This is a genomic window from Parabacteroides caecihominis, assembly GCF_023656785.1.
In the GTDB taxonomy this organism is placed as follows: Bacteria; Bacteroidota; Bacteroidia; order Bacteroidales; family Tannerellaceae; genus Parabacteroides; species Parabacteroides segnis.
Genome location: NZ_JAMOKS010000001.1, coordinates 230,686 through 346,028 on the forward strand (window position 1 = coordinate 230,686; position 115,343 = coordinate 346,028).

87 protein-coding genes (2 of these 87 only partly in view) are annotated in these 115,343 nt (G+C 43.4%); 36 read left to right on the forward strand and 51 right to left on the reverse strand.

The features are described 5' to 3' along the window. Both gad and glsA read left to right on the forward strand, forming a co-directional pair. Window positions 1–140, forward strand: partial view of a glutamate decarboxylase gene (gad, locus tag NBH14_RS00620; protein ID WP_186957923.1) — the 3' portion only. It extends 1,300 nt beyond the left edge of the window; the window shows 140 of its 1,440 coding nt (coding positions 1,301–1,440); its start codon lies beyond the left edge, outside the window; it ends in the stop codon at window positions 138–140. Between the two features lie 11 nt (window positions 141–151). Further along, a complete protein-coding gene (gene glsA / locus NBH14_RS00625; RefSeq protein ID WP_009860470.1) occupies window positions 152–1,117 on the forward strand; it encodes a glutaminase A in 966 nt (321 codons plus the stop codon). Window positions 1,118–1,214: 97 nt separating this feature from the next. Here glsA and NBH14_RS00630 read toward each other — a convergent pair whose 3' ends face one another. Beyond that, window positions 1,215–1,793 (reverse strand): ORF6N domain-containing protein, encoded by a 579-nt coding sequence (locus tag NBH14_RS00630; RefSeq protein WP_186957924.1) that lies wholly within the window; start codon window positions 1,791–1,793, stop codon window positions 1,215–1,217. 107 nt (window positions 1,794–1,900) lie between these two features. On the opposite strand from NBH14_RS00630, the gene NBH14_RS00635 reads away from it, so the two are divergent. The 4 genes from NBH14_RS00635 (at window position 1,901) to NBH14_RS00650 (ending at window position 5,933) form a co-directional block, all read left to right on the forward strand. Beyond that, window positions 1,901–2,830: a tyrosine-type recombinase/integrase gene (locus NBH14_RS00635; RefSeq protein WP_186957925.1), complete on the forward strand. Its 930-nt coding sequence runs from the start codon at window positions 1,901–1,903 to the stop codon at window positions 2,828–2,830. A 493-nt stretch (window positions 2,831–3,323) separates the two neighbouring features. Further along, complete coding sequence (locus NBH14_RS00640; RefSeq protein ID WP_186957926.1) at window positions 3,324–4,082, forward strand: DUF4469 domain-containing protein; 759 nt, start codon at window positions 3,324–3,326, stop codon at window positions 4,080–4,082. A gap of 198 nt (window positions 4,083–4,280) precedes the next feature. Beyond that, window positions 4,281–5,162 carry a DUF4595 domain-containing protein gene (locus tag NBH14_RS00645; protein WP_186957927.1) on the forward strand — a complete coding sequence of 294 codons (882 nt, stop codon included), beginning with the start codon at window positions 4,281–4,283 and terminating at the stop codon, window positions 5,160–5,162. 42 nt (window positions 5,163–5,204) lie between these two features. After that, the gene (locus tag NBH14_RS00650) at window positions 5,205–5,933 is read left to right on the forward strand and encodes a hypothetical protein (protein ID WP_186957928.1); all 729 of its coding nucleotides are present in this window, start codon (window positions 5,205–5,207) and stop codon (window positions 5,931–5,933) included. A 145-nt stretch (window positions 5,934–6,078) separates the two neighbouring features. On the opposite strand, the gene NBH14_RS28755 is transcribed toward NBH14_RS00650, so the two are convergent. Then, window positions 6,079–6,228 (reverse strand): Fic family protein, encoded by a 150-nt coding sequence (locus NBH14_RS28755; protein WP_350464037.1) that lies wholly within the window; start codon window positions 6,226–6,228, stop codon window positions 6,079–6,081. 285 nt (window positions 6,229–6,513) lie between these two features. Further along, window positions 6,514–7,293 (reverse strand): potassium channel family protein, encoded by a 780-nt coding sequence (locus tag NBH14_RS00655; protein ID WP_186957929.1) that lies wholly within the window; start codon window positions 7,291–7,293, stop codon window positions 6,514–6,516. Window positions 7,294–7,493: 200 nt separating this feature from the next. On the opposite strand from NBH14_RS00655, the gene gadC reads away from it, so the two are divergent. Continuing rightward, window positions 7,494–9,053, forward strand: a complete 1,560-nt coding sequence (gene gadC / locus NBH14_RS00660) for a glutamine/gamma-aminobutyrate antiporter GadC (protein ID WP_128134712.1) — start codon at window positions 7,494–7,496, stop codon at window positions 9,051–9,053. Window positions 9,054–9,147: 94 nt separating this feature from the next. Here the strand turns inward: gadC and NBH14_RS00665 are convergent, their stop codons facing one another. The 12 genes from NBH14_RS00665 to NBH14_RS00725 form a co-directional block, all read right to left on the reverse strand. Next, on the reverse strand, window positions 9,148–12,756 hold the full coding sequence (locus NBH14_RS00665) for a glycosyl hydrolase (protein ID WP_186957930.1): 3,609 nt from the start codon (window positions 12,754–12,756) through the stop codon (window positions 9,148–9,150). 138 nt (window positions 12,757–12,894) lie between these two features. Then, window positions 12,895–13,482: a hypothetical protein gene (locus NBH14_RS00670; RefSeq protein ID WP_186957931.1), complete on the reverse strand. Its 588-nt coding sequence runs from the start codon at window positions 13,480–13,482 to the stop codon at window positions 12,895–12,897. Between the two features lie 4 nt (window positions 13,483–13,486). After that, window positions 13,487–16,030 carry a GH116 family glycosyl-hydrolase gene (locus NBH14_RS00675; RefSeq protein WP_186957932.1) on the reverse strand — a complete coding sequence of 848 codons (2,544 nt, stop codon included), beginning with the start codon at window positions 16,028–16,030 and terminating at the stop codon, window positions 13,487–13,489. A 65-nt stretch (window positions 16,031–16,095) separates the two neighbouring features. Then, window positions 16,096–17,727 (reverse strand): RagB/SusD family nutrient uptake outer membrane protein, encoded by a 1,632-nt coding sequence (locus NBH14_RS00680; RefSeq protein WP_250817036.1) that lies wholly within the window; start codon window positions 17,725–17,727, stop codon window positions 16,096–16,098. A 5-nt stretch (window positions 17,728–17,732) separates the two neighbouring features. Then, window positions 17,733–20,936, reverse strand: a complete 3,204-nt coding sequence (locus tag NBH14_RS00685) for a SusC/RagA family TonB-linked outer membrane protein (RefSeq protein ID WP_250817038.1) — start codon at window positions 20,934–20,936, stop codon at window positions 17,733–17,735. 258 nt (window positions 20,937–21,194) lie between these two features. Then, window positions 21,195–22,172 (reverse strand): FecR family protein, encoded by a 978-nt coding sequence (locus tag NBH14_RS00690; protein WP_186957935.1) that lies wholly within the window; start codon window positions 22,170–22,172, stop codon window positions 21,195–21,197. 76 nt (window positions 22,173–22,248) lie between these two features. Further along, complete coding sequence (locus tag NBH14_RS00695; protein ID WP_186957936.1) at window positions 22,249–22,827, reverse strand: RNA polymerase sigma-70 factor; 579 nt, start codon at window positions 22,825–22,827, stop codon at window positions 22,249–22,251. Window positions 22,828–23,916: 1,089 nt separating this feature from the next. Continuing rightward, window positions 23,917–25,677 carry a RagB/SusD family nutrient uptake outer membrane protein gene (locus NBH14_RS00705; protein WP_186957937.1) on the reverse strand — a complete coding sequence of 587 codons (1,761 nt, stop codon included), beginning with the start codon at window positions 25,675–25,677 and terminating at the stop codon, window positions 23,917–23,919. A gap of 18 nt (window positions 25,678–25,695) precedes the next feature. After that, window positions 25,696–29,019: a TonB-dependent receptor gene (locus tag NBH14_RS00710; RefSeq protein ID WP_186957938.1), complete on the reverse strand. Its 3,324-nt coding sequence runs from the start codon at window positions 29,017–29,019 to the stop codon at window positions 25,696–25,698. A 219-nt stretch (window positions 29,020–29,238) separates the two neighbouring features. Further along, window positions 29,239–30,189, reverse strand: a complete 951-nt coding sequence (locus NBH14_RS00715; protein WP_128134701.1) for a FecR family protein — start codon at window positions 30,187–30,189, stop codon at window positions 29,239–29,241. An 85-nt stretch (window positions 30,190–30,274) separates the two neighbouring features. Next, complete coding sequence (locus NBH14_RS00720; RefSeq protein WP_186957940.1) at window positions 30,275–30,835, reverse strand: RNA polymerase sigma-70 factor; 561 nt, start codon at window positions 30,833–30,835, stop codon at window positions 30,275–30,277. Window positions 30,836–31,137: 302 nt separating this feature from the next. Continuing rightward, window positions 31,138–32,097, reverse strand: coding sequence for a fimbrillin family protein (locus NBH14_RS00725; RefSeq protein WP_128134700.1), 960 nt, complete (start codon window positions 32,095–32,097; stop codon window positions 31,138–31,140). A 205-nt stretch (window positions 32,098–32,302) separates the two neighbouring features. On the opposite strand from NBH14_RS00725, the gene NBH14_RS00730 reads away from it, so the two are divergent. Further along, window positions 32,303–33,427, forward strand: a complete 1,125-nt coding sequence (locus tag NBH14_RS00730; protein ID WP_128134699.1) for a helix-turn-helix domain-containing protein — start codon at window positions 32,303–32,305, stop codon at window positions 33,425–33,427. Between the two features lie 197 nt (window positions 33,428–33,624). After that, on the forward strand, window positions 33,625–34,761 hold the full coding sequence (locus NBH14_RS00735) for an acyltransferase (RefSeq protein ID WP_128134698.1): 1,137 nt from the start codon (window positions 33,625–33,627) through the stop codon (window positions 34,759–34,761). Window positions 34,762–35,046: 285 nt separating this feature from the next. Here the strand turns inward: NBH14_RS00735 and NBH14_RS00740 are convergent, their stop codons facing one another. The 6 genes from NBH14_RS00740 to NBH14_RS00765 all read right to left on the reverse strand — a co-directional run bounded on the left by NBH14_RS00740 (window position 35,047) and on the right by NBH14_RS00765 (window position 44,923). Next, entirely contained in the window at window positions 35,047–35,706 is a 660-nt protein-coding gene (locus tag NBH14_RS00740) for an ATP-binding cassette domain-containing protein (RefSeq protein ID WP_186957941.1), read from the reverse strand. After that, window positions 35,685–36,032, reverse strand: coding sequence for a hypothetical protein (locus NBH14_RS00745; protein ID WP_128134697.1), 348 nt, complete (start codon window positions 36,030–36,032; stop codon window positions 35,685–35,687). The genes NBH14_RS00740 and NBH14_RS00745 overlap by 22 nt, the downstream gene beginning before the upstream one ends. Window positions 36,033–36,168: 136 nt before the next feature. Further along, window positions 36,169–37,218, reverse strand: a complete 1,050-nt coding sequence (locus tag NBH14_RS00750; RefSeq protein ID WP_250817042.1) for a hypothetical protein — start codon at window positions 37,216–37,218, stop codon at window positions 36,169–36,171. A gap of 244 nt (window positions 37,219–37,462) precedes the next feature. After that, complete coding sequence (locus tag NBH14_RS00755) at window positions 37,463–39,862, reverse strand: glycoside hydrolase family 3 N-terminal domain-containing protein (protein ID WP_186957942.1); 2,400 nt, start codon at window positions 39,860–39,862, stop codon at window positions 37,463–37,465. Between the two features lie 131 nt (window positions 39,863–39,993). Further along, a complete protein-coding gene (locus tag NBH14_RS00760; protein ID WP_186957943.1) occupies window positions 39,994–41,604 on the reverse strand; it encodes a SusD/RagB family nutrient-binding outer membrane lipoprotein in 1,611 nt (536 codons plus the stop codon). A gap of 34 nt (window positions 41,605–41,638) precedes the next feature. Next, window positions 41,639–44,923: a SusC/RagA family TonB-linked outer membrane protein gene (locus NBH14_RS00765; RefSeq protein ID WP_186957944.1), complete on the reverse strand. Its 3,285-nt coding sequence runs from the start codon at window positions 44,921–44,923 to the stop codon at window positions 41,639–41,641. A gap of 236 nt (window positions 44,924–45,159) precedes the next feature. On the opposite strand from NBH14_RS00765, the gene NBH14_RS00770 reads away from it, so the two are divergent. Next, window positions 45,160–49,140: an ATP-binding protein gene (locus NBH14_RS00770; RefSeq protein ID WP_186957945.1), complete on the forward strand. Its 3,981-nt coding sequence runs from the start codon at window positions 45,160–45,162 to the stop codon at window positions 49,138–49,140. Window positions 49,141–49,225: 85 nt separating this feature from the next. On the opposite strand, the gene ychF is transcribed toward NBH14_RS00770, so the two are convergent. From ychF to polA, 7 genes are all read right to left on the reverse strand, one after another. After that, window positions 49,226–50,329, reverse strand: a complete 1,104-nt coding sequence (gene ychF / locus NBH14_RS00775; RefSeq protein ID WP_186957946.1) for a redox-regulated ATPase YchF — start codon at window positions 50,327–50,329, stop codon at window positions 49,226–49,228. A 134-nt stretch (window positions 50,330–50,463) separates the two neighbouring features. Continuing rightward, a complete protein-coding gene (locus tag NBH14_RS00780; RefSeq protein WP_009860502.1) occupies window positions 50,464–50,676 on the reverse strand; it encodes a hypothetical protein in 213 nt (70 codons plus the stop codon). A gap of 6 nt (window positions 50,677–50,682) precedes the next feature. Next, on the reverse strand, window positions 50,683–51,168 hold the full coding sequence (locus tag NBH14_RS00785) for a DUF3990 domain-containing protein (protein WP_046145836.1): 486 nt from the start codon (window positions 51,166–51,168) through the stop codon (window positions 50,683–50,685). Further along, window positions 51,165–51,401 (reverse strand): DUF3791 domain-containing protein, encoded by a 237-nt coding sequence (locus tag NBH14_RS00790; protein WP_009860504.1) that lies wholly within the window; start codon window positions 51,399–51,401, stop codon window positions 51,165–51,167. The genes NBH14_RS00785 and NBH14_RS00790 overlap by 4 nt, the downstream gene beginning before the upstream one ends. Window positions 51,402–51,619: 218 nt before the next feature. After that, on the reverse strand, window positions 51,620–52,639 hold the full coding sequence (locus tag NBH14_RS00795; RefSeq protein WP_186957947.1) for a hypothetical protein: 1,020 nt from the start codon (window positions 52,637–52,639) through the stop codon (window positions 51,620–51,622). A gap of 482 nt (window positions 52,640–53,121) precedes the next feature. Further along, window positions 53,122–54,288, reverse strand: coding sequence for a DUF4934 domain-containing protein (locus NBH14_RS00800; RefSeq protein WP_186957948.1), 1,167 nt, complete (start codon window positions 54,286–54,288; stop codon window positions 53,122–53,124). Between the two features lie 28 nt (window positions 54,289–54,316). Further along, window positions 54,317–57,103: a DNA polymerase I gene (gene polA / locus NBH14_RS00805; RefSeq protein ID WP_186957949.1), complete on the reverse strand. Its 2,787-nt coding sequence runs from the start codon at window positions 57,101–57,103 to the stop codon at window positions 54,317–54,319. 99 nt (window positions 57,104–57,202) lie between these two features. On the opposite strand from polA, the gene NBH14_RS00810 reads away from it, so the two are divergent. Further along, window positions 57,203–58,177, forward strand: coding sequence for a polyprenyl synthetase family protein (locus tag NBH14_RS00810; protein ID WP_186957950.1), 975 nt, complete (start codon window positions 57,203–57,205; stop codon window positions 58,175–58,177). 148 nt (window positions 58,178–58,325) lie between these two features. Here the strand turns inward: NBH14_RS00810 and deoC are convergent, their stop codons facing one another. The 5 genes from deoC to mnmG all read right to left on the reverse strand — a co-directional run bounded on the left by deoC (window position 58,326) and on the right by mnmG (window position 63,832). Then, window positions 58,326–59,264: a deoxyribose-phosphate aldolase gene (deoC, locus tag NBH14_RS00815; RefSeq protein ID WP_186957951.1), complete on the reverse strand. Its 939-nt coding sequence runs from the start codon at window positions 59,262–59,264 to the stop codon at window positions 58,326–58,328. Window positions 59,265–59,267: 3 nt separating this feature from the next. After that, entirely contained in the window at window positions 59,268–59,600 is a 333-nt protein-coding gene (locus NBH14_RS00820; RefSeq protein WP_186957952.1) for a nucleotide pyrophosphohydrolase, read from the reverse strand. A 1-nt stretch (window position 59,601) separates the two neighbouring features. Beyond that, window positions 59,602–60,054 carry a D-aminoacyl-tRNA deacylase gene (gene dtd, locus NBH14_RS00825; protein ID WP_010801225.1) on the reverse strand — a complete coding sequence of 151 codons (453 nt, stop codon included), beginning with the start codon at window positions 60,052–60,054 and terminating at the stop codon, window positions 59,602–59,604. A gap of 8 nt (window positions 60,055–60,062) precedes the next feature. Next, on the reverse strand, window positions 60,063–61,871 hold the full coding sequence (uvrC, locus tag NBH14_RS00830; RefSeq protein WP_186957953.1) for an excinuclease ABC subunit UvrC: 1,809 nt from the start codon (window positions 61,869–61,871) through the stop codon (window positions 60,063–60,065). Window positions 61,872–61,954: 83 nt separating this feature from the next. After that, window positions 61,955–63,832 carry a tRNA uridine-5-carboxymethylaminomethyl(34) synthesis enzyme MnmG gene (gene mnmG / locus NBH14_RS00835; RefSeq protein WP_186958140.1) on the reverse strand — a complete coding sequence of 626 codons (1,878 nt, stop codon included), beginning with the start codon at window positions 63,830–63,832 and terminating at the stop codon, window positions 61,955–61,957. A 215-nt stretch (window positions 63,833–64,047) separates the two neighbouring features. Between mnmG and NBH14_RS00840 the strand changes: the two genes are divergently transcribed. Together NBH14_RS00840 and NBH14_RS00845 are read left to right on the forward strand one after the other, a co-directional pair. Beyond that, on the forward strand, window positions 64,048–64,707 hold the full coding sequence (locus tag NBH14_RS00840; RefSeq protein WP_010801228.1) for an outer membrane beta-barrel protein: 660 nt from the start codon (window positions 64,048–64,050) through the stop codon (window positions 64,705–64,707). A gap of 12 nt (window positions 64,708–64,719) precedes the next feature. Then, the gene (locus NBH14_RS00845; protein WP_186957954.1) at window positions 64,720–65,142 is read left to right on the forward strand and encodes a Riean_0653 family protein; all 423 of its coding nucleotides are present in this window, start codon (window positions 64,720–64,722) and stop codon (window positions 65,140–65,142) included. 23 nt (window positions 65,143–65,165) lie between these two features. Here NBH14_RS00845 and NBH14_RS00850 read toward each other — a convergent pair whose 3' ends face one another. Beyond that, window positions 65,166–65,921, reverse strand: a complete 756-nt coding sequence (locus NBH14_RS00850) for a LytR/AlgR family response regulator transcription factor (RefSeq protein ID WP_128135435.1) — start codon at window positions 65,919–65,921, stop codon at window positions 65,166–65,168. Between the two features lie 10 nt (window positions 65,922–65,931). Then, the gene (locus NBH14_RS00855; protein ID WP_186957955.1) at window positions 65,932–68,541 is read right to left on the reverse strand and encodes a sensor histidine kinase; all 2,610 of its coding nucleotides are present in this window, start codon (window positions 68,539–68,541) and stop codon (window positions 65,932–65,934) included. A gap of 186 nt (window positions 68,542–68,727) precedes the next feature. On the opposite strand from NBH14_RS00855, the gene NBH14_RS00860 reads away from it, so the two are divergent. Together NBH14_RS00860 and NBH14_RS00865 are read left to right on the forward strand one after the other, a co-directional pair. Beyond that, on the forward strand, window positions 68,728–69,021 hold the full coding sequence (locus NBH14_RS00860; RefSeq protein WP_128135432.1) for a nucleotidyltransferase family protein: 294 nt from the start codon (window positions 68,728–68,730) through the stop codon (window positions 69,019–69,021). 54 nt (window positions 69,022–69,075) lie between these two features. Beyond that, complete coding sequence (locus NBH14_RS00865) at window positions 69,076–69,291, forward strand: HepT-like ribonuclease domain-containing protein (protein WP_436277949.1); 216 nt, start codon at window positions 69,076–69,078, stop codon at window positions 69,289–69,291. A gap of 6 nt (window positions 69,292–69,297) precedes the next feature. On the opposite strand, the gene NBH14_RS00870 is transcribed toward NBH14_RS00865, so the two are convergent. After that, window positions 69,298–69,711, reverse strand: a complete 414-nt coding sequence (locus NBH14_RS00870) for a hypothetical protein (protein WP_186957956.1) — start codon at window positions 69,709–69,711, stop codon at window positions 69,298–69,300. Between the two features lie 151 nt (window positions 69,712–69,862). On the opposite strand from NBH14_RS00870, the gene NBH14_RS00875 reads away from it, so the two are divergent. Both NBH14_RS00875 and NBH14_RS00880 read left to right on the forward strand, forming a co-directional pair. Further along, window positions 69,863–70,489, forward strand: coding sequence for a porin family protein (locus tag NBH14_RS00875; protein ID WP_186957957.1), 627 nt, complete (start codon window positions 69,863–69,865; stop codon window positions 70,487–70,489). Between the two features lie 96 nt (window positions 70,490–70,585). Then, window positions 70,586–71,782 (forward strand): TlpA family protein disulfide reductase, encoded by a 1,197-nt coding sequence (locus NBH14_RS00880; protein WP_186957958.1) that lies wholly within the window; start codon window positions 70,586–70,588, stop codon window positions 71,780–71,782. Between the two features lie 48 nt (window positions 71,783–71,830). Here the strand turns inward: NBH14_RS00880 and ybeY are convergent, their stop codons facing one another. Then, the gene (ybeY, locus tag NBH14_RS00885; RefSeq protein ID WP_048314858.1) at window positions 71,831–72,265 is read right to left on the reverse strand and encodes an rRNA maturation RNase YbeY; all 435 of its coding nucleotides are present in this window, start codon (window positions 72,263–72,265) and stop codon (window positions 71,831–71,833) included. A gap of 138 nt (window positions 72,266–72,403) precedes the next feature. Continuing rightward, complete coding sequence (locus NBH14_RS00890) at window positions 72,404–73,636, reverse strand: spore maturation protein (protein ID WP_186957959.1); 1,233 nt, start codon at window positions 73,634–73,636, stop codon at window positions 72,404–72,406. A 175-nt stretch (window positions 73,637–73,811) separates the two neighbouring features. Between NBH14_RS00890 and NBH14_RS00895 the strand changes: the two genes are divergently transcribed. From NBH14_RS00895 to NBH14_RS00910, 4 genes are read left to right on the forward strand one after another with little or no spacing between them, the layout of a single operon-like run. Then, complete coding sequence (locus tag NBH14_RS00895; RefSeq protein WP_128133392.1) at window positions 73,812–74,774, forward strand: 2-hydroxyacid dehydrogenase family protein; 963 nt, start codon at window positions 73,812–73,814, stop codon at window positions 74,772–74,774. Further along, window positions 74,771–75,472 (forward strand): DNA alkylation repair protein, encoded by a 702-nt coding sequence (locus NBH14_RS00900; RefSeq protein ID WP_128133393.1) that lies wholly within the window; start codon window positions 74,771–74,773, stop codon window positions 75,470–75,472. Before NBH14_RS00895 ends, NBH14_RS00900 begins: the two co-directional genes overlap by 4 nt. 1 nt (window position 75,473) lies before the next feature. Further along, a complete protein-coding gene (locus NBH14_RS00905; RefSeq protein ID WP_128133394.1) occupies window positions 75,474–76,499 on the forward strand; it encodes a virulence RhuM family protein in 1,026 nt (341 codons plus the stop codon). Then, the gene (locus tag NBH14_RS00910; protein ID WP_186957960.1) at window positions 76,492–77,262 is read left to right on the forward strand and encodes a TIGR02757 family protein; all 771 of its coding nucleotides are present in this window, start codon (window positions 76,492–76,494) and stop codon (window positions 77,260–77,262) included. Before NBH14_RS00905 ends, NBH14_RS00910 begins: the two co-directional genes overlap by 8 nt. Window positions 77,263–77,613: 351 nt before the next feature. Here the strand turns inward: NBH14_RS00910 and NBH14_RS00915 are convergent, their stop codons facing one another. The 9 genes from NBH14_RS00915 to NBH14_RS00955 all read right to left on the reverse strand — a co-directional run bounded on the left by NBH14_RS00915 (window position 77,614) and on the right by NBH14_RS00955 (window position 93,192). Further along, complete coding sequence (locus tag NBH14_RS00915; RefSeq protein ID WP_186957961.1) at window positions 77,614–78,843, reverse strand: cyclically-permuted mutarotase family protein; 1,230 nt, start codon at window positions 78,841–78,843, stop codon at window positions 77,614–77,616. 4 nt (window positions 78,844–78,847) lie between these two features. Beyond that, window positions 78,848–80,956: a GDSL-type esterase/lipase family protein gene (locus tag NBH14_RS00920; RefSeq protein WP_250817044.1), complete on the reverse strand. Its 2,109-nt coding sequence runs from the start codon at window positions 80,954–80,956 to the stop codon at window positions 78,848–78,850. A gap of 15 nt (window positions 80,957–80,971) precedes the next feature. Further along, the gene (locus NBH14_RS00925; protein WP_436277950.1) at window positions 80,972–82,933 is read right to left on the reverse strand and encodes a family 20 glycosylhydrolase; all 1,962 of its coding nucleotides are present in this window, start codon (window positions 82,931–82,933) and stop codon (window positions 80,972–80,974) included. A gap of 53 nt (window positions 82,934–82,986) precedes the next feature. Further along, complete coding sequence (locus NBH14_RS00930) at window positions 82,987–84,609, reverse strand: BNR-repeat neuraminidase N-terminal domain-containing protein (protein WP_186957964.1); 1,623 nt, start codon at window positions 84,607–84,609, stop codon at window positions 82,987–82,989. A 63-nt stretch (window positions 84,610–84,672) separates the two neighbouring features. Further along, window positions 84,673–85,917: an MFS transporter gene (locus NBH14_RS00935; protein WP_186957965.1), complete on the reverse strand. Its 1,245-nt coding sequence runs from the start codon at window positions 85,915–85,917 to the stop codon at window positions 84,673–84,675. Window positions 85,918–85,922: 5 nt separating this feature from the next. Then, window positions 85,923–87,125: an AGE family epimerase/isomerase gene (locus tag NBH14_RS00940; RefSeq protein ID WP_186957966.1), complete on the reverse strand. Its 1,203-nt coding sequence runs from the start codon at window positions 87,123–87,125 to the stop codon at window positions 85,923–85,925. 5 nt (window positions 87,126–87,130) lie between these two features. After that, window positions 87,131–88,048, reverse strand: a complete 918-nt coding sequence (locus NBH14_RS00945; protein ID WP_009860539.1) for a dihydrodipicolinate synthase family protein — start codon at window positions 88,046–88,048, stop codon at window positions 87,131–87,133. Window positions 88,049–88,231: 183 nt separating this feature from the next. Continuing rightward, the gene (locus NBH14_RS00950) at window positions 88,232–89,848 is read right to left on the reverse strand and encodes a RagB/SusD family nutrient uptake outer membrane protein (protein ID WP_186957967.1); all 1,617 of its coding nucleotides are present in this window, start codon (window positions 89,846–89,848) and stop codon (window positions 88,232–88,234) included. A 35-nt stretch (window positions 89,849–89,883) separates the two neighbouring features. After that, window positions 89,884–93,192 (reverse strand): SusC/RagA family TonB-linked outer membrane protein, encoded by a 3,309-nt coding sequence (locus NBH14_RS00955; RefSeq protein ID WP_186957968.1) that lies wholly within the window; start codon window positions 93,190–93,192, stop codon window positions 89,884–89,886. A 1,095-nt stretch (window positions 93,193–94,287) separates the two neighbouring features. On the opposite strand from NBH14_RS00955, the gene NBH14_RS00960 reads away from it, so the two are divergent. The 9 genes from NBH14_RS00960 to NBH14_RS01000 all read left to right on the forward strand — a co-directional run bounded on the left by NBH14_RS00960 (window position 94,288) and on the right by NBH14_RS01000 (window position 108,223). Beyond that, window positions 94,288–95,499, forward strand: a complete 1,212-nt coding sequence (locus NBH14_RS00960) for an ROK family transcriptional regulator (RefSeq protein ID WP_128133403.1) — start codon at window positions 94,288–94,290, stop codon at window positions 95,497–95,499. A gap of 209 nt (window positions 95,500–95,708) precedes the next feature. Further along, a complete protein-coding gene (locus NBH14_RS00965) occupies window positions 95,709–96,272 on the forward strand; it encodes an RNA polymerase sigma-70 factor (RefSeq protein WP_009860543.1) in 564 nt (187 codons plus the stop codon). A 56-nt stretch (window positions 96,273–96,328) separates the two neighbouring features. Then, window positions 96,329–97,342, forward strand: coding sequence for a FecR family protein (locus NBH14_RS00970; RefSeq protein WP_186957969.1), 1,014 nt, complete (start codon window positions 96,329–96,331; stop codon window positions 97,340–97,342). Between the two features lie 130 nt (window positions 97,343–97,472). Further along, window positions 97,473–100,823 carry a TonB-dependent receptor gene (locus NBH14_RS00975; protein ID WP_186957970.1) on the forward strand — a complete coding sequence of 1,117 codons (3,351 nt, stop codon included), beginning with the start codon at window positions 97,473–97,475 and terminating at the stop codon, window positions 100,821–100,823. A gap of 15 nt (window positions 100,824–100,838) precedes the next feature. After that, window positions 100,839–102,461, forward strand: coding sequence for a RagB/SusD family nutrient uptake outer membrane protein (locus NBH14_RS00980; RefSeq protein WP_186957971.1), 1,623 nt, complete (start codon window positions 100,839–100,841; stop codon window positions 102,459–102,461). A 32-nt stretch (window positions 102,462–102,493) separates the two neighbouring features. Next, window positions 102,494–103,621, forward strand: a complete 1,128-nt coding sequence (locus NBH14_RS00985; RefSeq protein ID WP_009860547.1) for a SusE domain-containing protein — start codon at window positions 102,494–102,496, stop codon at window positions 103,619–103,621. A 12-nt stretch (window positions 103,622–103,633) separates the two neighbouring features. Next, a complete protein-coding gene (locus tag NBH14_RS00990) occupies window positions 103,634–104,773 on the forward strand; it encodes a SusE domain-containing protein (RefSeq protein WP_186957972.1) in 1,140 nt (379 codons plus the stop codon). A gap of 100 nt (window positions 104,774–104,873) precedes the next feature. Continuing rightward, entirely contained in the window at window positions 104,874–105,998 is a 1,125-nt protein-coding gene (locus tag NBH14_RS00995) for a glycoside hydrolase family 76 protein (RefSeq protein ID WP_186957973.1), read from the forward strand. Window positions 105,999–106,075: 77 nt separating this feature from the next. Then, window positions 106,076–108,223: a GH92 family glycosyl hydrolase gene (locus NBH14_RS01000; RefSeq protein WP_186957974.1), complete on the forward strand. Its 2,148-nt coding sequence runs from the start codon at window positions 106,076–106,078 to the stop codon at window positions 108,221–108,223. Between the two features lie 84 nt (window positions 108,224–108,307). Here NBH14_RS01000 and NBH14_RS01005 read toward each other — a convergent pair whose 3' ends face one another. The 4 genes from NBH14_RS01005 to NBH14_RS01020 all read right to left on the reverse strand — a co-directional run bounded on the left by NBH14_RS01005 (window position 108,308) and on the right by NBH14_RS01020 (window position 112,384). Then, window positions 108,308–108,997, reverse strand: coding sequence for an ABC transporter ATP-binding protein (locus tag NBH14_RS01005; RefSeq protein ID WP_186957975.1), 690 nt, complete (start codon window positions 108,995–108,997; stop codon window positions 108,308–108,310). After that, a complete protein-coding gene (locus NBH14_RS01010; protein WP_186957976.1) occupies window positions 108,963–109,931 on the reverse strand; it encodes a hypothetical protein in 969 nt (322 codons plus the stop codon). Before NBH14_RS01010 ends, NBH14_RS01005 begins: the two co-directional genes overlap by 35 nt. Before the next feature lie 52 nt (window positions 109,932–109,983). Beyond that, entirely contained in the window at window positions 109,984–110,943 is a 960-nt protein-coding gene (locus NBH14_RS01015) for an outer membrane beta-barrel protein (protein ID WP_186957977.1), read from the reverse strand. Window positions 110,944–111,292: 349 nt separating this feature from the next. Continuing rightward, the gene (locus tag NBH14_RS01020) at window positions 111,293–112,384 is read right to left on the reverse strand and encodes a winged helix-turn-helix domain-containing protein (protein ID WP_250817046.1); all 1,092 of its coding nucleotides are present in this window, start codon (window positions 112,382–112,384) and stop codon (window positions 111,293–111,295) included. Window positions 112,385–112,478: 94 nt separating this feature from the next. On the opposite strand from NBH14_RS01020, the gene NBH14_RS01025 reads away from it, so the two are divergent. The 6 genes from NBH14_RS01025 to NBH14_RS01050 all read left to right on the forward strand — a co-directional run. Further along, a complete protein-coding gene (locus NBH14_RS01025; RefSeq protein WP_186957978.1) occupies window positions 112,479–112,727 on the forward strand; it encodes an NVEALA domain-containing protein in 249 nt (82 codons plus the stop codon). A gap of 217 nt (window positions 112,728–112,944) precedes the next feature. Next, window positions 112,945–113,190, forward strand: a complete 246-nt coding sequence (locus tag NBH14_RS01030) for an NVEALA domain-containing protein (RefSeq protein ID WP_250817048.1) — start codon at window positions 112,945–112,947, stop codon at window positions 113,188–113,190. A 72-nt stretch (window positions 113,191–113,262) separates the two neighbouring features. Further along, the gene (locus NBH14_RS01035) at window positions 113,263–113,895 is read left to right on the forward strand and encodes a hypothetical protein (protein WP_186957980.1); all 633 of its coding nucleotides are present in this window, start codon (window positions 113,263–113,265) and stop codon (window positions 113,893–113,895) included. 5 nt (window positions 113,896–113,900) lie between these two features. Beyond that, a complete protein-coding gene (locus tag NBH14_RS01040) occupies window positions 113,901–114,956 on the forward strand; it encodes a BF3164 family lipoprotein (RefSeq protein ID WP_186957981.1) in 1,056 nt (351 codons plus the stop codon). A gap of 43 nt (window positions 114,957–114,999) precedes the next feature. Next, window positions 115,000–115,182 carry a hypothetical protein gene (locus tag NBH14_RS01045; protein ID WP_186957982.1) on the forward strand — a complete coding sequence of 61 codons (183 nt, stop codon included), beginning with the start codon at window positions 115,000–115,002 and terminating at the stop codon, window positions 115,180–115,182. Between the two features lie 156 nt (window positions 115,183–115,338). Next, window positions 115,339–115,343, forward strand: the start of a protein-coding gene (locus tag NBH14_RS01050) for a hypothetical protein (protein ID WP_250817049.1). It continues 640 nt past the right edge of the window; only the first 5 of its 645 coding nucleotides appear in the window; the start codon lies at window positions 115,339–115,341; its stop codon lies beyond the right edge, outside the window.

Sequence of the window (115,343 nt, forward strand, 5' to 3'; positions counted from 1 at the left end):
TGCTGGGCGACATCAGCAATGCGATCACCGACCTGGAAAAACTGGAATATCCGACCCCTACCCGTATCGCACAGGACAGACAACAGGCTGTAAAAGGCTCTGTCTTCACTCATACCGGCTGTCCTAAATCAACTAAATAATTTGTTTGGGTATGGATAAAAAGATTTCCGTTTCACAAATAAAAGAAGTGGCCCAGGAAGCCTATGAAATGTTCAAGACGAACACAGGCGGTAAGAATGCCGATTACATTCCTTATCTGGCAAATATAGATAAGAATTTGTTCGGTATCAGTATCTGCCTGATGGACGGTACACTCATCCAGTTGGGCGATTCCGAATATCGTTTCGGTATAGAATCCGTCTCAAAGGTACATACCGCTGTGTTGGCATTGCGCCAGTACGGTGCACAGAAATTGTTGGAAATGATAGGTGCCGATGCAACCGGACTGCCTTTCAACTCCATCATGGCTATCCTGCTGGAGAAAGATCATCCGTCTACTCCGTTGGTTAATGCCGGTGCAATCACTGCCTGTAGTATGGTTCAGCCGATAGGCGACTCGGCTAAGAAATGGGACGCCATCGTTGCCAATATTACCGACCTTTGCGGCAGTGCACCTCAGCTGATCGACGAATTGTACAAATCGGAATCGGCTACCAACTTCAACAACCGCTCCATTGCCTGGTTGCTGAAGAACTACAACCGTATCTACGATGACCCGGATATGTCGCTCGACTTGTATACCCGTCAGTGTTCGCTGGGAATCACAGCAGCCCAATTGTCTGTCTGCGGAGCAACGATTGCCAACGACGGCCTGAACCCGGTATCCAAAAAGCAGATATTCGACGGTTCATTGTCACCGAAGATTACTTCGCTGATTGCCACCGTAGGTTTCTATGAACATACCGGCGACTGGTTGTACACTTCCGGTATCCCTGCAAAAACAGGTGTAGGCGGTGGTGTGATGGGAGTGATGCCCGGCCTGTTCGGTATTTCAGCCTTTGCCCCTCCAATTGACAGCGCGGGTAATTCTGTAAAAGCACAATTGGCCATCAAATATATAATGAATAAACTGGGTCTGTCCATTTTCAATGGCGACCGGGTTACAATAACTGAATAACAAACAGTTTATTCTTTTAATTGGCAAGCCTCTTCGCCCCTCGTTCAGAGGGCGGGAGGCTTGTTTTATATGAATAGAATGTGTTTTGTAGATTTCGTTATTTAGGTTTAATAAATCCTATCGGGTTACGGGGTTTATTGGACAGTTTGTTTTGTACCTGCAATTCTGCTAATGTTTTATTTATCAATTCCAGTTGTATACGGGTATCTTCGTTTATATCGTTGTAATCAATAAATACTTCTTCAATGTATTCTTTTAGTTCTTTCAATTCATGTTGAAGTTCCTGTACTTTATTTGCAGGAGTATCAATTATTAATTGTCGTATAGCAACAAAAGCACGTGTTATCAGAATACTTGTTTGTACAGCGATATTACTGCGAAGTACACTTGACAGCATAACTACACCATGTTCGGTAAAAACAAATGGAATAGCTGATTTTGGGCGTTTGGTATGTGATGTCATCACAATTTGTGATGACATATCCTCCCATTCCTGACTTGTTAATTGAAACATGAAATCTTCGGGAAATCGATCTATATTACGCTTTACTGCTTGATTTAATACGCGTGTTTCGACTTGATACAATTCAGCCAGATCGCTATCGATCATGACTTTACGTCCTCTTATTTCATAAATCTTGTTTTGGATTAATTGGAATTCTTCTTTGTCTTTCATAATTAATATATTTTGATTATTAAACTATACCAACAAAGGTATAATTTTCAATTAATATACAATACGGTTTAATTTAGATTCTTTCTATAGTTACTATTATTATGCTTATGACAACAACCTTTTTCACCTACGCCGATGCGTTGGTGAAACGTAAACGTAAGGCGGGCAAATATTCGACCGCCGATCTTTACCGCGCTTCCTCCAACTGGTTGCTGCGGTTTTGGGGGACCGACAAACTTTCGTTTGTCGAGATAACCCCTGGTATGATAGACCGGTTCCAAGACTGGCTTCTGGCATTGGGACACCTGAAAACAAATTCGGTGAACAGTTACCTCAGCAGTTTCCGGGCCATCTATCACACCGCTGTCCGCGAGGAACTGGCACCGGCCGACCGCCTCTCGCCTTTTGCACACCTCAACCTGCGGCAGGAGGAAACGGCTAAACGCGCCCTCCGTATTCAGACAATGGAAGAGATTGCCCGGATGGACCTCTCTGCCGAGCCGGAGTTGCAGGCAGCGAAGGACTTTGCTCTTTTCTCCTTCCTTGCCTGCGGTATGCCGTTCATCGATTTGGCGCATCTTACCCGCGACAATATCGTCGATAATGAACTGGTCTACAACCGTTGCAAGACGGGGGTCCTGGTGCGTGTCGGTATTACTCCCGGCATGCAACGGCTATTCGATAAATATGCATTGTCCGACAGCCGCTATCTTTTTCCTGTTTTGCCCGAAAAGGCGGAAGGCGAACGGTTACATGAGGCCTATAAACAGGCTCTGCACCATTACAACGGTTGTCTGGTGGAGATTGGATCGCGCCTTTCCGTCCCGGTCTGCCTCACCTCGTACGTCTTTCGGCATACCTGGGCGACGGCAGCTTTGTACAACGACACGCCGGTAGCCATCATCAGCCAGGCACTCGGACATACATCGGAGCGGACGACACGTCACTATCTGGCTGCACTCGATCAGTCGAGACTCAATTCTGCCAATGAGATTATTACAAAAGGATTGGATGTCCTGGTAGGTGTGAGGGTGTAACCTTATTTGTGAAATAAGGGTGTTTTGTCCCGTTTGATACAAGCTGTGAAAAACAAAGTTTATACTAGTGTGGGGACGAGGCAAATATAGGAAATTTATTTAAACAAGGACAAACTTCTCTGCTTATAATTAAGTGGGTGGGGGACAATTTAGGCAAAAAGGTGAGATTCAGGCAGTTTTTGGTGAGGTATAGGCATAGCGGGGCGGAGGGTATCTTTTCCCCTCTTGAAAGGGGGCAGGGGGTGTGTTAATACTCTAAATAAAGACTATCCAGATAGAAAATCACAGATAAAACAGTTAAATATCCGCGTCAATCTATGTAGTTCGTGCTTTAGTACAGCAATTTACACACCCCCTACCCCCTCTCGAGAGGGGAGGAAGTTACTCTCTGTTATGATAATCATAAGATAAACTGGTACCTTATTTCACAAATAAGGTTACTGATCACACAGGTAATGCCTTGTCCAACCAACAGGCTTAATTATTTATTATTATGGCTGAAAAAATCATTTTGACTGCCGATCTTTACGACAACGCCGTCACGGAGCGAAAAGGCGATTACACAGCGAAGCCCCGTATTACAGGAACAGTACGAAACCATCAGATTGCCGAACGCATCCTGGCAAGAGGCTCTGAATTGCGATTGGATACAATCGAGTATATCCTGGGCATGGGCGATCAGGAAAAGGTAACCGCTATTGCCGAAGGTAAAAGCGTTGTTGACGGTGTAGGCCAGTACATGGCAACCCTCACAGGTCCTTTCGAAGGCGAAAAAGCAGCTTTCGACCCTGCTAAAAACAAACTCACTACCAGTTATGTACCCGGTAAATTACTGCGTGACACATTGAAAAACGTAGTGGTTGAAACCCGTCCTGCTGTCACCGGTCCAATCATCAATTCGATTACCGATTCTACCACCGGCGAAATGAATACCCAACTCACTTCTTCCGCCCCTGCCGTTATCAGCGGCTCTAATATCAAAGTGGCAGGTGATGATGCCAGCATAGGTGTTTTCTTTACAAAAACCGGTGGTACTGCACAGAAATGTCCGTTGCTGATCCATAACAATCCTTCTGAACTGACCGTCATGATGCCGGCCCTCGAAGACGGCGAATACACGTTGAGTATCGTTACCCAATCGGCAGCTGGTAATAAACTTGTAAAAGAACCGCGTACTTATACCTTCCCTGTACTACTTTACGTAGGTAACAAACCGGGTGGTGGAGGCGGAGACCGTCCTGAAATCGAGTAATACTATCCGACCAACGTTAGTTAGACCGACTAACCAATGGCAGAGACACTATCTAACTGGAGGCAGTTAGGGCATCTAACCAACGTTGGTTAGGCTATGCGCCTAAAATATGTTAAATGAATAATTGTACCTCCCTAAGTATTTAATATTAATTTAATTACTGCTATAGTAGGGAATAGCAGCAAAATTGTTAGAGATATGAAAATCACAAATTACTGTTCTATGCTAATCGCCTTAATGGTGATAACAACAAGTTTTCCAAGTTGCGATGGAGGAGAAGGAGATCCGATTCCTAACCGTGAAGAACAAAACGATGGGAATGATAACAAAGATGATGGCAAAGATAATCCTGGAATTGTCACAGAATCTCCGTATAAACCATGTTTTACAGCTAATAAAGTAAAAGAGTTAGTTATTGAGGAAATCAAAAGAGATCCTAATATACCTTCTCGAACAGAATCTTATTATTATCATAATATATTTTCTTATGATAATTCAGGAAGAATTTGTGAGCATAAGAGATTCACCGAGAATTCCAATAATATCCAAATAGAGAACATTACTTATGTTGGCGATACAATTAAGAGAACATACCCTGATGAAAGAGGTTTAGATAGTTTTTTATTATTAAATTCTGAAGGGTATATTAGTGACGCTAATGGTAGTATTAGTTCACGAAAATATGACAAATCAGGTTATCTGGTTGGTTATTATTTAGCCGGATATAATGATGGTAATTGTACTTTGAATTATGAAAATGGTAATCTAGTTAGAGAATCAGCTCCTATCAATACTTATGTTTGTTCTTATACAGAACACTTAAATAATACATCTTTAGATCTTAGTTATTTCTTAGTGAGAAGAGAAGGTTCAACATTAATCTCGGTACCAACGGATATTGAAGGGAAACGATCTAAAAATCTTCCGGCAAAATGGGAATATGTCAGAGGGACTATTTGGACAACTTATTCTTATGAGTTCGATTCGGATAACAGGGTCGTACAAATAACCTCAAAACATGAATCTGATTTCTCTGATTATCCTACAATGACAATTTACTATGTAACATATATGGATTAATCGTATTAAAGAATATTATGTGTAATTTTTAAAGTGAAAACAATGAAAACAATTAATTGGTATGTAACGATCTTCACATTAATGTTGTGTTCTATTTTCTTTTCATGTGGAGATGATAATGAAGATTCTTTATCTGAGGAAACTTCTACAGAATTGGATAATGAAAGTCAAGCTATTATCAATAAGTATAAAGATACAAGATCGCTGATAGGAGAATGGGAATATGCCGGATATGGTAAATCCGATTTTAGATTTGCCAGTGATGGAAGATGTTTCATGAGAGGATCTATGTCGGGCGACTTTTATACTGAAGGTGTTTGGAATTATGATACGGAAAGTCGTTTGTTATCAACAACTTGTGGTAGTTGGGCATGGACTGTTAATCTACTTACCGAACGAGAGTGGAGTGGAATTTCACCTGGGGGTAATGCTTTTTCCTATAAAAGGAGATATAATTGGAATGATCCTAATGACGAATTACTTGTAGGAAAATGGGTGAACGAGGAACAAAATGCCATTGTAATATTTTACGCAGACCAAAGATATAAATTTTCGATAGATAATACCGTATTTAATGGAACTTATGAAGTTACAACAATTCCTGTAGTAGATAGCCAATGTGATTATAGAAGGGTGATTGATTTGGTCGGTGATCTTTATGGTAAAATGTATGTTGGAGGATTAGATGGGTATATGTTGAATATTAGTAGTTGCATACAAGGTGCTATTCAATTCGAGATGGATTATATATACAGTGATTTTTTAGATTGAATCAGGATATACGGACAAACTTAAAGAAGGCTGTGCCATCCTTCCATACGGAATCAGGGCATAGCCTTTATTTATTAGAAAGTAATGGTTTCTTTTATCTAAAGCTTTTAATAGCTTTCCCTTTCTCAGTGAGATAATATCCCTGCTAGGGATGATTTGGCTTTGGATGTTTAGGTGCAATTAGTTCGGCTTGTAATGCTGAATTCAGATAATGTTTGCGGAAATAAGCTCTATGACTAAGTGAAAGTTTTAGTAACCAGCAGTGTTTTTTTGACCAATAATGAATAAATGTGATTAAACTTGGTCACTAACTTGGTCACTAACTTGGTCACTAACTTGGTCACTAACTTGGTCACTAACTTGGTTGGTATACCAAAGTATACCTTATACGAAGTTCCGTTTGTATTAAATTCCGGTTCTAGAAGTTTTACTCTTTTGCATTCGTTTATCATTAATCCGATGCAACGTCCCCAACTTCCCTGCATATAGAACATCAGCGATCAATAGATTTAGATGTTCAGAATGATATTTGGATTTTAGATCCTCTATGTTTATATCTATTGGAAAGTGCCTATGTTTCCTACGATGTTATTTTACCCCCTTCCGCTGGTTTCGATGCCGTCTGTTTGGCTGCTTCCGGTTGCGGTGCATCGTCTTCATTATATAATTCATTCTTCCGTTTATTCGCGTTCTGTACGAGACTGGTTACATAAACGGTGAAGATCGGGAACATCATCATTCCCAGTGCTGCCAGCAGAACCGATAGTATCCGTCCTGTCGGTGTGACGGCGTAAATATTTGAGCCGACTGTCGTAACGTCCATAAAGGCCCACCAAAGAGCATCATCATAGCCGGTTACCTGCGGATTTACCTTATGTTCGATCACGAAGAATATCAGGCTGGAGAAATAGACCGTTGCCAGCAACATGGTCAGGTAGGATACGAATAGTCCTGAAGCCTTGTTTGATGATAACCATCCTACCACGATTGCCAGTGCATATCCGCTGCGTGCCAACGGGATAAAACGCAGGAAATAGGTGATTTCCGGGGAGAATTCAATTCCGTAATAACTGATAATATTAAGATAAGGAATAGATACGATTAAGAAAATAAAGTGGGTTTGCAGATAATATAATTTACGTTTTGATAAGAAAAACTCCAAAACGAAATCGGCAATAAAGAACATGCAGATCCAGAACTGTATCTTCAGATAGGAACCCTGTGTCATGAAAGGGATGTTCTTAAATGTATCGACTGAGATGACTACAATAAGGAAAAGGGAGAGTAGCAAAATAATAACATGCAAGACTCCGTATATTCCTCTTTTCTCGTAAATAATGTCATTGAAAGCAGACTTCATTGCGTTTAATTATTAGGCATTTAGACAGAAATATTTTAGGTTATCTAACAAAGGATACCGTGATTTTGTTTTTAACACTATTCTGTTAATTAACCTAGTTTGACATCTTGTTGACAAACTAACACAATAACGATTTGTTTTACTGACATATTTAAAGCGAAACTAAACAATACAAAATTCACATTTAAACAGTAAAATTCATGGCAAATGTAGGAAAAGCAGTAAAACTTGGAGTTTTTACTCTTGCAATTATGAATGTTACGGCGGTAGTGTCTCTCCGCGGACTACCAGCCGAGGCTGTATACGGATTAAGTTCAGCCTTTTATTACTTATTCGCGGCAATCGTATTTTTGATCCCTACGTCGCTGGTGGCAGCCGAGTTGGCAGCTATGTTCCAGGATAAACAAGGTGGGGTTTTCCGATGGGTGGGGGAAGCCTACGGTAAGAAATGGGGGTTCCTCGCTATCTGGGTACAATGGATTGAAAGTACGATCTGGTATCCTACCGTGTTGACCTTCGGTGCTGTTTCCATCGCCTTTATCGGGATGAATGATGCGCATGATATGACACTGGCTTCAAACAAAATGTACACGCTGGCTGTGGTATTGATCATTTATTGGCTGGCTACTTTTATTTCGTTGAAGGGGTTAAGTTGGGTTGGTAAGGTTGCTAAAGTGGGTGGTATTGTCGGTACGATCCTTCCGGCTGCCCTGTTGATCATCCTCGGAATCGTTTACTTGTCTATGGGTGGTCATTCTAACATGGACTTCCATGGCGATTTCTTCCCTGACTTCTCAAAGTTCGATAACCTGGTGCTGGCCTCCAGTATCTTCCTGTTTTATGCAGGTATGGAGATGGGAGGTATCCACGTAAAGGATGTGGAAAATCCCTCTAAGAACTATCCGAAAGCCGTTTTTATCGGCGCGTTGATCACTGTTCTTATCTTCGTATTAGGTACTTTCTCTCTGGGTGTTATTATTCCTCAGAAAGATATCAACCTGACACAGAGTCTGCTGGTCGGTTTCGACAATTACTTTAAATTTATCCATGCTTCCTGGTTATCTCCGATCATTGCCGTAGCTTTGGCATTCGGTGTGCTGGCAGGTGTATTGACATGGGTCGCCGGTCCGTCAAAAGGTATCTTTACCGTGGGTAAAGCAGGTTATCTGCCTCCTTTCTTCCAGAAAACAAATAAAATCGGTGTTCAGAAAAACATTCTGTTGGTACAGGGATGTGCGGTTACTTTATTGAGCCTGCTGTTCGTGGTAATGCCTTCCGTACAGAGTTTCTACCAGATCCTGTCACAGTTGACTGTGATCCTTTATCTGGTTATGTATCTGCTGATGTTTTCCGGTGCTATCGCATTGCGTTACCGAATGAAGAAGGCAAACCGTCCGTTCCGTATCGGTAAACATGGCAACGGATTGATGTGGTTTATCGGTGGTCTTGGTTTCTGTGGTTCGTTATTGGCTTTCATTTTGAGCTTTATTCCACCTAGTCAGATTTCTGTCGGTAGTAATACTGTCTGGTTTGCCGTATTGATTATCGGTGCTATTGTTGTTGTGGCTGCTCCGTTCATCATCTTTGCTTCCAAAAAAGCATCATGGGTTGATCCGAATGCACATTTTGAGCCTTTCCATTGGGAAGAAGCTAAAGTACAGGCTCCTGTAGCCGGTGCAACAGCTACTACTCAGACTGCCAATACAAATAGCACAACTACAACAACGAATACAACTAAATCGAATAATACACAAGCATAATATATACTTATGTAATTTCTATTCTACGTACTAAAAAGAGGAGGGGCGGAACCGTGATGGTCTCGCCCCTTTATTATACAGTGGGGGTCTCGGATTAACGGACTATTTCAATTGATGCAGTACCCAACAGACCGGCTTTCGTACTGCCCCGGTACATGGTCGGGACAGACAGGTAATAGTTGGCTGCGGTATTGTAAAGCAATATCTCGATCTGGTTATCTCCTTCCCTTATATATTCCGTGATGTCGAAACGCCAGGGCGGGGTGAGCTTCAATCCGACTTTCTGCTTGTTTATCCAGACTTCGGCTGTGGAGACCACTTGTCCCAGGTTCAGATATATTTTATCTCCGTTATTCTTTTCCAGATGAATGTTTTTCCGGTACCAGGCACCGCCGGAATAAGTAGAAAGACCCTCTATCTGTGTCCAGTCTCCTGCGGAAATCAGACCGTCCCCGCAGGTTTGTTTGATCGGGCCGTCGATAGCGGCGCCTCCGGCATTTCCCCAGGGTTCTTTTATGGATATGGCTACGGTTGATATCCGTTTGGACGGATTGGTCACTACGGCTTCATACCGGGTCAGGCCGTCCGGACGTTTCTCTTTTACGGTTAGATTGCATAAGGCACCGTTTACCCAGACTTTGGTTTCACCGAAGGCTGAAAACTCGAGTTTCTTCAGTCCGGGAGCAGAGGTAAAGCGGTATTGGCCGTAAGTAGGCTCTTCGGTTTTGTTTATATCGAATGGCAAAAGGGATAAGTCTCCCCGGAAATTCGTAGCAAGAGGTTTTTCTGCGGTAACTTCTTTCAGTATACGGGGGGTATCTCCGGCTTTACGCACCACACAGTAAGTTACCCCGAATGTATCGTAATGGAGAACGATTTCATTGGTTCCCCGGTTAAGAGTGACGGTAGAAGTGGAGGGGCTGACTGCTTTACCATTGATGTAGATATCGGCCGGTTTTAGTACTCCGAATATCAGTTGGTAATTACCCGTTTCGGGAGCTAAAACGTTTGAATAGAAGTAATAGTTCTTGTTTCCGTTAGGATCTTCTACGCGGACTGTTTCCCTGAATTCTTTTTCGAGTTTACCCATGCGGATGAAATCATCGTGAACAGTGGCTTTCAGTCCATGCCATCCCTGATGACCGTAATCGTTCTCAACACCCCATCGCCATGAAAATTCATAAGGCTTCCAGGCATATTCCTTATTATCGATTTGAACCCTGTTGTTTTGATAGGGAAGATGGGAGAGAAGTTTTATCTCTGATAATTCAGGAGTGGCTTCCAGTATCATAAACTTGGTTCCGTAGGTGAAAGTCTGGCTTTTCCATCCTGAATCGTCGAAGGAGGGAGATTGCCAGTCCGCTGTTTCGGAAAAGGCCTGGTTGTATCTGGCTTTATAGATATAAGCGCCCAGCAGTTCATCGGTCGCAGGCCAGTGGAAGTCTCCGAATTTATTATTTAAAGAGGGTTTGAGGTCGAATGACCATTCACCGTCGAGTAATATGGTTTTGGAGACGTTCGTTTGAGGTACTTCTGCAATTATAGCTTTTTTGGCCGGATCGAAGACGAATAGATGGAGGTCTTGTTTTTCCATTGGTATTTGGATAATGGTTCCTTCGTCTGTTGTTTTTGAGGCGGTAATTTCTTTTGTTTTACCTGTCCAGGGATCCCATAATTCGATTCCTCCGGTGGCTCGGAAAAAGCAATCGGTACCGGAAGGAACATTGTATACGGCATACAGGTCCTTATTTCCGAGTTTACGGTGCATAATGTATGGCATATCTTTTTGCGGTTGTTGTGACAGGATGCGGAAGTCGCGGGTAAGGTTTGTGTCGAGAATGTCGAGCACTTCTTGGTTTTCCTTGGCTACAAACGCGTTCTTGCTGTCGGACCTGAACAGTTTGTTTAGTAACGAACGTACTTCGGGATCGTTCAATCCTTTCTTTTCCGTTGCTTCTGGCAACTCTCCCAGGTTGATGACTATCCCGCCATTCTGTTTGAACTGCAAGGCTTTTTTCAATGAAGAATGACGGATTGCTTTCATGGACGGGATGATCAATACTTTGAATTCTTCGCCAGAGATATGGATTTTGCTGTTTTTTATAGTGGCTTTTGCAAGCGATTCATAATCCATAAAGTCGAAATCGACACCTTCCCGGTATAGATACTCTCCCAAGCTGAATGCTTTTTGCACAGCCGTCTGGTCGTAACCGGCTACAACTGATTCTACCGGATACAGGATAGCGACATCGGCCCGGTGGTATCCCTGGGAGAGAATGTAGCTGAGACGTTCGGTACATTCCAGGAACGGTCCCATTTCTTCCCAGTAAGGCATGTGGGTATGATTACATGGAGGCGCCCATTCCCACCAGCCGCCCATTGTACTGTAGTAGAAACCATGCAGGCTGAGCAGGTTTTGCCCCATCACGAAGTTGGCAAAGGTGGCATCGGTCAGATTGGCTGTATTGGTATCCCAGTTACTACTGTGGAAACCTTCCAGCCATACCCTTGGACGTTTATAAAGATGGGCGATGGAGGAGGCTACTTTGTTCTTTATAATGTCTTTTCCCAGGTTTGGCTGGTCGCAACCCGGTGCCTGGTTCCATCGCTGGGTACGGAAATAATCGCCGAATTCGCTGACATCTTTTCCCCGTCCGCCATGGTCGCAACCATAGATCAGGTTACGGTCTTCGTGCCATTGGTATACCGGAATAAAGAAGTTTTCTTCACTCAGTGAAACCATGACATCGTTGTAGTCCAGCCGTATTTTAGGTGTAATCGGACCGATATGGGTGAACAGGGCGGTAAGATAAGGAACGATATCGTATCCCTTGCGTTTCCGGAATTCGTCTCTGAAGATTGAATTCCATATATAACCATGCAGATTGAAGTTCAGCTCATCGGAGAAGAAGAAGTTCAGTCCTCCTTTGGATTGTTCCGGGAAACCGTCTTCAAACCGTTGGAAGAAGTGTTTGACATAGCTTTTTCCGGAAAGAGGGTGCATCGGGTCGAGCGAAGGTTTTTTAGCTACGCTGTATACCTGGGTGACGATCCAGTTTCCTTCCGTGGGTGATTGCCATTCAATTTTGTTGCCTGTAAGATTTCCGGACAGGTCTATGCCTGAGTTTTCGATGATTTTCCCATCTGTTCCCAATTGGTAGGCGTAGAGGGAGAGTAGCTGGTCGTGGCATGTTTTTGCATACTTATTCTGGATCGTATCGCTTTCGAATTTCAGTTCGGCTCCTGTCAGTCCGGGATTTTCATTGAGGGCGTCGTCTACATAGGAACCTTGTCCCACTCCTAAAGTATAATCGCTGAGGCTGACGGTCATATTCCGTTTCTTTGCTTCCTCCATGAACCATCCGAACAGGTCCCACCATTCTTCCGTGAACAGGGCCGGTTTGGAAGGGAAAGTCAGTCCATAGCTGACGCCTCCTTTGTCCGAATGGGCATAATTTACTTGTAGGCTGGTTACTTTTTTAGCTGCCATCTGGTCCAGATGATAGGTAAGATGTTCTTTGGTCAGTGTATCTCCCATCCACCAGTAAAAAGGTACTTCACCATACCCTTTGGGTGGCGTTGCAAAACCTTTCTTCAGGTCTGTCTTAGCGATGCGGTCCGGATGGCCGGGAGATAACTGTGTCGTCTGTGCAGCAATGGACAGCGATAAGGCACATAGAATAAGGGTAAAAAGTTTTTTCATGGGTGATTAGTTTAGAATATGTATTGAAGCAAAAATAACTATTAATCAGAAGAATAATGTTTCAATAATGATATTAATGTTATGTATTTTGGCTGAAAAAGCAGAGGGATGCCTTTGTTATGGCATCCCTCGATCTGTTTATAGTTGATTTGTTCCGGTATTTGCGATTCGTTCGTTGAGTATCGTTTGTTTGTCGCTGTCCCAGTACTTACAATCGAGTTCGAAGAAGGTGGAAGTATAGGGTTTTGTCAGTTTTGTCTTGATGATGACTACTTCAAACAGATTGCTGATGCTATCCAGCCGGGCAATCAGGTCATCATGCTTGATGCTTGTTATTTCAGTTGCCGGAAGGACATTTCCCATCTCTGTTTTCAGATCATTTATCCCCGGGCAAAAACCTTCTTCCAGGAAAGATAGTTCTTCGTCCTGATAGATATGGGCATACACATGCAAAGAGTTATCCACCATCTTTTTTACTGTGCCCAGAACTTCCGTATAAGGCTCGTTTGCATATAAAGTGGTGATACCTTCCCGGGTTTGTAACGGATAAGCCATATCTGTGATAACAATCCAGTTACGGTGGCCCAGCAGAGGGAGTTTGTCTTGCAGGACGGTTTGCCAGTCTGCTTTGTGTTGGGAGTGGTGAGTGGTTGCTTCTTTTTGGATACACCCTCCGCTCAGGAACAAACAGGCGAGTAAGCAGTAGATAATGTTTGATTTACCCATGACTTTATCGTTTTATGACTTGTTTGTCGCCTTCTTTCAGGTCAAAATGCTTTAACCGCATTTCTTTTTCGTTACCGACGGTAAGGGATTTCAATTGGAGAGAACCGCTTATTACTTCAATTGTGATATCCTTGTCGCTGACGTCGATAGTTCCCCATGAATAGCCATTACTCCAAAAATAATTTCCCGGGCGTGCCGTAATTTTCATACTTTTATCAATGCCTGAATACTGAAAGTCGCTAAGTGCAATGATAGCAGACCAGCTTGCCATGGATCGGGCATAATGATGACCGCATTCCGGCTCGCTGAATGGATTACGTTTTGCCCCATCATGGCGGTCGCGGATGGACCGGATACAGGTGAGTGCTTCTTTTTCCATTCCTTCGTAAATCATACCTACGGCTGCACAGTATTCAAACCCTGTCATTACCTCAGCAAAATAAGGAAATGGTACTTCCAGACGGCCTTTTGGCCAGGATGCCATAAGTAGCCCGGATTCATTGCCCATCACATATGAACGCATATTGTTGAAATGACGGCTGAAGTCTGATACGTAGTTGTATTTCATGATGCTGTTCATGGTTGTCTGAATATGATCTTTGTTTCCGAGATAACCCAGCCCGCATAAATGTGACATGTATTGGCCGACTAACTGGTCTACCAGACAACCGGGACCTAGCTGGAAAGATGGAATTTTGACATTCGGATTATTCATATCGAGGTATTCAAATGTCTCCGGATCGGTTATTTTGTGTTCATAATATTCGCCGTTGAACAAATTTTTGTCCATCCAGTTACTGCCTTGTTCGAATAACGTTTGGCACTTTTGGGCGAAGCCTTTATCTTTCATAGCTATAGCCATCTTTTCCGCTGCTTTCAGTGCTCCCATATACCAGAAACCCATTTGAGGATTAGGGCCAAAGTAATTCACGTCCATAGTGTTGTGTTGAGAACCCTCCATTACGCCATCCTGGTTGGCATCCCAACCCTTTTCAGTCCAGGCGTAAGAAAGTACTTTTTTGATCTGTTCCCAGTTATTTTTCAAGAAATCAGTGTCTCCGGAAAGTTGCCATTCGCGGTATATCTTCATGATGCAGCCCATTTGTCCGTCGGCTGCGGCACTGTTTCCTTTATTTGCTTCATTTAGTGGGAGAGAGGCCCTGAAGTTCATCAGGCCGTTCTCTTTGGTTGCGTAGTTGAACTCTACGTCACGCATTGTTTTTGCCAGTTCTCCGAATAGATAAGGAGTAGCTGTTTCATAGTTCCAGACATGCGTACAAGAACCAGCACAAGAACCGAAACGGTCCATTACGCCTTCCCAACCCATCATATGACCGCTGGGTAAACGGAATACGGTTTGCGACCGTAAGGTTGCCAGGTTGAATAATGCTGCTTCTTTTACAACGTCTGGATAAGAAGTATTGAGTAAGGCGTTTACGAAAGATAAGGTTTTTTTCTCCAGTCCGGGAATTTGCGGAATGATTGTTTCTGCCGCTTTCCAGGCATCTGTATATTGACGGCTGTAATAATTTCCGACAACTGTGGAGGACCAGGCTTTCCGGTTTGGAAAATTCCAGGTGATATAGAATGTGAATGTTTCCGTGCTTTGCGGTTTTACTGTTTTTTTTACGGAGAGTGAGGCCATCGGGTCTTCATCTTCCTGTTTGTTTCGCTCGGTTAGCATACCGTCGGCACTGAAATCATCCCAGAAGTTCAGGATACCGTTATTCCAGTTGTCGGCTTTCGATGAAGTACGGTAGCTTACTCCACTGGTTGCCTGTGTCGTGAGAGCGACTGTTCCCCAGGCAGGATCATTTTTATCCACTCCGTCTGAATAGAGATAGATTCCTTTTATTCCATTGTTTTCAACATATTTGTTTTTATTGTCTTTTACACCGGTTGGGATATAGTCTCCTTTCCAGTCGGTACGGAATTTGCTTCCGTCTTTTCCTATAAAATTACGCATGGAACCACAAATAGCAATTTCCATCGGTTGACTGGTTGTATTGGTCACTTCATAGGAAAGTACGGCAACAGGTAATCCGCTTGCTTCTGCATCCCCCGGAATAAGCGGGTTGAATCCTTTTATCGTGACTTTTACCGGCAGGTCTTTGTCTGATAAATGTACTTGTCCGAACGGATAAGTAGCATCAAATGAAGCTTGTGCAAAGCGAGGTAAGCCATGATGATTTACCGGACGACCTTCATAATGGAGATATTCCTGAGGGTATAAAGGACCAGCCAGTAGAGTGGTGGTGGCTTCCTGATTTTGCGGCTTCGCATAGATTGCGAAGAACGGGGCATTGTTTCCGGTTGTTACCGTACTGTATTTCTTGGCAGGTACATTCATGATCTCCCAATCCCGGAGTTCTCCGCGACCACCCAGCGATACCGTTCCGGTCCCGATGCCTCCTAATGGGAGCGCGATCTGGAAAAGATGATCCTGATCGTAATTTTTCAGTACCGGCCATTGTTGTGGCTTCCATTCCTGAGATGCAATGGCTCCGGAAACGAGTGTACAAATTGTTAGTAATATTAATTTGTTCATATTTTAAAATTAGTATAAAAAGCCGATCCGACTTTATCCGGATCGGCTTTTTCTTGTTAATATAATTACCAATTCGGATTTTGCCCTAAGTTAGGATTCTTATCTCTTGCTGACTGAGGAATCGGCCACAGGTAATGTTTACTTGCATCAAAAGTACGGTTTTGTCCCAGGAATTGTTCTACGGTATAGTCTCCAATAGGAGCCTTTTCATCCTTATTGATACCGTTTCCCGGCTCATTCAGTACTTTTTCGGCTGTTTTCCAACGCAAGATATCAAAATAACGCTTATGTTCGGTTACGAATTCGTGTCTTCTTTCTTCCCGGATCTTTTCCCGCATAGCTTCCTGATTACCGATTAACTTATCTACTCCCGGCAATTCAGCACGTTCGCGCACCTGATTGACTGCCCATGCAATCTGTGTATTATTCGGATCGTATTCGTTTAGAGCCTCAGCATAAATCAGAAGAACTTCCGCATATCTGTAAAGACTGAAATTTGTCCATGAAGCTCCGGGTTTTTCTAATTCCTGATCATTATATTTCAGATACATATAACCTGTGATACCGCCCCCTTCGTGGTTGATTCTTTCATCTTTGTTATAGGCCGGATGCGGCATATAAGGCTCATAAGAACCATTCGGACGTAAACATTCATAGCCTGGCAGGAAGAATGTTTTTTTCAAACGGGCATCTCTGTTATCCCACGGGTTATTCTTATCATACAAATCGGATTCATAAATAGTTTTACCATCTGTCGTTTCGTAAGAATCTACCAGTTGGCGAGTTGGACAGAAACTTGCCCAGCCTTGTCCGGTTATACCGGTTCCTGCCGGAGAAGCTAGAATTGGTAACATATGCGTTTTCTCGTCTTCCTTGTATTGAAAAGCCAATATAACTTCTTTGTTATTATTATTAGCTTCCGCCTTGAATATATAGGCGAAATCATCTTCTAAGCCATATAGATTCAGATCAATAACTTGTTTTGCTGCATTGGCTGCTTCTTTCCAAAGATCGGTTGCATCCTGTCCTTTATGGAATTTAGCGTAACTTGCCATATCCAGATACATGTCGGCTTTTAGTGTCAGAGCTGCTCCCTTCGTGATACGTCCAATATCATCACCGGAATAGGTTTCCGGTAAATAATCGATCGCTTTATTTACGTTTTCAAGTGCATAATCTAATACTTCCTGCTTTGGAGAACGGGGTAACGCTGCTTCTTCCAGGTCAATCGGTTTTTCTTTGATCAATGGGATATCACCGAAATGACGTGTCATTCGGTAATAACGTAATGCCAGGATAAAACGGGCCTCTCCTTCAAAACGTTTCTTTTTAGCCTCATCGATTTCCATGCCCTCCAGACGGTCTAAATAGTAAAGAATTCTACGGATATGGTCGTATTTCCATTCTTCGGAAAGATAACCGGTTGCTGCATTGTGTGAACCTTGGCAAATATATCCCAAACCACTTTCTCCCCAGGCATTTGTCATCAGCGAATTATCACTTTGACAGTCGCGCCAGAAATCACGTGAATCGGGTAGTAACGGGTATAAAGCATTTACACCTGTTTGTGCATCCGCTTCTGTTTGCCAGAAGGTATTTTCCGAAGCCTGGGAAAGAGGATCTCTATCTAAGAAATCAGAACAACTGCCGAATGTTAAGGCAGAAACTAATAAAAATGCAATACTATATTGTTTCATGATTTTTAAAATTGAAGATTAAAACCAAATGAGAATGTTCTTGACAACGGATACCAGCCTCCTTCCGGATCAAATCCGTCGTATCCGGTGATAGTAGCCAGGTTTTGTCCGGATAGATATAATCTCAAATATTTGATATTTACACGTTCCAATACACTTTTCGGAATAGTATAACCAATCTGTATATTCTGAATCTTCAGATAGTCGGCTGTACGCAACCAAAAACTATTGTATCTTGAATCATAATCATTGGATGTATTCGATAATGTCAGACGTGGATAAGAAGCGTTCGGATTACTTTCACTCCATGCGTCCAGATGCATCGGTCGTGCATTGTCTGTCAGATAAAATGCCCATCCTTCGTATCCCTGAAGATACTTTTTAGTATTCAGTTTACCATACATATTCATGGAGAAATCAAAATCTTTATATCCGAATGAAAGATTCAGACCAAAATTTACAGGTATTTTTCGGTTAAGTACGACACGGTCTTCACCATCGATTTTTTTGTCACCGTTTTGATCCTTATATTTAATATTGCCTGGTAACACATTTCCTTGATTCGGTGAATTGGCTATTTCTTCTTCACTCTGGAATAGACCGATTGCTTCGTAACCGAATGGTAATTGATACCGGTCATTCAAATAAGTCACAGAATTTCCTTCGATCCATCTTTCAGAATCACCCATCTCTAACACTTTGTTTTTTGAATAACTGAGATTGACATCTACTCCCCAACGGAAATCATTTTTACTATCCTGATAGCTGGCCATAATTTCCATACCTTCATTTCTCATTTTCAGTAAATTTGATAAAGGAGCGGATAATCCGAATTCACTGGGTACAGGAGGTGTATATAAAATATCTGTTCTCATATTCATAAAATAATCGGCAGATAATTTTATACGCTGTTCCAGCCATCCAAAGTCAATACCGAAGTTACTAACTTTCGCTTTTTCCCATGTTATATTAGGATTGATAGCTACATTATTATAAGCACCACCGACTAATTTGTCGTTGAATGTATAAATTTTAGGGTCGTAACTTAGAACTTGTGCTGTTGCATAGTAACCTACTTTTTCGGCATCTCCTAAAATACCCCATGATGCTCTGATCTTCAATTCTGATAACCAGTTGGCCGTTGATTCCATAAAAGATTCACGATGTAAATTCCAGCCGGCGGAGAAAGACGGGAAAGCTCCCCAACGATGTCCTTCGGCAAAACGGGAAGAACCATCACCACGTACGCTCGCTTCAAATAGATATTTACCTTGATAATCGTAGTTTAAACGACCGAACCAGGATTGGACAGCTACGTCCTGGGCATTACCTCCGTTTTGTTTATTTGTATTACCGGTGTCCAATACATCTATACCGGCAAAAGGCATATCTTCTCTGGATGCCCAGAAATTTTCTGTTTTGTAATATTCTTGTGAATAACCGGCCAATACTTTGAAATTGTGATTGTCGGATATTTTAAAAGAATAATCGGATGTAAACTGTAACTGTGTGCGGAAGTTATACGAGTTTGTTTCCTTCAATGAAGAAACTCTGTTTTCTGTTTTAGCTATATTCCCTTCTTTGTCATACAGATAATAAGTATTTACTCTGTTCTTTGTTGTTGTATTTTGAGAATATGTAGCAACACTTCCTTTTATATTCCAATCTTTTAAAGGAGAGTAAGTGACATCGAAAATAGCCATCATCTCTTTATGTCTTTCTTTGGAATATCCGGATTCATTAACACCTGCAATCGGGTTACCTCCCATTGCACCACCGGCAGCATATGAACCGTCAGGATTAAAAATAGGTGTAACAGGTGAGATACGTGCAGCCTGTGTCTGCCAAATGGTTGTTCCGCCATTCGGATTTTGGATATTTGTCTGTGTATACTGTAAGCTGGCGTGTGCTTCCAGATTTTTTAATATTTGGAAACGCATATCTGGTTTGAATACCAAACGATTGTAGTTATTGTTCGGTAAGTTACCTTCCTGATAGTCGTTAGATACGGAGAAACGATAGGAAATAGCTTTTTCTTTACCGGATACTGCTATATGTGTATTGTTGATAACGGTATTTTTTTTGTAGATTTCTTTATACCATTTATTATCTGCATATTTGCCGGCATGTAAATCTTGAATGCCTTGCTCTCCGTAAACCGCTTCTTTTCCATCATTGATCATGGCCTGGTCATACAAACGCATGAAATCTTCTGCTCCGACAAAGTCTAATTTGAATTGCGGGTTCTGTATACCTATGTTGCTGGAAAATTCAACGACAGGACGATCGGTTGCTTTAGCCGTCTTGGTGGTTACCAGAATAACACCGTTTGCAGCACGGGAGCCATAGATAGCGGCTGATGCTGCATCTTTTAATACAGATATGCTTTCGATATCATTTGGATTCAATGTATAAATATTACCCGGCATACCGTCGATTAGTACTAAAACACCGGAACTACCTCCAATGGTAGATGTTCCGCGGATATTGATACTGGCTCCTGAACCGGCTGCCCCACTACCTTTCGTTACGGCCATACCGGGAACAGAACTGGATAGCAACTCTTGTACGTTTGTTACCGGACGTGATTTAAGAACTTCTTCTGTTTTAACCGTACCGATAGAACCGGTCAGATTTACTTTCTTTTGCGTACCGAAACCTACAACAACGACTTCTTCCAGTGCTTGTGAGTCTTCTTTCAGGATAATTTTTATATTATTTTGATTTCCTGTTCTGATTTCCTGTGGGGTATAACCAATGTAGGAAATAACGATAACATCTTTATTTGATATATTTTCCAAACTGAAGTTTCCTTCTGTGTCTGTAATCGTTCCGTTTGTTGTTCCTTTAACAGATACATTGGCACCAATTATAGGTTCTCCATTATTGTCTTTAACCGTACCTGTAATCTTTCTGGCTGACTGCTGGGTTTCGTTGACAATATTCGGCTGATTTTTTTTAGATAACAAAATGTATTTGTTGGTAAATTCGTAACTGATATCCGTACCGTCGAAGGCATCTTTCAGGTATGAAATTACTTTTCCTGATTTTTCCTGAACATGTATTTTCCGTTCTGTATCTACTTCCCGATTACGAAATACCACCAGATAGTCTGTTTGTTTCTCTATTTGATTGATAAGTTGCCCGATAGATATCACATTTGTTTCCAGTTTCATAATGGCATTCTGTGCCTCTGTATTTGTTGCCATCAGTTGAAAAATACAGACGAATAACATAAATAGCGATATTCTCATGATTCTAAAATATTCTTTAAAGTGTTTATCATGTACAATAAAGAGTGGTAACAAAGTTTTTATTTTCATATCTTTGCTAATAATTAAGTGAATACTAAAAATTTTTGACTTGATGTGTTTACTTGATTGCCAACGGCGGATGTTACAGCATCTGCCGTTTTTGCTTCTAAAAATGTTTCTTCATAGGCATTCTGTTTTAATGATTATACATGTTTATCTGCTTAAAGTGAAGATATTACTTTCTTCATCTTTGCTGATTTTGAATTTGTGTATTCTTTGTATCATACGTAGAATTTCATCAATACCATCCCGCTGACGGAATTTTCCGGTATATTCCCAATTGTATATGGATTGATCTTTTACAATAATCTTTACATCATAATAAAGTTCCAGCTTCTTTAATATATCAATAAGTGGTTCATTAATAAAGCTGTATATACCGTCTTTCCATAGAAAGTAGTCGGCATGGGGTAAAGACCCTACTTTCATTTGGTTTCCTTTTATCGTTACTTGTTCTTCCGGTTTCAGGATAACTCCTTTAGATTCTGTATGTGGAAAATAGACTTTTAATCCTCCTTCCAGCAGGCTAGTCTGGATACTTTCTTTTCCCGGATAGCTATAAACATTGAATTTTGTTCCCAGAACTTTCATCTCTACTCCCTGAGAAGATACGATAAACGGTTTATCGGGGTTTTTAGCTACATCGAAAAAAGCCTCACCTTCTACAGTTACTCTCCGTTCTTTTCCTGTGAATAAAGCCGGATAAGTTAACTTGGTTTGAGAGTTCAGCCAGACTTCGGTTCCATCTTGTAAAGTCAATTGTACACGTTGACCAGCCGGTACATAAAGGATATTTTCGATGTTCGCTACAGGTTGTTGAGTATCGTAATGACTGGTGGTGAGCCAGTAGGTCGATAAAACCAGTAATGTGATGGCTGCTGCATAGCTGGAAGCATACAACATGATTTTACGCATCTTTTTTGTCCGGATAATTTTGTTGAACAGTATATATCCCTGTCTGTTCTCTTCTTTATTATCCGCCTGGTCGGAAAGATGTAATAGAGCATGCATATTTTTGTATTCGATGAATTGTTTTTTCAATTCACCATCCGCTTCCACCTGTCTTAAAAACCGCAGTCTTTCTGTTGTATTAAGTTCTCCCTGGAAATATTTTATTATTTGTTCATTCATAATTTTGTCCTTGTATATAGTAGACACCTATACAGGAGAAAATCGTTAAACAAAAAGATTATTTTTTTCGGATTTCTTATAAAGAGAAGAGAAACAGCAGTATCGGAAGGTAATCTTTGAGTTCAGTTCTTAGTTTTTTATAGGCGATACCTATTTGACTACCAACGGTATTAATAGAAATATTCAATTCCTGAGCTATCTCATTATGTTTTTTTCCTTCAATTTTGCTCATGATGAATATTGCCCTGCATTTTTCGGGAAGGGCATCTAATGCACGGCTAATGAGTTTTTCAATATCCTGATCGGAAAAAAGGTTGTTATCGAAGGTTTCCAATGAATCTAAATTCATTCGTAGGGAGATGGTGTATTCTTCCTGTAGTTTGTTGGCTGTTTCTTGTACGACTAATTTGTGACGAAGATGATTCAGGCATTTGTTTTTTATGGTAGTGAACAAATAGGCGATGAGATTCATATGCATATTGAGCATTTCTTTGTTTTCCCAAAGTTCAACGAAGACATCCTGCACAATATTTTCGGCATCTTCCTCTGAGATAACGTATTCTTTTGCAAAATACTTCATCTTTGAGAAATATGAGAGATAGACGTCTTCAAATCTGATTTTCTTTTCTTGCTCGGGGAATGCCTTTATTTTCATAGGTTAATAACTTTGTTCTAGAAGAACTATTGTATTTATCTAAATGCAAATATAAGTTATTTATGAGATAAGTACCTAATCATGTGGAACAAATCATCTTTCCTAAAATAAAAACCTGTTTAAATTTTATTCAATAGCATCCTGATAGATGCGATTTTAACCATTTCCTCTGCCGAATCGAATGTGAATTCATAGTTTCGGCAGAGGCTCCTATAATTGTCAGACCAAGAAAAGGTCCTTTCAACAATCCACCTTTTAACTATTGGTTTAAAGCCTTTTACTTTCTCGTTCCCATCAAGAACATAAAGAGAACGATTATTCCCCCCCAACGGACACTTTGACTATCCATGATACCCAGGCTTGCTTCTGCTTTTGTCCCATTTTCACATATTTCACGCAAATCATATTAGGGAAAGAAGAAACACTCTTTTTATTTTAAACTGGAAAATTTTGTATAAGCTTAATCGGTCTACCTTATATTCTTTTTAAGAAAATTTTAAAACATCTATCACACTATCACTTTTGTTTTATATACCTTGATAAACATGTTTTATGTGAGTGATAGTTGACCATTTTTATCTATCACTCATCTATCACGAACCTATCATTCTGTTATTCCCTTGTATACTACTAATTATCAACGTTGTAGTAAATAAATGTCATTGACACCCGGGTCTCACTCCCTTTTATACCCGGGTGTTACGACCATTCACACCCGGGTGTGAAAAGCCCTCAAACGGGCATCTTCGGAACTTTTTCTGCCTGTTTTGGCAAAAATAAGTCGCGTAATCAACAAAAAAAGCTGCATATCCTACAGAAAACAGATGAAAATGTGTCTGCTTTTTACATTTGCAGATAACCTATAACCGGATTTTTAATACACAGTCAACCTTAATCAGGACGAGACATATAATTTCCGGCGATAAAAGGAATGTTTTTGATGTGGTTTCCCTATTTTTTGTAGTGAATACAATTTGACAAAAAAAGAGGATATGCCAGTTTTTACACATCCTCTTTCTATATATGCGGGTATCAGATTAACGAATTGTTTCGATTGAAGCAGTTCCTAACAAACTTGTTTTAGGTTTATTAATACCCAGGGTTATTATTCCACTTCACTTCACTGTTTCGTTCGATTACAGTGTATGGTATGGGCCATAAATTATGATATTCTTCGATAGTCCGGGCAGTGTAGATATTGTATGCTTTAGCCCGGTCGTAGAGTTTACCGAGGCGGCAGAGTGTCACGGTACGTAGCTCCTCGTAGTACAGTTCGCGCAGGCGCTCATCGAGAATATAATCAATATCGACCATGCTTGCTTCCACGGGCGTAGCTTTTGCACGAATGCGTACAGCATTGATGTCGGTTGCTGCCTTGTCTTTTTGGTTCAGATTTAGATAGGCTTCAGCACGCAACAGATAAGTTTCAGGTAGACGGATAGCATAATCGTCTTTGTTCATACGCCACGACTGGTCGGTTCGCAACAAGATATGTGATCCGTAAACATCTGTTCCTTCCGGGCTATACAGAGTTTCTTCATATTGGAACATGCGGTACACTTTTGTGATGACCGGATAATACCATCTCAGGGCATTATTCTCAGTAGTCAGTTCTTCCTTTGTTGTAGGAGTGTAAAGGCCGCTTTGAATCATCCACTGACCTTTTTCCTGTAGATTTGGATTTTCCACGCGCAGATCACGCAAAATGTTCAAACCTTTTCCGCGGATATCCGTGTCATCGAAAATTTCCTCAAGGAAGTGATGCGTAGGGCGAGCCTGTCCGTTAGAACGGCCTCCACGGAATTCGTTCGCATTGTAAGAAGTACTTGACGTGCCATAGAAAGCTTTGGCATCCGTAGCTTCCGATCCATCCATATTGTGTCCGTTGATAGTGATGTTTTCCAATAAAGCATTGGCCCGGAGGGTTGTTTTCAACCCGTTACCAGGGTCGCTGGACACGTTGCTATATTGTAGTACCCATAATCCTTCGCGGTTACCATCACTGTAATTTTGGTTGTTCAGGCGGAACAAATCCCAGTATACGTCACCTGTACTGCCGTCTACAGAGGCAATGGTGTTGTCCTTTGCTGTGCCGAATCGTTCGGTCATCAAGCTTAATCCCTGGTGGTTGATAACTTTGGAAGCTTCGTCCACAGCTTGCTGGTATTCACCCAGGCAGATGTAGATTTCAGCCAATAAGTGTTGTGCAACCTGGGCGTTGGCCTGTCCGTCACGGGCTGTTTCGATATCAGGCAGGAGTGTTGCTGCTTCTTTTAAGTCATCACGTACAAATTCATAAACGGTCTTGCGACTGTCGCGCACGAAGTCGCGGCGTGGAGTTGAAATCTCATCCTTTACGATTGGTACGTCTCCCCAGCAATGAGCTAATATCCTGTAAGCGTAGGCACGTAGTAACAATGCTTCACCACGAATTACGTCCTTGTCCGTATCTGCTACCTCTGCTGCATTTGGAAGGCGGTTTAATATGAGATTGGCGTTACCGATGATTTGAAATAAAGCTTCCCATATAGTATTGTAGCATCCGTTGGTAGGTACAACAAAGCTTTTATAGTCGTTCCACTTACCATTGGGCCAGTTGTTGGCAATTTCAAACTGAAAATCAGTACCGAGGAAAAATACCTGTTCTACATCGGCATTATCGCTGGCACCATGTAGGTAACGTACCCGGTTATAACAATAGTTGAGTGATTGTTGAAACTGTTCCTTCGTAAGTAACGAAGTTTCCGCATCATAGATATAGGATTTTTCTTCCAGAAAAGCGGATTCATTACAAGCCAACATAGTAAGCAACAGTGTCGGCAGTATTAATAGATATTTTATTATTTTCATAATCTGAACAATTTAGGATTAAAACTCAATATTCAAACCTGCTGAGAAACTTTTTAGCACAGGATAAGCACCGTAATCCATGCCACTACCGGTTTCCGGATCCCATCCGTCCCACTTGGTAAGGGTCAGTAGATTATTACCTGTGATGAAAATTTTGGCATAACTGAAGCCTATTTTATTCAAAAAAGCTTTAGGTACCGTGTATGAGAGTGATACATCTTGCAGACGCACGAAACTGCGTTGTTGATAAGGTGAAAAACTAGCACTCATGCCTGAACTATAACGACCAATTTTACGGTAAGTGGCGTTTTGATTCTCCGGTGTCCAGTAGTCGAATTTGAAGGAATTGTCTTTATAGATGTTACCCGGGTCGCGCAGTGAACTTCCTGGTTGTCCGTAATAATACTTGGAACCTCCCTGAACGGAATTTATAAAGAACTTCAGTTCAAAATTTTTATAAGTAAAGGTGTTCTGCACACCAAATCTGTATGCCGGATCGGTATAACCTATTATCTCGCGGTCGTCCTCTGCCGTAATCTTATAAGAACCGTCTGCGGCAGGGTTAAGATCTACGACACGGTATTCACCGTATTCGTATCCTGCGGGAATAAGTCCGTTGCGGGCATCATCAAGTGAATAGATACCGTTGATGCGGTAGTCGTAACATACGCCATAAGGTTTGCCAATGAAGATCTTGTTCGATGGCAGGTCATCTTCTTTACCATCGCCGTCGGCATCGACACCTGTGATGCTTACTACCTTGTTACGGTTCATGGAATAGTTGAATGTGATGTCCCACTGGAAGTCGTGGGTTTTGACCGGTGTACCCGTGATGGATGCTTCGAACCCGGCATTCGCTATTTTACCGATATTTGATGAGATGGTATTTACACTATTCATGGAAGGAATATTGATGGCATAGAGTACGTCTTTGGTATTCGATTTATAAACATCGAATGTTCCGGATAAACGGTTACCGAATGTTCCGAAGTCTAAGCCAACATTGAAGGTGGTAGTAGTCTCCCACTTCAGATCATCATTAGCCAGTTTGGAGATATATTGTCCTGCATTTACTTCTCCTAAATTGGAGATGTATCCGCTACCGTTCCCAGTGGAAGGTGTTAGTTTTGCGAGGGTTTCGTAGCGTGACATGGTACGGTTACCACTCTGTCCGTAAGAGAGGCGCAGCTTCAGGTTATCCAGCCAGTTGAGAGATTTCATGAATTCTTCTTCGTTGATGCGCCATGCAACGGCTCCCGATGGAAATACGGCAAATTTGTTGTTTGCTCCAAAGCCGGAGAAACCGTCGCGGCGTATCGTACCGGTAAAGATGTATTTTCCGGCATAGACATAACCCAGGCGTAACATGGTGTAAAGGCTGGATTCTTGCCATGCGCTGGCATTTGCTGTTTTTGTGGTAGCATCTGCAGTGGAGAAATCGTTGTAGCTCAGTGCACCATTGGTGAAATCTTTAGCACCAGCCAATGTGTATTCATATTTCCGTCTTTCGGCACCATATACGAAAGTGGCATTGACATCATGTTTTCCAAAAGTACGCTTGTAAGTGACGATATTGTCTACCGACCAAGTGTATTGCGAATCATTGGCTTTAGATGCGGAACCTCCGGAGGTACTGGTTGTCCCCGTTGTTTTGTTGTAGCTAAAGTCTTTATTCATAATCAAATTCTCAGACACGTTGATACGATAGTTCAGCCCTTTGATGAAAGGAATGTCAACATCAGCATAGAATGTACCCGACAAGTGGCTACGTGTATCAAGATTATCCGTTGAGATAGTGTTGTAGGGGTTATTGTAAGCGGTATAGCGATCAATATAGTTCCCGTTTTCATCAGTAGGAACAAACAGTGGCGGCATTTTCACTACTACGCTCAGGTCTGGGGAGGAACCAGAATAATCACTAAAGGTAAAGAATGATTGTGTACCCAGTTTTAACCACTTGGTTACCTGTGTGTCGAGGTTCATACGGATGCTATAACGTTTATAGGTATCATTCAAAATCAGGTTCTTCTGGTCAAGATAGCCGAAAGACATAAAATAACCGGATGTTTCGCTGCGTCCGCGCACACTTACATCGTTACTCCAGATGTAGGGTGTTGCATTAGTGAAACGATCCCACCAGTTGATGTCAGTACCATCATCATAAGCTCCTTGTAAACCCGAGTCAAGTTTTGACATGGGGTCCCATGAAGGATTCATCTGTGAGGTGGGTAATCCGTCTTCGTCGAGTATCCGGCTTTCGTTTAAAAAAGCATCACCTACTTTGCGGATAAATCCGTCGCGTCCTTCGGGAAGAAGTGATTTGTTGCTCAGACTTTGCAAAGTGATGGAGGTATTATAAGACACGATTGGCTTGCTTGCCGTTTTTGCGGTCTTAGTAGTGATGAGGATAACGCCGTTGGCGGCTTGTGAACCATAGATAGCGGCGGCAGAAGCGTCTTTGAGGATGTCGATCGATTCCACGTCGTTCGGGTTGATATCTGTCATATTACCCCGGAATACGATACCATCAAGTACGATGAGTGGTGAACTGGTTCCGCTAATGGAGTTCTTTCCACGGATGGAGATGGTAGGTTCGGATCCGGCGGAAGTCACTTGACCTACGTTCAGACCAGGAGTGGTACCGTGTAAACCTTGCATCAGGTTCACGTTGGGCGACTCCTGCAATGTGGAGAGGTTAGCACGTACCACAGAGCCTGCGAGATCACTCTTCTTTGCTACACCATAACCGACTACGACTACTTCGTCCAGTTGCTGGTTGTCTTCTGCTAAAATGATGGTCAGGTCTCTTTGATTAGATATTTTGATTTCCTGAGAAATATAGCCGATATAAGAGATAAGCAACGTTGCATTGTCGGGAATATTCAAGTTGAATTTTCCTTCTATATCAGTAATTGTGCCGATAGTCGTTCCTTTGACAGATACATTGGCTCCAATGATCGTTTCTCCTTTGGCATCGATAATAACACCGTTGATGATACGTCCTTTCTGTTGTGTTATTGTGGAAGGAAGGTTTTCTTTTCCTTTTTTCATCAACATGATGTTAGAACCTTCTATAGCATAAACAATATCGGTTTGTTTGAAAACCTGATTCAATACTTCAGCAACGGTTTTATCGGTTGCATTAACATTTACTTTACGATGCAGATTAATTTCTTCTTTTTTATAAACAAACAGATAATCTGTCTGTTTTTCAATCTCCTGCATGAGATCTTCTGTTGAGATATTTTTCGCAATAATAGAAACCTTCATTGTTTGGGAAGCTGTTTCTGTAGCAAATATCCCGGATACTAAAATGAAGAGATACACAAAAGCTAATTTCATAATGCGAAATGTGTGTTTAAAATTTAGTTTAAGAGGAACAAAAAAACTCTCGTACAAAATATTTTTCATACTTTTGTAAATTGTGTTAGTTAATACTTTGATATTTAGGGAAAGAAGTCGGGTATTGACTTACTTTGAACCGGTAGGTGTTGGAGCACTTGCCGGTTTTTTTGTTAGTTCATTTCATTTACATCATAGGCTAACTGTTTTTGTGATTAATTATTTAATGGTGATTAGATTCAGATCATTGTTTTTTATGTAGCTAAAATTATTATTAAGCTGAAGAACCTTTAGTACATGTTCTACGCCATCTTTTGTCCGAAATTTTCCAGAATATTTGTTTTTGAGTAATTCTTTGTTCTGTACATCAATTTTTATATCATAATATAATTCAAGCTTTTCTATCATTTTTCCTACCGGTTCGTCAAAGAAACAGATTAGACCTTCTTTCCATAAGAAATAAGAATGGTGCTCTATAATACCTTTTTTTAATACGCCGTCTTTTTCATAAATGTGAGTATTGGGTTTTAAGTACGTTCTATCGTTGGTGGCAGGCGAGATAACCTCTACGGCGCCTTTTAACAGAGAGGTCTCGAAAACCGGAGAACCGGAATAAGCTGTCACATTAAATTCGGTTCCCAATACTTTTATATTATATTTTTTAGTCTTTACGATAAAAGGTTTTTCAGCATCTTTTGTGACATTAAAATAACCTTCACCATCCAAGGTCACATTACGACTGTTGGCTGTGAATTTGTTGGGAAATGTAAAAGTTGTTTTTGCATTTAACCAGACCTTTGTTCCATCGGTTAATGTTAGTTCCGCGCGTTGTCCGGGTGGAACAAAAATGGTTTGCATACTGGCTGCCTCTGTTTCGTCTTTGTTTATAAGGAATGAGTATGCGATCATCAGTGAAAGGATGAATATGGCTGCTACTTTGGTCAGTTCAATGGTGATTGATTGCAGCGTCCATCGTTTCCGTGCCAAGGATAAGTTATCCTTGGCAACAGGAGTTTGCTCCTGTTGCCAAATGGATATATCATATAGTTTACGCAGGGCAAGAAACTCTTTCATGTTTTTCTTGTCGGCATCCAACCAGCGGGCAACCTCTTCTTTTTCTTCCGGAGTTGCATCACCTGCGATATATTTATTTAATAATTCCTGGTTCATTCCTTTACTTTTGTGGGGATGTGTTTCATGCCCCGTTATTATTAAAACGATTCATTGAGTGATAACCCTAGTGGAATGTGAAAAATTATTGGAAAAAAAAGTAGAAATAGAAGAGCGGCAGGTAATCTTTCAGATTTTCACGCAAAGGTTTTAATGCCTTTGTAATATGATACTCAACGCCTTTAACTGTAAGTTGGAGTTCTTCGGCTATTTCTTTATTTGTTTTGTTTTCGAAGCGGCTCATTTCAAAGACACGCCGGGTTTGTTCTGGCAGAAGAGCTAAAGTTGCTGTGATAATCTGCTGCACTTCGGTAGAGAATATGTCTTCGGGATTACATGCTTCCAACGTAGAGATGCGGATATCCAGCTCCCTTTGTTTCATATCCGTCAAGGTGTGAAGTGCTTCTGTTTTGACAGCTTCGTGTTTCAGGTGGTCGAGCGATTTGTTTTTTAATGTCGTCAATAGCAAGGCTTCAATATGTTCTATCTCCTTTTCCTTCAATATTTCCCATAATTTAATCAGGACGTCCGATACAATATCTTCGGCGATACATTCGTCATGTACATAGGATTTAGTGAACAGAAAGGATTTTCTGTAGAATTTAGTGTATAAAGTGTTGAAGTTATGTATTTCAGTCCCGATCATCTATTTCCGTTGTATTCACAATAGTCGTTGGAAAACAAAAGTAGGGAAAATATGGAAAATATAACTCTATTTGATGAAATAATACGTATTGAATTTTTGATGAAAAGAAAATAGTAGCATAATGAAACCGGCCCCGGTAAGGTTTATAGTCAAATAAAAGAGTGTTGTCGGCGATAAGTTGAGAGGGAATATGTGTCCTGTTGAGTGCAGGACGCGGTATTCGGGGCCGGCTTCATTACTACTATTTTAGTATTAATTAAATGTATACGTAACTCTCACGAGTTAGTTCGTTAAAATAAAACTTACATAATGCTGCTTGTAGCATCTTCACCGTTACCCTGTATCCAGTCGGTAACGGATACCTCTTTCAATGTAAGAGCCTCTCCGCTGAGAGTTAATTTGTAGAGGTATTTATGTCCTTTTTCCCACATCGTCTGTGCAGGCATCTTGTACTTATATGAATTCCCGTTGATTGTGAAGAGAGCTTCGATGTCTCCTTCCGCTATGGGTGTCGTTGTCGGAATCACCCTGATCTGTTGGGTTTTGCAATATTCCTTACCTAATGTAACCGGTTCCGGCAGATTCAGACGGGTCGAGGTGCTGCAACCGGCTATTTTAGTGATTCGTCCGTTTCTGATGTCCATCATGCCTTTGCATATCAGGGCGCTTCCTCCGGCTTTATTTCCTATCTGTATGGCACTTAGCTGATAGCTTTCATTTTCTCCTTCCGGCAGATTCACCTGGAAAGAAATGAGCGACAGCGCATGTTCCATATTCAGCAAGACCACCGGGGAGATGCTGTTTACTATTTTTTGGCCGAGAGCGTGTGTGCCATACATATAGTCGCGGGTTTGAGTGGCATCGGGCGACAGCTTCACAGGAATGCTTGCTGTTCCGAGCTTCATCTGCGGCTGATATGGATAATAGGCATACACGGTGGCCGGGTCAAAATTAAGTGTGACTTCCGGCGTTTGCCGCCAGGAGATTTTATTACTAATTAAATTTGCTTCTGCTTTTACATTTATATAATCACTATCCTCGTCATAAAGTCCGCCGTCGCTTTCGCGTGTAATCAGCAGCCCTATTTCCGAACCTTCTTTAAATTCCTGCACGAAATTCGCCGATTTAGTAGTTAAAATACGTGTAATAATTTTTAATGGCTTTTCTTTCGCGCTAATACTCTCAATGGCTGAGAAATTGCTCTCGTGTGAACAACCAGCCAAACCCGAAATCAGTGTAATTAATAGTAATAAATTTCTCATACTTTTATGCTATTTTTGTATCAAATTTCATATTGCAAATATCCGGCAGTTTGAGGGAAGAGAGGGATCATACGGTATAAAATCACGATGAAATGGTATAAAAGCGCATGGTGCAAATAATCCAGGGGCGTCAAATTGTCTAAATAGAGTGCAAATCAACTAATTGAGGAATCAAATTGTTTATACTAAAACGGGGTAGTAAAGTATGTTGGAAAAAATACAGTTTTTATTGAGTATGCAAATAATTGGCCTATGTATATTGGGCGGGATTATGATGTTGCTGAGGTCGTTCGGTAACAGAGCACGACATATTTTAGGCTGGAGCATGATTATGTGGGCTTTGATGGCTGTAATCCGGAATATAGTTAATTTTTATCTGCATGAAGCAAAAGAAGCGTTCCATCCCGACGTACTTATTGCCAGTTGTTTTGTGGTTGCCTGCCTGGCCGCTTATGTGATAGAAAAACTGCGTCCCGGATACCTTACTTTTAAACGTTTTTCGATTTTTCTTTCTCCTGTTCTGATAGGAGGTTTTTCTTATTTAACGTATCGTTTATCGGGTGGAGAGATACATGTTTATTATTCGATGAAAGATGTTTTTGCGTTTTTCAATCTGGACGTATTTCTTCGTTTACTTGTTTTTGCACTGACTGTTTTTTATATGGCTTTGCCGGTTTATCTGGTTATGAAATACGGGAAAGAATATACGGATTATCTTAGCGAGAATGTATCTGACCCGGAGAATTATGATTTGATTTGGCTGAAAAGGACCATGGTTATCCTGTCGATGCTGTATGTCCTTTACCTGATATTGCTGCTTACGGATGCTCCGCTCCTCTATGTGGTTGATAAGGCGGTGTTGCTTGTCGTTTGGTTTTACTTCTTTTATAAGACTTTGTTTCTCAAGAATATCCAGCTTGACCGTACGTTTAAGGATGGATGGAATTCTCCGGTGGATGAAAACGATGAGGAAGAAGATGACGACGAACAGCAGGGGTTTCTTTTCAAACGTTATGCCGAAGAGGTTAATACCTGGTTTGAGAAAGAAAAACCTTATCTGCGGGATGACCTTCGGCTGACGGATTTACAACGGGTATTCCCTATCAGCCGTTCTTATCTGTCGCAATTATTCAATAAGGAGCTGGGAATGTCTTTTTCGGATTATGTGAATCAATTCCGGGTGGAAGAGAGCAAGCGCCTGATGGATGCCGAGCCGCTTGCCAGCATCCAGGAGATTGCCGAACGCTCGGGGTTTCATTCCATCAGTACGTTCCGCCGCTCTTTCATTAAGCAGACAGGGATTGTTCCTTCCGAGTATAAGAGAGGATAGCAAGCTGACTGTATTATCGGTATTATCAGATAGTATTCTGAGATAAGTATCATATATTATGATATTATAGTCGCATATATTATGAAAATGTTGTATCATAATATATGATATTTTGTTGTCATAATATATGAAATAAATATGTTGTAGTGTAGGAACTATTTTCTACTTTTACATCCTGTTAGATAAATACGCTTACCATGAATAACACTACTACTGCCCGTCCGCATATCGTTTGGATGGACGCACTTCGCTTCGTTGCTATCCTGATGGTGATTGCCTGCCATTGTACAGACCCTTTTAATGCCTCTCCGGAGTCGCGTGCCAATCCTGAAATTAATTTCTGGGGGTCGGCCTACGGGTCTATGCTGAGGGCTTGTGTGCCTCTTTTTGTGATGATGACAGGTTTCCTGTTGCTTCCGGTGAAGCAGGAGGCTTCTGTCTTTTATAAGAAACGTATTCCGCGCGTGTTCTTTCCTTTCCTGGTCTGGTCGGTGCTGTTTAATCTGGCCCCGTGGTTTATCCAATGGGTGGGAGGAAGTCCCGAACTGGTGACCGATTTCTTTCCCTGGGCGCCGGAGCCTTCTGCTTCTTTGGCCGACGGGTTGAAGGATATTGCCATGATACCGCTCACTTTTACTGTTTACGCTACGCCGATGTGGTATATTTATGCTTTAATCGGGTTGTATCTTTATATGCCTGTTTTCTCAGCCTGGGTGGAGAAAGCGTCTGAAAAGGGGAAACGCTGGTTCCTGTCTATCTGGGTTGTTTCGTTGTTTATTCCTTATCTGATGGAGTTTGTTTCTAAGTATCTTTTCGGGACCTGTTCGTGGAATGCTTACGGCCTATTCTATTATTTTGCCGGTTTTAACGGGTATTTATTGCTCGGGCATTATTTAGGGAAAGGAAATAACTGGTCGGTCGGTAAAACACTGGCTGTCGTTGTTCCTTTGTTCCTGATTGGTTATCTGGCCACTTTCATTGGGTTCAGATATATGACGTCGGACCCGAATGTGAGTGAGGAAGGGATGGAACTGTTCTTTACTTATTGCTCTCCGAATGCGATGCTGATGACGGCGGCCATATTCCTTCTGATGCAGAAGGTCCGTATTACTTCTCCTTTGATTTGTAAGGCGTTGGCTAATCTGACGAAACTGGGGTTCGGCGTTTATTGCGTACATTATTTCTTTGTAGGGCCTTCTTATTTACTGACGCTTTGGCTGGGTATTCCTATTCCGGCAATCGTTCCGGTATCGGCTGTCTTTACGCTGGCGGTAACCTGGCTGTTTGTCTATTTATTGAGCAAACTGCCTTACTCCAAATACATTATCGGGTAAGGCGTTTCAATGGCCAGACCGGTCTTTTGTGCAAATGATGTTAAAAGCCGGTCCGGGGAGTATATCGTATCTATATAACCACTACTTTTGTGTTGTAAAACATATTTATAGAATATGTTTAGGCAAAGAGATCGTTTTAAATAATTAGTATTGCGCTATGAAAAAGTTAGCTAGAAAGTGTCTCAGCTACCTGGAAGTTTTGGGTAGATATGCGATGCAAAAGTATGGAATAGAATAAAATGAAGTTTTTCAGTGTTGGGGATATCCGGAAGGGTGTCCCTTTTTTTATGGCTGATAATAGCCGTAAGGTATTAACTCTTCTCTATTTTTTATCTCTTTCAGGTAACAATCATCGAGCAGGGTGATTCGGTTTGCTATTTTGTGTACTTCCCTGAAATTGTGGTCTGTCAGGATGATTCCGTGGTTTTGGGCGCTTTCGGTCATCAGTTTGCGTATCTGTTCGGCAACAACGGGCGAGACACCGCTGAAAGGTTCGTCCAGCAGGATATAAGGGGCCGGACTGAAAAGGGTGGTTTTGATTTCCAGGTAACGTTGTTCCCCGGTTGATATTTCACAGATACGGGAGGTCCGGATACGGAATAATATTTTGTCTGCGAAAAAGCGTTTCCTGTCTTCCGGAGCGATACAAAGTTCTGCTATCTGTGATACTTTCAGATGTGAGGGAAAGGAGGGGTGTTGTGGCAGATAGGCAAGCAGTCCGGAGCGGAAAGCCGGCCCTTTTATGACTTTTCCGTCGATGCGGATAAACTTCCGGTCGGCTTTCAAGGTACCGAAGATGATATTCAGCAAGGTTGATTTGCCTGTCCCGTTTCGTCCGAAAAGGGCAATAATATCTCCCCGGCAACATTTCAGGTAAACGTCTGCCAGTATGGTCCGTTCGCCGAACGATTTAAGTATGCTGTCTATTTCAAGGCCTGTGTACATTGCTCGATGATTTGATTCAGTAGATTACAGCAGATGAACATGACGATAAACGTAACGATCCAGAGTTGATACTTGCCGATTCCCTGATTATAATAGAAAAAATATTCTTCTTTGCGTGTCAGTTCCTTGTAGATATAGTCAAATCCCAGTCCGACCGTAGGGATGAGTTGTAGCCATAGTCTGATAGAGTCGATCATGCTAACATAGAATCGAAGTGCGCTAAAAGAGGCAAACAGAAAACCGATCAGGACACTGAATTTTAATGTACTGAGAAAGAATGTCCGGTAAAACCGGTATTGTGTTTTCCATCTTTGCAGGCTATCCATAATCGATTGTTTTAGGAGGATAACTGATTTTCTGCTAAGATATTCAAATCCGGGGGAATAGAGGTGGGATTCTTTTTAATAAAGTTTAAAAGGGGATGAATAAGATCTTTTAATTCACACTTCAAAGTTGTAGGTTTCATTGTCTGTTTGGTTCCGCATAAACCACATAATTGGAAGATCCTGTATTATCATCCAGCAGCAATAAAACAATATTGACACGTTCTGTCACCCAAATGGCAACAGGGTAAGCACTAGGATATACCTTTTGTTCGGAGAACAGTTCGTCATACAGTTGCCACATTTTATCTCTATTATCTTCATATGTGGGGACTGAATAGAGTTTGCAGAAATAGTCGTAAAGTTGGTAGCTTTGGGTCATGTTGCTGTTAAAAACCCTTACTTCGGCATATGGGACAGTGCCGCAAAGGCCGTATGTAGTCATCAAATTAGGGCTACTTTTAAGTACATCTGCATAAGTACTCCATGCTGATGAGTTTTTAGTAATGTCTTTCCAGTTGTATTCCAGAAAATCCTTCTCATCGGTAATGGTGACGGCGAGTTGATGACGGAAGATAACCTTGTTGTCTTTCCATGCAGTCAGGTTAGTTTTATATTCACCGGGATACTTGAAACAGTGCCCCCATTCCAAAGTCAGACGGTTACCTACCCCTTCGTGTTCAAACACTCTGAAACTGTTGTTTATCTCATCTACTGTCCAAACAATAGAATCGCATACAACAGAAAGACTATTAGAATTAATTGACTTCGAATCTTCATTATAGAGATAAAAATTCATCGTATCGAAAATGTTCCCTTTCGATTGTTTTATGGCAAGACGGGGCATCGGGTATTCTGTCACTTTCACCTTTATTGTGGCTGATTCTCCCGTTTCATGGTCGGTGACGACAAGATCTGTTTCACCTTTCTGTTTACCCTTAATTTCTATTTTAGCCTTATAGTCGTCAAGCTCCCAAATATAAGCGGCATCAATAAGCTCCGGGTTTTCAACATTCAACGTAGTGTTTTCATGAGCAGTCAGATCAATGGAAGTACTGTATCCCTGTATTACTTCGCACGAGTTTTGAGAAAGCTCCAAATAGTATTCCTGTTTATCATCTTCACTACAACTTGTAAAACCCATTGTGAATAGGAACAAAAGCATTCCAAATAGACTTTTTATTCTCATATATTTCTTGTTATATATTCTTATATTCTGCCAAAGATACGAAAAGTATTCACTAATCTCCGCTTTTTGTTTAATAGCCAATAAGATTCGTGATTTTTCAAGCCTTTTCTCCTTTATCTCTGTGGCAAAGATAATTAATCTTTCTTTTTTCAAATAAATATTCCCTCTTACTTTACGAAATCTCTGAATTGTTCCGAAAGCAGGAGGGAATAAAATATGCGGATAGGCTATGATTACCTGTCTTTTACTTTACAACAAAAGTCTCTTTTAATTTGATATCGTTGGAAGAGGCTCCGATGCGGACTTCAAATTCGCCCGGTTCGACTGTCCATTCCATATGCCTGTCGAGAATTTGCAGGTCTTCCGGCAAGAGGACAAAGGATACGGTCTTTGTCTCGCCCGGTTGCAGGGAGATACGTTCAAAGCCGCGTAGCACGGATTCGTAAGCGATTACGCTGCTTACTTTGTCGCGGATATATAACTGTACGACTTCGTCACCGGCGCGTTTGCCTGTGTTGGTCACATCTACGGTGACGGTCACAGGGCTTTCCGAGTAGGGTGTTTCCTGTTTTACGGAAAGGTTTGAATAAGCAAAGGTGGTATAACTCAATCCGTAACCGAACGGATAAAGAGCACCGTTTACACGGGTATTTCCTGAACCGTTGGGGCCTTTGAAATACTGTCCGTCCTGTGAACCCGGCTTGAACGGGAAGTTGAACTCGATCTGTCCGATTGAACGGGGGAAGGTAACAGACAGACGTCCGCCTGGGTTATAATCGCCGAATAAGGTCTGCGCGATCGCTTCTCCGCCTAACTGTCCGGGGAACCAGGCTTCCAGGATGGAAGGAATGTTGCGGTCGGCCCAGTTGATAGTCAGCGGCTGTCCGTTGATCAGGACGAGTACGACCGGTTTGCCGGTGGCGTGTAAGGCTTCCAGCAATTGTTGCTGACGGCCCGGCAGGTCGAGGCCAGTGCGGGATTTACTTTCGCCTGTGCAAGATTCGTCTTCTCCCAGCACGGCAATGATAACGTCACAATCGGCGGCAGCGGTGGCGGCTTCGGCGATCCCTTTCTTTTCCTCGTCGGTCAGCGGAGTGGGGACGATTTCGCTGTCGGGCCAGTTGGCGTCTTTCACTTCGCAGCCTTTGGCGTAGACAACTTCTGTCTGATTGCCCAGATAGTCTTTGATGCCGTCGTAAACGGTGATGTTATCCAGTCCCTGAGGGCCGTAACGGCTGATCATATAGTTCGTTTCCTTGGCTAACGGACCGGCTATAAGAACCTTTTTCGTCTGGTTCTTGTCCAATGGGAGCAGGTTGTTTTCGTTTTTCAGCAATACGAGGGATTGTTTCTGCATATCCAGTACGAAGTCGCGGTGTTTGTCGGCTCCGACAATCTTATCGGCGGCTTTCGGGTCTTTTACATACGGTGAATCGAACAGTCCCAGTTCGAATTTAACGCGCAATACGTCGGCAACCATGCGGTCGACCGATTTCATGGAGAGTTTGCCTTCCTTCACCAGTTTACGTACCGGCAGGATATAGTCTTTCGGATGCGTGAAGTTGGTGCGGACATTCAGGCCGGCTTCCACTACCTGGCGTACGGCTTCTTCATAAGAATCAGCTACATGGTGCTTGGTCTGAACGAACTCGACCGCTTCGCTGTCACTTACTATGTATCCTTTGAAACCATACTCCTGGCGCAACAGCTGTGTCAGGAAATAATAGCTGGCTGTTACAGGCACACCATCCCAGTCGTTATAACTGCTCATTACACCTTTCGGATGCGCTTTCTGGACGACTCTTTTGAAAGGATAGAGATGGATCTCATGCAGTTCGCGGGGAGCCACATGCGGGTCGGTACGGACGGCGGCATCGCGGCCACCCTTCGGAATGCTGTAAACGGCAAAATGTTTCAACGTGGAAGCTACACCATTCTGCTGGATACCTTTTACCATCTGTGTGCCCAGTTCGCCTACCAGATAAGGGTCTTCCCCGTAAGTCTCCAGCACACGTCCCCAGCGCGGATCGCGGGCTACGTCGAGGATGGGAGCGTACACATTATTGTATCCTAGTGCTTTTGCTTCCTTACCGGCTATATCTCCCGCCTGATGAACCAGGTCGCGGTTCCAGGTGCTGCCGATACTGATAGGAGCGGGCAGGGGAGTTGCTTTGGTATGGTTCAAGCCGTGGATACCTTCGTTGGAGAAGTCCACAGGGATGCCCAGACGTGTTTCTTCGATGAACCAGCGCTGTGTTTTGTTGATCGCTTCGGCATGGTTGCTGAACGGGTAGATCAGGTCGGGTGTGCGGCGGCGGGCGCTTCCCACACCGTTCAGTTGTTCATCGATATTGGCGATACCGTCTTTCCAGATCTCATTCTTCCATCCTTCGGTGGGCAGGGAGTCTTTCAGGACACGCCCGAAGCCGTAGAGGGTGGCCATCTGGCAACTTTTTTCTTCCAGTGTCATCTGGTTCAGAAGGTCTTGTACACGCGCTTCGATAGGAGCTTCGGGATCTTCATAAACGTCTTTTACACCGTTCTTGTTGAGGTCTATCCACCCTTTTTTGTAGATCGAGTCTTTCGCTTGTGCAGCTCCGCTTCCAAGACAGGCGACTGCTAGTAACAAGTACTTAAAATTCATGTTTTCTTCAGGGATTATATGTTTGTTATCGTATGTGATTACAGCATAAAACCGTATGGCCGGTAATTATTAGCGCAAAGGTAACAATTATCAACCATACGGTCAATGATTAGATGTTCAGGGAGTGAGACTTATTTTGTATCCCACCACAAACGGGCACTGATCTTATTGTTTTCAGACTGCGCGTTATAGTTTTCTGTGTTCATGGATGCTTCTTTTGCCGGATACAAGAAACGTACGGGAGCATTTTCTTTGTTCAGTAAAGTACCGTTTTCACGGTCGTCATCCAAGACAGGCAGATCGGTACGGCGATATTCAGCCCAGTTTTCATAGATTTGAAGGAAGCCGAGATGCAGCCATTTCTGGGTTGCGATCTGTTCCAGTGCTTTTGAAGGATTGAATTTGAATGTCGATGTTGCCAACCAGTTGCTCAATGTTTCATCGGATACATCCCTGTTGGCGATCGTCATGTCTTTTCCCTTTTCTGCGTCACTGTTTTTATAGTATTCGTAATAGTTCTGGACAGACAAAATTACTGCTTTATTATAGAACTCTTCAGCGTTACCGTTATACAGTCCGCGTTGTGCTGCTTCCGCCAGGCAAAGGTATACTTCTGCGGCAGTCATACCGATGCCGACCGGTAACTGGTAGTTGTTGCGGAAAGTAACAGTGTTCAGGCAACCATATATTTCAAAAAGTCTGGTTCCGTCCGGTCCGTTCACCAGCGAGATCGCTTTATCGGCAGAAGAAGGATAACCGATGATTTCTTTGCTGTTTTCATAAACATTTCCATCGTTATCGGTTGCCGGCTGATAGAATACGACCAGACGCGGGTCGGCAGCTTCTTTCAACATGTTCACTGTCAGTTCGGGAGCGTACATGTAATAACTGTGTGTCTTATTATGGCTTTCTCTCATGGCACGCCAGATACCATCGGGAGCTGTATCAATGCCGGAGACTTTGATATAGGTATTCTCTGCATTTGTCGTGATCAGTTGGTCGAGTGACAGTTCCGACAATACCTGTCTGGCTTTCTCCGGGTCTACATTGGAGATACGCATGGCGTAACGCAGGCGCAGTGAATTGGCAAACTTGTACCATCCGTTGCAGTCACCTTTGTAAATGATATCCTGGCGCTTGAACGTATCGTCACCCGAAGCCGTTTTAAAATAGGCGGCAGCTGATTTCAGATCGTCCAGAATTGCGTAATAGATATCTTTTTGCGTGTCATATTTAGGCTTGAAGATAACGGTCCCGCCGTACACTACGTTACGTGCCGTGAAAGCTTCCGTATATGGCATGTTACCGAAAAAGTCGGTAGCAATGGCTGTGTTATAGGCTTTCAGTATTTTACCGGCTTCGATATAGTTCTGGTATTTCGTCTGTTCTTCCGGCGACAGGGTGGCATAAATCTTGTCTATCTCTGTCAGTGTACTCATCCGGGTTACATAATAGTTTTCCCAGCGTGCCTTATCGTCCTGAATATTCTGATACAGATTGATACGGTCTTTGCCGGCTTGGCGAGCGGTAGTCTGGATATAATTCCCGATCAGGCGGAAATTATAGTTCCAGGTATCGGCATAGTCGTTTTCGATAGTTTTCTGTGCACCTTTAGTGAAGAGATATTCAATCTCAGCACTGGTGAATCCGTCCGGATTGCTATGCTTCTCATCCAGTTTACTTTCGCAGGAAGAGAACGCTACTGCAGAACCTAAAAGCAGGCTATATAATAATTTTTTCATATGAATTTTCTGTTTTATTATGTATGATGAAACTTTAGAAACTTGTGTTGACGGAGAAACCGAAACTTCTGGCCGACGGATAAGAAGTATATTCCACGTAAGGATTCGTTCCGCCTGTACCCAGTGTTGCTTCCGGGTTTACGTTGGGAACGCTCTTATAGATGAAGAACAAGTTACTGCCGACCAGTGATACATTCAGATTCTGTAAACCGATTCTGGAAACGATGTTTTTCGGAACGCGGTAAGAGAGTTTCAGTTCACGCAGTTTGATATAGGTGTTATCATACAGGTTATCTTCTGAACCGGCTTTGTTGTAGCGGTTGTTATAGTAGTCGGCAGCCGATACGATGATCTCGTTTTTGTTACCGTTGGCATCTACACCATTAACAACGATACCGTCGTGGCGGACACGTCCGTCAAGAGCATTCGCCGGAGCTGAAGAACCATGATTATCCAATGCAATCTTCTGGTTGGTGTTCTTGTCGATATAATAAGGAAGTCCACCGTATTCTTCGTCACGTCCCCACAAGGATTCTTTGCCGGCACCCGATGCTTTCAGATAGTTGTTGGTAAATGAAAGCAGTTTACCTCCGAAGGAACCGTCGATATGAACGTTCAGAGAGAAATCTTTGTAACGGAAAGTATTGCTGAAGCCGCCGATGAATTTCGGAGCGGCGCTACCTGCATAAGTGAATTCCGATTCCTGCTGATAATAACCGTTTTTGTCGACAACAATACGTCCCTGGTCGTCGCGTAACCATTTCTTGATAAATACGCTCGGTGTTGCATATCCGGGAACGGCTTTAAAGATGGCGGCACTCCATGGACTGCTGATCTGGCGGTCTTCCATTCCGTCAATCAGGGAGATCAACTCGTTGTGCGTATAGGAGAAGTTCAGGATACTTTCCCAACTGAAGTCTTTTGTTTGTACCGGAGTGCCGGTCAACTGTATTTCCACACCATGGTTACCGATTTCTCCGGCATTCATTTTCATACCTACTGCACCGGTAGAAGGAGCAACGGGAACCGTGATGATCTGATTCTTCGTCTTGTTGGTATAGTATGCCAGGTCGACACCCAGGCGGCCGTCTAACATACGTCCTTCCAGACCGAATTCCCATGAATACGTCTTTTCAGGAGCAATATTGGTTGGCGGAACATCCGATTTGAACTCATTGGTGATGGCTGAGTTGTTGAACAATCCGTATTGATATTCGGAGTTGGTGAAATAGATGGAAGGAGTAGTGTTACCTACGATGGCATACGAACCTCTAACCTTACCATAGTTCAGCCAATCCGGCATATCCAGAGCTTCTGTGAAAACGAAACTCAGACCGGCAGAAGGATAGAAGAAGCTGCGGTTACCGGCAGACAGGCGGGATGACCAGTCGTTACGGGCTGTCAGGTCCAGATACAGGAAGCGTTTGTAAGCCAACTGTGCGGATGCGAATACGGCTCCCAGAAATTCACCCTGGTTGACAACTTTGTCTTTGCTGGCTTTCTTCGGGTCTTTCTTGTTATTTTCGGAAGAGAACATACCATTATATTTCAGCCCTTCTGATTCCCATATCATTTTCGATTCGGAAATATCTTCGCCCGACATACCGAGTGTGGCACTCACGTCGAAATCTTCGCCGAAAGCCTTGTTGAACATCAGCAAACCTTCCACGTAGTTCTTCTGGTAATGTGCATCTTCCTTACGGTAGCTGCCTTGAAGATTGGTCATATCTGCCGGATCGGAGGCTCTTTCGAAGTATTCCTTGTTTTCTTTGTCGTCACGATAACGATCCGTACCGCCGCGCAGACGGAAATTAAGGAAGTCGAATATTTTGAGGTTAGCAGAGATCGAGGCGATTATACGTTCACGTTTTTGTGTGTATTCGTTTTCGTTCTGCTGCCACATCAGATATTTGATAATGTTGTCGCGGTTTCCTGAACTGATATTCTGGATCTGGTTGCTCAGGAAATAACCGTCTTCGCTCTTGTAATGATCTTTCCACAGTTGGGTGATCTCATTACGGGGCATCGGATAATTGGAAACACGGTCGATACGGGTCGGCATATTCTTCGTATCGGACATGTTGAATGAGATGGACGCATCGAAAGTCAGACGTTCGTGCACCTTGAAGTTACCCGAGAAGCTGAAATTGTGTTTGTTCTGCTTGTAGTTTTCCAAATAACCGCCATAATTCATGTTGGTGTAAGCCAGGCGGATGCTGTTCTTTTCCGTCCCGTTGGTAATGGCGATGCTGTTGTTGTTGGTAAAACCGTCTTTAAATACATCGCGGTAGTTGTCCGGCTGGGGAGAGTAGGGGCGTTTTACACCGTCCCACCAGAGGACTTCCGTTCCGTCCATGCGCGGACCGAAACTGCGGTATGTATCGCCGTTATATATGTACTGTCCATCGGCATTCGTTGTAAAATAAGGATTTGAACCGCCGCCGAATACATTCTGGAATTCGGGCATATAAGCACGCTGGTCATACATATAGGAAGTGCTGACCTGGATACCCAGTCCTTTTCCTGCACTGCCGCGTTTGGTTGTAATGACGATCACACCGTTGGTAGCACGCGAACCGTAAAGGGCTGCCGCATTTGCACCTTTCAGGATCGACATAGTTTCGATATCGTCCGGATTGATATCGTTGAGGGCAGAACCCTGCTGGATCTCGTTACGTTCGCGGCCGGACCATTGCGAATCGGTATCATTGATAGGTATACCGTCCACAACGATCAGCGGGCGGGTATTACCTTCTACCGAGTTGATACCGCGGATCTGGATTTTAGTTCCTCCCGTAGGCCCCATAGCTGTTTGCTGGATCTGTACGCCTGCTGCCTTTCCATATAAGGAAGTAGCTACGTTTTGCACGGGAACCGTCTGTATCTGTTCAGCTTTCAGTTCACTCATGGCATAGGGGAGAGCGCGTTTTTCTTTTTTGATACCCATGGCAGTAACCACCACTTCGTCGATTTTCTGGGTGTCTTCCACCAGCGTTACATGCAGGGATGCTTGTCCGGTGTATTTGATCTCCTGTGTTACATAGCCGATAAAAGAGATAGACAGGGTGCTTCCGGGAGTTACATCTATGGAGAAGTTCCCGTCCATATCTGTAATTGTTCCTTCACTGGTTCCTTTTACGGAAACAGAAGCACCGGCTACAGGGCCGAATGCATCAATGACTGTACCTGTTACTTGTTTCTTTTGCTGGGCGATGTTGGCGACAGCTTCCGACTTTGCGTCTGTTGCAAATACCTGGCCGGTAGAACAGAGGGTGCCGGAGAGTAAAATTAATCCGATAGGTCTCAATACTTTTTTCATAAATAAATCTTTATTTAGATTCAAGAAAATTTTGTTTCTATGCTGCAAATCTATAATCTGCTGATAAAAAGGCATATTAGAATCGGTTGATAGAATAGTAAATACCGTTGGTGGCGGATATTACTATTTTTTCGACGGATATTACCATAATGTTGCTTCTGTATTTTAGTTAACGTGCACTCTTATTGTTGTTTACCGCTAAAAAAGGGTTAAATTTGCATTAAATATCTTTGTTTATGAGGCCTAAATTCTTGTATACATTATTCTGTTTATATTGTTTGTTTCCGTTATCGGCGAAAGAACTTTATTTCCGGCATATTGATTTGAACGATGGCTTTGCAGAACCTTCTGCTATATCCATTTTTCAGGATAAAAGAGGAGCTGTCTGGTTCGGGAATGATAACTTTAATGTGTATGACGGAAGAGTCGTCCGTTCGTTCCGTTTGTCTACTTATCTGGATGGGATGGAGGATAATAATATCCATGAAATCTGTGGCGACGGGGATTCCTGTATTTATATGTTGGCGAACAGGAACCTGGTAGTCTATGATATGCGGATGGAAGAATTCCGGCAAACATCCGTGCAGGCGCATGCGTTGAAATATAGGGATGACGCCTTGTTTTATGCTTATAGAAACGGGTTTTACCGGTATAATCCTGATGGCGGGTCCCAAAAGATCTGTGCTTTCTCGGACTCGACCGTTATTATAAAGGACCTGTGTTTTTCGGCTGAAGGCTGGTTGCTGGCTACCACGAAAGGATTGTTCCGGTTGGCGGACGGGAGTCTTCAAGTATTATTGGAAAATGAGTCGGTTACATCTCTCTTTATAGATGACCGGGAGCGGTTGTGGGTCGGTACGTTGGCCAACGGAGCTAAAGTATTTAGCCAAGGTGAATGGCTGTCTTTGCAGGAAAACACGCTCTCTTGTCCGCTTGTCAATAACCAGGTGAGGAGTATTAACCAGGATATTAAAGGGAATGTCTGGATAGGTACCTATGCCGGGATAACGGTAGTGAATCCCTCTTTGGACGATTGTTATCATTTGTCGCATAAAGAACAAGTTCCCTGGTCTTTGAAGCATTCATCCGTTTATGATATCTACCGGGATAACCAGGGAGGAATGTGGGTTGGGACCTATTACGGCGGCCTGAGTTATTTTAATCCGAATACAGAGAATTACCTGTTCTACGGTATTTCGCCGGATGATCCGGAAAGCCTGAGGGGGTTCCTGTTCGGAAAGATGGCAGAGGATACAAAGGGCAATTTGTATATAGCGACCGAACACGGGCGTCTGAATTGCCTGGATCGCCATACACAGAAAGTGAAACGTTTCAAACCGGATATTTTCCGCCTGCCGTGTGGTACGACCAAATCTGTTTGGTATGATGCCGGAAACGACCGGCTGTATATCGGTACTTTCCAGCACGGATTATATTGTTACTCTCCTTCTTCCGGACGTCCGGAACGCTTGGGTGAAGATGTATTGCTGGAAGATAACCAGCAGATCGTTACGGATCTGATACCGTGGCAAGGGCAGTTGATCGTGGTTTCGCAGGGAGGCCTGTTCCTGCTGGATCTCGATACCCGGAAACTCTCCCCGCTCTTCTCCGATCCCGACCTTCTCAGCCGCACTAGTGTTACTATCCGTTCCGCCTATTTGGATAATGAAAACCGGTTATGGCTGGCTCCGGCCAACCGGGAGGTTGTCTGTGTCAGGATGGACAACCGTATGCCCGAAGAGATCCCAGCCGTAAAAAAGATGATCGGGAAGAAGCCTGTCCATTGTATAACCGGAGATACGAGAGGTCATCTTTATTTTGTGGTGACGGGTGTCGGTGTATTGCGATATGATACGATGAATGATTTCTGGTCCTGCTACAACCAGGAACAAGGTCATTTACTGACCAACGAACCGTTCCGGGCAGCCGTTACCCCGTTGGGGAAATTGTTGGTCACATCTGTCCGGGGAATCACCTTGCTCGATATGAAAACCGGAAAGAGTACGCATACTTTACTGGGTACTTCTTCGCCTTTGCATCGTCTGAACTCGAATTGTGGCGTCTATATTTCTCCTAAAGACAGTATGATTTTTATCGGTGGTGTGGAAGGCATGATCGCCACTAAAGAGTCGGGCCTGTCTACGGCACAGGTCCCTTATACCATTTCGTTCAATAGTCTGTCTGTAAATAATAATCCGGTCTTTCCGTCGGCGTCGCCAGGTATTTTGAAAGAAGGTATATCGTATACTTCTGAACTTATGCTTACGCATGACCAGAATAATGTGACCATTGGTTTCACCTCTACGAATTACCGCTATGCCGATAAGAACCTGTTTGAATATAAACTGGACGGGTTGGATAAACAATGGACCCGTACGTTACACCAGCAGATCGTTTATACTTCTTTATCGCCGGGAGATTACAATCTGTTGGTGCGCGAGGTAGGCGGGGGCAAGCAGATCGCTCTCCATATCAGTGTCCGGCCTCCCTTCTATGCTTCTCCCTATGCTTTTGCGGTATATGGTTTGCTGGGTCTTCTTTTTCTGGTTTGGCTGATCCGTTTCAACCGTAGCCGGGCTTTCCTGAAGGCTTCGCTGGAAATGGAACACCGGGAGAAACTGCGTATAGAGAGGCTGAACCAGATGAAGCTGAAGTTCTATATAAATATATCTCATGAACTGAGAACTCCTCTGACGCTGATGATCAGCCAGGTGGACCTGCTGTTGCAGAACTATGATCTGGGGGGTACGTTCAGGACCAAACTTTTGAAAGTGCGCCAATATACGGCACAGATGCAGCAGTTGATTACCGAGGTACTCGATTTCCGCCGCCTGGAACAGGGTAAGATGCCTTTCCATGTGAGTTGCCAGAACCTGGTCCCTTTCGTGCGGCAACAATTCGATGCTTTCAAAGACTATGCGGTGATGAACAGGATACAATATAAGCTGGAAACGGTGGAGGAGGATATTCCTGTCTGGTTCGATCCGGTGCAGATTCGGAAAGTATTCAATAACCTGCTTTCGAACGCGTTCAAATTTACGCCGAATGAAGGATGTATCACTGTTAGCCTGTTGCGTAAAAAAGAAGTTGTGGAGATACGTATCTCCGACACAGGTTCCGGTATTCCCCGGAACCAACAAGACCATATATTCGAGCGTTTTTACCAGGCGGATAATGCAACCGGTCTTTCTCTTTCGGGGAGCGGCATCGGCTTGTCGTTGACACATGAGATCATCCAGCAACATAAAGGCTTGATCGAAGTCGAAAGTGAAGTAGGAGAGGGTACGACTTTTACCGTTACCCTTTGTCTGGGTGACAGACATTTCACGGACGAACAGAAAGTGACTGAACCGCTTCCTGTCGAACCGTTGCCTATGCAACCAATGAAACCGGAAGACGCCGTTCTTCTGCCGGACCGTCCTGATCTTCCGGAAATGATTGCACAGGAAACAGCAGATACTTCACTTTCCGTGTTGCTGGTGGAAGATAACGAAGACCTGTTACAGGTTCTTGAAGAGGCTTTCTCGATCAAATATAAGGTCTATAAGGCAACCGATGGCGAAGAGGGCATCCGTATCGCTGAAATGGAGCAGCCGGACCTTATTATCAGCGACGTGATGATGCCCGGCCTGTCCGGAATCGCCATGTGCCAGCGCCTGAAGCGTAAGCTTGAGACATCTCATATCCCGATCGTCCTGCTGACAGCCCGTACAGACTTGGAAAGTGCCCTGGAAGGTCTTAAATGCGGGGCGAGCGATTATATCGTGAAGCCATTCAATATGGAAATACTCTTATTGAAATGTAATAATATCATCCATACGCTGAAACGGCAGCAGAAGCGTTTCCATACCGAGGCAGACTCCGTCCCGACCGATCTGGCGACCAACCGCCTGGACCGGCAGCTCCTGGAAGATTCCGTCCGGATCATTGAAGAGAATATGGAGAATAAGGATTTTAACATTGATATGTGGTGTCGTGAAATAGCGGTGGGCCGTACCCGCCTGGGAACCAAAATTAAGGGGATCACCGGATTGACTCTGAATGATTTTATCCTCCAGATCAAACTCCGTAAATGTGCTTCTTTGCTGGAGAGCAGCGACCTGACAATCTCCGAGATCACCTGGAAAGCCGGCTTCTCGAGTCCGGGATATATGGGGAAATGTTTTAAGGAATATTTCGGGGTTACTCCTTTGCAATATCGTAATTCGAAGAAGTAAGAGAGGGAGCAGGGTGTGTGTTAAAGCTAGTTATAAGGCTGAACTATGACACACCCCCTGCCTCCTCTCGAGAGGGGAAAAGTTACTATACATTAAAGCGGAAATGCATAATGTCGCCGTCCTGTACGACATATTCTTTGCCTTCCACGCTCATCTTTCCAGCTTCCTTAACGGCTGCTTCGGAACCATATGCTATATAATCGTCATATTTGATCACCTCGGCACGGATGAAGCCTTTCTCGAAGTCGGTATGGATCACACCGGCGCACTGCGGTGCTTTCCAGCCTTTTTCAAACGTCCAGGCACGTACTTCCTGTACGCCGGCAGTCAGGTAAGTCTGTAGGTTCAGCAGGTTGTAAGCCGATTTGATCAGACGGCTTACGCCCGATTCTTCCAGACCGATTTCCTCCAGGAACATCTGGCGTTCGTCATACGTCTCAAATTCGGCTATCTCGCTTTCGATCTTGGCAGCTACGACCAGGATTTCCGCGTTTTCATCTTTCACGGCTTCACGTACGGCATCTACATATTTGTTGCCTTTCACTGCGCTTGCCTCGTCTACGTTGCAAACGTACATGACCGGCTTGCTGGTCAGCAGGAACAGGTCGTGGGCGATCTTCTGCTCGTCTTTTGTCTCGAAGGTCACCGTACGGGCGCTTTTGCCTTGTTCCAGAGCTTCCTTGAATTTTACCAGTACTTCGTATGCCTGTTTGGCCTGCTTGTCACCACCTGTCTGCGCCTGTTTCTGCACTTTCGCGATGCGGCTGTCGATGGTTTCAAGGTCTTTTATCTGAAGTTCTGCGTCGATGATTTCCTTGTCGCGGACAGGATTCACCTGGCCGTCCACATGCACGATATTATCGTCGTCGAAGCAACGGAGCACATGCAGGATCGCATCTGTTTCGCGGATATTGGCAAGGAATTTATTTCCTAACCCTTCCCCTTTGCTGGCCCCTTTTACCAGGCCGGCGATGTCGACGATCTCGACTGTCGTGGGAACGATGCGTTGCGGGTTGATGAGTTCCGCCAGTTTGTTCAGACGCTCGTCGGGAACGGTAATTACACCAACGTTCGGTTCGATCGTACAGAACGGGAAGTTTGCTGATTGTGCTTTTGCATTTGATAAGCAGTTAAAAAGGGTAGACTTCCCAACGTTCGGAAGACCTACGATGCCACATTGTAATGCCATAAATTAGTATGTTGTTTTTATTATCTATTCGTATTGTTTCATCTCGGAAGCTGCCGTCCGGCAGACTTTTTCAACGGGCAAAGATAACCATTCTTTCTTGTATATGTGCAATTTTCATTTATTGAAGAGGTTATTCATAGTTTCCCGTAGATTTCCAACTTGAGTTCGTCTATCAGATACAAATCGCTTCGGCAATGTAAATCGGCTTCTCCATCCTGCAATAATTGAAATGTAAGGGAATGGAAAAATAAATCCATAGCTTTTGCGTAAGGTATTTTCATTTGCTCTGCGAACCCTTTGATGATTCGTGCATATTTCAATAGCTTTAATGTTCCGACTGCATCCATAACTTTTTATATCAAATCGATTGCTTCTTTAAATACCAGATATTGCTCCAGGATAGCATCATTCAATATGCAAATCTGATGGTTAGGCTTTTCATATTTCAACCTGTCCAATGCAATGTCTTTACTCATATATCCTGAAAAATAAGCATCCAATGTGGCAAACACATTATCATTCGCCACACCTCCGATTATTACATCGTATTGTAGATAAATAGTTTCTCCCTTCCGGCAAGCGAATATAAAATCCAGCCATTCTTCATCATAGGCAGTAAATGTTTTTACCTTGAAGCCGGAGGACTTTAAAAGATTTTCATCCAGTTCGTATACATTAAGTATAGCTGCTTTTCGGGCTCTTAGAAAACGTTTGCTCCAACGTTCTGCCTGCTCGCGGATAGGGGTTATATAGAAGCCTTTACCAAAGTCTAACTTTTCCCGGGAGAAAGTGAGTTCCGGCCTCTCCACCCTGCAATATGAACCGTGATAAACAATCATAGGATCTGATTTTCTTTCATTAAGTTGATAATATCTTCCACTATATATTCCCGGCTTTGTGTGTGTAGTACATCATAAAACTCGACGATATAGTCTTGCAGAACCCGGTTTTGCATCATGAGGTCATATATTTCTGTTGCCGGTTTTTGCAGTTCTTCAGCAACGCACATCACACAAAAAACAGCAAATTCCATTTGCCGGGGTGTCATATTATTATATTCTGCATCGCTCATAGATTTTTGTTGTTAATTGGAGTTGACAAAGATAACCATTCTTTCTTGTATATTCTTCAAGAACAGGGATTATCCTGGTTTTTACAGTTAATTTATGCTGCTGCGGGAGAAGGCCAGATGCCTGTGACCTGCGGTGTAGAGGGTGCCTTCTTTTTCGTAAGGGATTTTACGCAGCATTATTTTCCAGATGTAATCGTAGAGTGATATAATCGGTGGGTTTATAGGGTTGTTTTTAATTTGCTTAGGTACAAATGTTGTTCTTCTATGTCGTAAGAGACGGCATATAAATTTTCCTCACGGCTGTCTGTTACCAAGTAGACGACGGGGTTTTTTATCCGGAGGCAGGAGAGTAGCTTTCCGCTTTTGTCGAAGACTAATATTCCGTTTTCTTTCATCTGTTTTTCCGACAGGTACTGGCTGAAGGCGTAAATATGTTCTTTGCCGGCTGTGATGCATCCGAATCCCTCGTGGTGAAGGCTATCGAATTCGATGCGGTTGTTTACCCTTTGATACAGGAAGTCGGACGTTTGCTTTTCCCATTGCTTGGTTAGGCGCTCGTTTTCGTAAGAATAGGAGGCGATATAACCGAAATAGGTGCTGGCGTATATGAACTGGTTGTCGCGTCGGGCCAGATATCCCTGGAAATAGTCGAGGTATTCCTGGTATTGATATTCCGTGCCGGCAACGGGATAATTTCCAAAGAAGTTGATTTCTTTGCTTTGCTTGTCTTTGTCGAAAACACTTAATAGCCCTTTGAGGTAAGGGCCGAGACCGACAAACAGTTTATCGCCTACCTTGAACGCTTCGCTGGGGGAGAATTTACCTAACCGCAGGCGGGTGAAATCGGCAATCGACATTTCTCCGCGGTCTACAGCGAGTTCGTAATAGACGTTGTTGGCCGGGTTCAGATATTCGAGTCGGGCCTGTAAATTCTTGTCGGGAGATATGACGATGGCGGTGTCTTTCTTCTTTAGCGTATACTGGTTCATTTCTTTGCCTGTAGTCTGAAAGATACGGATGGAGGAGGCATCCTGCGAGTTCAGCAGGCAGAGTAATGTATCGTTCAGCAGATGCAGAGGAGGAGCGAACAGGTCCGGGAGATCGGCCAATGCCTCTTCTTCGATTGAGATTTGTGGGACTGCGTATGGGTTGATATTTTCTAATCTCACTTCCGGCCCTGAGCAACTGCCGGCCAGTAAACCTGCGAATAGAACAGATAAAATGTTTCTTTTAGTCATCTTCCTTTGATTTTTAATCCGGGACTAAAGATACGAGAAGTAAATCAAAGGGCAGGCTAATTGCATTGGAATAATTTGTCAATAATGAATCAATGTGTCGGTATGACAATGGGGATGGTGGTTTATTCGAGATTTGTCAGAGGTGAACTAATTAGTATCATTGTCTTTAATGGGGCAAAGCCCCATGCCGCAGGCTCTCTTTTGCCGTCAGTTTCAACTGACGGATAGATAAACCTTCCGGTTTTACCGGATTCCTCTGTGGGTTTCAACCCCTTTATTGGGTATCATATAATGAAAGGGGATAAATCCCACAAAGGAAGAGGCTTTGCCTCCTATATTTAGAACCGTTGGTTGAAACCAACGGCAAAAGAGAGCCTGCGGCACGAGGCGAGCCTCGTTTAAAAGGCACTGTAGACAGCTCAAAACTTTCTATAGTTGCTACATTATTCTGATGCTGTTTCATGCAACTATCCGTCTGTCTTTTAGTTTTTGAATTTCAGGATCATCAGGACCGGGTTATCTTCTTCCTTTAGGTTGGAGGCTATTTCTTTCAGTTTCTCGTCCGTTATCTGGTTATTATTGGCGTAGGCTTCTGCCAGGTCCATGGCATTCAGTTCGATCAGGCCGTAGCCGTATGGGACAGCTGTAGTGTTGATGAACTTCGGGTCCATCTTGCGGTTGTTTATGGCACGGTTGCGATAAACCGGTTCGCACCATTCGTCAGCATTGCGGTCGTACATGTATAGCTTTTCCCTTTTCTCGCGGTTGGCGACCATATCGCTCATTTTAACTGTTACCTGTCGCGGAAGTCTGCTTATCCAGGCATACCGGTCATTCATTCCCCGGAAGAGCAGGAGAGGAGCTTCCAGATTTGTAGTGGGTGCATGGAGGGGAACCATGACCGGCTCGAGATGCAGGTCCGGGTGCATCACGAAGATGGTGTCTAATGCGACGTCTGTTAGCCAGATCTTGTCTGCGCAACTGTGTAATTGCGGTAAGATTCCGTAGGCGTTATTGGTATGTCCGTCATCCCATACTATTTTGCGGTCGCTGGCTATGCAATGGGGAATTTCTATTGATAACGTATCTATTTTTCCATCTTCTTTCGAGAGAAGAAAATAGGGGGCATACGGATCTTCGTTTCCTTCTTTAAACAGGCTGCATAACAGATAATCCCTATTCAGGTCGATGATATTCAAATCCATAATGCTTTGACGGCTCAGCGTACGGAGATATTTCCCGGAGAAGTCATATACTTTCAGGGTGGTGAAGTCGGCAATGAATACCTCTTTCCGTTGCCAGTCGACAATATTGAAAATGACTGCGGTGTATTCTTCCGGCCCTTGTCCTTGGCAGCATATACGGCCTTGCAGCGTTTGGCCTTGTTTGTCGAACAGCAGGATTTCACCGACTTTGCCGCCTCTTACCACTATGCCGTCGTTTGAGACAACGGAAAAGTCGGAGTTGACGAGCATGCTGTCGGCGGTTGCCAGTGGGATATATTCTATGTCGGCGATGTCTTGCAACCAGACTTCTTTGGGTGGATAGTCCTTTGCGACGTCGACTGTGACCAGTTGTATGTTTTTATCGTTCGTTTGCTTACAGGAGCAAACGAACGATAATGCCAGGGCAAGAATGAGGTATTTCATATACTAGTATGTTTTATAAGAACTCTGTTTAATGTGCCTCCAGCCAGTTCTTCCCTTCACCGCAGTCGGCGATCAGGGGGACTTGGAGCTGGATGGCGTTTTCCATTTCTTCGAGGACGATCTGGCGTACTTTTTCCTGTTCGTCTTGGCAGACGTTGAAGTTGAGTTCGTCGTGTACCTGGAGGATCATTTTACTTTTCAGACCTTCTTCTTCGAAACGGTTGTAGATGCGTACCATCGCTACCTTGATGATGTCGGCGGCGCTGCCCTGGATAGGGGCGTTGATCGCATTTCGTTCAGCATAACCGCGTACGATGGCGTTGTGCGAATTGATGTCCGGCAGGTAGCGTTTGCGTTTGAATATCGTTTCGACATAGCCTTTTTCTTTTGCGATGCGGATACTCTCGTCCATGTAATCGCGGATACCCGGGTAGCTTTTGAAATAACCTTCTATAAGCTCTTTGGATTCTGCCCGGGGGATGTTCAGCCGTTCGGCCAGTCCGAATACGGAGATGCCGTAGATGATCCCGAAATTGGCCGTTTTTGCCTTGCGGCGCATGTCACCAGTCACTTCCTCTACCGGGATGCCATATATCTTGGCGGCGGTTGCGGAGTGGATATCGGCACCGCTGCGGAAGGCTTCGATCATGTGCTCGTCCTGGCTCAGATGGGCCATGATGCGCAATTCGATCTGCGAGTAGTCCGCCGAGAAGAAGGTACAATCTTCGTTGTCGGGGATGAATGCTTTGCGGATCTCACGTCCCAGTTCGTCGCGGATAGGGATATTCTGAAGATTCGGATTCGTCGAACTCAGGCGGCCGGTAGCCGTGACAGTCTGGTTGAACGAGGTATGGATCTTGCCTGTTTCCGGATTAATCAGTTCGGGAAGGGCATCTATATAGGTACTCAACAATTTTTTCAGTCCGCGATATTCCAGCAGCTTGCCTACTACCGGGTGTTTGGAACGCATTTTTTCCAGAATATCTTCGCTCGTACTGTAACTGCCTGTTTTTGTCTTTTTGGCTTTCTCTTCGATCTTGAGATGTTCGAAAAGGACTTCGCCCACCTGTTTGCTGGAATTGATATTGAATTTGACGCCTGCCAGTTCGTAAATCTCTTTTTCCAGGTTGTTGAGTGCGGCGGTCAGTTCTTCCGATGACTGTTTCAACGCAACCGTGTCGAGCTTGACGCCTGTCGCCTCCATTTCTACCAATACATATATTAAAGGCATTTCGATGTCGAAGAAGAGAGACTCGATGCCGGCTTTCTTCAATTCGGGGGCAAAGAAGTTTTTGAGCTTCAGAGTGACGTCGGCATCTTCGGCGGCGTACTCGGCGATCTGGGCGAGAGGGACGTCGCGCATGCAAAGCTGGTTTTTCCCTTTCGGACCGATCAGCTGCGAGATGGGGACGGGTTTATATTTGAGATATGTTTCCGCCAGGTAGTCCATCCCGTGACGAAGTTCCGGGTTCAGCAGGTAGTGGGCGATCATCGTGTCGAATAACGGACCGGCCACGCGGACTCCGTACTTGCGGAGGACGATAATATCGAATTTAATGTTTTGTCCGATTTTCTGTAATTTGCGATTTTGGAGGGCAGGGGAGAAGTGGGCGACAATTTTCGCTGCTTCTTCCTTGTCGGCCGGAACCGGGACGTACCAGGCTTCGTTTTCCTTCACCGCGAACGACATTCCAACCAATCCGGCAGTAAGCGGGTCAATGCCATCTGTTTCCGTGTCAAAAGCGAAAAAATCCTGATCTTCTAAAAAACGGCCTAATTTAGCCATTTCTTCTTTAGAATCAACGGTTTTATATATATGAAGAGTCGTTTTTAAGCTCGCGAGAGTCGAATATTTTGGAACACTCGGCTCCTCGGGTGCAAATAAGTCAAAGAGATTGCCTTGAACCGGGCCTTTCGCTGCCACCTTCTGCGGGGCGGGGGCGGGCTTTTTCTCTTCGCCTGTCATCTTGTTAATAAATGTTCTGAATTCTAATTCCGTGTAAATCTCGGTCAGACGGGTTTCGTTCGGTTTTTCACGGACGCATTTCATGGCATCGAACTGGATGGGGACGTCCGTCTTGATCGTTGCCAGGAATTTGGAGAAACGGATTTGTTCGGCATTCTCCGTTACTCTCTTCTGGAGGGCACCTTTCAGCTTGTCGGTATTCTCCAACAGATTTTCGATCGAGCCGTATTCCTCGAGAAGTTTCTGCGCCGTTTTCTCTCCGACACCTGGGCAGCCGGGAATGTTATCGGAACTGTCACCCATCAGACCCAGCAGGTCGATCACCTGGTCGACCGAAGTCAGCGAGTATTTATTCAGGACTTCTTTGACGCCCATCACCTCGTAGTCGCCTCCGAACTTGGGACGGTACATAAATATATGTTCGGATACCAGCTGGCCATAATCTTTGTCGGGTGTCATCATATAAACTTCGAATCCCTCTTTCTCAGCCTGCTTCGATACGGTGCCGATCACATCGTCTGCCTCAAAGCGGGGAACTTCCAGTATAGGGATATTGTATGCTTCTATAATATCCTTTATAATAGGAACGGATTGCCGGATCACTTCCGGGGTTTCTTCCCGCTGTGCCTTGTATAACTCGTAGGCTTCGTGACGGAAGGTCGGGCCTTTCGGGTCGAAAGCCACGGCGATATGCGTCGGGTTCTCGCGTTTCAGAACGTCTTCCAGACTGTTGATAAAACCGAAAATGGCAGAAGTGTTCATGCCTTTCGAGTTGATACGCGGATTTTTAAGAAATGCGTAGTACGACCGATAGATCAGTGCATACGCGTCTATGAGGAATAGCTTCATCTCTTTTAACACGTTTTAGGGTGACAATAGACGGTAAATGTACGAAAAAACTCGCTTACTCAATACTTTTTGTTACTTTTGCGAATCTTTGGATAGATTATGAATGATAGAAAGAAAATAGAACAACCGGTTGCGGAAGAGTTTAAACGCTTTAACGATGAGTTTGCGGATTCACTTCGTAGTGAGACGCATAGGTTGCAATCAGCCATCGACCAACTCTTGCATGCCAGCGGCAAACATGTCCGCCCGTTACTGGTACTTCTCACAGCAAAAGCTTGTGGAAAAGTAACCGACCATACGATCAATTCGGCCGTTTTCCTTGAATTGTTGCATACGGCTACCCTGATACATGATGATGTTATTGACGAGACGAAGCAGCGTAGGGGGGTCCCTTCGTTGAATGCTATTTTTGATAACCGCATTTCGGTACTGGTAGGTGATTATGTCCTTTCCACCGCATTGATCCGTTCTATCCAAACAGGCAATTTGCAAATCATAAATATCGTATCCAACCTCGGACGTGACCTGTCGGAGGGAGAAATCAAACAGCTCGAAACGGCCGAAGAGAGTATCCTCGACGAGGCTTGCTATATGCAGGTGATAAAGAAGAAGACGGCTACGCTGCTTTCTTCCTGCACGGAGATCGGGGCTATTTCGGCGGATGCTCCGCAGGAACTGGTGCTTAAATGCCGTAAGTTCGGAGAGTATCTGGGGTATTGTTTCCAGATCAAGGATGATATCTTCGACTACTTCAAAGAAATGAATATCGGCAAACCGACCGGTAACGATATACGCGAGGGAAAGGTGACGCTGCCTTTGCTGCATGCACTTGAAAGTGGCAGGAGAGAAGAGGTGGAATCATATTTGAAAGTTATTAATGAAAAGGATTTCTCATCTCGGAATATTGATGCTTTGATCGAGTTTGCCAAGGCGAATGGCGGTATTGAATATGCGGAAATGCGTATGAAAGAGTATCACGACAAAGCAGTGGAGGTGCTTATGCAGCTTCCGGAATCGGATGCCCGCGAAGGTTTGCTGGCGTTGGCCGATTATATTATGGAGCGGCAGAAATGATCATAAGATATTACAAAAGTTTCATTATGGCACGCAGATGACACAGATTGGGCAGATGAACACAGATTTTTATTATTTAATATCTGCGTAAATCTGCCCAATCTGTGTCATCTGTGTGCCATTTGTATGTTTGGCAACATCCCTTGATTTATTTCCCCAGGCGGTGCTCAATATCTTCTACCAGGCTACTGGCTCCGATGCGGAACAGTTCCTTGTTCAGCCAGTCGTTACCCAGTACTTCTTTAACGATCGTGTAATATTTGACAGCATCTTCAGCGGTGCGTACACCTCCCGATACTTTTATACCGATCTGCTTTCCTGTGATGGAATGGTACTTTTTGATCACTTTACACATCGTATAGACGGCTTCCGGGGTTGCACCGGGGTAACCTTTGCCTGTGGATGTTTTGATGAAATCTGCGCCTGAATACAGGGCTAAGATAGCAGCTTTCCGGATATTCTCCGGAGTGACTAAGGCGCCGGTTTCGAGAATCACTTTCAGCTTGCTTTCGCGGCAGCTTTCCTTGATCTCCTGTATCTCTTCGGTCAGTTCTTCATAGTTATCTTCCATGAAATAACCGAGGTTCATCACTACGTCTATCTCGTCGGCTCCCGTCATGACTGCCATGGCTGTTTCTGCAATCTTCACTTCGATGAATGTCTGTGAGGAGGGGAATCCGGCAGCTACCGAGGCGATCTTTACTTCCTGTGCCGTCAATGCCTGCTTGACTGTTTCCACGAATAGGGGATAGGTGCAGATGGCAGCGACATTCGGAACGTCGGGGCGGGTTCCTTCGAAATCATTTACCCGGTCTACCAGTTTCCAGATACTTTCTTTTGTGTCGATGCTGGTCAGCGAAGTCAGGTCGATGCATCCGTGGATTTGTTTCAGGACTTCGGGGGTGAAGTTCTCTTTTTCGTGTTTTTCCAGGATGGATACGACGTGCTTTCCTACTATTTCTTCCGTTCCGGCCGGGTCGAATTTGGCGAACGCTTCATGGTATTTGTCCATGTGTTCGTGTTCATGATCGTGATGATGTTCATGATCATGGTCGTGACCGCAGCTGCAATTGTGTTCGTGTGCCATAAATTATAATTTATTGTTGTTTATATGTCGTTCTTTGTCCCGGCTGGTTTTCTTCTGCATATTCTTTTCGAATGCAGCGGTCAGGTCCACGCCGGTCTGGTTTGCCAGGCAGATCAATACCCATAGCACATCGGCCATTTCATCGCCCAGATCGCGGTTTTTGTCGCTTTCTTTGAACGATTGTTCGCCGTAGGTGCGTGCCATGATCCGCGCCAGTTCGCCTACTTCTTCGGTCAGGATCGTCATATTGGTAAGCTCGTTGAAGTAGCGTACACCATACGTCCTGATCCACTGGTCCACTTTCTCCTGGGCTTGTTGCAAGGTAATATCAGCCATCTTATTCTTTATTTTGCGAGTCGATCAGGATAGTGACCGGCCCGTCATTCAGTAACTCTATTTTCATATCTGCGCCAAACTCTCCGGTGGCGACATTCTTGCCGATTTGCAGTCCCATTTCGGCACAGAATGATTCATACATCGGGATGGCAAAGTCCGGTTTGGAGGCATGGATGTAGGAGGGGCGGTTTCCCTTCTTTGTAGAGGCATGTAAAGTGAATTGGCTAACCACCATTACCTCGCCGCCCGTATCGATTACAGAACGGTTCATAACCCCGTTTTCATCGTCGAAAATGCGCAGGTTGGCAATCTTCTTGCACAACCATTCGATGTCCTCCTGTGTGTCGCGGTCCTCGATACCGACCAATACCAGCATCCCGTTTCCTATATTGGATTTGAGTTGTCCGTCGATTGTAACGGAGCAATGCTGTACACGCTGTATAACTGTTCTCATTTGTATGTTTACTTTAAACCATTTATTAATGCTTTTGTTTTAGCTTCCCCGATCAATTCCTTCAATTCATCGAAGCTGGCTTCCCGTATTCTCTTTACGCTCTTATAATGGCGCAAAAGTAATACTTTAGTCTTTTCTCCGATCCCATTGATGCTGTCCAGTTCGGAGCGGGTCTGGCTTTTGCTGCGCTTGTCCTTGTGGAAGGTGATGGCAAAGCGGTGTACTTCGTCCTGTATTTGTGTAAAGAAGCGGAACATCTGGCTTTGTATCGGCATGCCGACCGTAACGGGAGGGAAGCCGAAAAGAAGTTCGGAGGTCCGGTGCTTTCCGTCTTTCGCCAGTCCGGCTATCGGTATGTCGAGATGAAGTTCGTCTTGTATGACTTCCCGGACAACTTCCATTTGCCCCTTTCCACCGTCGGTAAGGATCAGGTCGGGCAGGGGAGAACCTTCGTTTACGGCTCGCTGGTAACGGCGGCGTACCACCTCTTTCATGGATGCGTAATCATCGGGCCCGACCACTGTCTTGATAATGTATTTGCGGTAGTCTTTCTTCGATGGTTTCGCCATTTTGAAGACAACGCAGGCAGCCACGGCATCGCTTCCCTGTATGTTCGAGTTGTCGAAACATTCGATATGTATCGGCAATTTGGGTAGATGCAAAGCGTCCTGTACTTCTTTCAGAATACGTGTGCTTCGTTGTTCCGGGTTGAGTTTTTCCGCTTGTTTCAGTCGGTCTACCTTAAATTGCTTTACATTCATTTCGGATAGTTCCAGCAACTTCTTTTTATCGCCACGCTGTGGAACCGTAAAGGTCACATTACCTAATTCCATTTCCATTTCGAAAGGAACGATGATTTCGCGTGCCGTACTTTTAAAACGATCGCGCATTTCTACGATACCCAGGCTGAGCAGTTCTTCTTTGGTTTCGTCCAGCCGTTTTTTGTATTCAAAAGTATAAGCCTGTACGATCGCCCCGTTTCCAATATGCATGAAATTGATATAAGCCGACTTCTCGTTCTCTGCAAAAGAGAATACATCTATATTATGAAGCATAGGCGTAACTACTGTCGATTTTGCGCGGTAGTTTTCTATTACTTCGTATTTCTCCTTTATTTTTTGAGCTTCTTCAAACTTCAGTTCTCCGGCTAAAACCTGCATTTCTTCGTAGAGGTGTTTGCTGATTTGGGAGATATTTCCGCGAAGGATTTCCTTTATTTCGGAAATGTTTTGCTGGTATTCTTCCATAGATTGCAAACCTATGCAAGGTCCTTTGCAACGTTTGATATGGTATTCCAGGCAGACATCATATTTTCCTGCTGCGATAGATTCCGGTGTCAATGGATATTTGCAGGTACGTAACGGATAAAGTTCCTTCAGCATCTGAAGCATGACCTTGGCAGTGTATACGGACGGGTAGGGACCGTAATATTGTGAGCCATCCTTTACTATATTCCGAGTCTGAAATATGCGGGGAAAATATTCGTTCTTTACGGTAATCGAAGGATATGTTTTGTCATCCTTCAGCATGACGTTGTACCGGGGACGATACTGTTTGATCAGATTGTTCTCGAGCAGCAAGGCATCCTCTTCTGTATTGACAACAATGTATTTGATGTCGCGGATTTGCTTTACCAGTACACGTGTCTTATTGCTGTCGTGTTCCTTATTAAAATAGGAGGAAACACGGCGCTTCAGGTTCTTCGCTTTACCTACATAAATGATCGTTCCCTTGTCATCGAAGTACTGGTAGCAACCAGGCTTGTCCGGCAAGATAGAAAGTATCATTTTTATATGTTTCTCCGTTTCTGAACTCATCTTGTTTAACTGTTTCTGTCCTATACCCAGTGTTTTAGCTTCTTTTACCTAAAGTAAATGTTTCACGTGGAACAATTCGCGTTTTATCTCCCGAGGAGCACCAGTAGGATGTTTATATCGCTGGGGGAGATGCCTGGAATACGGCTTGCCTGTGCAATGGTGTCCGGGTCGATCTTCGTGAGCTTTTGTCTTGCTTCGGTCGATAAAGACTGGATCGAATTGTAGTCGAATTTACCTTTGATATGGATATTCTCCAAGCGGTTTATTTTCTCTGCGATGATCTGTTCGCGCCGGATGTAACCGCTATACTTGATCAGGATTTCTGTTGCTTCGATAATCTCTTCTTTACGTGAAGCAGGAACCTTGTCCAACTCTGTGCGGAGTGCGGGGACGAGGGTGGCAACGCTTTCCAAAGTGAGTTGCGGACGAAGGATCAGGTCGATCAGTTTGCAACCGTGAGCGAGTGGGGTAGTACCCAGCTTTTCCAATCCTTCGTTTATGTATTGCGACTTTACGGAATAGTTTTCTGTAAAGTTGATAATAGCATCCCTGTGTTCTTTTTTCTCTGTCAGCAGGTCGTAGCGGTCTTGTTTTGCCAAACCTATTTTGTAGGCTTTTTCTGTCAGGCGCATATCGGCATCATCCTGGCGGAGCAGGATGCGATATTCAGCACGGGAGGTAAACATACGGTAAGGTTCGTCTACACCTTTCGTTACGAGGTCGTCAATAAGTACGCCGATATAGGCTTCGTCGCGCCCTAAGATAAACGGTTCGCCTCCGTGGCAATTGATATGTGCGTTGATGCCGGCTATCAATCCTTGTCCGCCTGCCTCTTCGTAACCGGTCGTACCGTTAATTTGTCCGGCAAAGAACAGGTTACGGATTTGTTTTGTTTCCAGGTTATGATGTAATTGCGTCGGATCAAAGAAATCGTATTCGATTGCATATCCCGGGCGGTAAATCTGAATATCTCTGAATGCAGGGATTGCTTGCAGCGCACGCAACTGGATGTCTAATGGGAGAGAGGAGGAGAAGCCGTTCAGATAATACTCCTGTGTTGTTTCGCCTTCCGGTTCCAGGAACAGTTGATGCTGGGTTTTATCTGCAAATGTTACGATCTTTGTTTCGATGCTGGGACAATAGCGCGGGCCGATACTCTGAATTTGTCCGTTGTACAGGGGAGAGTCGGGGAGGCCCTCACGCAAAATAGCATGACATGCTTCGTTTGTGAAAGTCGTCCAGCAGCTAAGTTGTTTTAACGGGCGCGGCTGGAAATTGAGGTAAGAGAATTTATGAAAGTCGTTCTCTCCCGGTTGTTCGCCCATTTCATCGAAGTGTATGCTGCGACCGTCGATACGTACAGGTGTTCCGGTCTTCATCCGTTCCGATTTAATTCCCAGAGAAACCAGTTGTTCCGTGAGTCCCGTTGCTGCCGGTTCCGAGATGCGTCCGCCACGTAATTGTGTACGTCCGATATGCATTAAGCCATTCAGGAACGTTCCGTTTGTTAAGACTACGCTCTTTGCCCGGAATTCTACATTCATATTAGTTTTTACACCACAGACTGTATCTCCGTCCAGCATTATTTCGCGGACAGTATCCTGCCAGATATATAAGTTCGGAAGGTTCTCCAGTATTCCCCGCCAGCAATCAATAAAACGGGCACGGTCACTTTGGGCGCGCGGACTCCACATAGCCGGACCTTTACTCCGGTTCAACATGCGAAACTGAATCGCAGTGCGGTCTGTTACAATCCCCATATACCCTCCCAGCGCATCTATTTCACGGACGATCTGCCCCTTGGCGATACCGCCTACGGCCGGATTGCAACTCATCTGTGCAATCTTGTTCATGTCCATGGTGATAAGAAGCGTTTTTGAACCCAGGTTGGCGGCAGCTGCTGCGGCTTCACAGCCTGCATGGCCAGCACCTACCACGATCACATCGTAATTGAAAGTCATTGTCGTAATTCTCTTTGTTTCTTTTGCAAAGATAGTCATACTCCGCCTTTTAGCCACCATCCCAAAGGATATTTTGCTTATGCTTTGTTTCGTTAAAGGTTCTACAGATGCAGATTTGTTGGTGGCTTTATCCTAAATATATTTTTTATATGTTTCTATGCAGCTTTTAAATTCTATAGTCCATCATATATTAATATAAGTCTAAAAAGAATGTTATGAAAAAGTATTTGTTTTTATTGGGGCTGTTGATGTCAACCCTTTCGTTGTTTGCCCAGGAGGCGTCGGTCGGAAAATCGTTGTTTTCTGTCCATGCGGGTCCCTCCTGGTATTTGGGAAAGATGATCGGGATTACTAACAACTCCGATGCTTATCGCAGTGATTTGCGGAACGGGGTTTCCTGGGGTGTTAACTACTATTATCTGGGGGATAAATATATCTTCGATTCATTTAAACTGTCTCCCGGTCTCATTTATCAGGGTGGACAGTATAAAAATAGTCATGATGAAGGCTCCGATAAAATTCTGATGAACTACATTGCGCCACAAATCGCCCTGTTCTACGTCAAGCAGAAGTTTAATTTATCTTTGTCGACGGGTTTGGGATACCAGCTTTACAAAGATAAAAGTTTGGTGTACGATAAACCGCGGAATGTATCGATGAACAAGCTCGCTTATAACTTATCCGCAGGCGGTGAATATCTCTTTTCCCAACATATAGGAATCTCTGCAAAGGTGAATTGGATCGTTACCTCTTCGGACAGTTATTCCGTCAAATACCATGGTCAGAAATGGCAGGTCGAGTCACCTGAATTGAATGGCGGTGGCGGCTGCTTTTCTCAATTATCGTTGTTGTTCGGTATGAATTTTCATTTTTAATTAGACACCATTATGAAACATATATTATTTATCTGTTTGCTTTTTTTCTGTATAGCTTGTGAAGAGAATAAATCGGTTGACCCTACTCTTATGCCTGAGGCTACTGCGACCGGTACGAATACATTTGGTTGCCTGGTTGACGGTTGGGTATCTGTAAGCGGCCGCTGGGGGGTGCCGGTCGCAGAATTTACCCAGCTGGAAGATAGTACCGGCATGACGATTTCGGCACAAATAGGTTTCGATTCTTACCTTCGCTTTTCAATACCTAATCCCAAACAAGGAGAAACACTTCCGTACACGAATGTCTCTTTTGATAACCAAAAAATCGGAGATGGAAAAGTCCACATTACCCGGATGTCTGACGGGATATTCAGTGGGACTTTTGAGGGAGACCGTATTACAGAAGGACGCTTCGACCTGAAATATAAAGAGTGAACGGGAATTCAGACCGCTACGGCTTACAACTGCTTTAAAACTTCCATCACATAATTCCGTCGTTGGCGGGAAATGCTGATGGAAGAACCATCCTTCATGCGGATATATCCCCCATCGCTTTTAATGAAACTTTTTATTTCCTCCAGATTGATCAGATGTGATTGATGAATACGGAGGAAATTGTAAGGTGTCAGCAAGTCGTCAAATTCTTTTAATGTTTTTGATACGATCAGCTTCTCTCCCGATTTAAGATAAAAAGTGGTATAGTTGCTTTCCGATTCGCAACGGACGATAGAGCCGATTTCAACAAATTCAATTTTATCGGCGACTGACAGGGCTATTTTCTTTTGTTTATCCAGTGCCCGCTTGTTTTGCAGAAGGTTTTGCATCCGCTTGTTTTCCTGTTTTCGTAAGACGACCTGGACGGCTTTATCTACAGCATGTGTCAGTTCTTCCGGGTCGATAGGCTTCAGTAAATAGTCGAGTGCGCTGAAGCGGATAGCCTGGATTGCATAGCTGTCGTAAGCCGTTACAAAGATCACTTCAAAAGGAATATCCGGCAGACTTTCCAGGAGGGAAAAACCGGTATCGTCGCCCAGCCGGATATCCAGAAAAAGGATATCCGGTTTAGCTTCGGGCAGGACGGTACGGGCTTCCGTGACTGAACTGCAAATAGCCGAAATTTTGATTTGCGGACAATAGGTACCGAGCATGCGGAGCAGGTTTTCCCGGTTCCCCTGCTCGTCATCAACAATTGCTGCGGTTATTTTTGTCTCCATATTTTTGTTTTTATAGAGGAATGGATAATTGGACGTGGCAACCGGAAACAGACTCTTTCTCCTGTCTGTTTTCGATCGTAATACCGATTTCCGTATTGTACAAAGTCTTTAATATTTCGAACTCATTGGTGACGGCACGGATACCGAAGCCACCATTTGCTTCTGTTTTCAATCCGGGACCATCGTCAGTGATATCGATTATCAACAACTGATCTTGCAAAGATAATCGAATTATGATTTCTCCCGTACCGCGTGGAGCGATTCCGTGCTTAACAGCGTTTTCAACGAAAGGTTGTATCAGCATTCCCGGAATTTCGATTGCATCCGGCTCAATATTCCGATCGACTGTCAACGAGTAAGAGAAAGGATAACGAAGTTGTTCGAGTTTCAGATATAGTTCCAGTTGCTCGATCTCATCCGAGAGAGGAACCAGTTTCTTTTCGGATGTAGCCAGAACTTTGCGCAGTAAACGTGAGAAATCGATCAGGTATTTGTTCGCCTCCTGATTGGCCGAGCGATTGATCAGATTCTGTATCGAACTTAGCGCATTAAAGATGAAATGCGGGTTCATCTGGGAGCGGATGGCACGGAGTTCGAGTTCGCGGATATGACGGCAGTTACGCTCCTGCTTCTGTCTGTTTTTGTTTCGGAGATAGTAAATGATACCGATGATTGCTGCGATTAGGAGTGCACCTAGAATGCCCTCTTTGAATCCTTTCATAAAATCGTTGAAAGATTTGTCTTCTCTATTCAGGTCTTTTTGAATTAATTCAGGGATTGGCTCGGTGTCTAAAATATTGCTGAATTTCCGATAGAGAATAGTCCCGTCTTCGCGCATCAGGATAGTAACCCAGCTGAACCCCAGATTATAATTCATATCGTGTGCTTGCTTCTCGGGAATGGCTTTATATGGCTTTACCACTTCTGTGTTACGACGTTCAAAATCTGCGTAGAGTTCGAGATGTACGGTAGAATCCAATCCTTTCTCCTTAAGGAGTTGTTTCAGGTCGAGTGCATTTTGAAGGTTTATTCCGTAGAGACCTTTGCTTGCTGATAAAAATAACAGGATGTATTTTCGGTCGCTTCCTTTTACCAAATGCAGACTGTCGGTTATGATCAGACCGGCTTCTTTGATATTCTTTCCTGCTTCAAAAGGTAATAGTTTATTGTATATTTTTTTTACATTGTTTGTCAAGCTGGTATCTGGACAGGAAGTGATAAAATCGTTATAATCCTTTTCTAGTTCAGATAGCATCTTACCGTACATTAAAGTTGACAGGTTTACTCCGTTTACCAGATATTGGGGATAACCGGAGAGGATTTGTTTATTCAGAAGATAATCTTCCTGAGGAGTTAATTTTTTCTGCTTATTCAGACATAGGTTGTCTGAATAAATCTCTTGTTTTTTATAGGCACTGTAGGTATACAGAAAAGAACCGTAGTTTGCTGCATCCCATTTTTCCAGTTTATATGCATAATCGATAAGTGGGTTGACCGATGCGAAGTGGGGAGCTTGCCAGTCGAGTAAACCACTTTTATGCCAGGCATCTTTATCGGTGGCTCTCGTATAGTACGATAAGATAAACCTTCCTTTGAAGTACTGTTCCGAGAGTTCGAATGCTCTTCGCCAATAAGGGTCCATATTCTCGAAATCTTTCTCCATGGCGGTTTGAAAAAGAGAATCGCGGGATTGGAATGCTTTTTTCAGTTCATTGGGAAAAGTGATGTCATATTCAGAATTGTAGTGTGAAAACCGTCGATAGTTATAGTGGAGATTGTTTTGTTCATTTCCTTGTCCCTCGTAATGGTAGGTATGTGTATTTGCATATACCTCTTTGTCTTGAATAATGGAGTCTCCTGGAGTAAGCAGTAGCGTTACTCGTTTTCCTACTTTGTATTCTGTTGGGTAAGCGATAAATATTTTTTTGTGAATGGTCAAATCCTTAGATGCATCGATATCGAAATTGCTACAAGTAAATTCCGTATTCGGAGGAAGAACAAATGAGGCATCGATGACCCGTGTACCCAGTGTCGTTTGAATAGTCCCGTCTTCTTTCCATCCGGTGAGGAAATCGTTTGCAACCGGGGTAATCAGTTCATCCAGGTTTAACGAATCCCGGACATAAGTTTCCAGATGAGTGGATAATCCCTCCTGTCTTACTCCGAAAGGAACATACGTTTTCGAATAAGAGAAAGATGAGTCCTTTTTATCGAATGCAAGTGGTTTCCGGCTTTTCCGATCGTACGTAACGCGCAAGATTTGTTTGTTTGACGCATTATTATCGAAAGCGAAATCCTGCTGATAACGGCTGTCAAAATAATAAAAGCCGGGCTTTTCTTTGTCATTACGACAATCATACAAGTACCCCAGCGTATAGTCGATAGAAATGGACTTGTCTGTTTTTTCTGCCACAGTTGCTTGTATAGTGATCCGGCGTATATTCTCCGCCCTCCAAGGGATTTCTTCTTTAATCCCCGGAGCGATATAGGGATAGTAATGGACAGTTTCGAGGGTTATCCAATCTCCCTTTTTCAGTGAGTCGGGATTGTAAGGGACGAATGTGTCCGCCCAGCCGTTCCATGTCAGGCACAGGAATAAAAATAAGAGTCTTGCTTTCATAACTGTAAATTTAAATGAAAAATCTGATTACAGTTCAAAAGTATAGGCGAAAGACTTTCACCCGGTTGAAAAATGAGTGAATGGCGAGTTTGGATGAGAATTAGGATTACAGCTTGAAACACATTCTGCATCATCCTATATCGTAGATATTAAATTTATTCCTAACTTTGTAAAAACGAAATGCTTATGAAGTCTGTAACAGAATATAAAGAAATACTGTCGAAATTCAAAAAAGAGTTTGGTCCTCAGTTTGGTATTAAAGAGCTGGGTATTTATGGTTCTGTTGCCAGAGGAGAACAAACAGAGGAAAGCGATCTGGATGTGTTTGTTTCACTGGAGAAAGTGGAGCCATTCATTATTTTTGATCTTAAAGAATTGTTGGAATCATTGTGTAAATGTAAGGTTGATTTGATTAGGTTAAGAGATTCACTGCGCCCCGCACTAAAGAATAACATTCTGAAAGATGGCATTTATGTTTGATAAAGGTAGAGTTTTAGATCGTTGTGATCTGGTCGTGTAATACGTCTTCAAATCATTGGAGAGAATATTAAGAAGATAGATGAATGTACCAATGGAGAGCTATTACTGAGGTATCCTGAAATACCTTGGCGAAAAGTAATAGCTCTTAGAAATATCATATCGCATGAATATGCCAATGTCGATGAAGAAATTATTTTTGCTGTTATCAGGCAAAGTTTACGACCTCTGAGGATTACTATGTTGAAAATCTGTAATGAACTTCAATCATAACAGCTTTTAGCTGGCAAGCATATTAAGTACACCTTGGTACCACATTTTTAATGCCAGAATTAGGGATGTTCCCACAAGAGTTCCTCCGATGATAATCATTTTTATGGCATTTGGCTCTGCCCCTGTAGGAAATTCTCCATATTCGGAAAGCAATGCTCCAATCATATATAGGGAAGCCAAAGAAAGAAGAAAACCAAGCAATGAACTTATCCAACCTGTTTTTTGAAAAAGTTGTTTGATCAGCAGGCCTATGGCAATTGTAAAAAACAAAGTAAGAACAAATGTGAAGTTATCAAACTCTTTTACGATCAGATAACTAGTCATGCTCCATGCGGGAATGGATAAAATAATGATAAACCAAATCTCAGAAATTGAATGGATCATTTTCTTGATTTGTGGATTTGATGCTAATGTGCTCATAATAATATGTTTTTGAGTGACTACTATTTAATAAACGAAGTATTTACCAGTTTTATTGCTTCAATGACTTCATACATTAAAAATTAAGTTCTCATGCAACATATTAGTAATATCCGGCATCTATATATTTAACAATGTTATTAGATATGTTATGAAAAAGTTAGTACTCCTTTTGTTTGTTGCCTTTATCTCTATTCAGATATCCGCACAAGAGTTTCATTTTATTCCCCGAATCGGGTTTAATCTGGCTAATACCTACCCGGAAAGTTTTGCTGATATGCGGTCTGGTGTAAATGTCGGAGTTGCCGGAGAAATCCGTTTTTCCAAATTGTTTGCACTGGAACCGGGAGTTTATTATTCCATGCAGGGATACCGCTATAAATATAAAGGTGAAACATCCAAATTGGACATTGATTATTTAAATATTCCTATTTATGCAAAGTTCTATTTGTATAAAGGTTTCCATATGTTTGGTGGTCCGCAATTAGGTATTAATGTCCGGGCAAAAGGAACTAACTTCAAATATTCGTTGGGTTACCCCCCTTTTGAAACAAAAACCGTTTCGAGGAATATAAAGGATGATATGAGTCCGTGTGATCTTTCTTTTTCCATGGGGGCCGGTTACACGTTTGATATGGGATTAATCGTTTCAGTCAATTATAATTTAGGTTGTACTTATATCTTTAAGGAGTCGGAATATACTTTTGGTGGCAGTAATCTTTTCAGGGGAAAAGATCATAATGGCGTTATCCAGTTTAATTTGGGATGGTATTTCTAAAAGGCTTTAGCCAATGATATTTGCCGGTGATATAATATAAAATTTTATCTTTGTTGCGACTTAAAACAATTTTGCCGGCATTAAAAATAATAGGATATGAAAAAAAAGTATGTGCTATCTTTGCCATTATGTGCATTGCTGTTAACAGGGGCTTGTTCCCATCGTCCTTCTGTTCCAGCAAATGAATTTTTAATTCAGGGATATCTTGAAAATGTATCTGATAGCGCCATTATCGAACTTTGTGTATCGGAAGGCCAATTAATAAAGGAGATAATGAAAGATACGCTTATCAATGGTGAGTTTTCATTGCACGATACGATTACGTCCGGAAAACGTGAACTATATTTGATGTCCAGCAGTAAAGGCTTTCCCGGTCTTTGGATAAATGTTTGGACTGCCCCCGGTAAATATATAAAGGTAACAGGAAATGATAAATTATTAAAGACTTGGAAGGTGGAAAGCGACCTGCCAGAACAGGTTGAAGAAAATCGTTTTGTGGAGGCTTCCTTTCCCGAACAGTTGGAGGTGTTGAAATATACTGCAAACGAGTATGACTTGCTGCGTACAATGTTTCAGGAACATGCCGATAATGAAGAACTTCAGCGGGCTGATTGGAAACAGGTGGATTCTCTCCGTAAATTAAAGGAGCCTTTGGAAACAATAATTTTGAAGAAAGAACTTGATTATCTAAGTACAGCCCCAGTATCGTCCGTATGGCTGGATAAATATTTACTGCATGCTTCGCGTTTGCAATGGGATAAAGAAAATCCGTATATTCCTGAAATTAAAGCGTTGTATGCCCGATTGTCTGAGGCTGACAGAGAGACTCCGGCAGGGAAAAATATTACTGAATATATGAATTTGGGAGCGGAAGTGAATGTCGGTGATGAAATGGCCGATGGCGATTTGTATGATCCGGAAGGAAACCTTCATCATCTTTCTGAGTTCAAAGGACAATATATTTTACTTGATTTCTGGAGTATGGGATGTGGCCCTTGTGTACAATCCATTCCGGAGATGGAAGAAGTAACAGCGATATATAAAGACAAATTGGCGGTAGTCAGTATCAGTGGTGATAGTGAAGAAAACTGGAAGAAATTTATTTCCGAAAAGAGTATGACGGGAAACCAATGGAATGAATTGAAAAACGGTCGTACCGGACTGGCAGCCCGTTATAAGGTAGTAGGTATCCCCCACTATGTATTGATCTCACCGGAAGGGACAGTACAGGAGATGTGGAGTGGATATGGCCCCGGTTCATTAAAAGGGAAGCTGAAAGAGTTAGTAAAATAGATCATATCCCATACTAATTTGTTTGTTGCAAAAGAAAAAATGCCGGGATTAACTCTCCCGGCACTCTCCCGGCAAAATAGCCAGTGCTTTGTTTTCGTTTTCTTCCATGATCTCCCTCTCCCCTGGCCCTTTGTCGTTGATGCCGCATAGATGAAGGATTCCGTGGATGATGGTACGATGCAGTTCTTCGTTGTATGGAGTTTCGAACTTTTCCGCATTTGTTTTTACTGTATCCAGGCTGATGAAAAGGTCGCCTGATATCTTGTTTCCGCTGGTATAATCGAATGTGATGATATCCGTATAATAATCATGTTGCAGATACTGGCGGTTTACTTCCAGGATCTTTTCATCGGAACAGAAGATGTAACTGATATCCCCTGTCTTTTTACCGTATGTTTCGGCAACTTTCCTGATCCAGTTGCTGACAGCCTCTTTCTTGATGGCCGGAAGTTCGATGTCTTCCGCGTAAAATGATATTGTCATAATGCTATTATTATTCTTATTTATCTTTCTGAATGATATGTTAAAAAATATTACCCGGTATAGTATTTTCAAATACCTGCCATATTAATCCGATTTACCTGGTATAGTAGTGACATTTTGATAATCGGAAATAACCTGTCAGGTAAAAAATACATATGTCAAAGCTATTGCCGCAATCACCCCGGCCAAATCAGCCAGCAAAGAACATGGAATAGTATAACGGGTGTTGCGTATACCTATGCTTCCGTAGTAAAGTGCAACTACGTAAAACGTTGTATCCGTCGAACCTTGCACGATGGAAGCCAACCGGCCCACAAATGAGTCGGCACCATAGGTGTTCATCGCATCCAGCATCATCCCCCGTGCACCGCTTCCGCTTAACGGCTTCATCAAAATAGTCGGCAGGCCACCTACAAAGTCTGTATTTAAGCCTAAAGCACCTACGCCTGTCCGGATACCTTCGATGATAAAATCCATTGCTCCTGAAGCACGAAATACACCTATTCCGACCAGGATAGCTACCAGATATGGTATGATCGTTATTGCGGTCTTGAATCCTTCTTTAGCTCCTTCGATAAATGTATCGTATACATTGATCTTTTTGCGGATGCCACTGACAATGAATCCGCAGATGATCGTAAACAATAATGTGTTTGCAAACAAGGTCGAATAAAGGGAAACCTGCTCCTGCTCCAACGAATTGAACAGCCAGACCAGTCCTCCGATAAAAACAGCCAATCCACCGAAGAACAATACCAGATTTTTCTGAAGCAGATTGATCCGCTGTTTGATACAGACAGCTAAAACGGCCACTAATGTAGAGGTAAGGGTTGCCAGCATAAGAGGTAAAAAGACATCCGACGGATTAGCCGCCCCCATTTGTGCCCGATACATCATGATGCTGACCGGAATAAGCGTCAATCCCGATGCATTGATACAAAGGAACATGATCATCGAATTGCTGGCCGAATCTTTTTCTGTATTCAATTCCTGCAACTGCTGCATGGTTTTCAACCCTATCGGTGTGGCAGCGTTGTCCAGTCCCAGCAGGTTGGCGGAGATATTCATAAAGATAGAACCTGTCACCGGATGCTCTTTCGGTATGCCCGGGAAGAGCTTGCTGAAAACCGGTGCCCCCAACCGGGCAAACGACTGGATGACTCCCCCCTTTTCGCCAATCTTCATAATTCCTAGCCAGAGCGACAAGATACCGGTCAGTCCGAGCGATATCTCGAATCCGGTCTTGGCAGACGTAAAAGAGGAATTGATAATCTCTGTGAAGACAGCCGTATCGCCGGCAAAGATAAGTTTACCCAGCGCGACGACGAAAGCGATTAGAAAGAAAGCGATCCAGATGTAGTTCAGAACCATATGTTAGTTGTTATAATTTGTCTTAAACTAAAAAGCAGGGTTGGTAGGATTCATTTATTTTTTTACATGAATATAACTAATCACATCCACTGCTTTTTGATATTATACCTGCAAAAATAGGAATTAATTAACAATAGATTTGTATTTTTGCCTGAATAATAAAACGTAACGACTTATGGCAAAGATATTAGTAACCTACGACATGTTCCGCGAAGGGTTTACCGAGCTGGAAAGTAACTATGACGTGACTTTTCCCGAAGGAAGAGATTTCACTTATGAAGAGGTGTTGGAAATGATTCCGGAATACGATGTTCTATGTTCCATGTTCGACTTTCCGGTGAATAAGGAACTGGTCGACCATGCCCCGAATTTGAAGCTGGTAGCCAACTACGCGGTGGGTTATAATAATATAGATGTGGCGTATTGCCTGGAAAAAGGTATCACCGTAGCCAATACTCCCGACCCTGTCACCGCCCCTACCGCCAACCTGGCTTTGGGACTGATGATCGATACTGCCCGCCGTATCACCGAATGCGACCGCAAACTGCGTACGCTCGGCAAAGAGATGAAGGTGGGTGTACTCGAAAATCTTGGCGTGAATATTACCGGACAGACACTCGGTATCATCGGCATGGGACGTATCGGAAAGGCATTGGCCAAACGTGCGAATGCCTGCGGTATGGAGGTGATTTACCATAACCGCCGCCCACTTTACGTGGAGGAAGAGACGAAACTGAACGTGACGTACGTCTCTAAGGAAGAGCTGTTGGCGAAGTCCGATTTTGTCTCCCTGAATGCTCCTTATACTCCCGATACCTACCATATCATCGGCGAAGCGGAACTGAAACAGATGAAACCGTCGGCTATCCTGATTAATACCGCCCGTGGCCCGCTGGTGGACGAACATGCGCTGGTAAAGGCCTTGCAGGACGGAACGATTCATGGCGCCGGACTGGATGTATTTGAATTTGGCGACTATCCGCTGCCCGAATTGCTGGAAATGGAAAATGTGGTACTGACGCCTCATATCGGCACGCAGACAATGGATGTACGTATCGTTATGGCACGTACCGTTTGCAACAACGTAATCGGATTCCTGGAAGGCGACCGTCCTGTGTCACGCGTCATGCGTCCATGACGGCAGCTTTTGTGTTGAGCGAGCTTCTCTCGGTGGCGAATCCGGAGAAGGCCGCTTTCCTGCAACGTTTTTTCAAGACGGGGCCCGGTGAGTATGCCGAAGGTGATGTGTTTCTCGGGCTGGTCGTTCCCCTCACCCGCAGCATTGCAAAAGCGAATAAGCAGACGCCTTTATCCGAGTTGCAGCTATTGATTGAAAGTGAATACCATGAAGCCCGCCTTTGTGCCCTGCTGATTGTGGTCGAGCAGTTCAAGAAAGCCTCTGAGGCCGACCGTAAGAAATTGTATGATTTCTATCTGGATAATGCCCGGCGCATCAATAATTGGGACCTGGTAGACGTTACCTGCCCGCATCTGGTAGGTCTTTACCTGCTGGATAAAGACCGTACCCGATTATATGAACTGGCGGATAGCGACTGTTTGTGGGAACAGCGGATTGCTATGGTTTCTACCGTCACTTTCATCCGTAACCGTGAATATACCGATACATTGGCATTGGCAGAAAAGCTGATGACGCATACACATGACCTGATGCATAAAGCGGTGGGCTGGATGCTCCGCGAAGTCGGCAAAAAAGACCGGGAAACATTAACCGACTTTCTCGAAAAGCACGCTACACGCCTCCCCCGCACAGCTCTCCGTTATGCCATCGAACATTATCCGGAGGAACAACGGCAGTATTTCCTGAAGAAGAAGTAACATGGATGAGAAAAATAATAACAACGAGATATTAATATACCAGTCACAGGATGGAACTATTAAAGTGGATGTTCTGTTTGAGGGGGAAACTGTGTGGCTGTCACAATCGCAGTTGAGTACTTTATTCGGAAAGTCCAAATCGACCATAAGTGAACATATTAAACATATCTTTGAAGAAGGAGAATTGGATTCTTCGGCAGTTGTTCGGAATTTCCGAACAACTGCCGAAGACGGAAAAGAATATAATACCAATTACTATAATCTGGATGTCATCATATCCGTCGGCTATCGGGTAAAATCACAGCAAGGTACCCAATTCCGCATTTGGGCAACTCAACGGCTTCGTGATTATATCACTAAAGGTTTCGCATTGAATGACGAACGTTTCAAAACAGGCTCTTCCATGAATTATTTTAAGGAATTGCTGGAACGTATTAGGGAAATCCGGCTTTCGGAACGAGTCTTTTACCAGCAAATCAAAGATATTTATGCTACAAGTATCGATTACGACCCGTCTGATGAGATGACGCTTTCTTTTTATAAAGAAGTACAGAATAAGTTACTTTGGGCTGTCTGTGGTAAAACTGCCGCAGAATTGGTTTATTACCGGGCCAATGCGTCGTTACCTATGATGGGATTGACTTCTACGACCTATCCCGATAAAGTTCTTAAAGCGGATATAGCTATTGGTAAAAACTATCTGAATGAAGAAGAAGTAAAGATGTTGAAACTAATAGTCGAACAGTTTTTAGCTTTCGCGGAAGCACAGGCAATGGCTCATAAGCCCTTGTATATGAAAGATTGGATAGAAAAGTTGAAACTGGTTCTGACTATGAATGAAAAAAGTATTCTAGAAGATGCGGGACGTATTTCCCATCAGTTGGCTGTACAAAAAGCCGGACAGGAATATACGCAATATAAAGAGGTGCAGCGTGCATCCGAACGTCTGAATAGTATTAAGGAATTGGATGAAGATATAAAGCGATTGAAAAGGAAAGATACTGATACAGGTAAAAAGAATGAATGAAGAAATAAAAGAAAAACTCCGCCGGTGGGCGAATGAATATAATGTTAGCGGTTTTATCAAGGACGATCCTGTCCAGTTTCCCCATCGGTACACGGAGAAAAGGGATATTGAGGTGTCCGCTTTTATTACCTCCTGGATTTCTTACGGACGCAGGGAACTAATCCTCCGGAAAGCGAATGAACTGCATGATGCAATGGGCCCTAGTCCTTACCGTTGGATTAGGAATGAAGGGTATAAGAACTTGGCGGGAAATCCGGTTGAACACGGTAAGAGAGATACTTTTTACCGTTTCTACACCTACTCCCATCTACGTCAGTTGTGCGACCGGCTGAAAAGTATTTATGAAGAATATGACTCGCTGGAAGATGCTTTGTCTGCCAGTCCTTATCCGAATCCGGTGACAAAGATACAGGATATTTTCTCAGGAATTGAAGGGATTCCCGTACTGACGGGGACGTCTGCCTGTAAACGTCTCGCCATGTTCCTCCGGTGGATGGTCCGAAAAGACGGAATTGTAGATTTCGGCATCTGGGAAACAGCCATCAAACCGCATGAGTTAATCATCCCTTTAGATACTCACGTCCATCAGATTTCGCTGGAACTGGGATTGACCGAACAAAAGAATGCTACCCTCAAAACCGCCGTCGAGATTACCGAAGCCTTAAAGAAGGTATTCCCGGATGACCCGTGCCTGGGGGATTTCGCCTTGTTCGGGTATGATATAAACCGGAGGCAAACTATATCCAACCCTGGCATCTTTTAGCGTCAACTAAGGGAGAAACTAATCCTCGGGTCATAACTCCTTATTATTACCCTGTACACCCTGGCTTATTAAGGTGTACACCTTGCGTAACTATCCTGTACACCCTGGTCGATTATCCTGTACAGGGTAGTTTTAGTGGGTAAGGACTTTCAGACTAGTTCCTTATTACTTTGAAGTTAGTTGTATACTATATTCGGGTTAGTTCTTACCCGGAGCATCTGTGTTGGTGGCAGATGACAGATAAGGTTGCAGATGAAAAGAATGTATCTGCAACCTTATATTTGTTGGTTGATAGTAGTTTATTGGAAGATGTGACAGATGGCAGATTGTTTTCAGAAACTTTATGTAAAACTATTTAATCTCTGCATAATTCACCTGCGGTGTCCGGATACCCGGCTTCAGTTCACCGTTGACGATGATGAGGCTGTCACCTTTCAATACGGCTCCTGCCCCGGCACGGGCCAACTGTTCGTAATCTCCCTGCTCGGTCCATTCTTTGGTAAAGGTGTTGTATTGTAAGAGGAATGTATTGAATTTGTACCATTCCACCGGATAATGCATATACTCTTTTCCCTCTTTTATCAGTCTTTCGAGTCCTTCGAACTCTAATCTTTCTTCGGCCCGCTCCATATAGATGGAACGGTTGAGGGCTGTTAAGAAACGGCCGTAGTTGACGCCGCCCATAAGTAGGATTGAACTGTCGCCGTAAGCAACTGCGCAACCTCCGGTGAAGGTACGCCAGACTTGGCCTTTGACTGGAGGCAATTTAGTCTCCGTAGTCCAACTTTTTGTAGCCGGATGGTATGAGAGCATATCTGAAGAGACAATTGCATCCACATCCTTTCCATACGCATCCTTGGAAACGGGCTGAAAGCCGCTCGACAGGTAAATACGTACTCCGTCGGCCGACTGTTGGGCGGCTAAGACCGGTTGAAGGCGTGCCTGACCGGGGAAGTCCGGCAGTTTTTCCCAGTTTCCATCGAGGTTTTTGTTCAGTTTCATTGAATAGAAGCTATGGCCGGGTTTCCCGTTCTCATTTCCTCCGGCTACATATATCGTGTGGTCGATATAGGTCGCAGAAAGATTATCCATCGATACGGGAAGTGTATCCAATTTGCAAATATGTGCCTTTTCATCGGACCTGGACATGGACAGCAGATAGACATCGGCTAAAAAATCGGTGCTGTTGTTTCCCCCTATGCAGACGATACCTTCCGGTGTCGTGACGGAGGCTCCGTAGGCAACAGGAAGAGGCAGGTTACCGGCTTTTTGCCATTGGGCGTTTTTGTCTGAAAGGTCGAGGGCGAATATATCGCTGTAATATCGTTTGGCTCCTCCCTCGGTGACCGGTTTGTCGGGGAAGTTGCAACCGCCGGCAACCAGCAGCATTCCGTTACTGATGCCGACAAAAGGGGCTGAAACCCCTAATGAGGCGGTGTCTGCCATGCCCGGCAAATCGGGTAGTTTATTCCAGGTACAGGTAATCATATGATTCGGTTTAGATGTTGGTGGCTGACTGCATCCGGCTAACATGACTGCCAGCAGGAGAAGACATCCGGTTAATATGGATTTGTTGTACATGATACTATTGTTTCTTTGTTCTGAATGTTGAAGCCGGGAGTTCATCGCTGTTGACCAGGTTGGCACGGGTGAATGGTTGCCAGCCGTAGCGGACCAGCTTCGGATTCGTAACCTTCTCACTGCGGATTTTCACCTTTCCATCGATTATTTCGGCCTGGGCGGGGAAGAATAACCCGTCGTGTTCCGCTATTTCGAATGTGCGTATCGGCTGTCCGTCGGAGGTGTGCAGGCCATTGGCGTAATCGAAGGTGATGTAGGCGGCGTTGTCCCTGAATTCGACTGAACGGAATAAAGGACCTGACGGAGTGAGTGGATGTCCGTATGTCTTGTTGAGTGCCCAACGGGCCAGGCGTTCCCCTATTTCGCGTTTGTATACCGGATGCACATTCAACGAATCTCCCCGGTCGCTACTGACGGCCATGCCGCTGTTTGGAATCGTCTCCATCAGTTCACGTTGGCTGTTGCGGAACCAGGTCCAGCTCGGACGGTCGATGCTCGACAGCTGAACGTAATAGAACGGAAACTCTTCTCCCCAGTTTTTGCGCCAGCTTTCCACCAGCAACGGGAACAAACGTTCGTGCGTTTCGATATTTTGGGCATTCGATTCGCCCTGATACCAGATGACTCCTTTTATCGGATATTGCTGCAATGGTTGGATTCCCGTTTCGTATAGATAGCAAGGCTCATACGGATGGCGTTGCAGTTTGTCGGATGATTTCTTCGTGTTGAGAACCGCACGACCGCGTACCCAGTCCTGGATAAAGTCGTTCTGTGTCCAGTTATACAGTATATCGGTAAATTTGAATTCCAGTGTTTTCCGGTCTATCCAGGCTTCGGTACCCGACCCCCCGATGGCATTCAGGACGAGTCCGACCGGAACTTGCAGGCTGTCCGACAACATCCGTCCGAAGGCAAAGGCTACGGCCGAGAACTTATCGGCTGTCTGTTCGTTGCATGGTGTCCACCGGGTATCGTGGTAATATTGTAGGCGGTTGAGGGAATCCATGACAGAAATGTCCCATTCCACCGCATTTGTATACCAGCGGGGCTGCATATTGAAGAGACGTATTTGTGGCTGGCTGTCCGCATATTCGAGTAGTTCCTTACGCTGGCTGTCTGCCAGTTCGTCTACCCGGAAAGCCATGTTGGACTGCCCGGAACAGAGCCATACTTCGCCGACCAGTACCTCTTTATAGGTCAGTTTCTGTGAAGCCTGTGCTTTCTTTTTGCTTTTCTTCTCTGTGGCGGGCGAGGCTTCGATTGTCAGTTCATAAGGACCTCCTGCCTGTAACGGGTCGAGCGTGACAGACCATTTGCCGTTGGAGGCGGTTACAGACTCTTTCTTTTGTCCGGCAATTTGCACGGTTACTTTCTCGCCGGCATTGGCTGTCCCGGAGACGAGCAAGGGTTTTTCCCGCTGTAAGACCATATTGTCGGAGTAAGTGGCAGGCATACGGAGGCCTCCGTAGTTACCGGTCAGTTCCCCGTAAACCGTTTTGGCGAGGATACCGGCTCCTTCCGTGTTCGGATGAAGGGCATCGGGCAACAGGTCCGGGCGGTTGTACAGGCCTTCCTGCAAATCGATCAGTCCGGTGTTGGCCAGCCGGGCTATTTCTTCGATTGTCTCCTGCTCCATCCAGTACCAGTCGCGGGTACCCGATTTGAAACGCGGATGCCGGTGTGAGATGGGTGTCATCCGGCAAATCCATATCCGGCAATCCGGATTAGCTTCGCGGAACGACGCTATCAGGGAAAGGTAGTCTTTCACGAAATTATCCCGGTAGTTGGGCCAGTTGCGCGGGTCGGTATCGTTGAGTCCGAGGTGGATGACTACCCTGTCGCCGGCAAAGTCGAGTGCCGCTTTGTATTCTTCCTGCTCGCAGTAAGGGCGATGTCCTTTGTTGAGCAGCGTGGCACCGCTTTTACCGAAATTCACCACTTCATAGCCGTCTCCCAGCATGCGTTGCAGTTGAGCCGGATAAGAATTGATCTCCCGGTTCTCTATGCCTGCGCCGTATGTCACGCTATTACCTACACAAGCTACCTTAATCTTATTCTGACCGTAGGCAGTTGTGCAAAGTAACAGGCATAATAGTAAAAGAGTTTTTTTCATTGTATGATAGTCTGTTTATTTCTTTTTATCCGGTGAATAGACCAGGCCGTCTACCGCCTTTTCACCGTCCGGGGTGACAAAGACGAATGTGAACATCCATTTGTTCAGCCTGACTTCGGGAAGCGTGAACTTTCCGACGGGAAGTTTCAGGAAAACCTTGTTCCATCCCTTTTGCAGGTGTACCCTGAGTGGTTCCCTGGCAACACAGTTCTCATTCCCCAGCGCGGTTTCATTCGATTTTACGGTATGTGTCGCAGTCCATTCCGGCGGAAGCAGTTCCCGGTCGTTCAGCCATACGCGGCTGCCTTTGTAGTCCCACTTGCCCTGCGGTGGCGCCAGGTCCATTTCCGAACGGCCGTAGTTTTGGAATTCTATCCAGGCACCAGCTTCCTGGTCTTTGGGCGAATATACCCAGGTCCAGGCATAAGCGGTATGGTTTTCTTTCGGGTCTTTGTAAAAGCCGGGAACGAGTGTGCCCCATACGTGGCGCAGATAGATTCCGGCACCGATAGTTTCGTTTGTTTCGTAGGTTTTCCCGTCATAGGTATAGCTGTTTTGCAAGGCCGTTTCAGGCGGGAACACGCTATTCAGGTCGCCGTTGTTGGGGAATGCATCGGTGATGCGCCATTTCACGTTTGTCTGTTTTACGTATGAAAATGGGTATCCTTTGAAATGATGCTCTTTATGCCAGAGCATTCGTTGTTCGAATTCGGCAAAGGAAGTGTATGCGCGGCTGTCTTCGGAAGGCAGGTTTGTCCCTTCTTTATCGAAGTATTCGTAGCCTCCTCCCCGCCAGGCACGGTCGGCTATGGCGAGCATGTTGGGATACAGGTGGTTTTCCCGTATCATGTTTTCTTCCGGTTGTACCAGACGGTCGTTCCAGACAGCCAGGATGACGCCTGCCATATCATCGCTGCCTTCGGTATGCCCGTAGACGGTACTGTTGTATAAAGCACGGATGTCGGCAAAGGTATCGAAATGGTTCAGATAATGGAAACGGGAGTCGATGGCCGGTATTCCCGGTTGGGCTTTTCCCCGGTAACTCCACAGGTGTGTCATATCTATTTCACCCGGTTGGTAATGCCAGCCCGGGTTCCAGGAGATTGCTTTTTTGCCTTTCGACCGGACGAATGCGACCATCTCCGGCACAAACCGGGGGTTGGTGAACTCCACTTCGTCGGTCCCGATATGCAGATAAGGCGTATCGAATGTTTCGCAGACTTCTTCTATGAGCAGTTTCAGTATTTTCATTCCTTCCGGACTTTGCATGTCGTGGTGGAAGGTCCGTATGAAAGCGGCACTGTGCCCGGGCATGTCGAGTTCGGGTATCAGCATCACCTGGTGTTGTTTGCAGAATTCAACAAGTTCCTTTGCCTCTTCCTGGGTATAATATTTGCCCGGCATGCGGGTTGTATTGATGCTGTCGTTTATCATCGGAAAGACTTTGCTTTCCAGACGCCAGGACTGGTTCTCGGTGAGATGCCAGTGGAAAACATTGATTTTGTAACGGGATAAAATGGCTATTTCCCGTTTCAGTTCTTCCAGGGAGATATAACTGCGGCCTACGTCCTGCATGAATCCGCGGATACGGAAGGCAGGCCAGTCTGTAATCCGGCATCCGGTGATATAGGCTCTGTCCCCTTTCTTTTCCGTTAGCTGGCGGAGGGTCTGGATGGCCCAGTATACTCCCTGTTCCGTGGTGGCCTCGATGATGATGCCTTGGGAGGATACCTGTAGTTTATAGGCTTCGTTTGCGTTCAGTTTTGCTTCCGGCAATTCTTTTACAAGTTTTACCTGTAGTTTATATTTGCTGGCGGGGTTGATGCTGATGTTATTCTCCTGCAACCAGGCTGTAACTATCTGTTCCGTATTCCCTTCTGCCTGGAGGGCGATTTCTTTTTCGGAGAATGTTTGCCTGTTCCAGTCTACCTGTTGCGGCCAGGGAAGCAAGTGCGGGATACCGGCAGCATAGGCCATCGGTATCCATACACATAATATGAGTGTTATGAACAGTTTTTGTTTCATCGTATTTATTTAATCAGGTCTGTTAGCTTGATAGCCTGGAAGGTCATGTGCGCTACACTTGACTCGTAGAAGATACCGACTGTTTCCTTGTCGATCATAGACAGACAGGTGTATCCCCATCCTTCCGCTTCGTCCAGTAACACCTGATGTTCTGCCGGCCAGGTCAGGCCGCCGTCGAGACTGGCTTTAATCGTGATATGGTTGCGCCCTTTCGTGGTGTTCGGATTGGAGAACAATAACAGTTTCTTTCCGGTGATGTTGTCTTCCGCATCCACTTTGATGAGGCTTGCCATACAAACCGGTTCCTGCAAGGCACTGCGGCTTGAAGGATGCTCGGTCCAGGTCTTGCCCAGGTCTTTGGTAACGGCTACGGCACGGCTGCCGCCACGGTTATCGCGCATGTTGAGCATGAGCACGCCGGGTTCAACTTCTGCCACCTGTGCTTCGGTTGTATTGGTGCGTGCCAGGTTATGCAGATGCCAGGTTTTGCCACGGTCTTTGCTGTACATCACGCCTGCATTCGGTACACGCGTCGCATCGATGAATTGGATGGGGAAAACCAGCGTGCCGTCCTGCATGGTGATGCCGCGTCCCGGGCCCTGCAACAGGAAGTACCAGGAAGGGTCTTTCACCTGCGAAGTGATGTTGATAGGTTCGCTCCAGGTCTTTCCGTCGTCTTCGCTCTTGACAAGCATCAGTTGGGCCGTTTCATCGGGAGTCATGCCCGGCATGGAGTTCCACCAGGCGCGTCCGTTACCCATTCCGTGAGTCCAGGCAGCAACAATCCAGATGGTGTTTGTCTTTTCGTCTACCAGGATGGACGGGTCACCTACGCCGTTTTGTGCATGAGGCAGGCCACCGGTCTCACCGAAAGTCATGGCTACCTGCATCGGCTCCCAGGTTTGTCCCTTGTCCGTACTGCGGCTCACGCCTATGTCGACCATTTCCTGCAAGTCGACACTGCTGTTGTAACGAATATCGTAAACGCCGAGAAGCGTGCCGTTGTTGGTCGTAACCAGTCCCGGGATACGGAAGGCTGCCGAGCCGTCGTCGCCTGCCTGGCGTACACCGATACCTACGCGGCGGGGTGCTTCTGCTTTCCCTTTCCATTCGATGGCTGCGGGTTTGTTATTGATGGTGGCCTCCGGCATCGTGAAGGATACTCTCGACAATAAAGAGGTCTCCGGTTTCATTTCGATGCTTACCCAAAAGTAGTTGGGGCCTTTTACCATCGGCTGTTTGGAAGACAGACTGATTGTCTTTGCCGGGGTGGTAACTTCATCTTGTTTGACAGAATAAGAAGGGTTCGCGGCCCGTGTCTTACCCGGTGTGTAACTGGTAACGTATGTCACCGGGTTGAAGTGCGTGCCTTCCCTGGACGGTGCTTCCGTGCCGCTATAGAATAACCGTACGGATTTTATGTCAGACAGGTTCGTCTCTTCTCCGAATTGGAGTGTGAAGTTATTTAATACATCTCCCTTCTGAGCGGGAATACGCATTTCCAACAGTACATTGTCCGTACGGTCTATCAGAATAGGAATCTGCTGTTCCCTTACGTACAAGCTGTCTGCTGCAAAGGCGGTTTGTGCGATGAATAGAAGACAGAGATAAAAGATGCTTTTTTTCATGGTGATTGTTCTATATGTGTTGTTTGTTAAATACTGAGTCAAATATAATCATATTATTTTCAACTAATCCGTCATGTTTGCCACTTTCGGTCGAAGGAAACAAATCTGAATGAGTAAAGCGATTGCGACGAGCCCTGCCAGCATGGCAAAGTCGTGCCCCAGGTTGCCGGCATCTGTCGACCTGCCCAACAGGTCTGTAATAGCTGCCCCGGCAAATACACCGGTCATGTTCATGATACCGTAAGCCGTTGCCCGGTAACGTGGTGAGATGAACTGGCAGAGAATCGGCATATTATTGGCATCAAAGATACCGAAACCGATACCGAAACACAAGCCTCCGCCGACAATCATCAGGAAGTTATGTCCGAAACCGAGCAATAAGAGCGATGGAATGGTCAATGCCAGTCCGATAGCTCCGGTATAAACACGGCCTCGCACGTTGGTCTGTATCCATTTATCGGATAAGATACCGCCTGCAATGACTCCGATAAACGAAGATAAAGCGATTGTAATCGTTGATAACGGACCTGCTTCCGACATGTCGATTGACAGATTCTCGGAGAATAATGTCGGTAACCAGTTCTTGGTAGCCCAGCCCGGTAGACTCGGTGTTGCAAAATAAAGCAGGATAATCCAGAAAGAGATGTTCGTAAACAACATGCCCATCCCTTTGAGAGCCCCTTTCACCGGATTCTCGACGGCAGCGCCCACCTCTTTGATTTTATGAACGATATGGTCTTTTTTATCTTTCAGGAACAGAATAAGAATCACACTGTATGCAATACCGACAATCCCGAACCAGTGGAAAGTCGTTTCCCAGGTAAAGGCGCTTGCCACTGTCGCACCGAAACCGCCTAAAGCCTGTCCGGTGTAAAGGCCGGTCATGTGGATGCCTACTGCCAGCGAACGTGTTTTCCCCTGGTGGTAATCGGTTATCAGCGACAATCCTGCCGGGATATACAAGGCTTCGCTTACCCCCATGAGGGCGCGCAGGAAATAAATCTGGTTGAAAGTGGTGCAATAACCCATCATCAGCGTGACGAACGACCAGACGAACAGGCTGCCGACGATTAACCATTTGCGGTTTACCCTGTCGGCTATCATTCCCGCTACAGGGCTCATGAATCCGTATATCCACAGGAACACGGCCATCAGGCGGCCGAAGTTGGCTGCCGATTCCAGTTCGGTGATGTCTATCATCATCGCGTCTTTCATGGTGGAGAGCATTTGCCGGTCCATATAGTTCAGTAAGGCTACGCCCCACAACAGGCCGACAACTACCCAGGGATAGATTTTCTTATTGCTCATATCGTTTATTTTGAAAGCATTTCTTTACAAAGCAGGTTACATTTCAGAAGCATCCGGGGGATGTGGAACGGGCCTTTATACATATTGCCTTTGGCCGGCTGTGACAATGTCCCGTCATAATGGAAATAGCCGTACCATTCTCCATATTCCCTGTCCGGGAAACGGGCGTATGTGTATTCATTAATCATCCGGTGCATTTCAAGGTATTTCCTGTCACCGGTAGCTTCATAGGCATAAAGTGTGGCGATGATGGCTTCGCATTGCGGCCACCAGAATTTCATATCGTGCCAGTATTCCTGCTGGGGAAGGTTCTTGCAGTCTTTGAAATAAGTGATTCCACCGTATGTTTTGTCCCAGCCCCATTCCCAGGCCCAGTTGAGGATAGTCAGTCCCATTTCTTTCAATTCCGGGGCCCAGTTGCGGTGCTTGGCTTCTTCCAGGATGAACCAGGCTGTCTCGATGGAATGGCCCGGATTGATGGTTCGCCCGGGGATGGAGTCGATGAATTCGCCATTCGGTCCGACTGTTTCGAGGATTGTTTTGAATTCCGGCTTCATGAAGTCGCGGCGGAGTTCGTTGATGGACTCGTCTATCTGTTTTGTCAGTATTTCATCGTCGATAGCTTCGCGGATGCGGGCGGCCGTATCAATCAGTATCATGCATAAGGAATGTCCTTTGGCGACAAAGCCTTCGCGGAATTTAGGTTCAAGCAATCCCGGTGTGTTTTTATAATGAAGGACTTGTTTGAAGAGGCTGACTGCTTTCTCTGCATAGCTTTTGTCTCCCGATGCGATGGAATATTGCGCCATGGCAATAGCGGCAAATGTTTCGGAAAAGACATATCTTCTTTTGCGGACCGGAACGCCGGTTGCCGTCACCTCATAAAACATGCGGCCATCCGTATCGAAGCAATATTTCTCGATGAAATCAATGCCATTCTTACAAGCCTGCAACCATTCTTCACGTTTCTCTATATGATTGTAAGCATAGGCCAGGATGAAAGCGAAACGTCCCTGAAACCAGACCGATTTGTTCGAATCCATCAGGGAACCGTCCCGGTTGAGGCAGGTGAAATAACCGCCGTTCTCTTTGTCGATGCCGTATTTCAGCCAGAAAGGCATGACATCGTTCACGAGGTCGTTTTTGTATGTTTCTTCCCAGTAACCCAGATATTCTGACGGCTGGGATATGTTTGTCTTTGCTTCCATAGTCGTTAGAATTTGTTACATCTTTCAAAGAAGTTGATGGCTTCCAGTTCTGCTTTCATGGCAGCTTCTTCGGCATCGGTCATATTCTGGAACGGCGTACGGTTTTTACCCAGGTCCAGACCAATCAGTTTCATGATACGCTTGCCTCCTACGATGTTTCCGCGGTAATGGCAGATTACGTTAATCACATCCTGTGAGAAGTTTTGTTTTTCGCGGGCTGTTTCCAGGTCTCCGGCTTCCCAGGCCGTGATGATGCCGACCAGCTCCTTGCCGTTATAGTTGGTTGTTCCGCCGATGCCGCCCTGTGCACCGCCCATAGCCAGGCAGGGCAGAATTGTCTCATCCTGTCCGTGAAGCATGTCGAATTTGCCGTCTTTATATAACCTGCACTGGTTATATTCGTAAAGGCTTTCATAGGTATATTTGATTCCTGCGAAATTAGGGATGCGTCCGTCTACGGTCTTTAAGAAATCTACCATTGAAAGGAATGCGCCGTTGAATGCCGGGATATGATAATAATAGAAAGGCAGTTCCGGTGCCCCGCAAGCTATTTCTTCGCAATATTTCACCAGTTCTTCCACGCGGTTTACTTTAGGGAACGGAGAAGCCATGGCACCTATCCCCCATGCTCCGATCTTTTGTGCGTGGGCAGCCAGGTTACGGCTGGTCTTTACACAAGTACTACCTACATGTACGATTACTTTGAATCCTTCCGGCACAACTTCCATCCATCTTTCGGCCAGTTTAATACGCTCTTCTTCCGTCAGCATATAGCCTTCGCCCGATGAGCCGTTGATGAAAACACCTTTCAAACCGTTGTTGGCTAAAAGTTTGGCATAGGCTTCAATGGGTTCGTAATTCACTTCTCCATTTTCATAAAACGGAGTAAAAGGGGCATCAATCAGACCTTTAATCTTTTCCATGGTACGCAGTATTTAATAGTTGTTATGTGTGTTATTTTAAATATGAGGCAAATATAAATAAAATAATTTAATAATTGCTGTAGCGATATGAAATAATTTGTGCTAGATGGTGTATAAAGTTACCTGTAAGCCGGCTGTCGATAAAAACAGGTCGGTTTACAGGTAACAGTTAGATGAAATAGATTATTCGTAACCTGGTGTTTGAACCAGCTCGGGGTCTTTGTTCAACATTTCTGTTTCAATGGGCCAAAGCACTTTATATGACTCTGCTTCGCTTAGGATAGGCTCGGTTGTTCCGATGCTCCCTTCTTTACAGAATACTAAATGTTTACCCCCTTTGGTAAGGGTCATACGTCGTACATCCCACCAACGTTGTCCTTCTCCAACGAATTCTTTATCTTTTTCGTTGAGGATTGCCAGTTCGTTCGTTGTGAAATCTGCATTTACATAACCGTGCTTGCTAATATTCCAATTATTACCATACGCGCGTTCGCGAATCATGTTGATATATTTAGCCACATCGCCATTCTGCATATTCTCAATTTCGGCAAGCATCAGGTAGACGAGAGGTAAACGGTAAATAACAGCATCCGCATCCCATACGTACTGGTTAGTGCTTACATTGAAATGTCCCATTATTTTCCTTAAGAAAGTACCGGCCAGTTCTCCGTTCGGATGTTCGTTGGAAACCTGATAATAAGCTGCCAGAAATGTAGCATCGCGACGACTGTCTGCTTTATCATATTTCAGGAACATTTCTTTTTTAAACTCATGGCGTTGTTGGGCGGTGGTCCCAACCTGAAGTGTATCGCCCATCAGAACACCATCTTCGCTATTATAACCTATTGTTTTGAATTGTCCGGTTTGATAGTTGTACATGAAACTGGTATAACTGTTAGTCGCTTCACCTTCAGTATATCGTACAGCCATAATGATTTCGGAATTACCTTTATTTGTAGAGGAAAATACATTGGTAAAATCCTCTTGCAACGACAAACCGTAGTTGTTGACAACATTCAATAAATGATTTTTGGCTATTGCCAGATCTGCTTCGTTGGCCTGATTGTCATCGGTCGACACTTTTGCATTCCAGAGATATACTTCTCCCATCAGACATTCGGTAGCCGCCTTTGACCAATAGGCTTTCTTGTTGCTTCTGTTGGATGGGTCGAAGGAATTGTTGTCTCCGAAATATTTCAATGATTCTTCGAGGTCTGATTTGATTTGTGCCATCATGGCGGAACCACTTGCACGGCCTTCGTATAATTCTTCCGGATTGAAATTTCCGTTTACAACTTTGTTCGGGTCCAGCTGCAACGGGGCTGTTCCGTAAGTCCTGTATAAGTCGAAGTAGTGGAAAGCCCGTAAGCCGTAGGCCTGGCCCAGGTAATAAGCCTTGTCGGCATCCGACATATAAGTGGCTTCTTTCGTATTTTGAAGGAAAATATTGATATTAGCTATGAGACCATATAATTCTCCCCATTTGCTCACGCCTGAAGTCACGGCTGAAAGTTTCTGTAGTTTCAGTCCCTGGTCGGATACACTGGTGCCATCTATGGCTAATGTTTCCACATTGGAACCACCGCGGACTTCACCGAAAATAAACTGGTGCTGGTATGTTTTGTCACGCAGGTTTTTATGGAGTCCGTCCATATATCCTATGATATGCTCCGGCTTTGTCCAGTAATTCGAACTACCGTAATAGTCGATAGGCGACAAGTCAAGCGCATCACAAGCGCTACACAGATAAACTGTTGTTGCCAGAACACCGAATCGTATTGTTGATTTTAAGATATTCATATTGTGTATACTTTAAATTATTTATTGCTATTGAATTAGAAAGTAACGTTTATCCCAAATAAAACTGAGCGGGGCAGGGCATAACCGGATCCAGCCTGGCCGTTGGCCGCCACTTCAGGTGTTGCCACATTCTTGGCTCCGGTCAGATATCCGAGATTTTGTCCTGTGATAGAGACAGACGCTTGTTGCATTTTAGCCATATCCGTCCATGTTTTAGGCAGCGAATAACTTAACGACAATTCACGTATGGCAAGATAATTCCCTTTATAGGCGAAAAGGGTGGACGCTGTGTTATAATTGCCTTTTCCTAACTGGTCTGCCCAAAGGAAACGCGGATATTTTGCATTGGGATTGTCTTCCGACCATGTGTCGTAGTATAATTCGGCCGGTACATTGTAGGAACCTTGCATACAGCCCATATACCAAGGTGTTTTACTTTGGGCAGAGTTCTCATAAATCCAGAAGTCGAGGGCAAAGTCAAAGCGGGCATACAGTTGTAATCCTTTCCAGCGCAAGGTCGTATTGAAGCCGCCTGTCCAATGCGGATCCGTATTTCCGACTTTTACTCTATCGTACTGGTCGATTACACCATCGCCGTTTACATCTTTCCATTTAACATCACCCGGTTGGATCGGTAGGTTGCTGGTACCGTTTTGTTCGTTTGCGCTCAGGTTATCCCATACTCCTGTTCCATAGAGAGTCTTGTCTCCCAGGTGTTTGTCAACCAGGTTGGTTGGAATTTCGTCTTTCGATTTGTAAATACCTTCGGCTTTATACATATACAGAACATTAGGTTCATATCCTTCCTGATAGCCTCCGACCCAGATTTTTTCATATGAACCGTCTGGCAGTTTATTACCGGAATAGATTTCGAATGCATCTTGTCTGTTTCTTTCCAGATTATTATAAGGCAACGATACGATTTTATTTTTGTTGAATGAAATATTACCGCTGGCAGTCCATGACCAGTCTTTGTTCTCGAATATTTTTCCGGATAATTCAATTTCAAGACCTTGATTACGTAATTCCCCGTTGTTGTTGGTTACAGAGGAGAAACCGGTTGAAGTCGGGAAGCTCAGATTGGCATATTTATCGGAAGTCAGGCGGTTGTAATAAGTAAAATTGGTTGTCAGCCTGTTTTCAAAAAAGCTCATATCGAGACCTGCTTCAAATGTCGCTGTCTTTTCCCAGCGTAATCCGGCATTAGGCAAACTTCCTATCAGGTAACCGATGTTGCCATTGTATGTCTGCGTGTTGTAAGAGCCTTGTAGCGTATACTCTCCGATACCGGAGGCATTTCCGTTGATACCATAACTCATGCGTAATTTACCAAAGGAAAGGACTGGTAAATTGTCTTTTACAAAATCTTCGCGTCCAAATATCCAACCGGCCGAAACGCCTGGGAAGAATCCCCAGCGGTTGTCTCCCAGTAAAGAAGAATAACCGTCACGGCGGAAAACAGCTGAAAGTAGATATTTATTCTTAAAATCATAATTTAAACGTCCGAAGAAAGAAAGTATTCTCAGCTGTTTATGTTCTGAATCTATTGTACGTTTGTTTTCGCCTTTATCTGTAAGTCCTAAATCTCCAAAGTCATCTGTCGGTGCACCCTGTCCTTCCGCTTTGTAATACCGGTAGTATTTATCATAATATTCGGTACCCAACATTAAATCAACGTTATGATCACGCGCAAAAGTTCGTGTGAAATTTAGGACGGCATTGTAAGTTTGTCTGAAATCACGGCTGTAATCAGCTTTGCTGCTGCGTGTACGGTCGAATACCCCAGGAGTTTTCTCGTAATCTTTTGTAAAAGATTCTGTTAATTGCTCGGCGTAATACCAATTGGCGGATGCGTTGAGTGTTAATCCTTTCATTAGGTCAACCTGGAATGCCTGTACCATCGTGAACTTGTCGGACTGGTTAAAATTCTCCCATTTTTCTGGCTGATAGGACTGGTTTCCGTCAGCAGTTCCCGGTCCTAATTGCATGTTGCCTTCTTCATCCTCAAAAATAACCGTAGGAGGTAAAGACATGATACGACCGAAATAGTTTGCTTCCGACCCGTTTGATCCCGGCATGTTTTTCCAGTTTGCACGGTTGTAATTCAGAGAAGATTTGGATGTTAGCCAATCTGCAATTTTGTAACTTGCATTAGTTACAAATGAATACCGTTCGTAGTAAGTATTAATAGGGACGGCTTCCTGATGATTGTATCCCAGACCTGCATAATAAGTAGCGCGATCATTTCCTCCGGACATATTTATGTTATAATCCTGAGTGAGAGACGGGTTGTTCAGGTTATAACTGGCAAGGTCCGTGTCTTTGTAAATAATTTCTTTTCCGGTGATCGGGTCTGTCATTTTTTGCCATCCTTTTTCCAGAAGGTTAGCGTTCTCGTTACTTAAAAACATAGGACTGTACACTGATTTTCCATATACGTTACCGGTACCATAAGGTTGTGCCCCTTCCAATGAACCGCCTGAATAAGGGCCGTAGCCTTTTACAGTTCCATTTTTGTCGGTAAAGAGATTACCCGCATTATAGACGGCTTGGCGTAAAGCCGAGATATATTCGCCTCCATTTAAAAACTCATAAGGCATATAAGCATAGTTTAAACCGACTTTAGCCTTAAAGTTTATTTCCCGGTGTCCGGCCTTCCCTTTTTTAGTTGTGACGAGAATTACACCGTTACTGGCACGTGCTCCGTAAATGGCAGTTGCTCCCGCATCTTTCATAACCTCCATTGATTCTATATCTTCCGGGTTTATGTCATTTAAGCCGTCACGCAATTGTCCGTCGACAATAACTAGAGGTGATCCTGTTCCATCGAGGTTGGTACCACCACGGAGGACGATTGTCGGAGCGGCTCCCGGACTTCCCGATGATTGGATTACTTTTAATCCGGAAACGGCTCCGGAAAGTGCTTGCGCCGGATTGGAGAACAAACCGACATTTAATGTTTCTTGTTTGACTTTTGCTATGGAATTAGTCGTTTTGGAACGTAGCTGAGTTCCGGAGTAACCGGTAACAACGACTTCATCCAATGTCTGACTATCCTCATTAAGGATGATATTTAATACTTGTTTATCTGTCGCCGTAATTTCAACCGTTTTGTATCCGATGAAGGAAACTACGAGTTTAGATCCTTTTTTCGCTTGTAGAGTGAAATTACCATCCATATCCGTTACGGTTCCGTTTTGTGTTCCTTTTTCAACTACGGAAGCACCTGGCACGGTCATATTTAGGTTATCAAAGACAACCCCTTTAACACTTATACTCTCTTGAGCCCATGTAATAACCGGTAAAAGAGAGAATAGTATTAGAATAAAAAGATTCTTCTTCATAATGATGTTATTTTTGTTTGTATCGTATAAAGGAGTAATACAATAATCCTTTTGTTTTAAAATAAATCGATTAATACGGCAGTTTTTTAGCCGTGGGAGCATTTGCATTCAATGTACGTTTAGTAGCATTCGGGTAGATTCATCTGATTTTCATAAGCATTGATTTTTAGGTGATACATATTTTTATTTTAATTCGATAGAGAATCTGAAATGTTTTCCGACTTTAGGATATAATTGAATGGGAAAGAGTAGGATAAGGGTACGCCAGAGTTCATACAAGACTCAGGTGTTGAATAAAGCTTATAAATATGATATATGTGTCTATGTTTTGTATATCATTGTTTATATGCGATATTATGTGTTTTGCGGAATTAGGAAAGTTTTGTATTACAGATTGTTTTATTTGAAGAATGCCCTCTAAATGGATCTTTTCTGTGATAGATATAAAATAATTTTCTATTTGCGGAGCGTATTATTAAAAATATTTATTTATATTTGCACTGTATTTAAAAAAAGAGCGAAAATGGTATTGTGAGCTGATAATGAAAAAGAGTTTTTTTGGTACCTAATTCCTACTTTGATAATATGCTAATTTTATATCTTTATTAAAGTGATATGTATGAATGAGAAAGATAAATATGACCTGTTTATGCTCAAAGGGTTGGATATTAGCGATCTAAATGATATTCTTGATCACGAGATATCATCAGTCTGGTTACAGGTGAAGGAAGTTATTCATTGTAATGAACCTGAGTCTTGTATGAACTATGGCTTACTTTTTCATTATAATAAGATGAATTAAAATAAACTTATGATTTTCGACTTTTTAATGAATCTGCTATGAGGATGTCGGAGATCTCTGTTAATATGCCAAAACACTCTCTTTTTGTATCTTAGTTCTTAAAAGACTATGATATTCTCTATTTTTTTATTTAAAAGGAAACCTTGTTTTTGAAAGTAAGTGTCATCTTTGGCTTATGGATGGGTCTTATATGGACGTTTATTGTCGATTTTTTTTATTTACTCAGAGGACTATTTGAAGAATATTTATCTACTTTTGTTTATTCAAATTTACAGTAGACAAAAAAGAACACCATGAATACAAAATTCCTTATCACGGCCGATAGCAATCGTAGTGCATTATTAAAAAAGAAGATTATACATTATTATATAGCCAATGGCGATGCCACAATTGCAGAGTTATGCAAGGAAATGGATTTGAGTATTCCTACCGTAACGAAATTGGTAGGAGAATTACTGGATGACGGTTATATCCTGGATTTTGGAAAACAGGAGACAAACGGAGGACGCAAGCCGAATATCTATGGTTTGAATCCGGTTTCCGGTTATTTTGTCGGAGTGGATGTTTTCCGGAGTAAAATTAATATCGCAGCGGTCGATTTCAAAGGAGACAAGCTGCGTATAGAAGAAAATATCCCGTATTCATTGGAGAATACACCGGAGGCACTGGAGATGCTATGCAATTTGATTAATGACTTCATCGACCGACTAAGCGTTCCGCGTGAAAAAGTGCTGGCGGTAGGCGTTAATATTTCCGGGCGTGTCAACCCTGTGTCCGGTTATAGCTACAGTATTTTCTATTTCGAAGAAAAACCGTTGTCCCAGATTCTGGAAGAACGTATTAAGATAAAAATTTATATCGAAAATGATACTCGTGCGATGATGTATGGTGAATATATGCAGGGTGTCGTAAAGGGTGAAAAAAATATATTGTTCATTAATATGGGATGGGGATTAGGACTTTCCATCTTTATAAACGGTGAACTGTATTATGGTAAGTCCGGTTTTTCCGGTGAATTCGGGCATTTCTGTTTCTTTGATAACGAAATTCTGTGCCATTGCGGTAAAAAGGGGTGTATTGAAACCGAAGCATCCGGTTCTGCCTTGCATCGTAAGTTGCTGGAACGTTACCGCGAAGGCAGCAGTACTATTCTCGCTGAGAAAATAGAGAAAAAAGAGAAGATAAAAATGGCCGATATGATAGAGGCAATCCAGAAGGAAGATGTGCTTTGCATCGAAATCCTGGAAGAAATGGGTGAGAAGCTGGGCCGTGGAATTGCCGGACTTATGAATATTTTCAATCCGGAGTTGGTGGTACTTGGCGGAACTTTGTCTTTGACCAGCGAATATATCAGTCTGCCGATTAAAAGTGCGATACGGAAATATTCACTGAATCTGGTTTCTCAGGATACTGAGATCAAAGTTTCCAAGTTAGGAGAGCGTGCAGGTGCATTAGGAGCATGTCTGCTTTCCAGAAGTAAAATGCTTGGGATGATTCATTATTAATTTGTCGATTTGTTCTCTCAATATTCCCCACTATTTTTATTGAAGTGGGGATTTTTCCCCATTGCAATGGGGAATAAAGCCCATTACAAGTTACAATGTGGGTAGTTCCGTTCTATGAAATACCTTAAATGCCCTTTAAGATCAACTTAGACGAAACAAATTGTCAGTGTTCGTTTTGATTTAAATATTAGCTTCGTATATTTGCTGCTATGCTAACGAAATCTATCAACGAGGAACTATTAGTGAAGGAACTGGTCCAGGGAAGCCAAGATGCTTTTCAGGCAATATTCATGCACTATTATCCTAAAGTCCACAATTTTGTATACGGCTTGGTTAAATCGCAACAAGATGCGGAAGATATTACCCAGGAGGTTTTTTCAAAAGTGTGGGGAAGTCGCAGTATGTTTGCCGATGTCAGGAATTTGGGAGCTTATCTGTTCATTTTATCTAAAAATACTACATTTAATTTTTTGGAAGCCCGGCAAATACGTATAGAAAGGTTGAATGAAAAGCCTTTTGAGGAAGAGGCTCATGACTCACCGGACGAAGATCTGATAGCAAAAGATTTACAACTTTTGATAGACATGGTGGTGGCAAATATGCCGCCTCAGCGTAAACTGATTTATCAGCTGAGCCGTGAAGCGGGATTATCGAATGCAGAGATCGCAGAGAAATTGGATCTGAGCAAGAAGACGGTAGAGAATCACTTGAATCTGGCGTTAAAAGAGTTAAGAAAAATCTTATTATACCTATTGATACTTTATTTGTGTTAAAAAATTAGGGGTGAATAGCATGAGAGTAGTCTTTATAATATAATCGTAAAGGAGAAATGAGTTATATAAAAAAAATAGTTGATTATTTCTTTCACCATGATCTCCCGGAGGAGATGAACTGGAAGATACATCGACGGCTATTGAAAAAAGAAGACAGACCGGAAGTTGATGAGGCATTGCAATCGGTTTGGGATACTATGGGATTTCCGGAAATGAATGAAGCTCGTCCCCGGCAGGCTTATTCCATATTGAGTAAGAATTTAGGTTTTACGGAACAGAAAAAATCCGCATCAAAAAATGTGCGGATCATGCCGTTTTGGGTAAAACTGACAGCTATATGGCTTTTACCATTGATTATGTTTTCCACATCCGTCTATTTTTATTGGCAGGCAACCAGTGTGAAAGATGTGTTGGCGACTGTTTCGCTGATAGAACATTTTGTTCCTGCCGGAAAACGTGAGCAGATTGTTTTGCCTGACAGTAGCCGGGTCTGGCTGAATTCCGGTAGTGTACTGATATACCCTTCTATATTTGTGGGAGACAGACGTGAGGTTTATTTGTCAGGTGAAGGTTATTTTGAGGTGGAAAAGAATGCGGAACAACCGTTTATCGTTAAAGCTCGGACACTGAATGTCGAAGTGTTGGGTACCCGGTTCAATCTTTTCGCTTATCCTGAAATAGGGCAGATCGCGACTACGCTTGAAGAAGGGGCTGTACAGGTCCGTTTGCAGGATGAAGAGGGGAAAACTTTTCACCTGGTGCCTGATGAACAATTGGTCTATTATATAGAATCCGGGAACGTTGATGTGAGAAAAGTTGTTTCTGCCGATTATTCTGATTGGCGTGAGGGAGGTTTGCTGTTTGATAATTATTCATTCACTGATATTATCCGTATCCTGCAACGTACATATGGGTTGGATATACATTTGCAGACATCTGCCTATAATAAGAATCTGCTGACAGTTCATTTCAATAAAAATGAATCGGTAGAAAATATATTCATGCTTCTGAAAGAGTTGATACCCGGTCTGGAATATAAAATTGACGGGAAAAGTATTTATCTGAAATAGGAAACAATAAAAAAATCACATGTAATTTGAAAAAGTTTTACGATTGATTGGGTGCAACGTTTTTTCCATCTGTCATTATAGATGAGTACGTACTCAAATCGGTGCAATTGTTTAACTATTTTAATTACATATGAAGAACAAACACAAATCCAGACGAATTGGAACCTATTGTCTGAGCTTTTTGATCGCAGGTTGCCTGCAGATCAATGCGCAAAAGGTATCCTTTAGTGAAGGAACTGTTTCTTTAAAGGAAGCATTCCAGAAGATTGAAGCTTCATCCAAGTACAAAATCGCCTATAATGGCACACAGTTGGATGTAAACAAGAAAGTTGTGCTTAATCAGAAAAATGCGGAAGTATTGGATGTATTAAGCCAGGTGCTGGCTGGTACAGGCTATACTTATTCGGTAAAAGGTGACTATCTGGTCATTACCTCTCCCTCCCAAAATGCGGTCAATCAGAAAGTAAAGAACGTAAAAGGTGTTATTGTCGATGAAACAGGCGAGCCTGTTATCGGTGCAAACGTCGTTGTTTCAGGAACAACGAACGGAACGGTTACTGATTTTAATGGTAATTTCTCGTTAGAAGTTCCGGAAAATGGCACACTGGATGTTTCTTTTATCGGTTATCTGACGCAATCGATATCTCTGAAAGGGAAAAATGATTTTCGTATTACATTGAAAGAAGACACACAGAAACTGGACGAAGTAGTGGTTGTCGGTTATGGTACCCGTTCCCGTAAGAGTATTACCGGATCTGTGGACCAGGTGAACAGCGAGATTTTTGAAAATCGTCCGGTAACCAATGCGACTCAGGCGTTGCAGGGAGCTTCTGCCAACCTTATTATCCAGAGCAAAAATGCGAATCCGAACGATAACAGTATGAACATCAACATCCGTGGTGTCAGTACGATGGGGAACAATGACCCGCTGATCGTTATCGACGGATTGGTATCGAGTTCATCGACTCTGAACAATCTGAACCCGAACGATATTGATAATGTATCTGTCCTGAAAGATGCAGGTAGTGCAGCCATCTATGGTTCTCGTTCTGCAAATGGTGTTATTCTGGTAACGACTAAAAAGGGTTCTAAAGGCAGTAAACCTGTTGTTGCGTTTAATGGACAGGTCGGCATCCAGGACCCGCATATTTTATTTTCACCGGTCGAAGGCTGGCAAAACGCCATGTTGAGAAACCAGGCAAATATGAATGTGGGTAGTGCTCCCCAGTTCACACCCACCCAGATTCGCGATTTGTATGATCACCGTAATGAAGAAGAATGGTTGTATGATCAAATCATCAAATCCGGTCTCCAACAGAACTATAACATAAACGTATCCGGAGGTAGTGAAAATACGACCTATATGGTATCCGCCAGTTACTATAACCAGGAGAGTAACTTCCAGGGTAGCTTCGGTATGGAACGTTATAACTTCCGTAGTAATCTGAGTACGGAATACGGACGCTTTAAGTTGACATCCTTGATGGCTTATAACCGTCGTAAAGACAGAACTGTGGCCGGTGGTACAGGAAACACGATCATCAACTCATCCCGTGTCCCGTCTTATTATTACTACAAATTTATGGAAGGCGACAAATATCTGGTCAATGATATAGTCGGCGATGACAATCCGTTGGCATTGTTGCAGGATGGCGGTTATGAGAAGAAAGACGAAGACAATTTCATCGGAAGTATGAACCTTGATGTTAAGATCATCGATGGTTTGAAAGCAACCGGTTTGGTAGGTCTGGATTTGACCCAGCATCATCGTTATCGTCGCGACAAGAAAGTGCCGTTGTATTCTTCTGCCGATTTGGAGAATCCGGTACTGTACATGCACTCCAATACAATGACTGAAGATTATAATGAAAAGCGTTATACTCTGAGTACACAATTCTTATTGGATTTTAACCGTACATTTAATAATGTCCATAACGTAAGCGCATTGGTCGGTGTTTCAAACGAATCTTACACAAAACAAGCAAGCCGTATTGCCTGGGAATACACGGATGAAGACCTGGGATTGCCGACGACAGACGAATCCATCCAGAATAAAGATAACAAAAACTCGAACAATGATACGGACCAGACAAGTATTACTTCCGTATTTGGTCGTGTAGGCTATAATTATATGGATAAGTATTATGGAGATGTCTCTTTCCGTTATGACGGTTCTTCAAAATTTGCCAAAGACGAGCGCTGGGGTTTCTTTCCTTCGTTCTCTGCCGGCTGGCGTTTGTCTGAAGAAGCCTTTATGGATACGTATAAGAGCAACATCGGCGATTTGAAACTGAGAGCATCGTATGGTGTACTGGGAAATCAGAATGTGGACAATTATTCTTACCAGACTGTCTACCAGATGAACAACAACGGCTATGTATTCAATGGCATATCCGTCCCGGGAACGAGCTATACAGACGGTAATGCCTTCCTGACATGGGAAAAATCAGCTAACTTTAATATCGGTGCCGATGCAACCTTCCTGAACGGGAATTTATTCTTATCTGTAGACTATTTTGATAAGAAGACATCTAATATATTGTTAACACCGGAAGTTTCGTCCATCTATGGCGGTTCCGCAGCCAAAGAGAATGCCGGTGAAATGAAAAACAGAGGTTGGGAATTAACTATCAACTACAAGTTAAATTCCGGCGACTTCCATCATAACTTCAATTTCAATATTTCCGACTCAAAGAATAAAGTGACCGATTTCGGAGGAAAAGAACGTATCGACCAGAACGACCAGTTGTATAAATTGATTCGTGAAGGGGAGCCGTTAGGTTCATATTTCGGTTATAAAACAGACGGATTGTTCCAGAGTTACGATGAGATTGCGAACAGTGCGCTGCCGGTAGGAGCTTCCGTTCAACCCGGTGATGTGAAGTATGTCGACCAGAACAACGATGGTGTCATCGACGAGAAAGACCGTGTGATACTGGGTAATGCATTTCCGCGTTATACATTCGGTTTCACTTATAATATGACATGGAAAGGTTTTGACCTGAACGTCATGCTGCAAGGTGTGGGCAAACGTTCCATGTATCTGCGTGGTGAGTTGATAGAACCATTCCACTCAAATTATTCCTATTGTATTTATCAACATCAGTTGGATTTCTGGACTCCGACAAATCCGGATGCCCAATGGCCTCGTTTAGTTGCCCCGGGCTCATCTTCTTCTACAAACAACTGGGGTATGGCCGGATCAGATATTTATTTGTTGAATGCAGCTTACTTACGTGTGAAGAATATCCAGATCGGATATACCTTACCGAAGGCACTGACTCAGAAGTTTGGTGTACAGAAATTACGTGTCAGCGTAAATACCGAAAATCCGTTGACATTTACCAAGAACTCATTTATCGATCCTGAATCTTCTGAATTCGGCAGCGATATGGGTGGCATCGGTGGCATCGGGGCAAACAGCGGACGTAACTACCCGACACTGACTTATTATGGATTTGGTTTGGATATAGAATTTTAAGACATAGACTTTGTTATGAAAATGAATATTTTAAAATATTTGCCAAGTATAGCATGCGCTATACTTGCATCATTCGTATCTTGTAATGATTTGGATCTGGCTCCTACCAATAAGTTTACGGATTTGAATTACTGGACTTCCGAGGCAAAGGCTTCTTCCGTATTGAGCATGGCTTACAGTCAGATGATGAGTTCCGGCTATTTCTTCGCAGACGAACGGTTATCGGACAACTTATACGAAGGGCGTGGTAGTACGGATGAGAAACTGATTACTTCGGGTCAGGCAAATGCCGCTCTGGGACGATTCTCTGAAGATTGGAAAAAATGTTTTGAAGGCATTAAAACATGCCACACATTCCTGGAAAATGTAGATCGTGTCCCCGACATGGATGAAACAGTAAAAAACAGGATGAAGGCAGAAGCACGTTTCATTCGCGCCATGCTGTTCTTCCGCCTGGCTAATAATTATGGCGATGTTCCTTTGTTTGACTATACACTGACAATCGAAGAGGCTAATACGATCGCCCGCTCGCCGAAAGCGGATGTTATCAAGTTTGTCCGTGACGAACTGAATGATATCGTCGGTACATTGCCGACAAGACAGGAATATGCCGCGGCTGATAACGGCCGGATCACAAAAGGGGCTGCTATGACTCTGCTTGCCCGTACTTATCTGTATGAGAACGACTGGCAGAATGTTTCGTCTGTCTGCGAGAAAATAATCAATGGCGAATATGGTGAATATGCATTATTTTCAAGCTATGCAGGTCTGTTCTTGCCGGAAAACGAATACAACAGCGAAGTGATCCTGGATATGGGATATCTGCTGAATCTGAGAACCTGGAGTGAAATGTACGATGGGATTCCCTTGTCTGTGGGTGGACGTGTAAACGGTTTTGCTCCGACACAGGAACTGGTGGACGATTATATCATGAAAAATGGCCGGTCGATTCATGAAAGCGGTTCCGGCTATAAAGAAGACGATCCCTACATAAACAGAGATCCCAGATTACAGGCTACTATCGTTTATCATGGCTACCAGTGGACAGACGGCAACGGTAAAACGTCTACAATTTATATCAAACCGGGTTCTTCTGCCGATGCAGGTGCTGCCAATCTGGATGAATATATCGGTCCGGGACAGAACTCCACCGCTACAGGTTATTATCTCCGTAAATGGTTTGATCCGACCGCTCCGGCAGGTCTTGCTTCCGGCTTGAATCTGATTCTGATGCGTTATGCCGATGTCTTATTGATGTATGCTGAAGCAAAAACAGAACTGGGTGAGATGAACGAAACAGTTTGGAACAAGACGATCCGTCCGATCCGCGAGCGTGCCGGTTTCACAGACGCTTCTGCTTTGAATTACCCGGCTTCAGGTGATATGCAGACTATTGTACGCCGCGAACGCCGTTGTGAATTGGCTATCGAGGGGACAAGACTCTATGATATCCGCCGTTGGAAAACGATCGAGACAGCACTAAATGGCAATCCTCGCGGAGCGAAATTTGCAGCGGATAATACACAGTATATCCAATTGGATAAGAGATCTTTCAATAAAGATAGAGATTACTTGTTCGCTATTCCGCAGTCACAACGGGATATCAATAAGAATCTGACTCAGAATCCGGGATATTGATTAAAATTTTAAATCCAAAAAATCTAAGAGATATGAAAATAATATCTATAAAATATATGATGCTGTTCGCTTTTGCTATGGTCTTTGCGGCATGTAGCAGTGACGGGGAAGTGAGGCATTTGGGCGTGACTGCCGTTAAAGCGTTATATGAACCGGATAATGGGAAAGCCGTTGTCCTGCAAGCATCGGCTTCGGCTTCTTTGTATTTTGAATGGGAGCCGTCGTTAGCCGAAGATGGTGGTGCTGTGTTGTACGAAGTTGTTTTCGATAAGGCGGATGGTGATTTTTCCGATCCTGTTTCTATAGTTACTGCCGACAACAATGGCGGAACTAATCATGCAACGATCACACATAAACAGTTGAACCAGATCGCCGCTTCAGCAGGGATCGGATCAGCGGAAGAAGGGACTCTGAAATGGACGGTATATGCCTCCAAAGGTATTAATCCGGTCAAGGCAGAAGAAGAACGCACGCTGACGCTTACCCGTTTGGCCGGATTCGCAGAGGTTCCGAGCCAGTTGTATATCACTGGTGAAGCCACGGAAGTAGGAGCTGACCTGGAGAATGCCATGATCATGAAGAAAGTGGCTGACGGCGAATTTGAGGTTTTCATGAAACTGACGGAGGGCAAGTCCTTCAAGTTTGTCAGTGCCAATACCGGTACTCCGACTGAATACTCGTTGAACGGTGAAAAACTGGTAGAAGGCGGTACTACGACAGCAACCAAAACCGGCATCTATAAATATTATATTGATTTTAATGCCGGATCGTTTACTTCCAAAGAGGTGACTAAAGTGAAATGGTTCCTGAACTGGTCACAGAAAGAGATAGAACTGGATTACCAGGGTCTCGGTGTCTGGGCTATCAGCAACTATACGGTAACGGGATTGACGGATAGCGATAATTCGGATGATCGTTATAAGTTCAGAATGGAAAGTTCTGACGGAGAGACCGAATGGAGAGCTGCCATCAATAATGATAGCAAGCCGACCGGCAATGATGAGTATTACTATATGGCTGAAAAGACGAATGTAGAACAGTGGACAAACAACGAAGTCTGGAAGAGCCCGGCTACCGATGGCTGGAGCGATAAGGCGTATGATGTTACATTCTCTTTGAATACGCAGGGTGAATATACTCATAATTTAGTAATCAAATAAAAAGGAGGAATTATGAAAGCGATATTTATAAAACTGATGTTCATCACCTCTGCCGTGTTGGCCTTCATGGGATGTAATGATAATATGGGTGACACGGATAACCGTTTGGCAAGTGTCAGTACGTTACTTGAACCGGCGGATGGAAAATCCGTTGTTCTGGAACCGTCCGCATCATCCAGTGTTTATTTTGAATGGCAGACACCGAGTGTAGAGGAAACAGGTACTGCTCTTTACCAGATTGCTTTTGATAAGGTAGACGGTGATTTCTCAAAACCGGTGTATGTGATGTGTGCCAATAATAACGGATTTGGCAATTATGTATCCGTTACGCATAAACAGTTGAATCAGATTGCAGGTAAGGTCGGCATAAAACCGTCTGATACGGGTACATTCAAGTGGACTATACTCTCTTCAAAAGGTTTGCAGAGCGTAAAAGCCGGCGTTGAAAATAAGATTACGGTAACCCGCCTGGCAGGTTTCGAAGATGTTCCGATCGATGTCTATGTGACCGGAGAGGCTTCTGAAGGTGGGACTGACCTGGCAAAAGCACATAAAATGAAAGCTGTTGCCGGTGGTGAATTTGAAGTGTATACAAAACTGGCGGCAGGCAAACCATTCTATTTTACGGATGGAAAGACCGGTACTCCGAGAGAGTTCTATACAGCGGACGGCATGGTGAAAGAGAACGGAACGACAACGGTCGCTAAAGACGGTGTTTACCGTATTACATTAGACTTTAATACCGGTGCCTGTACCTATACGTTGGTAAACAAAATAACTTTCTATTTCTGTCCGGACGGAGAATCTCTGTTTGAACTGCCTTATGTTGGTTATGGTGTATTCCAGGCGAAGGAAACGGTAACTTTCAAGCAAGAGAGCTGGGGTAGGGACGAACGCTATAAGTTCAGAATGACTATCCGGGAAAATGGAGGTGCCGATGCAGAGAAGGAAGTCGACTGGGGTACATTGAACCAGACAGACTCCCGTCCGACGGCAAGCAGTCCGGAATCTTATTATTACCTGCAACTGTTTACCGAGGTATCCCAGTGGGATAATAAGTGGAAGCTGATGGGCGATTTTGATGGTGTTCCGGCTACTTATACCGTTTATCTGACGGCAGACCAGCCTTACACACATACAATCGTTAAATAGTTTATTACAAATATTTGGTAAGAAGGACCCGGAATTGTATATTTCGAGAAAAATGGATCTTATTCCGAGTCCTTCTTTTTTAACAGCTAAAAATAATGTCATGAAGAATATACTCCTTTTCCTGTTTCTCCCCCTTTTCCTGGGAGCTTGTGGCGATGATGATAATACTCCGAACGGACCGGATGAAAATGATAATATTAATTGGTATGCCGCTGCCGACAGCAGTACGACAGCATTGGTAAATTCATTCTGGAATGCAGGAGGAAAATATTTTAATTATGATAGCAACGGAAATACGACGTTCCATTACTGGCCTCAGGCGCATGCGCTGGATGTTTTGACGGATGCTTATTTGCGTACGGAAGATGCAAAATATAAAACCTATTTCGACCAATGGTTTGAAGGCGTGAAGATCAAGAACGGCAATTCGTTCCGGAATGACTATTACGATGATATGGAATGGAATGCCCTCGCTATTCTTCGTGCTTACCAGGCAACCAAAGAACAGAAATATAAAGAGGCGGCATTGCAGATATGGGATTATATCAAAGTGGGTTGGAATGAGAATGCAGGTGGAGGTATCACCTGGGTAAAAGGGCAGGAGTATAGCAAAAATGCCTGTTCAAACGGTCCGGCTTGTATTCTGGCAGCCCGCCTGTATCGTGAGTTTGGAGATGAGACCTATAAAGAATGGGCACTCAAGATATATAACTGGGAGAAAAGTACATTATTCAATAGTAATAACGGAATGGTGTATGACAATATAAACAGTAATACAGGAGAAATACAGAAAGACTGGATATTTACTTACAATGAAGGAACATTTGTCGGATCGGCTGTTGAATTGTATAAGATATTGGGAGAAAAAGCCTATCTGAACGATGCCGTTTTGGCCGCTGATTATACCATCAGTACATTGGTCAACAATTCTATTCTGAAGGATGAAGGAACTGGAGACGGAGGATTATTCAAAGGTATTTTTATCCGTTATTTTACGGATCTGATCCAACAGGACCGCCTGGATGCAGGTGCTAAACGACGTTATGTGCAGTTCCTGAAAACCAATGCCGAGACATTATGGACGCAGGGGACCAATAAATCGAATGTCTTATTCGGTACTTACTGGCGGAACGCCCCGGGAGCATCTACAGGACTGACCGAACAACTGAGCGGTTGTATGTTGATCGAAGCGGCTGCGTTGCTGGACGATTTGAATCTATTATAAGTTATACGTGTTTTTAATTTCAGACAGATATAGTTTTTAATTCTTGATCATTATCATATTCTAATAATTAATTTAGCATGAAAAACTCTTTTTTTGCAGGTTTGCTGTCATTAACCGTAATGATAAGTTGCCAGCCGGATAAACAACTTACGAATTATGTGAATCCTCTTTTGGGGACAGCTACGCTATGGGAAACGAAAGATCTGGGTTATGAGCGTCATTTGAAGACAAGGACCTGGGGGGCAGAAGTCTTTCCCGGTTCTTCCGTCCCGAATGCGATGGTACAGCTGAGTCCGGTGACTCAGTTCCGGAGCGGGGCCGGTTATCAGTATGAAGATACGGTCATCTATGGTTTCTCGCATACCAACAAAGGACATTGGAATCTGCTGCATCTCCCTGTCCTTCCGGTGACAGGAAATGTTTCCTCCGGTGATTATGCTTCAACATACAGTCATTCGAACGAATCGGCCCGTCCGGGTTATTACCAGGTGTTTCTGGAAAGGTACGGGGTCAATGCCGAACTGACTTCCACGCTCCGCTGTGCTTATCATAAATATACTTTCCGGCCGGATGACGACAAGAAAGTATTAGTGGATATCACACGGACAAACAATGGAGTCAGAGACTGGAGTATTCAAAAAGTCGACGATTATACTTTTTCCGGTAATCAGGATGCGGAAGGAAATATCCGTTTCTATGCTGTTTCCAATTATAAGATTGAGGATGTCAGACAGTTGAAAGATGGTGAACATGAAGTTTCTATTATCAGTTTTGCCGATAGTAAAGGAAGCAAACCGCTGGAGTTAAAGATCGGTTTTTCTTTTGTAAGTATCGATAATGCAAAGATGAACCTGGAGCAGGAAATGAAGGATAAGAGTTTTGCACAGGTTCGTAAGGAGGCTGACAAGACCTGGGAGAATTTGTTATCCAAAATAGAAGTAACCGGCGGAACGGAACGTGAGAAAGGCATTTTCTATTCCTGCCTGTACCGTTCGTTCTTATGGCCGGCGTTGCGTAGCGACGTGAACGGGGAATATACGGATGCCAAAGGCAATGTGGTAAATAATGGTTTCCGTTATTATACCGATCCGTCATTCTGGGACGATTATCGCAATAAGTTGATTTTATTGGGAATGATCTCTCCGGACGTAACGACCGATGTGATCAAGTCCATCACAGATAAAGGCGAAAAACGAAATGGTTATATGCCGACCTTCTTCCATGGTGACCATGCCTCTGTATTTGTTGCCGGTAACTATTTACGCGGATTGAAGGATTTTGATCTGAACCGGGCTTATAAACTGTTGGTGAATAATGCCACTGTCCCGGGAAAAGGCGGCAGGCCATATCTGGATGAATACATCGAACAAGGATGGATTGCAGAAAAGGATACCACCAATGTCCCGACCTGGGATGAATACAAAGCCGCTGTAACAAAGACTGTGGAATATGCATACGATGATTATGCGACCGCCTTGTTGGCTAAGGAGTTGGGAGATGAAAGTATTTATAAAACATTGATGGAACGTTCCGGCAATTATAAGAATCTGTTTGACCCGGGTACGGGCTTTTGGCGCGGAAAGATTGCCGATGGCAGCTGGATCAAAGATTTCGATCCTTACTATCCTTATTATGCCTATATGTATCGTGAGGCTAATGCCTGGCAGTCACTGTTCTTTGCTCCCCATGATCCGGAAGGCATGATTGCCCTTTATCCCGGTGAAAAAGCGGTCGAACAGAAGCTGGATTCACTGTTCACTGAACCGTGGAGAAACTATGAAGCGCATAATATGACCGGTTTCATCGGAAATTATTGTCATGGCAATCAACCGGACCACAGTGTTCCCTATACTTATTATTTCATCGGTAAACAGGAGAAAGCGCAATGTGTGCTGGATAGCATCATGAACCATTATTACGATATGGGTAAAGAGAAGCTCGCCTATTCGGGAATGGATGATGCCGGTGAAATGTCTGCCTGGTATGTATTCAATGCCATTGGTTTATATACCTATTCTCCGGCTGATCCGGAATATATTGTAACTGTGCCTTTGTTCGACCAGGTGAAATTCACTTTAGGCGATAATAATCAGTTCACGATCGTAAAGAATGGCAATGGGCGGAAGATTACGGATATTTCTTATGACGGTCAGAAAATCAATGGTTGGTTTATTTCACATGACCTGTTGAAACAAGGAAAACAACTGACGATTACTACTGAATAAATATATAAAACGTTTTTCTATTGGAATTAGGGGGTGTTTCAAAGCCCCCTAATTTGTTTAGTACATGCCTATCAGATTGAAAGACTAAATAAGTCTCTTTATCTGATCGGAAGCCTGATCTTCTATGGTTGAATAGAGCCGTTTTTGAAGCATTTCGAACTGATCCTTGGAGTAGCTGTGGTCGATTGTCCCGTGATCGATATGATGGATATAATCGCAACAGGAAGTCAGTGTCTCGAAAACATGTGAGGTGACCAGCACTGTTTTGCCCCCTTCCCGGAGTTGTTGCAGGATGAGGGTGAGGATATGGGCACTTTCCAGATCCAGGCCGTTAAACGGTTCATCCAGGACAACGATCGGTTTATCCGGTTTAAGAACGGCCAGCAGAGCGAGTTTCTTTCTCATCCCGGTTGAATAGTTCTCCGTTATATCGTCTAACGGAATATGGAAAAGTTGTTGCCAACTGTCTGTTTTAAAGCCATTTTTGCCGGTAGGGAAAAGATCCAGATATTCGCGCCCTGTCATATAAGGATAAAAGTAGTTCTCTGCTTCCAGATAGGCAATATCCTGCCTTTTCAGAGGTCTGTCGTTATAGCTGACCGAGCCTGCTGAAGGACGGATGAAGGTATACAGCGTATTCAGCAAGGTCGTTTTTCCGGCACCGTTCAGACCGACCAGACCATGTATTTTCCCCGATTCCATCGATAAGTCGATCCCTTTCAGTACAGGAAATTCTTTTTTATATTCTACTTGTAGATTCCGGATTGTAAGCATATAAGTAAGTTGTTAGATTCCGGCGTGCAGCCAGATAGTTTTTGACCAGGAAAAACAAGACTACCGGTAAAAGAACCGGAAAGAAAATGCTTATTACGGCTATTGTTATGGGGACCTGTCCTCCTGTTATTTTTGTATTCGGCAGATAATGGGCATATTTATTTATAATAAACAGTGTTATGTTCAGGGAAACCGCAGTCAGGAAGGTGAGGATGAACCACCAATGCTCCGGATATAAAAGTGTATATATTGCGCAAACAGGAATTGTTGCACATAAGAATAACTTCAAATTTAAACGAAGCTTTCCGTGCAGGAACCTGTTGACCGGACGCTCCTGTGAGCAAAGTATCTGTACCGGTTCTGAAAATCTGAATATATCGGATACTATGACTGTGAAGAACCAGAGCGATGCCAAAGAAGCGAAAGGTAGCAACAGTCCTATCCATGCACTCACATAAAGGATCAGTAATAAACCGCCGTATTGCCGTATCCCTGACCGCAGTTCAAAGGCTTCCGCCGGTATCCATTTAGGGGAGTTCATTCCTTTTTTTGTCCGGTGGAAAGGCTGTTTTATGAAACCAAGACTTATGCATCCGACTATAATTGCTAGCGATACATACCAGAATGAATTTACCGATATGATGATAAGGACCGGCAAGGACAGCAAGAGATAATCCATACTGAATACTTTCCAGGCTTTTTCCTCTGCAAGATAGATAAAATGATAGTCTTTTCTCCGCCATTGAATCAATGAAAGGAAAACAAGCAGGATACCCGCTATAATCAGGCTCCCATGTAAATCCTTTGTAAACTGATACAGCGCAATCCCGGCTATCAGTAAAATACCTGTCAGTATAACCAGATAGATAACAGGTATTTCACGAATAAACTTTCCTGCCTGGCGGAGCCGGAAACGGAGGAATGCGCTGTTCATATTATACGTAATTTAGTGTTCCGGACAAATGTAGGTAATTTTATTTGTTCCGCTAAAAATAAAAGCGGATTCCAGCATCAAAGCTTAGGCGGAAAATACCGCTTCTTTCGTCATCCGATTTCTGGTACCCGGCATTTTTCTGGTTGGGTAATGAACCTCCGATATATCCAATATTCGCCCCGATCCCGACATGGTCACTCAGTAAATATTCCGCACCTAATGCAAAATTGTATCCGAGGCCGGAACAGGAGGCGCTTTCTCCTTTTAGAGATTCACGGTAGCCGAAATATCCCAGTCCGAGGACTTCGCGGAATTGCCATTTCTCACTGATTTTTTGTTTTAATACAAATTGAGGGGCTACGTAAGTAAGGCCGACATTGATGGAGTTGCTTGAGATATCGTACGAAGACCGGTATCCGGAATATAATAATCCGCATCCGAATCCGCTTTTTGAAACCCATTCGTATCCGATCTGCCAGTCCAGGCCGTTTTTAGGATTTCCAGAGGCTCCCGATGGCAAGTAGAATTTGCTTGTCATCCAGGCATATCCGATGTTGGCATAAATCGTATGAGGAGTAGGACGCATTCTTTTTTCTTTCTCTTTTCTTATCTCGCTTGCCTCGATAAATGAGTTGGGTTGATAATTGTCGATGATGGTATCGCTCAGATACAGCATCATTCCTGCAATCTGATGGCAGCTGCTTCCCCAGATGGAAGGTTCTTTATGTTCTGTCAGCGACAGGGCGTTTCCGCCATATTTGGATGTCTCCTTTTTAGCCAGCTCGAGTACCTGGTCATATTTGCAGTTTGTTGAGGCACCGTTATCAACGACAGCCACTTTTCCAATCACTTCCGCCGAATTGGGAACCGTATCGTTTAATCCGTATAAGCGGATGTTTTCAGGAGTAGTGCTGACCGGATATGTTTTAACAATGTCCGTCATTACTTTGGGGGCACAGCTTGTCAGAATAAAAAGGGTAAACACGAATAGTAGGTTTTTAATAGTTTTCATTTGCTATAAGATTATTGTTATCAGATATATAAGTATTTATTGTTTTTCTAAACGCCAAGTTTTGTTTTTTGTTGTATCCGATGTATATTATCCCTATCTTTCGGCTATCAAACCATACCTTTCATTATCAACGCTTATTCCATACTTCTCTTGCTGACATCCCATACATTTTAGCGGCCGATAATTGTGAGCCGCTTGGCTCATAATTATCAACCAAACGGCTCATAATTGTCGGCCAATCGGCTGATGGTTATCAACCACTGATTTCCTGCCGGGGAAATTGGAGTTAGTACGTATGGTAATTATAAAAGGATAGGGAAGAAATAGAAGTTTGATCGGGAGCTAATTGTTAGTTTTCTATAAACATAAGTTTGTAACTATCTTTAAATTCATATTGGATATATAATCCCAGTGGCTTTAAGGTTATATTTAAACGCGAGATAGCCTGTTGGATTGTGTTCTCTTCTACTGTACATCCTTTCCAGACCAGATTGCATAAGTCATTTATTGAACAGATATTTTCAGGCGCATTGCAAAACGCGACTAATAATTGTTGTTGCTGACGGGTTAGTTTTATAGTTTCTCCGTTGTACTTTAATGTCTTTGTGCTTTTTTCAAATAGCAGATGAGGAGAGAAGATATGGATATCAGGATCATTGCTCTGTTTTTCCAGTTGTTTGAGTATTTCTAGTTTCTCTTCCGTTTTAGTTAGTTCGTTTTGTAACGTATTTTCTTTGGTTTCAGCGGCTTTAATAATCTCAGGAACTTGCATTCTAAGATTATACCAAGCATATCCTATTGATGTGGCGAATATCAGCCAGCCCAATAAAGCCAGCCAGTATAAAACAGGTATATGTTGGATTAGTGTGTATGTGGGGATTTGTATATATGCCTTTAGAGTAATGCCTATAGAACTAATTACATAAGGTTCCATAAATAAAGGAATAAAAGAGTTAATATCCCAACGGGTACAACTATTGTTTTTTTCGTTAACTGTGTCAGTTAAGCAAATGGCTGTAATTATGTGTATATTTTCTTCTTTTAGTTTTCGTTGGAAGATTGTGTCCAATTGATAGACATTGATTGGTTTTTTGATGGCCAGAACAGATTGGAGAAAATCAGTCATTTTTTCATCTAGTGACAGATTAGGAAGAACCGGTGTTTTTATTTCCAGAGTAGAAGATTTGAAAGTACCACTATCTTTATTGGTTTCGTGTAAGTTCCCGGTTGATATTTCTCCGGTTAATATTTTTGACCTGTTGTGAAAGTCCTCGTTGACCGATTCTTGAAACAGAGTGGTAACCTTGTCTTGTATATGTTCTTTTTCCTGTTGGAGAAAAGAGACTATATGTGTAACAACTAAAATTGCTAAGGTTATTATACAGATAATAGATGCTATTGTAGTTCCGATGAAAAGGTATTTTTTGTTACTTTTTTGCATATTGTTATTGAATTAATTTGAAATGTCAGTGAATGTCAGCACGTTTTTCAAGATGATTAGTTTTATTTGCAAAGTAAAATAAACAAAGTGAGAGATGAAAAAGATTATGCGGAAAATATTACCAGTGACAGTTGGTGCTGCGGCTTTGGTCGTTGGCAGTTTGTATATGGGAAATCCGGATCCGGATGAAATGTCCGTTCTTTTGTTGGAAAATATTGAGGCTTTGGCGTCTGGTGAGGATAGTACACGTTATTTTTGTTATGGAGTAGGGAGCGTGGATTGTCCAAATGGCAAAAAAGTGGAAATTGTTAGAACGAATTTCAGTTTGGATGATTATGAATAATGAGTATTAAAAACAGGAGAAATGCAAAAGGAGTTTACCCACCAACGGCTAAGAAAGTGAAGGTAAACTCCCGGAGCTCCCTTCTAAAAAGGAAGAGAGGTGTGTATGGAAATTTAGCGTAATCAGGCTTTAAGCCGAATATTTACCGAAAATCTTTCGGTAAAGGTAAGAATTAAATAATTTGTAAACTTAATTTTAAGAAAAGATGAAAGCAAAATTGATTATAGGATTTATTGCTATAGCTGTAGCGGCTTTGGCTGGTTGGAATATTAACAAGAACCAGAATGAGGTGATTCTTTCGGAGTTGGCGTTGGCTAATGTCGAGGCTTTGGCACAAGAGTATGAATCAAACATTGGAAGCTGTTCAGTCTATGGATGTACGTGGAGTTTTACTACTACATGTAATGTGTATACAACTAATATGCACATATTTCTGATGAGTTGTCCTAATATGAGAGGCTAACTGTTTAGTAATAACCGGATCAGTTTAATTTTTATCGATTAGACTGATCTGGATTAAACAAGAATAAAGCATATGAAACTAATCAGTATTCTAATTATTTTTTTAGGAGGAACGTTTTCCTTAAAAGTTTGGTCGCAAAATAGTACTTTGAATTTTCCAGGTAATCAATCTCTATATAAATTGGAGACCCAGTCTAAAAATCAACAACCTGTGATGTATCCTGCTCGTGATAGTGAGAAGATCAAAATAAAGCATTACTTTACCCGTGATAGTTCTACTTATGTTATATATACGAAAGAATATCTGAACAACTCGCAAGTGAAAGACTCCTATGAATTTACTCAGTGCGCTTTTTTTATGAAAGACCATAATTTCTCATGGGAAATTGTTCCGGATACGAGTAGTTTACACTATTTTAAAGTATTTACTTTTTTCCCCGGAGCTATGTCGGTTCGACAAAAATTTACCAATGAGGATAACTATTTCAGTTATAAACAATTTAAATATGAACAAACAGCAGAATATGGAAAAGAAATACCTCTGCTTATTATTTATGAAGATGATTTAAAAAGTAGGAAAACGGAATCTTTAATTAGACAGTTTTTAAATAAAGAAGGTCTTATAGATCTAGAAAAAATAACATTTCCTTATGATAAAATTGATAGGTATGTTATAGTCTCCTATGTGTTGAATGCTAAAGAATAAAAAGTATGGTGAAGTTTGGATATGTTGTATTATTTGTATTACTGATTTCTTGTGGAGAACATCGGAAATATGATCATTGCTCCCGTATTACATTGGATGATTTTGCAAAACCGGTTCTTTTGGAAAGCGAGATAGTGGAGTTGGATGAGCCTGTGATGCGTCCGTTAAGGATATATGCCATAGATTCGTTTCTAATTACTAAAGAAGATGAATCGGAGTTTCTACTTCAGAAGTATAATATAAACAGTTGGAAGAAAGTGGGTGAGTGTTTTTCTTTCGGAAGTGGTCCCAATGAATTTTTATGGATACAAAGTTTGCAATCGGTTGATTCGGATATATGGTTAGCCGATGGTCAGAATGCATCTATATCGCAATTTAGAAAAGAGGATGTTTTGCTTTTGGATTCTACAAATGTGGAAGCTGTCAGGAAAATATCTTTTGAGGATCATTTTAGATATATTGTCGTTTTGCCAGATGGTCAATTTGCGGCTTTGGCATATAATATTAATCATAAAAGACTTTCATTTTATGATTTTGAAGGTAATTTAGTAAAGACGAAAGGTGAATATCCTGATTATGGTGACGAACTTACGGAGGTAGAAAAGTTAGAAGGGTTTTCGTGTAATATGATTTTGAGTCCGCATAAAGATCGTATCTTTCTGTTTTATATGCAAACAGATTTAATTGAAATTTATGATTTAGCCGGAAATCTGGTGCAGAGATTACATGGACCGGATTATTTTTATCCAGCAGTGAATCAAGTGTCTCAAGGGGATGCCTTACGTGTTTCATCTGTGGATGGAGAATCCAGGGATGGATATTTTTCACCGGTTGTAGTCAATGATAAAGTTTATGTTTTGTATTCAGGTGAATACTATGATAGAAAAAAAGGAAGTTCTTTACAAAAAAATCTTTTTGTTTTTGATAATGAAGGAACTCCTGTGAAAAGATATTTGCTGGATACTCCGATTTATAATTTTACAATTGATTCAAAAGAGAATTTTTTGTATGGATTGAGCAATGATCCTGAATTTCATGTGGTACGTTATAAATTAGATTGATCGTTAAATTCAAGTTTTTTAATCAAATAAAGAATAGCATATCATGGGAAAGCAGGCTTATTGCTGTAATATTGATTCTGTTGTTAATGCTATCCCTCATTATAAAATGACAGATTTTGATCCATACTTTACAAATATAGATCTTGTTTTGCCCTTATATAAAGGGAACTTATTATCTTTAGGTGATAAACATCTGAACTTAACGAAACAAAACGTTATGCTTTAGCTGATTCTACAAAAATAACATCTGATGAAGAATCGAATCGTTTGTATGCCGTGGGACAAGATACCTCACTAAACTCCGAATTGCAAGTGCTGTTTTTTGAGATTTAGTGTCAGTATATTCTTTGCTTTGGGGCTGATAATAAATATTTTTAAGAAAATGAA

Coding starts and splice junctions, on each gene's coding strand:
- glsA (WP_009860470.1), top strand. CDS start 152: ATGGATAAAAAGATTTCCGTTTCACAAATAAAAGAAGTGGCCCAGGAA.
- NBH14_RS00630 (WP_186957924.1), bottom strand. CDS start 1,793: ATGAAAGACAAAGAAGAATTCCAATTAATCCAAAACAAGATTTATGAA.
- NBH14_RS00635 (WP_186957925.1), top strand. CDS start 1,901: ATGACAACAACCTTTTTCACCTACGCCGATGCGTTGGTGAAACGTAAA.
- NBH14_RS00640 (WP_186957926.1), top strand. CDS start 3,324: ATGGCTGAAAAAATCATTTTGACTGCCGATCTTTACGACAACGCCGTC.
- NBH14_RS00645 (WP_186957927.1), top strand. CDS start 4,281: ATGAAAATCACAAATTACTGTTCTATGCTAATCGCCTTAATGGTGATA.
- NBH14_RS00650 (WP_186957928.1), top strand. CDS start 5,205: ATGAAAACAATTAATTGGTATGTAACGATCTTCACATTAATGTTGTGT.
- NBH14_RS00655 (WP_186957929.1), bottom strand. CDS start 7,293: ATGAAGTCTGCTTTCAATGACATTATTTACGAGAAAAGAGGAATATAC.
- gadC (WP_128134712.1), top strand. CDS start 7,494: ATGGCAAATGTAGGAAAAGCAGTAAAACTTGGAGTTTTTACTCTTGCA.
- NBH14_RS00665 (WP_186957930.1), bottom strand. CDS start 12,756: ATGAAAAAACTTTTTACCCTTATTCTATGTGCCTTATCGCTGTCCATT.
- NBH14_RS00670 (WP_186957931.1), bottom strand. CDS start 13,482: ATGGGTAAATCAAACATTATCTACTGCTTACTCGCCTGTTTGTTCCTG.
- NBH14_RS00675 (WP_186957932.1), bottom strand. CDS start 16,030: ATGAACAAATTAATATTACTAACAATTTGTACACTCGTTTCCGGAGCC.
- NBH14_RS00680 (WP_250817036.1), bottom strand. CDS start 17,727: ATGAAACAATATAGTATTGCATTTTTATTAGTTTCTGCCTTAACATTC.
- NBH14_RS00685 (WP_250817038.1), bottom strand. CDS start 20,936: ATGGCAACAAATACAGAGGCACAGAATGCCATTATGAAACTGGAAACA.
- NBH14_RS00690 (WP_186957935.1), bottom strand. CDS start 22,172: ATGAATGAACAAATAATAAAATATTTCCAGGGAGAACTTAATACAACA.
- NBH14_RS00695 (WP_186957936.1), bottom strand. CDS start 22,827: ATGAAAATAAAGGCATTCCCCGAGCAAGAAAAGAAAATCAGATTTGAA.
- NBH14_RS00705 (WP_186957937.1), bottom strand. CDS start 25,677: ATGAAAATAATAAAATATCTATTAATACTGCCGACACTGTTGCTTACT.
- NBH14_RS00710 (WP_186957938.1), bottom strand. CDS start 29,019: ATGAAATTAGCTTTTGTGTATCTCTTCATTTTAGTATCCGGGATATTT.
- NBH14_RS00715 (WP_128134701.1), bottom strand. CDS start 30,189: ATGAACCAGGAATTATTAAATAAATATATCGCAGGTGATGCAACTCCG.
- NBH14_RS00720 (WP_186957940.1), bottom strand. CDS start 30,835: ATGATCGGGACTGAAATACATAACTTCAACACTTTATACACTAAATTC.
- NBH14_RS00725 (WP_128134700.1), bottom strand. CDS start 32,097: ATGAGAAATTTATTACTATTAATTACACTGATTTCGGGTTTGGCTGGT.
- NBH14_RS00730 (WP_128134699.1), top strand. CDS start 32,303: ATGTTGGAAAAAATACAGTTTTTATTGAGTATGCAAATAATTGGCCTA.
- NBH14_RS00735 (WP_128134698.1), top strand. CDS start 33,625: ATGAATAACACTACTACTGCCCGTCCGCATATCGTTTGGATGGACGCA.
- NBH14_RS00740 (WP_186957941.1), bottom strand. CDS start 35,706: ATGTACACAGGCCTTGAAATAGACAGCATACTTAAATCGTTCGGCGAA.
- NBH14_RS00745 (WP_128134697.1), bottom strand. CDS start 36,032: ATGGATAGCCTGCAAAGATGGAAAACACAATACCGGTTTTACCGGACA.
- NBH14_RS00750 (WP_250817042.1), bottom strand. CDS start 37,218: ATGAGAATAAAAAGTCTATTTGGAATGCTTTTGTTCCTATTCACAATG.
- NBH14_RS00755 (WP_186957942.1), bottom strand. CDS start 39,862: ATGAATTTTAAGTACTTGTTACTAGCAGTCGCCTGTCTTGGAAGCGGA.
- NBH14_RS00760 (WP_186957943.1), bottom strand. CDS start 41,604: ATGAAAAAATTATTATATAGCCTGCTTTTAGGTTCTGCAGTAGCGTTC.
- NBH14_RS00765 (WP_186957944.1), bottom strand. CDS start 44,923: ATGAAAAAAGTATTGAGACCTATCGGATTAATTTTACTCTCCGGCACC.
- NBH14_RS00770 (WP_186957945.1), top strand. CDS start 45,160: ATGAGGCCTAAATTCTTGTATACATTATTCTGTTTATATTGTTTGTTT.
- ychF (WP_186957946.1), bottom strand. CDS start 50,329: ATGGCATTACAATGTGGCATCGTAGGTCTTCCGAACGTTGGGAAGTCT.
- NBH14_RS00780 (WP_009860502.1), bottom strand. CDS start 50,676: ATGGATGCAGTCGGAACATTAAAGCTATTGAAATATGCACGAATCATC.
- NBH14_RS00785 (WP_046145836.1), bottom strand. CDS start 51,168: ATGATTGTTTATCACGGTTCATATTGCAGGGTGGAGAGGCCGGAACTC.
- NBH14_RS00790 (WP_009860504.1), bottom strand. CDS start 51,401: ATGAGCGATGCAGAATATAATAATATGACACCCCGGCAAATGGAATTT.
- NBH14_RS00795 (WP_186957947.1), bottom strand. CDS start 52,639: ATGACTAAAAGAAACATTTTATCTGTTCTATTCGCAGGTTTACTGGCC.
- NBH14_RS00800 (WP_186957948.1), bottom strand. CDS start 54,288: ATGAAATACCTCATTCTTGCCCTGGCATTATCGTTCGTTTGCTCCTGT.
- polA (WP_186957949.1), bottom strand. CDS start 57,103: ATGAAGCTATTCCTCATAGACGCGTATGCACTGATCTATCGGTCGTAC.
- NBH14_RS00810 (WP_186957950.1), top strand. CDS start 57,203: ATGAATGATAGAAAGAAAATAGAACAACCGGTTGCGGAAGAGTTTAAA.
- deoC (WP_186957951.1), bottom strand. CDS start 59,264: ATGGCACACGAACACAATTGCAGCTGCGGTCACGACCATGATCATGAA.
- NBH14_RS00820 (WP_186957952.1), bottom strand. CDS start 59,600: ATGGCTGATATTACCTTGCAACAAGCCCAGGAGAAAGTGGACCAGTGG.
- dtd (WP_010801225.1), bottom strand. CDS start 60,054: ATGAGAACAGTTATACAGCGTGTACAGCATTGCTCCGTTACAATCGAC.
- uvrC (WP_186957953.1), bottom strand. CDS start 61,871: ATGAGTTCAGAAACGGAGAAACATATAAAAATGATACTTTCTATCTTG.
- mnmG (WP_186958140.1), bottom strand. CDS start 63,832: ATGACTTTCAATTACGATGTGATCGTGGTAGGTGCTGGCCATGCAGGC.
- NBH14_RS00840 (WP_010801228.1), top strand. CDS start 64,048: ATGAAAAAGTATTTGTTTTTATTGGGGCTGTTGATGTCAACCCTTTCG.
- NBH14_RS00845 (WP_186957954.1), top strand. CDS start 64,720: ATGAAACATATATTATTTATCTGTTTGCTTTTTTTCTGTATAGCTTGT.
- NBH14_RS00850 (WP_128135435.1), bottom strand. CDS start 65,921: ATGGAGACAAAAATAACCGCAGCAATTGTTGATGACGAGCAGGGGAAC.
- NBH14_RS00855 (WP_186957955.1), bottom strand. CDS start 68,541: ATGAAAGCAAGACTCTTATTTTTATTCCTGTGCCTGACATGGAACGGC.
- NBH14_RS00860 (WP_128135432.1), top strand. CDS start 68,728: ATGAAGTCTGTAACAGAATATAAAGAAATACTGTCGAAATTCAAAAAA.
- NBH14_RS00870 (WP_186957956.1), bottom strand. CDS start 69,711: ATGAGCACATTAGCATCAAATCCACAAATCAAGAAAATGATCCATTCA.
- NBH14_RS00875 (WP_186957957.1), top strand. CDS start 69,863: ATGAAAAAGTTAGTACTCCTTTTGTTTGTTGCCTTTATCTCTATTCAG.
- NBH14_RS00880 (WP_186957958.1), top strand. CDS start 70,586: ATGAAAAAAAAGTATGTGCTATCTTTGCCATTATGTGCATTGCTGTTA.
- ybeY (WP_048314858.1), bottom strand. CDS start 72,265: ATGACAATATCATTTTACGCGGAAGACATCGAACTTCCGGCCATCAAG.
- NBH14_RS00890 (WP_186957959.1), bottom strand. CDS start 73,636: ATGGTTCTGAACTACATCTGGATCGCTTTCTTTCTAATCGCTTTCGTC.
- NBH14_RS00895 (WP_128133392.1), top strand. CDS start 73,812: ATGGCAAAGATATTAGTAACCTACGACATGTTCCGCGAAGGGTTTACC.
- NBH14_RS00900 (WP_128133393.1), top strand. CDS start 74,771: ATGACGGCAGCTTTTGTGTTGAGCGAGCTTCTCTCGGTGGCGAATCCG.
- NBH14_RS00905 (WP_128133394.1), top strand. CDS start 75,474: ATGGATGAGAAAAATAATAACAACGAGATATTAATATACCAGTCACAG.
- NBH14_RS00910 (WP_186957960.1), top strand. CDS start 76,492: ATGAATGAAGAAATAAAAGAAAAACTCCGCCGGTGGGCGAATGAATAT.
- NBH14_RS00915 (WP_186957961.1), bottom strand. CDS start 78,843: ATGTACAACAAATCCATATTAACCGGATGTCTTCTCCTGCTGGCAGTC.
- NBH14_RS00920 (WP_250817044.1), bottom strand. CDS start 80,956: ATGAAAAAAACTCTTTTACTATTATGCCTGTTACTTTGCACAACTGCC.
- NBH14_RS00925 (WP_436277950.1), bottom strand. CDS start 82,933: ATGGCCTATGCTGCCGGTATCCCGCACTTGCTTCCCTGGCCGCAACAG.
- NBH14_RS00930 (WP_186957964.1), bottom strand. CDS start 84,609: ATGAAAAAAAGCATCTTTTATCTCTGTCTTCTATTCATCGCACAAACC.
- NBH14_RS00935 (WP_186957965.1), bottom strand. CDS start 85,917: ATGAGCAATAAGAAAATCTATCCCTGGGTAGTTGTCGGCCTGTTGTGG.
- NBH14_RS00940 (WP_186957966.1), bottom strand. CDS start 87,125: ATGGAAGCAAAGACAAACATATCCCAGCCGTCAGAATATCTGGGTTAC.
- NBH14_RS00945 (WP_009860539.1), bottom strand. CDS start 88,048: ATGGAAAAGATTAAAGGTCTGATTGATGCCCCTTTTACTCCGTTTTAT.
- NBH14_RS00950 (WP_186957967.1), bottom strand. CDS start 89,848: ATGAATATCTTAAAATCAACAATACGATTCGGTGTTCTGGCAACAACA.
- NBH14_RS00955 (WP_186957968.1), bottom strand. CDS start 93,192: ATGAAGAAGAATCTTTTTATTCTAATACTATTCTCTCTTTTACCGGTT.
- NBH14_RS00960 (WP_128133403.1), top strand. CDS start 94,288: ATGAATACAAAATTCCTTATCACGGCCGATAGCAATCGTAGTGCATTA.
- NBH14_RS00965 (WP_009860543.1), top strand. CDS start 95,709: ATGCTAACGAAATCTATCAACGAGGAACTATTAGTGAAGGAACTGGTC.
- NBH14_RS00970 (WP_186957969.1), top strand. CDS start 96,329: ATGAGTTATATAAAAAAAATAGTTGATTATTTCTTTCACCATGATCTC.
- NBH14_RS00975 (WP_186957970.1), top strand. CDS start 97,473: ATGAAGAACAAACACAAATCCAGACGAATTGGAACCTATTGTCTGAGC.
- NBH14_RS00980 (WP_186957971.1), top strand. CDS start 100,839: ATGAAAATGAATATTTTAAAATATTTGCCAAGTATAGCATGCGCTATA.
- NBH14_RS00985 (WP_009860547.1), top strand. CDS start 102,494: ATGAAAATAATATCTATAAAATATATGATGCTGTTCGCTTTTGCTATG.
- NBH14_RS00990 (WP_186957972.1), top strand. CDS start 103,634: ATGAAAGCGATATTTATAAAACTGATGTTCATCACCTCTGCCGTGTTG.
- NBH14_RS00995 (WP_186957973.1), top strand. CDS start 104,874: ATGAAGAATATACTCCTTTTCCTGTTTCTCCCCCTTTTCCTGGGAGCT.
- NBH14_RS01000 (WP_186957974.1), top strand. CDS start 106,076: ATGAAAAACTCTTTTTTTGCAGGTTTGCTGTCATTAACCGTAATGATA.
- NBH14_RS01005 (WP_186957975.1), bottom strand. CDS start 108,997: ATGCTTACAATCCGGAATCTACAAGTAGAATATAAAAAAGAATTTCCT.
- NBH14_RS01010 (WP_186957976.1), bottom strand. CDS start 109,931: ATGAACAGCGCATTCCTCCGTTTCCGGCTCCGCCAGGCAGGAAAGTTT.
- NBH14_RS01015 (WP_186957977.1), bottom strand. CDS start 110,943: ATGAAAACTATTAAAAACCTACTATTCGTGTTTACCCTTTTTATTCTG.
- NBH14_RS01020 (WP_250817046.1), bottom strand. CDS start 112,384: ATGCAAAAAAGTAACAAAAAATACCTTTTCATCGGAACTACAATAGCA.
- NBH14_RS01025 (WP_186957978.1), top strand. CDS start 112,479: ATGAAAAAGATTATGCGGAAAATATTACCAGTGACAGTTGGTGCTGCG.
- NBH14_RS01035 (WP_186957980.1), top strand. CDS start 113,263: ATGAAACTAATCAGTATTCTAATTATTTTTTTAGGAGGAACGTTTTCC.
- NBH14_RS01040 (WP_186957981.1), top strand. CDS start 113,901: ATGGTGAAGTTTGGATATGTTGTATTATTTGTATTACTGATTTCTTGT.
- NBH14_RS01045 (WP_186957982.1), top strand. CDS start 115,000: ATGGGAAAGCAGGCTTATTGCTGTAATATTGATTCTGTTGTTAATGCT.